We start from the raw sequence: 115,343 nt of genomic DNA, 5'->3' as shown, positions 1-115,343 counted from the left end.
GAAGTTATGCTCTATTTGCGGGAACTGGGCTTACTCCATGAAGATGTCATGACAGTAACCGGCCATACGCTGAAAGAGAACCTTGACTGGTGGGAACACTCAGAGCGGCGCAGTAAATTCAAAGCGCTTCTGCGTGAGCAGGAACAGGTCGAGCCGGATGACGTCATTATGTCGCCAGAGCAGGCACGCCTGCGTGGGTTAACATCCACCATCACATTCCCGGTTGGGAATATTGCGCCAGAAGGCTCTGTGATTAAATCAACCGCCATTGATGCCAGCGTGATTGATGAAAACGGCCTGTATTACCATAAAGGCGCGGTAAAAGTGTACCTCAGCGAAAAAGCCGCAGTTTATGACATCAAGCATGAGCAGGTTAAAGCAGGCGATATTCTGGTTATTATTGGTACCGGGCCATCCGGCACGGGCATGGAAGAAACCTACCAGGTGACCAGTGCGCTGAAACACCTTTCCTATGGCAAACAAGTCTCACTGATTACCGATGCCCGTTTCTCCGGAGTCTCTACGGGTGCCTGCATTGGGCATGTTGGCCCTGAAGCACTGGCTGGCGGGCCGGTAGGCAAGCTGCGCACTGGTGATATTGTGGAAATAAAGATCGATTGCCGCAATTTACTGGGAGAAGTGAATTTCCTTGGGGAAAGTGCGCAGAAATTGTGCGCCACGCCTGAAGAAGCCGCCCGTGTGCTGAATGCGCGCCCGGCTCACCCCGGATTAGGGCCAGACCCGGAATTACCGGATGACACGCGTTTGTGGGCCGCACTACAGGCTGTCAGTGGCGGAACATGGCGTGGGTGCGTTTATGACGTTGATAAAATCACCACAGCATTAAAAGAATATATGAATAAATAAATAATAGTGGCCTCTGGCCACTAACATCTTACCTGACATGTGAGGATATTATGCCACTGTTAATCATAGCAGTAGGTATTGCTGTACTACTATTGCTGACAATTAAAGTTAAATTAAATACGTTTATCTCATTAATACTGGTTTCTATTGGTGTCGCAATTGCCAGTGGTATGGGGTTAAATAAAGTTGTGTCCACTATTGAATCCGGGCTTGGAGGTACTCTGGGGCATATTGGCCTTATTTTTGGCTTTGGTGTTATGCTGGGGAGGTTATTAGCCGATGCCGGTGGCGCACAACGTATTGCATTAACCTTATTAAATTATTTTGGTGCCAAAAGGCTCGACTGGGCAGTGGTTTGCTCTGCATTTATAGTGGGCATTGCATTATTTTTCGAAGTCGGCCTGATTCTGCTGGTGCCAATTCTGTTTGCCATCGCCCGGGAAGCCAAAATTTCGCCAATGACTATGTGTGTACCCATGCTGGCAGGGTTATTAATTGCCCATGGTTTTCTGCCGCCACACCCGGGCCCGACAGTGATTGCCCGTGAATACGGTGCAGATGTAGGCAAAGTGCTGCTGTATGGCATTGCTGTGGGTGTCCCTTCGCTTATTTTGTGCGGCCCGTTAATGAACAAAGTGTGCAGGCAACTGATCCCACAAGCGTTCCGCAAAGAAGGCAACCTGGCTTCACTGGGTGCCACGCACCACTTCACAGAAGAAGAAATGCCGGGCTTTGGCATCAGCTTTTTCACCGCCATGCTGCCGGTTATTTTAATGGCGGTGGTGACGGTAATTGAAATGATGCACCTGAAAGCATCGGGCGATGCCGGTATTTTCTACAATGTTGTGCTGTTTTTCGGTAACTCGACTATCGCCATGCTGGTTTCTTTACTGGTTGCCATTTACACCATGGGGCTGAGCCGGGGCAAAAATATCAACCAACTGATGGGCTCATGTGGCCAGGCGGTTGCCGGTATTGCCGGGTTGTTGCTGATTATTGGCGGCGGTGGGGCATTTAAACAGGTACTGATTGATTCCGGCGTGGGCACTTATATTTCAACCCTGGTTTCTGGTGTGAATATTAACCCCATTATTATGGCGTGGTGTGTGGCAGCATTTTTGCGTATTTGCCTGGGTTCCGCCACCGTTGCCGCTATCTCAACTTCTGGCCTGGTGATCCCGTTACTGGCAAGCTACAGCCACACCAATTTAGCACTCATTACGCTGGCAACCGGTGCGGGTTCTTGTATTTGTTCGCATGTGAATGATGCCAGTTTCTGGATGATTAAAGATTTCTTCGGCCTGACAACCAAAGAAACATTATTATCCTGGACACTTATGTCTACATTGGTGTCAATATCTGGCCTGGTGTTTATTTTAATGCTGAATATGGTGCTGTAATTATATTTACCTGTCAGTAAAACAGCGTGGTTTTTTAGCAAAACAGAATTTGTATATTCCTTGCTTTCTGGCAAGGGGTAAATAGCCATTATCTGGAGAACATCTTATGCATACAATTCCGGAATATGCCCGGGCAGCTGTATTAACTGGCCCACGAGATATTCAAATGCAGTCATTCCCGGTTCCTGAAATTACCGACGATGAAATTCTGGTGAAAGTGGAAGGGTGTGGTATTTGTGGAACCGATGTCCACGAATATAAACATGACCCATTCGGCCTTGCCCCTGTGGTACTCGGCCATGAAGGTACCGGGGAAATTGTTAAACTGGGCAAAAATATCTGCAAGGATTCTGCCGGGCACACTGTTGTGTGTGGTGACCGCATTGTCACCAGCGTGCTGACTTGTGGGGAATGCGCCCCCTGTACTGAGTTGCCTGGCAGGGGGAATTTATGTGAGCAGCTTGGCCTGTATGGTTTATTGCCCGATGACAGCCATTATCGCCTGAATGGCTGGTTTGCCGAGTACCTGGTATTACGCCCGCGCAGTACCTTTTTCGTGGTTAATGACATGAGTTTTGCGCAGCGCTTATTGATTGAACCGGCTGCCGTGGTTGTGCATTCACTGGAGCGCGCCAAATCAACCCAGTTATTGAAGTTTAACAGCCATGTCATTGTGCAGGGATGTGGCCCGATTGGGTTACTGCAAATTGCGGTGTTGCGCACTTATGGTATTGAACACATTATTGCCATGGACGCCAACCCGGCACGGCTGGAATACGCTAAATCACTCGGTGCAGAATACCTGGTGAATATTGCTGATTACCCTGAACTGGCACAGTTAACCGCCAGAGTCCATGAATTAACCCGGGGCGTGGGCGCTGATTTTGGCTTTCAGTGCACCGGCGTGCCCCAGGCCGCGGCGAACTTGTGGAAATTTATCCGGCGCGGCGGCGGGTTGTGTGAAGTGGGCTTTTTTGTGAATAACGGCGAATGCGCCATCAACCCCCATTTCGATATGTGTAATAAAGAAGTGGTTGCCGTTGGGTCATGGGCCTACAGCCTGCAGGACTACCCGGAAACCATGGATTTTATTCGCCGTGCCACGGGTATCGGTTTGCCGATTGAAAAACTGGTCACCCACTGTTTTAAACTGGAGCAACTGGCAGAAGCAATGGAAGTGAATATTCGCCAGGAAGGGATAAAAATCGCTATTGCTTTATAATCCAGTAACTGTATTTACCCACATAAGCCTGCCTGAGTGCAGGTTGAGTCTGGTGACAAACCTCATGTCCGCATAGAACGAGAGGATGTCACCCAATAAAAAACCAGGAAAATCAATTTATTGATTTTCGGCTACTAACTAAAAAGAAGGAAAACCACGCTTTTTCCTTCTTTTTCATCAATGTGAGCCTGCCAGTGTGCAGGCTTTTTATTGCGCAGCACCAGCGGCTGATTCCCCGCCTGCCAATTTATAGGGGAGAACCGAGGTTCAGCTTTATGGTATTTTCTCCCGGCGCAGAATTCCCCAAAGCAAAAGGAGAGGGTGATGACAGATTACTGGTGGAAGGATCTTCTTGACCAGAAAGACCGTTGGCAGGGGCTGGAATTGCAGGTTCGTGAAGGGAGCGGCCCGGCGATGGAGATGCTCAGCGGGCATAACGGCCGCATGGCGTTACAAATCAATGGTCAAACCCTGTTCTGGGCAACCATGCTGAAAGACCACAGCGGTGTCTGGCTGGTGTTTAACGCCGAACACCCCGCGCAGGAATTGTTGTTGCCTGCCATTACTTCTGCCGATGTGGAGCGTGCCAAACGCGCAGGCGAAAGCCAGTGGCTGAGCGGCTGGTGCCGCTATTTTGCCCGGCAGCTCATGGAAGCGCCCACGCCGTTGTTGCCACCACGCCGCTGGTTATTACGCCCAATGGAGGCAGTGAAACCACAGGCACCTTATACGCTCAACCAAACGGTGCCATTCGGGCAATGGCGGTTTACAACACCTGCCAGCAGCGCCAATATTTCTGTGTCATGGGCGCTGTACAGCGAAGATTTCCCTGACCTGCAAAGCCCGGAGAATGTCCGCTTTGTTGACTGGTGGTGGGGCGGGCACCTGTTGCTGGCGCGCTACCCGGTAGATTTGCACAGTGGCCGCGTGAAATGGTGGCGTAAAAAAAGCCGGGAAGGTGCACTTCCGCCAGTGCTGGTGTGGTTTATTGCCGGCCTGGCTTCCTTTGTTATTCTCGACGGGCATGACCGCCTGCAGGCGGCCATTGCGGAAGGTATTCAGCCACAGTTTCTGGTGCTCAGTGAATTGGGTGAACAGAGCTGGGAACCAGATGAACAGTCCCGCGAGCGGGTGCTGCGCTCACTGGCTATTCAGCAAGAAAAATGCAAAAAAACCGGTGCCAATATCGACGCCATGAACCAGTCACTGCTCAACCTGTACGATACCCGTTACCTGTACGCTCCCACTCACAGCCGCGCCATACTGGGCGATGGCAAGAACTGGGAACATGAATTAACGGCTTATTTGCAGCGTAACCACCTTGAGCAGCATCTGGCGGCTATTCTTGCTCGTGAAGAGTGACTACTTACCTTAATAAAATACAGCCACAATGCTGATGCTCCCTGTGGCTGTATTATTGCTATTCAATACATGCATAACACCCTCGGTACACTTTCTCCTGAGTGTTTCAATTTTTATATTCAGGCGGCTGAGCTATTCGTGCTTATATCACATGTTAGTCTGACAGCGCCTTATTGATACTTTAATAAATTACCTGGGAAAAATGTATTAAGAGCTTATCGATTATGAATTGTTCGCCAATAAAAACCTGCAACTGGCTTATCAGGCGAACCTGGCCAGAGTCCTGGTATGGCAAAAGAAGGTATTTTCCTGTCCTTCAGGTGAGATTGTAAGGTACTGCAGGCTGTCGTCACTAACCAAAGGCATGGTGCTGCTTTATTATTCACTTTTACGATGTCAACCCGTTTTCCCATATGTTGCCGCTATTCGCCCACCTGAAAAGAAAATCGTTTCACTCAACATAGCAGCATAAGTAAAACTGGCTTAAAAACATCTCGTTAAAACACAAAGAAAAAGAACATCGTGTTTTATTGTGCTGATCTCATTGATTTTTATTGGGATTATTCTGAATTGAAATTACCATCTGAGCTCTACAACCTGCACATAATTTAAGAGCTGTTATTATGTCAAAACATATTTTATCAGGTATCGCGTGTGCCATTCTGTTAACTCTGTCATCTTTAGCCTTAGCAGAAACCTCATTCCCAACCCCCAAAGAAGCCGACTGGACTGCAAAAACGTTCACCTTTAATAGTGGAGATAAATTCAACAATCTGCGTATTCACTACTATACGATTGGTGATAAAAGTAAACCGGCGGTATTATTGCTTCACGGAACTAATCAGCCAGTGCGTTCACTGTTAGCAAAGGGCTTTGCTGGTGAATTATTTGGCCCGGGCCAGGCTCTGGACAGCAGCAAATACTTTATTATCATCCCGGAAAGTATCGGCTCTGGAAAATCATCAAAACCTTCTGATGGTTTGCGTATGGCATTCCCGCACTACGATTATGACGATATGGTGACAGCACAATATCGTTTAATTAAAGAAGGGTTAGGTCTTTCTCATTTGCGCCTGGTCATGGGGTATTCCATGGGGGGCATGCAAACCTGGTTGTGGGGCGAAAAATATCCGTCGATGATGGATGCCCTGGTACCGATGGCTTCCCAGCCTAATGAGCTTTCCGGTCGCAACTGGATGATGCGCCGCATGCTGATCGAATCTGTTAAAAATGATCCCGCCTGGGCTGAAGGGAATTATAAACAGCAACCTCCTGCCCTTAAGACCGCAAATATTATGTTCAGCATTGCCACCACTGGCGGTACGCTGGCTTACCAGCACCAGGCCCCAACCCGCGCGCTGGCCGATAAACTGGTAGACGAGCGCCTGGCGGCCCCTGTCACTGCAGATGCCAATGACTTCATTTATATCTGGGGTTCCTCGGCAAATTACAATGCGTTGCCCAACCTTAACCGTATCACCGCACCCATGCTGATTATTAATTCAGCGGACGACGAGCGTAACCCGGTGGAGACAGGAATTCTGGCGGGTGAAATCAAACAGCTCAAACAGGCTCAGTTATTCCTTATTCCGGCGAGCACCGATACCCGCGGCCACGGCACCATGATGTTGGCAAAATTTTACAGTGCAAAACTAAAAACATTTTTAGCCAGCATTCCCGGGCACGACAAGCAATAACTAACACAACAAGCAGGGCATTATTTCAGTTATGCCCTGCATTTTATTAAAAATGCGGTTTTCAACACCATACTCCATTTCATTATGATATTGGCAAAAGGGAAATCTCTATGTTTCGAAAAATAAAGATCCGCACAGCACTCAGTTTGATGATTCTCTCACTGACGGCTTTATTATTGTTTGTTGGCGTTTTGGGCTTATTTGCTTTGCAATCAGGAAATAAATCCTTTGCCCATGTGGATACCGAAGTGTTACCCGGCCTTGTTTCCCTGAATGAAAGTTCTGAATTGTTATTACGTGGTCGCCTTGATTTACGCCTGTATGAATCATTAATGGGAAAAGGCGAAACCGATAAAGCCAAAGTGGCACTGGACCGGGCCCGGGGTAAAATTGAAACTGCTGGCGCTAAATGGCAGAACTACCTGAAATACCCGCAGTCGGCAGAGGAACAGGCAATTGCCACCGAAATGGCTACCAGCCGTGAAAAACTGATGAACGAGTTTATCAACCCGGGTATTGCAGCTCTGCAAGCCGGTAAACTGGATGAATACCGCCAGTCTGCCGGGAAATCAACCGCGTTGTATGCCGCGTTTGATAAAGCATCGAAAGCACTCGTTGCCTATAAACTGAAAAGCATTGATACCGCATACGACGAATCCAACAGCCGTGTAAGGCGCATGCAGTATGTGCTCTGGTTCTCTATCGCCTGCGCACTGGTGCTGGCGGGGCTTGCCTGGATGGTGATGACCAGTTTGATTGTGAATCCCCTGAATAAAGTGATTTCTGTCTTTGACCGTATCGCAGAAGGCGACTTGCGGGCGCGCATTGATGTGACGGGAAAAAATGAAATCGCAAGGCTGTTTTCCTCTGTGCAGCGTATGCGTGACGGGCTGGAAAACATGGTGCGTGGTGTTCACACTGGTACGAATGCGATTAGCAGCGGGGTGGAAGAAATAGCCTCTGGTAACATTGATTTGTCCAGCCGCACTGAGCAGCAGGCCGCTTCGCTTGATGAGACAGCTTCCAGCATGGAACAGATCATGGCGACAGTAAAAAACAATGAAGAAAATACGCAAAAAGCCAATGAACTGTCGTTAAAAGCATCCAGCTCGGCATCACGTGGGGCTAACGTGGTATCTGAAGTGGTGTCCACAATGGCGTCTATTGAAAAGAGCTCAGCCAAAATTGGTGACATCGTCAGTGTGATTGACGGTATCGCTTTCCAGACCAACCTGCTGGCACTGAATGCTGCAGTAGAAGCTGCCAGAGCAGGCGAAGCTGGCCGTGGATTTGCTGTGGTGGCTTCAGAAGTGCGCACGCTTGCTCAACGGAGTGCCACTGCTGCTAAAGAGATTGGCACCATGATAGATGATTCCCTGAGCCGCATTGAACAGGGCTCCGGCCTGGTGAAAGAAGCTGGCCGCACCATGAGTGAAGTGATGGTGGATGTTAAAGAAGTGGTGGAGATCATGAACGAAGTCATGCTGGCATCTGGCGAACAGACTCGCGGTATCTCACAGATCAACATTGCTATTCACCAGATGGACGGCGTAACCCAACAAAACGCCTCGCTGGTTGCTGAAGTGGCAACGGCCGCCAGTTCGTTACAGGAGCAGGTGGTGCACTTACAGCAATCTGTTACACGCTTCCAGGTTGATACAGAGCAGGACAACCATTTGTTAACCAGCGAGCCATTAAAGCTGGGGCTGCTTGCTGGCTGATGCAACTGGATTCATCAGGTTGATGTCCAGAAATTTATAGGGCGGGGGGAGACCTCGCCCTATTTAATTGTCTGGGGCTGGAACACCACCGCTTCGGCAAACTGCTGAAGTCTTCTATGCCGGTGTAACCCATTAATTCTCTTTTTCATGCTACAAAGGATGCATCTCTCTGGAAGAGATGGAAACGCTTATTTACGAAGCTAAAAAATGGCTTCCGCCAGAACCTGAATGTCTGCTGAGTGCCAAAAGCAGAGCTTGCTTACATCGTGCTATGTTAGTTTGCCAGGAGCAGTTAAAATCAGCCAGTTCAAATGACGTTCTCGACTGAGGAGGGAATAATGCTTACTTATGAAAATGCGATGGACATGGCTTTGGATTACCTTAAAGACTATGACATCCCAGTAGTTATTACTCTTCATGGCCGATTCTCAGAAGGCTGGTTCTTTTGTTATCAATCGAGAGAATATTTGGAAACGGGTGAGTTTTCTGCTCAGTTGGCAGGTAATGCACCGTTTATAATTGATAAAGATAATGGAGAAATTTACTCATTTGGAACTGCTTATCCGTTAGATAAATATCTGCAGGATTACGAACAACAAAAAAATACATAACTTCCGCTGTTCGCTCAGCTCTGAAACTCACCAAAGCCAACGTCTCCTGGGTCCTTGCCAGTTTCCCTGCCACAGGTCAAAACGTGAGAGTGATTCAAGTTTTTTTTGAACGACAGCCTGACCCGCAGATGAGAGACTTCGCTCCGAAATGGAAATACCGAAAAGACCTTCAGCGACCGGAAATATTTCACATTCTGATGTCAGCGACCCCAATGCTTTTTCTATCTTGCTACGTTTTGCTTTGATAATTAACTGAAGTCCCATCAACTTTTAAACTCCACAATGGCTACCAGCTCAAGCGCTTTCCTGACCTGTGCCTGAACCTGATCGGGAGTGGATTGCCCTCTGATGTCATAGACGACCCGGCAAGTTTGAATATGCGGTGGAAGCTGAGATAGTCCCCAGCCTATTCTGGCAATATTGTATGCAATGCTGAGTTTTATCGATTCCGGCGATGCCAGATCGTGATTGGCCACAAGGAGAAACTCGCCGCGTTCTTCATGTATAAACTCCGGGGTAAACATTACGCCTCCCTTTTATTGTCTTCGCCAACTTCTGGCTATTGAATAGCTTTTTCATCAATGTCTTATCTTAGCAAGAGTTCTGTTCGAGTCACGATGTCCGTTTTTCACTCACTACGGACTCTTAGCTCATTGAGCTTGTCCGCACTGTGCCAGGAGCGGGCGTCGTATTGAGTTCCGCTTTAAACGTTCATCAGAGTGAGTTAACGTTGCAAAGTTATTTTTCGGACGTGACGATCATGCCTTCAATTGAAACTTTTATAACTTTCCTGGTAGCTCTAACTCTTCTGGATATTTCTCCCGGTCCCGACATGATGCTAACCATCGCCAGATGAGTCGGTCAGGGAAGGCGCATTGCACTCCTTACAGTTCTGGGAAACGTCTTTGTGGCGGGTTTTGTGCAAGTTTCTTTTCTGGTGCTGGGACTGGTAAGTATCGTTCATGCCTGGCCGGTTGCACTGGATCTCCTAAGGTGGGTTGGAGCCGCTTATCTCATTTGGCTCGGCATAAAGATGATTGCTACTTCAGGCACCGATACACGAGTGCGAAAAACGGCCAGAATTTCTGACTGGAATGCAGTTAAGGAAGGTGCGCTGAACAGCCTGACTAACCCGAAATCCCTGCTGTTCATGTTTGCTTTTCTTCCGCAGTTTGTCGATCCAGCCGCTGGTCCTGTCTGGCTGCAACTGCTTGTTCTGGGTAGTATCCAAAAGTTAGCTGGGATTGTCTCCTTAGGCTCTGTTGCAATGGCATCAGGAACATTTGGATACTGGTTAAGTAAACACCCGGCATTTATTAAATGGCAGGAACGATTCACAGGCTTTGTGATGGTTGGACTCGGCATTCGCATGCTTTTCAGCGGGTCTGGAATTATACCGAAACCCGGCAAGTAGGTTTTTTCGAAAAAGATTAGCCCAATGTCCGTGCCTCGCTCTCAGCGAACCTTCAGCTAACTCAGCTTGTCCGCCCTGGCCAGAAGCGGACCTTCAGGCATTACGTACTATTCACTGACAGAGATAAATCACGCACACCGGGGTATTAGAAATTGAGGCGTTGTGCGAAATCACATGCAGCTATACGTAAAGCTCTCTCAATAGATTTTTTCTGTAGAGTATATCGTTCAGTCGGGACCACGACTGAAACCGCCAGTGGTGTTCCATTAAACGTTCCTATCGGTAAACCAATTGCACATGACCCCAAAGCGTGCTCTTCAATATCGTAAGCAAAGCTCCCAGCCCGAATTTCATCAAGCTGAGCAATGAGTTTATCTACCGTTTGAATGGTTAGAGGAGTCAATCTTTCCATCATACCCTGACCGTATAGATGAACGATTTGATCATTACCGAAACCTGCCAGCAGAGCCTTACCCGTAGCCATCGCATAGGCAGGATAATGTGCGCCAACATCTGGAATCGCCCGAACACTTTGTTGAGATAAAAAACGGTCGAGAAACAGTACTTCTTTTCCGGCAAATGTAGAGAGATCGACAGTTTCACCAGTAGCTTCAAATAGCCGGAAGAGCTGAGGGCGCAATTCACTCGCTATGCTCGGTCCCGCTAAATCCCCCAACCGGCGCAGCCCCCATCCAGGTCTGACGCCACCAGTTCCAGCCTGAACCAGAAACTCTGTCTCAAGGCTGTCAACAATGCGTTGAACTGTAGAACGCGCCAGCCCGGTAGCTAATGCAAGCTGCCCCAGACTCAAACCATCCGGGTTAGAGACAACCTCACGAAGTATTGAAGCCGCACGAGAAATAACCTGAATTCCTTTATCCGAATTTTGTTTCACTTGCCGCACCTGTATCGTATCGTGGTACACTTGCTGTATCGTTTTATTACTTCTCCAGGCCGTTATAATGTCACGAACAGCTATTCCCGTCACTTCTGCATACTATGTCGTTATGCTTGGACTCATGTCTGCGCTGCCGCCATTTGGAATTGATGTGGGACTACCCGCCATTCCGAGTCTGATGTCAGATTTACATGTGACTATGACGCAAGCAACACAGACACTGACTCTTTTCCTGGTCGGTTTTGCCCTTGGCCCCGTCCTCTTTGGACCGCTATCTGACCACTATGGCCGTAAACCTGTTTTATTGTTCGGCATAGCAATATTTTCACTCGCCGCTGTAGGTTGTTCGTTTGCCCGGGATATTGAATTGCTTTTGTGTCTTAGAGTAATACAGGGGATAGGCGCAGGGGCAGCGGCAGCGCTTCCTGCCGCCATCGTCAGAGATGTCTTCCGCGACACTATGGCAGTCAACAGGCAATCTTATGTGGCGATGGTCAATGCCATCACCCCGCTGGTCGCGCCACTTATTGGTGCAGCAATCATATCCTCCGGAACCTGGCGCTCAATCTACGAGGTGCAGACAACAGGTGGCATCATTCTGTTTTTGACAGTGCTATTAGGTTACACAGAGACCGCACCACTTCACCTCCGTCGAAGTACTGTTTTACGCGCTACAGCACATGCCTACATAGCTATTCTGTCGAACCGCAGTTATATCCTGTCTACAGGTCTTTTTGCTGCTACATTTGGCGTTATGTTTGCTTATATATCAAGCTCATCAGTGGTTTTTATGACATTACTTGGTGCTTCTGCTACTACTTATGGTTTTCTGTTTGCTCTGACAGCTATTGGTGAAATTGCAGGTGCTGCGTGTAATGGTAGATTGGCACCACGCTTTGGCTCAGAGCGCCTTTTATTCATCGCTGTAACCGGTTGTTTTATTGCTTCCGCGTTGCTTCTGACTGTCGCATTAACAGGTATTAGATCAATCTCTGTCTGCACTGTTTTCGTGGTTGTTAGCAATTTTTGCGCAGGGATTATTATGCCCAACGCGACATACCGGGCTTTACAAAATTTAGGTTCAGTTGCAGGCAGTGCAGCGGCACTACAGCGATCGCTTCAAATGGTTGCAGGTGCAATGGCGGGCGCTGCTGTCAGTTTGGTCGGAGGGAATAGTATCGTCGCAATGGCATCAGTAATGGTTGCATTTGCTACTATTTCGCTAGCTTTATTCAGAATTTCAGTACGAAAACGAGCTGACGTATTTAGTCGTGATTGTTTGTAAGGTATTACAGGGCATTTAAGGTCGGTTCCTCGCTCACAGCGGACCTTCAGCTTGTCAGAAGCAGACATTGCGAAAGTAAAGGCACGTCAGATATCTAAAAGCTCATGGTTCGTCTGGGTGGGGTACTTACACAATCAAAAGTTTTGATATCAAATTTCAGATGCGGGTTCTGGCGTTCAAGCGCATGGAGTACCTCAACACCTGCAGAAATCACTTCCGGGCCGATGCCATCCGCAGGGATTGCGGCAATTGAGTAGTTACGCATGTCTATTTCTCCTGTTAAAACAATGTATTATTTTTTTGTGTTCGCTATCTGGGGTTTGTTCGCACGCACCACCGCTTCTACCTGCATAGTATTTGCAGCCACTCACGCTCCTTATCGGTCATCTATTTGGCCTTTGCCTGACGGTCGGTAGCGAAGAACAACCACGCGATGCTAAACACCATGGCAGGGATGACTTCCAGCACAAACATCCACTGCCAACCAGCGAAGCCCATCAGGCTGTGCATCTTGAGTAATGCTGCAGAAGTTGGTGATCTCCGCCGGGGGGGAATTCGGCAAAGCCAATATTTATGCGATTGAAAAATACGATGAAGTCAAACAGCATGGTGAAAGGGACAATGAGCACGGTCGCTTTAGGCATTACTCTTTTTTCGAAGTGATCATTCATATTAAAATGCTCCAGATTGCATAGGAGTGTATTATTTTTTTGTAATTAAGCTCAGTATGCAGTTTTGGATTAACAGATCATTAATGTGCGATTAGATAAATTATTTGAATAATGATTTGCGAGGATAATGTGGATATAAATCAATTGCGTTGTTTTGTCGTCGTGGGCAAAGAGTTACATTTCGGCCGTGCAGCCCAAAGAATGGAAATGATGCCTGCGTCACTTTCTCGCTTCATTAGGTTACTCGAAGAAGATCTGGGCGTTAGACTTTTAAATCGCTCTACACGTAATGTTTCACTCACCGCTGAGGGGGCTATTTTTTTTGACGAAGCTAACAAACTCATCGATCAATTTGATGCTTTGGCACTGCGTTTTAAAGGTGGATTAAAAGATGAGCGTCGCACGTTAAGGATCGGTGCGATTGACAGTGCTGCACGTGGATTAGTCCCGGCGCTATTACACCACTTTGTTCCGACTCATCCCAATACGGATATTCATATTATTGAAGATAAAACCATCAACCTGTTGCCTAAATTAAAATCAGGTTGGCTGGATATGATTTTTTTTCGTGCACCACAAATCATTGATGCTTCCATTTCCGTTCGTTTTATTACGCGCGAAAGTTGTGTGCTGGCAGTCCCGGCGACCCATCGGTTAGCTGAACGTAAAGCAGTTTCATTAGATGATTTTAAACTTGAAGCGATGATTATCCCGGGAAGACGCACTCGACCACACAGCCATGATCTGACCATGAGTATTTATAAATTAGCGGGAGTGGCGCCCGTGATTGCCCAATTTGCTGAAGAAAAACAGACTATTTTAAGTTTGGTCGCTGCCGGTCTTGGGCTGGCAGTGGTGCCAGCATCTTACCGTAACATGAACAGTGAAAATGTTGCCTATATCGACCTGGAATTAGATGAACATATTACAGGTCTACCGTTGAGCATTGCCTGGCAGAAAGGCAATGAAGATGAGTATTTAAGGGATATGTTGAAGTTACTTACCGATCACAAGAGCGAACTTACTGGAAAGTTGTGATGTTTCACGGGTGCAGACGGGGGACTCGTCTGCAAAAGTATTGAAGTAATAACGAACACTAGTATTCAACGGTTTTTTGCGCTACTTCCTCACCGGGCAATGATTTGAATTGGATCACATTTCTGTAGATTCGTTTTTTTGTCGATTGTTTCTTAATCGTAAAATTAAGTTTGTCTCGATGTAAAAATAAATCATTATCAGCTGATTTAAGTGATCTGTGTCAATTAAAATAGCCCGGTAGATATTTTATGTGGATTGTGTGAATTATTTATATAACCAGAGAGCAATGATTGCCTGAGTTTAATTCATTATAGTTTTTCCATTGCAATGTAAGTATCAATCTAAATGTACCCCGATAATACTTAAAAGGATGGAAAGTATGAGTAATGATATTGAACATATCACGTTGCGAAAAATAACGTGGCGCATCGTCCCTTTTGTTATGTTTGCCTATTTTATTGCTTTTTTTGATCGAATAAATATTGGATTTGCTGCATTAACCATGAATCAGGACTTAGGATTTTCTTCATCGGTTTTTGGTCTTGGTGCTGGGCTATTTTTTGTTGGTTACTTTATTACTGATGTACCCTCCAATGTTATTTTGCAAAAAGTTGGCCCACGTATCTGGTTGGCACGCATTATGATCAGTTGGGGCGTGATTGCCGCCTGTATGATGTTTGTCAAAAGCGCCAACGGATTCTATCTGTTGCGTTTTCTGTTGGGGGTGGCGGAAGCGGGCTTCTTCTCAGGAATCATTCTCTATCTCAGCACCTGGTTTCCAATTAAACGTCGTGCCCAAGTGATTGCCTTCTTCATGGCAGCAGCGCCAATCTCAGCCATGTTAGGTTCGCCGTTAGCCGCCACTATCCTCAGTATGCATGGTGCTCTGGGACTGAAAGGCTGGCAGTTGATGTTTCTATTGGACGCCATTGCTGCTGTTATCCTGGGGATTTTTACCTTTTTTTATCTGAATGATCGTCCGCAAAAAAACAACTGGCTGAATAAGAGTGAGACGGCGTGGTTAATTAATACCCTCGAGCAGGAAGGCAAGAATAAAGCATCGGGTCAGAAAACCAGCCTTTGGAAAGGACTATCTGATATTCGCGTATTGACGCTGGCTATTGTTTATTTCGGCACCTCTGCCGGGTTGTATTCTCTGAATATCTGGTCTCCTCAGTTCCTGAAATCGTTTGGCCTGACCACCCTGCAAACTGGTTTTATCAATGCGTTACCCGCTGCGCTGACAGTCATCGCGATGATCATCTGGGCAAAACATTCCGACAAAACCCATGAGCGTACCTGGCATGTGGTGTCTGCGTGTTTACTGGCGTGTGTCGGTTTCATTCTGGCCGGTTCGGTGCACAGCTTAACGCTGGCGGTGGTCGCTCTGGTTATGGCCAGTGTCGGAATCTCTTCCTGCAAGCCTCCACTGTGGAGTATTCCGTCGCTGTTCCTGAAAGGCCCGGCAGCCGCAGCCGGACTGGCGGCAATCAACTCAATCGGCAACCTTGGCGGTTTTGCCGGGCCGGCGATTATTGGCTGGCTGAAAGAAACCACTGGCAGCTTCTCTCTGGCGATGTATTGCGTAGCGGGAATGTTACTGCTGTCGGCCATCCTGGTCCTCTCTATTCAAGTTAACCGCAAACGGGAAGCGGTTAACAATTCCCTTGCCTAATTTAATGCTGGAGAACACTTGTGAGCACATTAACTGCTGTTGAAAAACTGACAGACATTATGACCCGATTTACTGGGTACGTTGGTAAACGTCTGCCAACAGACGTGATTAACAAACTGGAAGCGCTGCGTGAGCAGGAGACTGCCCCTTTAGCCTGTGCTGTTTATGACTCGATGTTTGAAAACCAAAAACGCGCAGATGAACTGGATCGCCCGTCCTGCCAGGACACTGGCGTGATTCAGTATTTCATTACGGTGGGGGCACGCTTCCCGTACCTCGGTGAACTTGAAGATGTGCTGCGGAATGCCACGTTGGAAGCCACTCGAAAGGCACCTTTGCGTCATAACGCAGTGGAAACCTTTGTAGAGAAGAACACCGGCACCAATACAGGCTCGCGTGTACCCTGGCTGGACTGGGAGATTATTCCGGATGACGACAGCTGCACCATTGAAGTGTATATGGCCGGTGGTGGCTGCTCGTTACCCGGCGCGGCTAAGGTGCTAATGCCGGGTCAGGGCTACGAAGGCGTTAACCAATTCGTGTTCGATGTTATCACGTCCTACGGCGTCAACGCCTGCCCGCCTTTACTGGTGGGCGTCGGGGTATCCACCTCGGTTGAGACGGCAGCTCGGTTGTCGAAAAAAGCCATCCTGCGCCCCGTTGATTCACGCCATCCCAATGCGGATGCGGCGAAGATGGAGGAACTCCTCGAATCGGGTCTCAATCAGGTTGGATTGGGGCCGCAGGGGTTGGGTGGCAATGCTTCGGTGATGGGCGTCAATATTGAATCGTCGGCGCGTCATCCCTCCACTATCGGGGTGGCGGTGTCTACTGGATGCTGGGCTCACCGCCGTGGAGCGATCCGTTTCTCTGCTGATTTGTCGTATGAAATTCTGTCTCACAAGGGGGCTGTACTGTGAAAAAAATCCTGACAACACCGATTAAAGATGAAGACCTGTTGGCGCTGAAACCGGGTGAAGTTGTTTATCTGACTGGTACGCTGGTGACTTGTCGTGATGTGGCGCACCGTCGTTTGATTGAACTGGGCCGTGAGCTTCCGGTGGATCTGCGTGGTCTGGCTATTTTTCATGCTGGGCCGATCGTAGTCGAAAAAGGGAATAACCAGTTCCAGATGATCTCGATTGGTCCGACGACCAGTATGCGAATGGAAAAATTCGAGAAAGAGTTTATTGAAAGAACCGGGGTGAAGTTGATTGTTGGGAAGGGGGGTATGGGGCCAAATACCGAAGAGGGTTGCCGGCAGCATAAAGTGGTACACGCGATCTTTCCCGGTGGTTGTGCGGTATTGGCCGCAACTTGTGTAGAAGAAATTGAGGATGCTCAGTGGCGGGATTTAGGAATGCCAGAGACGCTGTGGGTATGCCGGGTTAAAGAATTTGGCCCGTTAATTATCTCAATCGATACCGAAGGTAACAACCTGATCGAAGGGAATAAGCAGGTTTATAATCAACGCAAGCTACCGGTGATTGAAGAAATAAACCAACAGATCAAATTTATTAAATAGCCTGATGGCTGGGGGTTTATATGAAACTACTGAGTTTTATTCATCCCAACACCGGGAAAAAAACGTGGGGATATCATCAAAATGGTCAAGTGCATGATTTAGGATGGCATTATCCGGATTTAAAATCAGCGTTAATGACTGACTTTTTGAGCGAAACTCTGCCTGTAGGTGAGCAAGTTCCGGTATTCTCACTGGACGAAATCACCTTTCTGCCAGTGATTGACAATCCGGATAAAATATTCTGCGTGGGGATGAACTATCAGGATAAACGTATCGAGTTTGAACAAACTATTGATGCACCGACGCTGTTTGTCCGTTTTCCTGATTCGCTCACGGCGCATAGCGCGGAGCTATGCAAACCTGAAAGCAGTGATGAATTTGATTATGAAGGTGAGTTGGCTGTGATTATTGGCAAACACGCCAGTAACGTAAGCTGCAATACCGCACTGGAATATGTAGCCGGTTATAGCTGTTTTATGGATGGTTCTGTGCGTGATATGCAATATACCTGGTTCACGTCAGGGAAAAATTGGCAGAGAACTGGCGCGTTTGGCCCATGGATGGTCACTCGTGATGAGATTGAGAACCCTCAGACTCTGTCTATCAACACCTGGCTGAACGGGCAAAGGGTGCAGCATGATTCTACACAAAATATGGTGCGTTCTGTTGCGGAGTTAATTGCTTATATTTCACGCTTCAGTCCGCTTAGCCCGGGGGACGTGATTATCACAGGGTCGCCAGGTGGTGTGGGTAAAAAAAGAACTCCCCCTTTATTTATGCAGGAGGGTGACACTATCGAAGTTGAAATTAGCGGAATAGGACGTCTGTCAAATCGCGTTGCTGGTTTGAGAATGATTGAGTCATCATATTCATAATTATCATCATCGCGCCGAACTCAGGTGTATTAACTCAGACCTGATCTGACAGTTACCGATTATTTATACAGGTATCTGTCAGATTACATCTGGCATTTATTTGCCGTTAGCTCCCCGCTGTGCTTGACCTGTTCGCAGTAAACCAGCCGTTGTGATGTTCCATTGTGATCAGGACAGGCATCATACAAACAGGCAGTTCCTTTCACAATTTCAATTACATGCAAGGCTAGGGTGCGGCCCATTATTTATTAAATCAAAGAACTTCAACCACCTCGAATTCTTCTGCAACAAGCTCCATATCATCGGAGTAAGAACCTTCGCGGATAAAAAAACGCTGATGTTCTTTCCGCCAGTATTCGAGGCTTAAATCACCTTCGCCTTCTTTTCTGGCAAACTCTTCAGTAACATCACAAAAACGCACCAGTCTCAATGAAAGCAGCCGGATAACGCATACTGGAACGTCTTCGCCATTGAGAATAATGTTATAACTTCCTATTCTGGGCGCAGGCTCTTCTTGCTGAAAAGCCGACAATGAGCCGCAAGAGGCAGTTTTCATCCCTCTTAGCACCAGGTCTGCAAGTTCATTAGCCAGCTCTGGGCTGTCGCCAATTTGCCACGCATTCGCACCCGGGTACTTTACCTTTAATTCTTCAACCGTACTCATCGCAATTCCTTCCATGCAATATGTTAAAAGGCGAATTATAGACTTATTTAAGATGAAGCAGGTGGGCTGCGGGGAACCGAAGTGAATCCATTTTCCTGAAAGAAATCTGTGGGCTGGCGCGCATGAGCTACTGCCGGGCACTTGTCAGAAAATAATTTGTGGGGTGAAACGCAACTACAGCCGTCCTCACCAAATCCCACAAAAGCAAAAAGCCTGCTCGTAAGCAGGCTTTTCAAATTTGGCTCCTCTGACTGGACTCGAACCAGTGACATACGGATTAACAGTCCGCCGTTCTACCGACTGAACTACAGAGGAATCGTGTGGAGGCAATCATAGCGGCGAAAAAACAATTGTCAAACCTAAATCGCCAAATCCACGCCAAGTGGCGATTATCTCAGCAGCTCGCTGGATTATCAGACAAATAACCCCGAAAATCCTTTGCAGGAATACGAATACTCCCTCATCATTTAAAACTGGGTTTCAACATTCTGTTTGTGAGTCCAATTTGAAAGTACTTTCCGCAATGCACCAGCGCGTGGTGGCAACACACTGGTACCGTAATCGTAAGAGTTATCGCGTTTTGTTTTGGCGGGAAGTTACGCCGCTTGCCATCCCCATTTTGATTGAAAACACCTGCGTACTGATGATGGGTGTGTTGAGCACTTTCCTGGTTAGTTGGCTGGGTAAAGAAGCGATGGCAGGCGTGGGCCTGGCAGACAGCTTTAACATGGTTATTCTGGCGTTTTTTGCTGCCGTTGATCTCGGTACTACGGTGGTGGTGGCCTTCAGCCTGGGTAAACGCGACAGGAAGCGAGCACGGGCTGCAGCACGCCAGTCATTAGTGTTAATGACCCTTATTGCGGTGCTGATGGCAGTAGTGATTCACTTTATGGGCGAGCACATTATTAATGTGATTGCCGGTGAAGCCGCTCCCTCAGTAAAAGCACTTGCGCTTACCTATTTGCAACTCACTGCCTGGAGTTACCCGGCTGCGGCAATCGCCCTGATAGGCAGTGGTGCATTGCGCGGAGCAGGCAACACCAAAATACCGCTGTTGATCAATGGCGGTATGAATATCCTGAATATCATTATCAGTAGCTTGCTGATTTACGGCTGTTTCTCCTGGCACGGTCTGGGCTTTATTGGTGCCGGGTTGGGGCTGAGTATTTCCCGTTATATTGGTGCCTTCGCCATTATTTGGGTGCTGATGGTGGGGTTCACTCCGGCCATTCGTATTCGCCTGAAGAGTTATTTCAAACCGCTTAATTTTGGCATTCTGGTGGAAGTGCTGGGGATTGGTATTCCGGCCAGTATCGAGTCTGTCCTGTTTAATGGCGGCAAGTTGCTCACCCAGGTCTTTGTCGCCGGGATGGGCACAGATGTCATCGCCGGTAACTTTATTGCGTTTTCTATTGCCGGGATTATCAACCTGCCAGGTAACGCCCTGGGCTCTGCTTCCACCATTATTGTTGGTAAACGGCTGGGTAAAGGCCAGATAGGGCAGGCAGAGCGCCAGTTGCGCCATGTGTTCTGGCTGGCAACATTCGGGCTGACCATTATTGCCTGGGGCAGTGCGCCGTTTGCCGGGTTACTGGCATCGTTCTACACCCATGAGCAGGATGTAAAAGATGTGGTGAAAATACTGCTCTGGCTGAATGCCTTGTTTATGCCAGTCTGGGCGGCGTCCTGGGTGTTGCCTGCGGGCCTGAAAGGGGCGCGCGATGCCCGTTTTGCGATGTGGATTTCTATGTTCAGCATGTGGGGCGCCAGGGTTGTGGTGGGCTACGTGCTGGGCGTTGTGCTCGGGTTTGGTGTGGTCGGGGTCTGGTTGGGAATGTTCTTCGACTGGGCTGTACGCGCTGCCTGCTTCTACTGGCGTATGGCGAGTGGCAAATGGCTGTGGAAATACCCCAGGCCACCAAAGCAGGCGTTTGAACAGCAGCCTGCGGAACAGAATCAGTAAACCGTCGCCAATGACTGGCCGGTAAAGCAATAACGATAAGGAGCTTAGAATGAGTAACAAAACCACCACTTGGGTAGCAGCAATAATGCTGGCCGTTCCTGCTCTTGCAGCCCCCGGGCTGGCGCAGGCCGCAACCAGCCAGCTTACCGGCTGTGCCGCGAAGCAGCACGAAATTGAGCAGCAATTAGTGCATGCCCGGGAGCAGGGGAATGCCGGGCGGGTAAGGGGCCTTGAAGAAGCGCTGCAAAGTGTGAAAGACCACTGTACAGACGAAGGCCTGCTGAAAAGCCGCCAGGTGAAAGTACAGGAAAAAGAACGTGAGGTAAAAGAACGTACTCACGAACTGAAAGAAGCACAGGCTTCCGGCCAACAAGAAAAAATAGAAAAACGCCAGCGCAAACTGGCCGAAGCGCAGGCGGAACTGGCTGAAGCCCGGGCGGAACTCACGAAGTAACCTCTCTTTTCTGGTAAACCCACAACACCCGTGTCAGGAAACTGCCATGGGTGTTGTGCTGTTTGCCGCCATTCTGGAACAAATGCTTACTGATTTTTCAGGATTTTCTGCACAACATACTGGTTTTCCTGGCTCAGATTGCTAACGTTAACTGCGCACAGTTTTGAACTGTGTTTCCATAACCTAAACGTGCTTTCTCGTGGCGAAAATAAGGATAAAGGTAGCCCCATGAAAAAAACGATTTTGCAGGGTATTGGCGCGGCCATCATTCTGGCTTTGGCCGGGTGTGCCGCACCACAGCAAGGTGCTCAACAGCCATCACCCCAGTCACAACAATCCATTCAACAAACCGCTCAGCAGCAACTGGCCGGGCAGTCTGTATTGGCGGTGAACTGGTTCCAGCAGTCTGGTGAATACCAGGCGCTGGCGTGGCAGGCTTTTAACAGTGCGCGCCTGGCGTTTGATGCCTCGGCCCATAAAGTGCATGGCCGCCGGGCAGTCATTGTCGACCTGGATGAAACCATGCTGGACAACAGCGCATACAGTGCGTGGCAGGCCAAACACGGGCAGCCTTTTAGTGATAAAACCTGGGCGGAGTGGACTCAGGCCAAACAGGCGGTGGCCGTACCTGGCGCGGTACAGTTTGCCCGCTACGTGAACAGCCATGGCGGTACGATGTTCTATATTTCCAACCGTGATGCCAAAGACAGCGCGGCTACCAAAGCCAATATGGAAGCGCTGGGCTTCCCGGGCGTTAATGACAAAACCCTGTTGCTGAAAACAGACAGCTCGAATAAACAGGCACGCTTCGACAGCGTGAAAGCCAGTGGCTACCATGTGGTGTTATATGTTGGCGACAACCTCAATGACTTTGGGGCGGCGACATACCACAAAGACAACGCGGCTCGCCGCCAGTTTGTCAGTGATAACCATGCCCGCTTTGGCACTGAGCTGATTGTGTTGCCGAACCCGTTGTATGGCGACTGGGAAAGTGGCATGGCACCGGGTTATTTTAAACTGACACCAGAGCAAAAATTGCAGGTACGCGAAAATAACCTGCGCGCCTGGTCCGGGCAGTAATTCCCCGCATAATGATTAACGGGCCGGGTGCATTTACTGTGCGCCGGGCCCGTTTTATTTGCTGTCAGAACTGGTAGCTGGCACCTACCTGCCAGGTGCGGTCCCGCCCAATCCAGCAGTAGTTGGCGTCATAACAAGTCCAGGTGAGTTTATTCGTCAGGTTCTGGCCGCTGGCTTTCAGCGTCAGCCCCGCCAGAGACGGGCTGATAACCCCCATATCGTAACTTACTGCCATATCGTACTGAGTATTACCACCCAGCGCCGGGAGGCTGTTATCCGGGGTGATTTCAGTTTTACCGGTATAACGCGCACCGGCACCAATCATTAACCCGCTCAGGCTACCGGAACTGAAGTGGTAATCGGCCCACAGGTTGGCGGCATGCTCAGGCACTTGTGTCGGGCGTTTTCCCTGGTAGAGCGCATCTTTGGTGTTCTTCGCATCAGTCCAGGCATAATTGGCGACCAGGTTGAGGTTATCAGTTAGGCGGCTGATAGCGCTTAATTCAACCCCTTTCGACGTTATCTCCCCGGTTTGCCAGTAATTCAACTGGTAATCGGCAGTGTAGGTGTTGTCGGTAGTCACTACGTTTTTTTGCCGGATACGGAAAACAGACGCGGTCAGTGTGGTGGCATAGTCTGCTATCTGGTACTTCACACCGCCTTCCAGTTGCTCGCTGGTGGTGGGTTTAACTTGCTGCGCGGTAAGTGTACCCTGCGGTGAAACCGGCAAAAACCCTTCTGAGTAACTGACGTAAGGCGCAATGCCATTGTCGAACTGGTACAGCGCGCCCAGGCGTTTGGTGACACGCTGCTGGCTCACCCAGCTTTTGCTGTCGTTATCCAGATTATTGGTAGTGGTGGAGTGATAGTTGTCGTAGCGAATGCTGGCGACCAGGTTCAGCCCGCCGAATACTACCTGGTCCTGTAAATACCAGCCCTGTTGGTAATAACTCAGGCGTTGCTTCGTGGCGGTGTACAGCCCCAGGTTGTCGCTGGTCACCTGGCTGTAATCCGGGTGTTGCATGTCGATGCCCGGGTACACTGTGCCATAGCGGTATTTCATATGGGAATTCAGGTGCTGGTAGTCGAACCCGGCTAACAGGTGGTGCTGCCAGTCGCCCCAGTTGGCTGTTTTGCTCACCTGGTTGTCCACATTGATGCTGTCCAGGTCTTCATCGGTGGTGTAGCCAAAGCGGGAAAGCTGAGTATTGCTGGCCCCCACTCCGGTGGAGTAAATACTGCGCTGGTGGGTATCCACATTGAAATAACGCGCTTTTTGTACCACACCCCAGCCGTTATCAAACTGGTGTTCAAAGGTGTAACCCAGCATACCTTCACGTTGTTTAAACCCATTCCAGTGGTCGCCCGCGAAATCCCGGCGCGAGGCATAGCCACTGCGCAGGTAAGCCAGTGGTAACGGGTTAGATGGAGTCAGGCTGGGCTGGTTCTGGTAGAGCGCCTGAATAGTTAGCCGGGTCTGGTCGGAAGGCTGCCAGATGGCAGAAGGCGCAATCAGGTAGCTTTCGTGTTTGGTGGTGCGGGCCTGGTCATTGCCTTCACTGGCTTTGCCAATTAACCGGTATGCCCAGTCGCTGTTGGCAATTTGCCCGGTGGAATCCAGCCAGCCTTCTTTTAAATTCCGGTTGCCAGTATTAAAGCCAATTTCGTTGTGAGGTGTTTTCTCGGGCATTTTGCTCTGAATATTCACCAGCCCGCCGGGAGAGGCATTGCCATATAACACCGAAGATGGCCCTTTAAGGATCTGAACCTGCTCCATAAGAATAGGGTCGATATTCGCTTTGGTGTTGCCACTCACGTTATAGGGCAGTTGCAACCCGTCGAGGTATTCATGCTCTGCATTAAAACCACGGATTTTATATTCGCTCATATACGTGGTGGCGCCGCGCATTTCGGTTGAAACCCCGGCGGCATAGCGCAGCACTTCATTGAGCGACTGCGGGTGGCGCTGTGCCATTTCACTGTGGCTGATGGTATCTATGGTTTGTGGTGTGCGGTTTTCCGGTAGTGCGGATTTGGTGGCGCTGTTGGTGTAAGGTGCCACGCTGTTACTACTCTTACTATTTGTGGCACTGACAACTATGGTGCTTTCCTGGGAACCTGCCGCTGTGGTGGCCGCCTGTGCGCCGGGGAAAAAACTGGCGGCAATACTGCCTGCCAGTAAAGAAAAGGAGAATGCCCCTGACCTTGCCATGTATCTGAACCTGTCTTGAATTATTATTTAATGAAAGTGATTATTATTACGGTTATATGGCCCGAACGGGCTATGCCGGGTGACAGACTGTGTATGCGCAATGCTAAAACCAGGCCTTACTGCACCGGGTGAACATCACTGGGGGCAATACCGTAACGCCGCCGGAAGGCGGTCGCAAAATTGGTGGCATGGGCATAGCCAGCTTTCCAGGCGGCTTCCTGAACACTGTCGCCTTCCAGAAGATAGCGCCGGGCAAGGGCCAGCCGGCAGTCGCGCAGGTAATTAAACACCGAGTCGCCATAAGCCTGGCGGAATTTACTGCGCAGGCTGGCTGTGCTCATGGCGGCTGTGCGCGCCAGGGCCTCCAGCGTATGGGGCTGTTCCGGGGCGGTTTCCAGTATCATACGCACCTGTTCCAGCCGCAGGCGTTCGCCACGCAGGTTTGCGTTGTTGGTGGCACTTTCATGCATTTGCTGGCCCAGTAACTGCAGCAAAGCGCCTTCCAGTGTGAGCTGGCGGGCCAGTGGCGTGGTGGTGCGCAGCAGTGCCTGGCGTAACCCACCCAGAACATAACTGGCTACCGGCCAGGCGGTAGTGAGTGGCCCCAGTTGCTGCCAGGCGGATACATGCGCGGCAACTGCCGGGTGGACGGCAGCGCCTGCCGCTGGCAGTGCCAGTGAAACAGTCACCAGGCGCTCATCGCTTTGGTGGCAGGCACGCAACACTTGCTGTTCACCAAGGTGGGTCGCCAGTGCCATACCCGCCTGGACTCGCCAGGCTTTGCCATTCAGGTTTAGCTGCACGTTCCCTTCAAGCACGACCAAAATATACAACGGTGCACACCCCAGTGACGTGGAGTGCCAGGGTTCAATCACCTGTAAATCAGAGCAAGTGGCAAAAATCCCCGATGGCAGGGTGAGTTCATCCACATAGCCGCGCATTACGGTGCGGGCAGAGTTTACCGCAGGTGTTATGCCAAGACCCGGGAAGTGGTAATCAATACTGTAGCGTGCGCCAAAGTCGAGAAAATGCGCCACGGAGAACAATTGTGGCGGGGGTAGCGGTTGCTGGGTTTTCATGCTCACCTGTCAGTTACTGGCGGCAGGCAATGGCCTGCCGCAGAAGGGAGCAAGTGTATCATTCGTGTTTTAGCTTAGTAAAATAAATGATACTTATTCGCATTTATCTGAAAGGCTATGATTGTATAACCGCCTGCGGGTGCCAGCCAGCGGGAAGCGGGTGAGGCCGTTCAATGGACAGGTTATCCAGCGCCAGGTGCAACACGCCAGTGGCGTAAATTGCCGGCATCCCGCCTGGGTAACGTTCCACACCCCATGGCTCACCGCTTGCCGGGTTAATCAAAAATGCGTTGTCCAGCCCGGTGCCTGTAGGGCGTTCGGGGTTGCAGGGCGGGCGAATATCATAGCTGCCTTGTTGCGGGTCGCCACATGCCACCTGGCAAAGCTGAACCTGGCTGAGCCGTACCCAGGCAATGCCTGCGGGGTGCTCGCTGTGCAGGTTAATGGCCCCCTCAGCAGTACCACTTATCCCATTAAAACTGACCTGGCTGATGGTGCCGGGGGGCACTTTTGGGTCACGCGTGCGGCAGGAGATAAACACCGGGTCTGCGCGCCCCCAGTGGCAGGGGTTAGCATGATGGCAGTTAAACGTGATATCGCTGAACCGCAGGCGGCGCAGTGCTCCACCATCACGGCTGATAATCCCGATGCCACGGTTGCTGTCGTAGATGGTGCACCCGGTCATAACAATATCTTCAATGTCATCAACGGTTTCAGTGCCAATTTTGAATGCACTGCTCGCGGAGCGCAGAGTACAACCGCTAATCGTGACATGTTGGGTGGGGCCAGCCAGTGGGGCCGGTTTACGGGTGGTTTTCAGGCAAATGCCATCGTCGGCGGCACTGAAATGGCTGTCGCTGATATGTACATAGCGGCAACTGTCAATATCCAGCGCATCGGTATTCGCCATGGTCATATCGTTATCAACAACCATCTGGCTGATAAACACCTGTTCACAGGCAACCAGGTGAACAGTCCACATTGGTGCGTTATGCACCCGCACGCTTTGCAGGCGCACATTATTACAGCCTTCGAACACAATAATGCGCGGCCGCTCCTGCGCAGGCATACGGTAGCCCATGGCGTCTTTGGTGGCAGAGAACCAGGCATCGGCATTACCATCAATGCGGCCCTGGCCGGTCAGGCTGATGTTGTGCTGGTTACGGGCGTAGATCAGCGCCCGGTTGGATTGCTCGGCCACACTCAGGGTTTCACCCGCCAGGTAATCTTCATACTGGCTGCTGGCAACCAGTGCCGCACCGGGTTCAAAATGCAGGCAGAAGTTTGAAGGCAGAACCAGTGCGCCGGTTAAATATTGCCCCGGAGGGAGCACCAGTGTTCCGCCGCCAGCGTTGTTTACTTCATCTATGGCCTGCTGAATTATCCCGGTTACCGGGGAACTGGCCGGGTGGCCTTTGGGGAGCGTCAAAGTCCGTTGCATTTATTTCACCGCGCCTTGTGTTACGCCGCTAATGAATTTGCGCTGGAACACCAGAAACACAGCCACTAACGGCAGAATAACAATCATTGCACCTGCCATCAGTACCGGAATGTTAATGGTGTTCTTGTTCTGGAAAAACATCATCCCAATCGGCAGGGTCCGTAAATCTTCCTGATTAACCAAAATGAGCGGAATTAAAAATTCGTTCCAGGTCCAGATAAACAATAGCAGTGCCAACGTAGAAAGGGTGGGCCAAATGGCCGGTACCAGAATTTTCCACAGCAAACGCCAGCGCGGGGTGTTGTCCATTACCGCTGCTTCAATTAACTCTTTCGGGACTTGTTGCAGAGCGGTGGCGACCATCAGTGTGGTGAACGGAATAGACAACGCCACCTGCGGCAGGATCAGCGCAAGATAGGTGTTGGTCAGCCCCATCCAGCGCAGTTCATGGTACAGGGGAATAATAAAAGACTCTGAAGGCAATACCATACCCAGCGCCATCAACAGGGCGAACAGGGTTTTGCCCGGTACCCGCAAAAAAGCAAAGCCAAAGCCCGATAAAATCCCCAGCAGGATGCTGAGTATCACCACCGGGAACACAACCAGCACTGAGTTCATAAAATAGACCCGGAAATGGCCGTCTTCCCAGGCCGACAGGTAATTGGCCAGGCTGAACGTGTGGGGCAGGGCAAATACGCCCTGGAACAGTTCCATTTGGGTTTTAAATGAAGTGAGAAACGCCATTAAAAACGGGGCGATGGTAATTAACGCCAGGCACCACAACAATGCCCGGGAGAGCAGGGGCGTGCGGTTTATCATGATTTTGGCTCCCGTATGGCAAAGTGCAACGCGCCATTAATGGCAAAGACAATAAACAGGCTGACAATGGCGACGGCCGAGGCATAGCCAAAGTGGCGCAGGTCGAACCCCTGCTGGTACATATACATATTGGTGACCAGTGTCGAGGTTCCCGGCCCGCCCTGGGTCATTACATACACCAGGTCAAAGGCTTTCAGGCTGGCGATAACAGTGAGGATCAGCGCTATTTTAATTTCCGGGCGCAACCCCGGCAGCGTAATCCGGCGGAATTTTTGCCAGCGGGACGAACCATCCAGTGCGGCGGCTTCGGTAATCGACGGGTCCATGCGCTGAATACCAGACATAAACAAGATCAGGCAAAAACCGAAAAAGTACCATACGGCGACCATCCCGGTAGCGGGCAGTGCCCAGGTGAAATCACCCAGCCAGGCCAGCGCCAGGTTTGGCAGGCCAATGGCACGCAGAAACTGGTTAATCGGCCCGAAGGCCGGGTTGTACAACCAGCGCCACACCACACCCAGAACGGCCATGGGCATAATGTACGGCAGGAAAAACAGGCAACGCAGCACAGTCAGTTCGCGCGGGCGGCGCAGTTCGCTCAAAAAACTGCACAGTGCCAGCCCAAGGCCCACTGGCAGAACTGTGTAGAACAGCATCAATACCACATTGTTACCTACCGCAGTCCAGAATTCGTGGTCGCGGAAGATCTGCACAAAATTGCCAAGGCCAATAAACAGTGGGCGGGTACTGCCGTCCCATTCGGTGAACGCTATACCCAGTGAAGCCATTAGCGGGAACAGCAGGAAAATGCTGTACACCAACATCGCGGGCAAAAGATACAGTGCATTACGTAAACGTGAACGATTGAGCATGATGCTGTTTCCACACCTCGTGCAGTTAGTGTTTTAAGGAACTCAGGTATTTTTGGTAATCCTTATCTGCATTTTCAGCCAGTTGCTGTGGCGTGATTTTATCGGCCATCAGTAGCTGTACATTCTGGTTGAGGGTGGTGAGCATGGTAGGTGTAGCCCAGTCCAGGTAGTGGCCCAGCGCGTCATTCTGATTCACTGTCACCCACACTTTATAGACATCGCTTAACAACGGGTTGTCTTTGGGTAACGTGGCGGAAGCAGAAGACGACGCGGGCAGGAACCCGGCCTGCAGCCAGTCATTTGCCACTTTGTCGGAAACAATGTAGTTAATATATTTTGCGGCGGCATCCTGCTGGGCTTTGGTTTTCGCGGTGCTGGTAATGGAGAATGGCAGGTCAGTGCCGCCAACCATCAGCGGTTTTTTCACGCCAGGGAATGCAGGCAGTGCAGCAAAATGAATGTCTTTATTGGCTTTAAACTGGCCCATGTACCAGGTGCCGCTGATAAAAAATGCAGACTGGCCATTCTGGAACAGGGTTGCGGCATCATCGTGGCCAATGCCCTGGAAGCCCGGGAAGAAATAACCGTCGTGGTTCCACTTCTGCATTAACTGCGCGGCTTTTTCCAGTTTCGCGTCTTTAAAGCTGCCACCCACATCATAAATCAGGTTATCGAGGGTTTTGCGCTCGCTGCTGTCAATCTGGTCTTCCCATAATGTACTGAGCATTTGCTGCCCGGCGTTACCATCCAGCAACCCCAGCATCAGCCCGGCAGTGCCCTGTTGCTTGAGTTTCGCCAGTGCCTGTTCGAACTCTTCCATGGTTTTCGGCACCGGGATACCGGCTTTATCCAGCAATGCTTTGTTGTAATACAGGCCGACCATTTCACCCAGGCTTGCTACGCCATACAAATGACCACTGCCGAAGTCCTGCTTTTCAGACCAGCGGTTGCGTTTGAGGATGGAATCCGGAAAGCGGGTGGTCCACTGGTATGTGGTGGCGTAACCGTCCATAGGGACCAGTAATTTTTCTTTGACCAGGGCGCCCATATCACCGCCACCCTGGTTGACCTGGGCCACCTGGGGGCCATCGCCAGAAGAGAGTGCCAGCTTGAGTGGAATGCGGGTGTCTTCAAAGGCGTGAATGGATCGGTTGATTTGAATACCCGGGTTGGCGGCGGTGAAATCTTTAATGGCTTTATTAATCACCGCGCTTTGTTCCGGGTAATTATAGATATCCCAGGCACTGATAGTCAGTGTTTGTGCATGTAATGGTGCGGTTAACACGCTACAGGTGAGTGCCGCGAGTAAAGCGATACGTGTCTTGCGGGTAAAACGAACCTGATGTGAATGACGCATGAATCAAACCTCTTCTGGACACCAAACAAGGCCCGCCTCCGTGCATTATTGCTTTTGGCACTTCCCGTGCGCAGCGTGACACGATGCTGTAAATTGCATCATGTACTACACTTACTTTATATAAAAAATAAAGTCAAACGGCATTTTTAACAGGAAAATAACGTTATCCTGGTCACAGAAAAACTAATGCCGGAGCAGGTGGTTAGCATATAAAACTACTGTAATAGAGTAACGCCAGTAATATGGCTGGGTATTTTTTGTATTGAGAGGCGATTCTGTTGTGAAAAATAATATCCTTTGTAGTCAATGAGATAACATAATAATTTCCTATGTGTTATGGCAAATCAAGCCAGAGAAATTAGAGCGTAGAAAATAATGTGAGTAAAATCAATGTCCATTGTCTGGCTGTTGAGTGCTAAATATAAGGGGAAGCTCTTACTGGCAATTCTGGCAATATGTTCTACGGGCTAAAATTACTATGGTGGTAATTATTCTATCTTGAAAAAAAAGTACGATTTAATTACCCTGGCATAATCCGCCAATAACCAGCGAGCGCTTCATGATGCCTGAATCCACCGATGTTATTCGTCCGGCGCGTGCCGAAGACCGCGCAGCGTTAAGCCGTATTTGCCTTGAAACAGCCAATGCCGGGAAAGATGCCACTGATTTGTACAGTGATGGCGATTACCCCGGTTTGCTGTATGTCCTGCCTTATGCGGAATTTGAGCCTGATTTCGCGTTTGTTCTGGAAATGTCTGGTGAAGTGGTGGGGTACGTGGTTGCCACACCCGATACCGCAGCGTTTGAAGCCCGCCTGGCGCAGAGCTGGTGGCCAGTGTTGCAGGAGCGCTATGCACAGCGCACCAGTGAAGCGCCACTGGATATGAAAGTGCTGGGGCAGATCCGGGCTCCGGGTAATGCCAGTGAAGAGCTGACAGGCCGCTGGCCTGCACACCTGCATATTAACCTGCTGCCAGTTGCACAGCAGGGCGGCTGGGGGCGGCGGCTGGTAACCCGGCAACTGGCTGCACTGCGCGATGCGGGCGTGCCCGGCGTGCACCTGGGCGTCAGCCTGCAAAACGAAGGTGTGTGCGCGTTTTATGAAAAAATGGGCTTCCGGCATATTTTCCGCCGCAATGCCATTTATATGGGTCAGGTGTTGTAAGGGGAGCGGAAATGGCCAGTCTGGAACTGAAGAATGTGACAAAACGCTGGGATCAGGTGACTGTTATCCCGGGGCTGGATCTCACCATTAACAGTGGTGAATTTGTGGTGTTTGTTGGCCCGTCGGGGTGCGGAAAGTCCACATTGCTGCGCATGATAGCCGGGCTGGAAGAAATAACGGAAGGGCAACTACTGATTTCTGGTGCAGATATGACGCGCCAGTCAGCCTCTGAGCGGGGCATCGCCATGGTGTTTCAGTCTTATGCGCTCTACCCCAATATGTCGGTGCGGGATAATCTGGCCTACCCACTGGAAATGGCGAAACGGCCGAAAGCGGAGATTAACCGCAAAGTGGACGAGGTGGCGGCAAAACTGCACCTGACAGAATACCTGGGGCGCCTGCCGCGCGCACTGTCTGGCGGCCAGCGCCAGCGTGTGGCCATTGGCCGGGCGATTATTCGCAAGCCATCTATCTTCTTGTTTGATGAGCCGCTTTCCAACCTGGATGCAGAGTTGCGCCTGAAAATGCGCATTGAGATTGCCCGGCTGCATGAAGCACTCGGTAATACCATGATTTATGTAACCCACGACCAACTGGAAGCAATGACCCTGGCAGACCGCATTGTGGTTCTGCGCCAGGGGAAAATTGAACAGACTGGCGCACCGCTGGAGATTTACCACAACCCCGATAACCTGTTTGTCGCCGGGTTTATTGGCTCGCCTAAAATCAATGTGTTGCCTGCCACGGTTACCGCGACAAAACCGGGTGAAGTGCAACTGCGGGTGGCAGATTTGGCGCTGGAGAACCTGGTGTGCCCGGTGGCTGAAGCGGTGGAAGAAGGGGAGACACTGTGGCTGGGCGTGCGTCCGGAACACATCATCTGCAAGGGTGAAGGAACCGCGCAATTCACCGCACCAGTTTCCTGGGTGGAAAAACTGGGGCACACCAATTATGTCTACCTGGATATTGGCCGGGAAGAGATGCTGGTGGTTGAGCTGCGTGACGGGGACAATGTTGAAACGCGCCAGGAGATGAGCCTTGCGTTGTCACAGCCCAGCCTGCTGCTGTTCCGTGAAAACGGGTTACGGTTACGTTAACGTTGGGTGCCCTTGGGCCAGGTCAATAAATATAACCCGCCTTCTGGCGGGTTGAGATTGATGAAAAAGAAGGAAAAAACGTGGTTTTTCCTTCTTTTTAGTTAGCAGCCGAAAATCAATGAATTGATTTTCCTGGTTTTTATTGGGTGACATCCACTCGTTCTGTGCGGATATGAGGTTTGTCATCAGACTCCCCGCCTTCTGGCGGGTTAGTTATCGTTGCGCTCGGCTTCGGCTTCTACAGAAAGCACATCTATCAGCCGGTCAACGGCGAGCCCGGCGGCGCCCAGTGCCCACATCCGGTTGGACTCTGTTAAAAATTGCAACGGGGTGAGCTGTGGGGTGAGTTTCAGCCGGTAAGTGTGGAAACTCTGGGTCACCTGGTCGAGCAAAATTCGCGAGGCCATTTGCGGCTCCATTGCCAGGTAAACCACATCCGGGTCAAATGCCACCGCCAGGTTTGCCAGTGCACTGCCCAGGTGCTCGCCTGCTTCCCGCAATACTTCGAGAGTTTGTGGGGAAGGGCGTTCATCAAGGGCTGCCAGGTGTGTTGCCCCGGTTTCAGCCAGCGCCCGCAGAATCGCTTTTGACGAAGCAGCATCTTCCAGCGTTCGCCCACTGCCATCGGTTAAGAAAGCATTGCCAATTTCCCCGGCTGTACCATGGCGGCCACGGTATAACTGGCGGTCTAGTATGATTCCCGCCCCAATGCCTTTGCCATAAGTGGCGACAATCGCAGTGCGCGACTGGCCTAACTGGCCGAAAACCTGTGCCGCCAGTGCCATGGCGTTAGCGTCGTTTTCAATAAACACTGGCAGGTGAAAGCGGGCCTGCAATTGTTCCACAACCGGTTCATTGTCCCAGTTCAGTACCGTGGAACGCACACAGTAGCCACTTTGTGCATCCACCAGGCCAGAAAGCGCCAGGCCAATGGCGCCAACATGCCTGTCACCCGTGGTTTTGAGAAATTTTGCCAGCGCATCACCTAACTGGCGAGGCGTCAGTTCACCTGATGGCATCTGCTGTTCCCCCACCAGGTTACCGGCGAGGTCTGTCATAACAATCAGGTTGCGCTCAGCATTAAGCTGGATACCAACTACATTGGCGTAATCCGGGTTAAGCCCTAACAAGGTTTTCGGCCGCCCCATGGAAACACGGCGCAGCCCCAGTTCCTGAATAATGCCCCGGTCAAGCAGGCGGTTGGTCGCCTGAGACACGGTGGACATACTCAGCCCACTGCGGACTTTCAGGTCAGACTGGCTGACGGGGGAAAGCTCAACAATCAGCCGTAAAATGCGGGTGGTGATGGAAGGCGCAGTCATCATCATTAAGTTAACCAGAAGTCAGTAAGCAGGACGCCATGTTATTGGCACCTGAATTAACCCGGCCTGAAAATTTTGCTTCAGGCACAAAGGTGGGCAAGGCGTAGTGCACCACTGAGGGCATCGCCCCCTGCGGGAACCAGCATGGCCTGGATACCCTCGCTAAGCCAGGGGTAAATGGGCAGCGCAAGGCCGCCAAGCATGGCTACCGGGTAGCGCCCATTCTGGCTGAGGTTGCTAACCAGCGCACTTACTTCCTGGGCACAGCAAGCCAGCAGGGCGACACCGTGGTTGTCTTGTTCACGGGCTGCCTGGAAAATTTGTGGTGCAAACTGGCCCCATTGTGCTGGTGTTGCCTGCACCGACCAGGCCAGCAAGGTTTCCGGCTCATGGTCAAAATGAGCCATCAATGCCCGGGTCAGTGGGGTGTGCTCCACCAGGTTTTCATGGGCTTTGAGCGCCAGGCGTAATGCCTGTTGCCCCAGCCATGCACCTGAGCCCTGGTCTGAAAGAGACATGCCCCAGCCACCCACACAGCGGAATTGCTGGCCGTCCCAGACCGCGCCCTGGCTCCCGGTTCCGGTTATCAATACGGCACCCGGTTGCCCATTGTGCGCGCCAGGGCAGGCAATTTCGACGTCGGAAAATACTTGCCAGGATGCATAGGCGTGGGGCCAGGTTTGCGCCTGCGCGCGTACACGAGAAATATTGCCTCCGGCGAGGCCCAGAACTACGTGGGTCTGCCCGGCTTCATGGGGGCCAAGCCCTGCGGCGTGAAGGGTTTCATCCAGCAACTGGCAGACTTGCTTCATGGCGCTATCGAACTGGCTCCAGATATTGGCCGGGCCGCCGCTACAGGCTGCCAGAACATCACCATTCTGGTTGGTTAACCGGGTTCGGCACTGTGTGCCACCACCATCGACGCCAATGAAATACGCTGTTTGCAATGCCATTCTCCTGTTGATCAGTGCCGGCTTACCGCCACAACAGACCTGATTCTGAGCGAAAAGATAGGAGAAAAAAACTTAAATCGCAATAACAAATAAATATGTAACATCGATTTTATTTTTTATGTTTAAAAACAATTAGATAAAAAATAACGAAAAATTGATGGTTTTTTGGTTGTTGACTTTAGTTTTTCTGGCGTAATAAGTTGACGGTGTAAAATTAAACAACGGCGCAGCATAACACAGCGCGTCATCCCGTGAGCTGGTTCTGGCTGTTTTAGCTGGCAGAATACCGCCAGATGACCAGATTCTGAGTATCAGACATATTTCTTGAGCAGGCAGGGTTGAACATGAAAGTAGGCATTGTCGGGTTAGGGTTTCGTCTGTCGCATGTGGCAAAAGAGTTTAAGAAAGCCGACCCGGAATTCACCATAACAGGGTATGTCGACCCGGCTCCGGCCGGTTTACCGAACCTGGAAACTTTCGGTATTTCTCCCGGTAAGGCGTTTGCATCGCTGGATGAGATGCTGGCGGCTGGCGGGTTTGATCTGCTGATGGTTGGTTCGCCGAACTTTATGCACCTTGAGCATATTGAAGCCGGGCTGGCCGCGGGTTACACCGTGTTTACCGAAAAACCGGTAGTGACCAGCGAAGCACAGAGTATGGCGCTGGCGAAGCTGATTGCCCGTTATGGTGAAGATAAAGTCATTGTTGGCCTGGTGCTGCGCTACTCACCGCTATACCAGGACCTGGTGGCAGCCAAAGCGGCCGGTGAGTTGGGGGAAATTACCTCCATTGAAGCCACCGAACATATTCCGCCATTCCACGGGGCGTTCTTTATGCGCGACTGGCGGCGCTTTGAGCGCTATGCCGGGCCGTATATTCTTGAAAAGTGTTGCCATGATATCGACCTCTACCAGGGGCTGGTGGGCGAACGCCCGGTGCGGGTTGCCAGCTTCGGCGGACGCAAGTCTTTTACCCCGCAGCATACGCCGACAGGGGAGGTAACAGCGGATTCCGCTGTGTACCACGAAAAACCCAGTGGCTGGTCCAGCACTGAGCATGTGTTCGACAGCGACGCAGACATTGTGGATTACCAGACGGCAATTGTGGAATACGCAGGTGGTGCCACAATGGCGTTTCACGCCAACCTCAATGTGCCGGATGAGTTCCGCCGTTTTTGTGTAATGGGAACGGATGGGCAGGCGGAAGGGGATTTTGTGCGTAACTATTTTCGTGTACATAACGCCCGTACCCGCGCTGCGCTGACGGATAAAACCTACGATGGCAGCGCATACGACGGCCACTACGGTGCCGATGCCTTAATGGCCGAAGAAGTGGTGCGCCACCTGAAACAAGGCACGCCGCTTAAGGTGTCTGTAGTGGATGCTCTGGAAGCCGGGTTAACGGCCATCAAAATTGATGAAGCACGTAAAACCCACAGTGTTGTGGATTTAACCACCTGTTGGGCCGAATTTGACAAGGCCCTGGGCCGGGCCTGACAGCAGTTTGATGTGATGTAGTTTGTAGTGAGCCGTACTGACTCAGGCTCACTTATTCCCCTTGCTGCCCGGCCGGGCAGCCTTTTTCTGCCTGTTTTTCTTTCCGAACCTGCTCACGTGCCGATTGTACAAAATGCTTCAGTGTGTTCTGGCAACGCCGCTTCTGCCAACACAGAGTAAGTGTGGTGGTGGCCTGCGTATCCTCTAGTGGGCAATAGGCTACGTTTGGTGTCATGACAGAGCATTGTGTTTGTGGCACCAACGTTACGCCCATTCCCATTGCCACCAGACCAACGGCGACAGAGACATCGCGGGTGTGCTGAATTTTCTGCGGTGTAAACCCAGCCCGATGGCAGGCGGCAAGAGCAGACCAGCCAAGACCTACACCGGGCGGGTCTTGCTGGATCATGAATGTCTCCTGTTCCAGCGAACGCAGAGATAATGGGCGGTTGATCAGTGCCGGGTGCGTGGAGGGTACAACCGCCACTAATGGCCGTGTGGCGACATCCAGGTAATCAAGTTCTTCACTTTGCGGCACGGGCAACCTCACCAGTGCAATATCCAGCTGGTCGTCCATCAGCAGGCGAATCTGGTCATCTACGTTGTGCTCTTCAATTGCGATTTCAATATGAGGATTATGGTGGCGGTAACGGTTGATTACGGCCATTAACCCGGGTTCCAGGATAGATGAACCAACATAGCCCAGCCTGATCAGGCCGCGAAACCCTTTGCGCAGTGTGACGGCATGTTCCTGAAAACGCTGGTAGTGGCTGACCGCCAGACGCGCCTGTTCCACAAGTTGCCCACCTTCCCAGGTTAACGCGACATTACGGCGGTCACGCTGAAATAAAAGCATTCCCAGGCTATTTTCAAGGCTTTTGATGTACTGGCTGAGTGCCGGTTGGGCAATGTGCAGCACCTGCGCTGCCCGGCCAAAATGAAGCTCTTCAGCCAGCACCACAAAAGCCTGCAGGTGACGATATTCCATAATGCGCTCCGCAAAGAAACTAATAAAAATCCCTTATCAAAATGAGGGGATATGTTATTGGACAATTATCACATAACACTTGAAACTGAAAAGCAAGTCTGGTGCGGATTTATTTAACATATTGAAATAATTGTTATTAATTCCAATAAGCCAGCATTGTCCTGCCAGGTTATGGCAATTGTTATGTGAGGTTTTTTATGTCTGAAACTCAAAGTACTGTAACGGATCTTCGTAGTGCTCTGGCGTTACTTGAGCAGTATGGCGATGAACTTATTGAAACCAATGAGCCCGTTGACCCAATCGCTGAATTATCCGGTGTTTACCGCTATGTTGGTGCCCACGGCACCGTGCAGCGCCCAACCCGTGTTGGCCCGGCCATGATGTTCAATAAAGTGAAAGGCTACGATGACATGCGCGTGGTGATTGGCGTGCTGTCTTCACGTAAACGCGTGGCCCGCTTGTTTGGCACCAGCGAAGAACAACTGGCATTTATGCTCAAAGATGCCGTTGACAAGCCCATTGCGCCAATTGTGGTTCCCCGTGAACAGGCAGCCTGCCAGGAAGTCGTGCATCTCGCGACAGACCCGGGTTTTGATATTCTGAAAATCCTGCCCGCGCCCACCAATACTCCAGAAGACGCCGGCCCGTATTTTACTCTGGGGATGTGCTATGCCGCAGACCCGGAAACCGGTGAACATGATGTCACCATCCACCGCTTATGTGTGCAGAGCAAAGACGAAATTTCCATGTATTTCGTCCCGGGGCGTCACCTGGATACCTTCCGTATGAAAGCAGAAGCGGCCGGTAAAGCGTTGCCGATATCTATCAGCATTGGGGTGGACCCGGCTATTGAAATCGGTGCCTGCTTTGAGCCACCAACAACGCCGCTGGGCTTTGACGAGTTGTCCATTGCCGGTGGCCTGCGTAACAAAGCGGTTGAACTGGTGGACTGCCTCAGCGTCAATGCCCGGGGTATTGCCAATGCAGAAGTGGTGATAGAAGGGGAATTGGTGCCCAATTACCGGGTGCGCGAAGACCAGAACACCGATACTGGCAAAGCTATGCCTGAATTCCCGGGTTATACCGGTGAAGCAAAAGCCGCAGTACCTGTGATAAAAGTGAAAGCAATTACTCACCGCAAACACCCCATTTTGCAAACCTGCATTGGGCCGAGCGATGAGCACACCAATATGGCCGGTATCCCAACTGAAGCCAGTATTTTACAAATGGTTGAGCGTGCACTGCCTGGCTTTGTGCAGAATGTGCATTGCCCGTCTCCGGGTACCGGGAAATATCTTGCTGTGCTGCAAGTGAAAAAACGTACTCCGGCGGATGAAGGCCGCCAGCGCCAGGCTGCTCTACTGGCATTCTCCGCATTCTCCGAACTCAAGCATGTCATCCTGGTAGATGAAGATGTGGAACTGTTCGACATGAATGACGTGATGTGGGCGATGACCACCCGCTATCAGGGCGATATCAGTACGGTATTTATTCCCGGTGTTCGCTGCCATCCTCTGGACCCGTCATCAGACCCGGCATTCAGCCCGTCAATCCGTGACCACGGTATTGCCTGCAAAACGATTTTTGACTGCACGGTGCCCTGGGCACTGAAAGCCAATTTCCAGCGCAGCCAGTTCCTGGAAGTGGACGTGAACCGGTTTATTCCGGGTTTTAACAAATAAGGAGGCACGGTGTCAGGGTTAGTTGAACAGGGCAACCGCCAACCGCGTGTGGTGCTGGGGATCAGCGGCGCATCAGGTTTCCGTTACGGTGTACGGGCGCTGGAGTGCCTGCGCCAGTTAAATATCGAGAGCCACCTGGTGATTTCCCCTGCCGGTCATTTGAACCGGGAGCATGAGACCACCTTAACGGAAGACGATGTTAACTCAATGGCAGATGTTGTCTGGCCCTTTCATGCAGTGGGTGCGGCAATATCCAGTGGGTCTTTCAACACCATGGGTATGCTGGTTGCGCCTTGCTCAATGCATACTCTGGCGGCCATTGCCAACGGGATAACAGACAACCTGTTAACCCGTGCGGCAGATGTTGTGCTGAAAGAGCGCCGTCGCCTGGTTTTAATGGTGCGGGAAACACCACTGCACGCTGGTCACCTGCGCAATATGCAACAGGTGACGGAAATGGGTGGCATTGTTTTCCCGCCGGTGCCGGCGCTATACGCTCGTCCTGCTTCAGTGGATGAGATTATCGCCCACAGTGTTGGGCGGGCTTTAGGGTTACTGGGCCTTGACTGTGCCGATTTACCTCGATGGGGTGAAACAGTTGAGGCAATTAACAGGAGTAAAACATCGTGATGATTGGACCATTAATCAATGGATCCGCTGTATTTATTGGTGGCGTGATCGGAGCGCTGTTGGGCACCCGGCTTCCGGAGCGGCTGCGCCTTTCTATGCCACTTATCTTTGGGGCTGCCTCCATGTGTATGGGGGTGATTCTGGTATTGAAAGTCTCACATATGCCGGTGATGGTATTGTCAGTGCTGGTGGGTGCCATAATCGGAGAATTGATTTATCTGGAAAAGGGCATTGGCTGGCTGGGTGGTAAAGCGCGTGGCGTGGCATCACTGATTGCACGTAGTGAACGAGGAAGCGCCGATTCTCAGGCGGCATTTTTGCAAAGTTACGTAGCAATTATTGTGCTGTTTTGTGCCAGTGGTACAGGTATTTTCGGCTCGATGCACGAAGGGATGACAGGGGACGCCAGCGTTTTAATTGCCAAGTCGTTCCTGGACTTTTTCACTGCGGCTATCTTTGCCACCACACTGGGATTTGCCGTTGCAATTGTTGCTGTACCTCAACTAATTATTCAGTTACTGCTGGCATATGGTGCAATTTTTATTTTGCCCATGACTACTCCGGCGATGCAGGCAGATTTCTCTGCTGTAGGTGGGGTGCTTATGTTTGTCACTGGTTTTCGGATCTGTGGGATTAAGGTATTTCCGGTAGCCAATATGTTACCTGCATTAATTATAGCAATGCCAATTTCATCATTATGGGTTCACTTCTTCTGAAGTGATATAGAGCAGGAATTGTTTTCTGCTGTATAAAGTGAGCAATATGGATTCACTCTGCAAATAAAACTACCTTCATGGTATCTGTAAAAATATCGCATTTTTGTCTCACTGAAAGGTCAGTAAAATGATTAAACGTATTTATATGGCTATGTTGCTTATGCCTGCAGTGGCTAGTGCTGCAGGCAATAAAGATAATGGGCAGGAAATTTTAAATGTAGTGTCTTCGGCAGATAATAGCCTGCCCGGAACACTGCGTTGGGCACTGGAAAAAAACAATCAAAACCCAGGGCACTATCGCATTGAGTTGCATACACAGAATAAGCAACCATTAGTTATTCGCCTGGCAAAACCGTTGCCAGAAATAAAAGGTCCGGTTGCGATTGTTGGTACAGACTGGCGTGTTAATGGGCAGTACGCCGTTATCGACGGTGCCGGTTATATCGGCCCCAAACCTGAAGACTGCCCGGGAGCAGTAAAAGGCCAGTTTGGCGCGAATGTACGTACGACGTCCTTACCTGGGCTGGTGCTACGTGATACACAGGGTGTGCAACTTGAAGGTATTGAAGTGCGCAATTTTTGTATTGGTGTATTAATTAACCGCGCCAGTGATAACGTTATTGAAAATGACCGAATCGTTGCTAACCACGGCGGTGCTGGTGTAATGCTTACCGGGGATGACGGAAAAGGAAATTCCACCTCAACTACTACGCGTAATAATAAAATTATACGTAACCAGTTTATTAATAATGGCGATGCTATGGAAGCAACTCGCGGGGCTGCATTTAACCTGATTGCTGATAACTTTATTACTACCGATAATCACAATCCTGAGCCATCCCAGGGACTGGAAATGTTATGGGGGAATGATAATGAAGTCGTCCATAATCATTTTGAAAATTACTCAGATGGTGTGCAAATTAACTGGGGTAACCGTAATTACATTGCCGGAAATACTTTTACCGGGTTGTCATCCGCGGTGACATTAAGTGGAACCGGGAATGTGGTGTCAGGCAATATTATGCGTGGCAACCGTGTGGCGGTTTCAGTGCGCCCGCAGGCGGCACCAGGCGCCGGGCTGAACCGTATTACTCGCCCGGCAGTGAATCTGATTACCGAAAACAGCATGGTGGATAATGGCAAGGATATCAAACGATGCTTTGCTGGTGGCAGTTGTCTGCCAGAGTATGCTGGCGCAATAGTCTTCAATGTCCCCGGGCTTGAACATGCGGCGTTTATTGGCAATCGTGGTGGTGGCATCAGCAATAGCAGCAATGGTGAAAAAATCTGTGCTATTGATGGTAATGTTCCTGGCTGTGAAGCAACGCCAAATTATGGTCAGCCAGCACCGGTGTTAGTTCAGGCAAGGTTGAAAAACGGCGAGCTGGTAGTTGATGGTTCTTTGAAAGGGCAGGCCAGCGCCCGCTACCGTGTTGAGTTTTTTGCTAACCAACAGCCCGGTGCGAGTGAAGCAGAAACCTTTATTGGAGCCCAAACAGTCGTGACTGGCATTTCAGGTAAAGGGCTGGTGCACTGGCAAACCACGCAATCTCTGCCCTGGCATATTGCCACGGTTACTGCTACTGCCACGACCTGGGATGGCGCAACCTCAGAACTGAGCGCACCACAGGCAGTTCACTAATAAACGTTATACCAACCCGGTCCACAATTTGAATAGCAGTGCCCATTCCCGCCATTAATGTGGCGTGGACAGGCACTGTGTGGCCCGGGCGAGAGAACTTGTTCCTGATGTCCTGCCTTTCGCTTTTTTTCACCGGGCAATTCCGTATCTGGTTACCAGAGATTGCTCGGTATTTCCTGTGTAAAGAACTGTTTCCTGACAAAAATGTTATTTTGGCGTCATGTTGAGGTCAGCGAGTACCTCTTATAGTGAACCCTGTCGATTTTATTGATCCGCGGGCGTGCGGCTTTCAGAGCGGCACCAGACCAAAAGAAAGGATACGGAGGCGCAGCCTTCGGACAAGACGGGGTCATTCACTATGCAAAAAATTGTGGAAAAACATGTTGCCCTTGTAGAGGCACTGAAAGAGTGGATTGAAGCACATGTCCACGAACCGATTAAGATTGAAGATGTTGCCCATAAAGCCGGGTATTCCAAATGGCATCTGCAGCGGGTTTTCCAGGATGTCACGACCGAAACATTAGGCAGCTATATCCGTAACCGTAAGCTGGCGCTGGCAGCAGAAGAATTAAAGAATACCCGTTATTCAGTATGCTTTATTTCAGACCGCTATGGGTTCGATTCCCAGCAAACATTTACTCGCGTGTTCTCGCGTGTGTTTAATCAGTCGCCTAGGGCATTTCGTAAATCTAATGCAAGAATGTAAAACATTGTAGCTGACAGGATTGTTATTTTCCTGTCACTCAATAGTCAGCAACTCCCCCGTAAAATAAGCTTATCGAAAGGCGTTAATTCTTTTCGTTAAGCTTATTTTTTATCTTTCAGTTAAAAAGGTGGAACAATGAAAAAGCATATTCTGGTACCCGGTATTTTGGCACTGGCTGCTGTCAGTTTTAGTTCAATTGCCGCTCAGGAAGTGGCCTCTGGGCAGGGGCGCACGGCTGATGGCGTAGTCAGCACCAGCGGCCAGCAGACACTGGCGGATGTTACCCAAACGCTGCAGGAAAAGGCGCAGGCAGCAGGTGCGTCCAGCTTTAAAATTATCTCCGCAGGTGGCGATAACCAGTATTTCGGCGTGGCTGAGTTATATAAATAAGACTTTTCTTGTGTTGCTTTAATGCCCGCTCTGAGATTCTGTAGCTAATACCCCTTATTGGTGATTGTGTTGTGTTGTTATTTGGCCGGCCAGAGTAAGTCATTACTGGCCGGTTTTTTATTGCCTGATTTTTATTTGCCAGGCGTTTGTTGCTGATATCAGGATTGGCAGAGACAGTACTGGCAGGAAAATATTGGCAGGCAAATCTGAACCAGCCTCAATGATCACGGCCGGGTTAATGTGCATATGGTTATTCACATTAACCCGGTTTTTTATTTTGTTTACCCGGAAATAGTACGACGTTATTAAGCGTGCTCAGGTGGTGGCGGTATCAGTGCCCAATGGGGCAACAGTGGTTTGCACCAGACCTTCCTTAGGCTGGGGGCGTGGGTTATTCAGGCGCAAGGTAAACCCAAAGGTGTTCACGCCCTGGTAGCTGTAGGCAAACGTTTTGCCTTCATGCATCAGTGCAACGGCTTTGACAATCGCCAGACCCAGCCCGTGGTGCATATTACTGCCGTTACGCGCAGCATCCACCCGGTAGAACCGTTCAAACAGCCGCGATAAATGCTGTGGCGCAATGGGGTCTCCCTGGTTGGACACGGCAATTTTGGCGAAGTCACCTTCCCGGGACAGGCTGACACCAATAGCGCTGCCGGTGCTGGCGTGGCGCGCACCATTTTCCAGTAAATTAGCCAGCGCACGGTGGAACAGGCGGCGGTCCACGCAGGCGCGCACATCGCCACCAATAGTGACCACCAGTTCATGTTCCAGCAGTGAAGGCTCTACATATTCTGCTGTTTTGACCGCTTCTTCCTGCAGGGAGATATCCGTTAGCTCAATCGCCCGTTGCCCGGCTTCCGCATGGGAAAGGAACAGCATGTCATTAATAATGGATGTCATGCGCGCCAGCTCTTCCAGGTTGGATTCCAGCAAATCTTCCAGTTCATGGATATCGCGCTGGCGCGACAGCCCCAGTTGTGTCTGGCCGATTAAATTAGTCAGGGGAGTGCGTAACTCATGAGCAACATCGGCATTAAAGCTGTCCAGTTGTTGCCAGGCTTTTTCCTGGCGTTCCAGCACCCCATTAAAAGCCTGAGCCAGTGTGCGCAACTCATCAGGCAGGCTGGCAGTATTCAGCCGTTGCCCGACATTCCCCGGGGCAAGCTGGTTTGCCTGATCACTCATTTGCCGTGCTGGTTTCAGCCCGTAACGAGAAACTGCGTAACTCAGGCCAGCGACCAGGATTAGCCCGGCCAGGGAAATAAAAATAAGGGCTTCAGTAAATTCGGTATAAGTCTTGTAATAGGCCGTTGAATCTATTGAAACGACGAATTTCAGGGGCGGGCGCCCGTTGTTTGCAGGAATGTTTTTGACTAACAGGTAATACGGGCAGCTCTTTTCATGCAGGTAGATACTTGAATAGCCCTCTGGTGGGTTGTGCGCGGCAACAGTTTTTTCCATTTCACCGCCAAATGCATACTGCGGATCGTCGCTCAGCACCAGATATTGTACTTTACCCCCTTCGTTTTCTGTCAGGGTGGTAAGTTTGTGTACAATGCGGTCCCACAACTGTTCTGTACCTTCGTGTTCGAGAAACGGCACTACCAGTGAATTGCGAAACGCCAGCTCATTATGCATCTGGTTTTTAAGCGAAGAGAACAGCGTGGTGCGCAAAAACAAGGCGATGGCGAGCAGAATTGCCACCATCAGTACCACAAATAACAGAGTCAGCCGCCCGGAAATAGAGCTTTGTTTCAGGTTCAGTGTCATGATGCGTTTGCCGCAGTTCGGTTTTCCAGTACATAACCCATACCACGTACTGTGTGCAGCAGTTTCACGGCGTATGGGGTATCAATTTTATTACGCAGGCGCTTAATCGCGACTTCCACTACATTGGCATCGCTGTCGAAATTCATATCCCATACCTGTTCTGCAATCATCAGTTTGGACAGGATCTCGCCCTGATGGCGTGCCAGCAGGCTTAACAGAGCAAATTCTTTTGCCGTCAGGTCAATACGTTCATTACTGCGGGACACTTTACGTGAGATAAGATCGATATGCAGATCGTCAATGCTGATATGGGTAGGATCGTTGCTGTCACTGCCACGGCGGCGGATTAACGCCTGTATTCTGGCGACCAGTTCAATCAGAGAAAAGGGTTTTGGCAGGTAATCGTCAGCGCCGCAACGCAGGCCGCGCACCCGCTCGTCCACGGAACTGCGGGCAGACAGCATCAATACGGGCGTTTGCTTGCTGGCACGCAACCCTTCCAGCACGGAGTAACCGTCCTGGCCTGGCAGCATGACATCAAGCACAATGACGTCGTAGTCGTACTGCAATGCCAGGTACAGCCCTTCAACGCCGTCATGTGCGACATCAACAGAAAAACTCAGCTCACTCAGAGCCCGGCTTATATATGACGAGGTTTTTTCCTCATCTTCAACAAGAAGCAGACGCATGCCATTCACCTGGGGAATAAAAACAGGTTATTGTAACCTGGTTTTACCGTCACCTCGCTGACATTAACCTGACAATTTTGTCAGGAGGAGACGGTGCTACCTTGTGGTGTGTCAGGCGCGGTTTTGCAGGTAAACATTCAGGTTTACATTCACGGCATTAAGCAACGGTGTTACCACACCATGCTGTGCTGCACGGCGCACCAGGTCGCCAATAATTTGCTCGGCTTCAATAGTGAAGCCGTGGGTTAAATCACGGTACATTGAGGATGTCAGCGGGTTATCCGGGTTAGTGAGAAACTCCCGTGTTGAGTTAATGACTTTTTCACGGTGCTGGTAACCACAGGCATCAATCACAGACAACACTTCGGCAAATACCGACTCAATAAATTCGCGCCCTCCGGGTGCATGTACAATTTGTTGTGTGTTGCCACGGGCAAGGCAGGTGACGGAACCCAGGGTGCTGAGCAACAGCCATTTTTCCCATAAATCGCTCTGAATGGCTTCAGAAAAAACAGTATCAAACCCGCAGTCACGCAGTTGGGCATCCAGCTGCTGCAGGCGTTCACTGTTATCGCCCTGCAGGTCACCATAAAACAGGGTATGCAGGCGCGACAACTGGATAATCTCCCCCTGTTCGCCCAGCGTGGCATGGATTTTACACAAGCCGCCAATGACTGCGTGTTTGCCAAAGCGCTCCTGCAGGGTCTCAATATGCCGCATGCCATTAAGAATGGGGATAATCAGCGTGTCTTTACCCACTGCTGGCGCGATATCTGCCATTGCCTGCTCAAGGCCGAAGCTTTTGACTGTAAGCAGAATCACATCCCAGGTACCGCTCAGTTGTTGCGCGGTGACCAGTTTCGGCTCCAGCGTGACATCGCCATACGGGCTTTTCAGCATCAGGCCTGTTTTCTGTAATTGCGCACAGCGTTTTTCACGCACTAAAAAGGTGACATCCCGGCCTGCCAGCGCCATACGTGCGCCAAAATACCCGCCAGTAGCCCCTGCTCCTACCACAAGAATTCGCATCGTTTTACCTGTTTTATTGGTTGTCAGACCATTCTTACCATAAAGCGAGCTCTGGCCGGGCGCTATACCAAAACGGGCTTTTTTTCATGTTTATTCCTGATGAAGCTGGTCGCTTGCATGTGATTCAGTCTGTTTGCTGGCTGAAACAATTTTTCACTGAATCTGGCTTTATTTGTGATGGTGATCACATTAAAGAATTTGCCATACAGCGATACAGAACCGCTGTTGATATAAATCAAAAACAACGTTTCATGTTGTCGCATTATTACATTCAATTTGTGAGACAAATCTCACTTTATAATTACAGATAACCATAAAACAGCCTCTCTTAACTCCCTTTTGTTTGGTTGTGTTTTCTTTTTCCTCTGGCGTTATCAGTCTGTCTGGCGCTGCTTTACCCACAGGCAGGTTTTATTCTTTTAATCCAGGGGATTTCTTATGCGCAATCCAGGCCGTATGCGCTGGTTCATGGTGGGGTTAGTGACTTTAGGCACTATCCTTTGTTATCTCACCCGCAACACGATTGCCTCTGCAGCACCGACGTTGCAAAGTCAGTTGCATATCACAACCCAGCAGTATTCCTATATTGTTGCTTTCTTTTCCGCTTGTTACACCATTGCACAACCGATATCCGGGTTTGTGCTGGACACCCTTGGCACCAAAGCGGGCTATGCAGTATTTGGCCTGCTATGGGGCATTTTTTGCATTGGCGCTTCCTTTGCCGGAGGCTGGAAAGGTCTGGCATTTGCCCGTGGGATGGGGGGCTTTGCTGAAAGCGCCATGATCCCGGCAGGGCTGAAAGCGGTGACAGAATGGTTCCCGGAAAAAGAACGCTCTGTGGCTGTGGGGTACTTTAACGTCGGCTCGTCTATGGGGGCATTAATTGCGCCCCCACTGGTCGCCTGGGCTATTTTTATTCATAGCTGGCGTCTGGCTTTTATTCTGGTGGGCTGCATGAGCGTGGTGTGGGCGATTGGCTGGTTTTTTGTCTACAACCGCCCGGGGAAAACGAAACGGCTGAGCAAAACGGAACTGGACTATATTACTGCCGGCCAGCCAGCTCCACGCCCAAAACATAAAGTGCGTGTAGGTACCTTGCTGCGCCAGCGTAAATTCTGGGCGATTGCCTTGCCCCGCTTTTTGGCTGAGCCAGCATGGGGGACATTCAATGCGTGGATCCCATTGTTCATGGTGCGCAATTATGGGTTCGATTTAAAAGACATCGCAATGTTTGCCTGGATCCCGATGCTGTTTGCCGACATGGGCTGTATTCTCGGTGGCTATATGCCAGGTATGTTCCAGCGGGTGTTCGGTGTTAACCTGATTGTGTCTCGCAAGCTGGTGGTTACGCTCGGTGCTGTTTTGATGATTCTGCCGGGTATGGTGGGGTTGTTTGGCAACCCGATGGTGGCCATTGGGTTACTGTGTGTTGGGGGTTTTGCTCACCAGTCTTTATCTGGTGCGTTGATAACTCTGTCATCAGATATGTTTGACCCTAACGAAGTCGCGACAGCTAACGGTTTTACCGGCATGGCGGCATGGACTGCCAGTACCTTATTTGCCCTGGTGGTTGGCGCGCTGGCCGATACGCTCGGTTTCAGCCCGCTGTTTGCTGTGTTGTCGGTGTTTGACGTGATTGGGGCTGTGATCCTCTGGTCTTTGTTACGTGAAAATAAAACGGCGATGGAAGCCAGTGAGGCATTCTGACGCGTAGTAGTCTTACGTAGCGTTCTTACGTAGCATTGTGAAACCGTAACAGGCAGGGGGTTACCTCTGCCTGGCAACCAGTTTCATTGCCTCTCACCCGTAAATACCCGCAAAAGCTATTCATCGCTCTTACGCTGGCCTTATTTCACAGCATCCTTATTTACCATAAGGGTATTGGCAGTTTTGCAGAATCAGGCAAGGTTTTCGCAGAATTGGATGTTGTTCAGCTACAGGCAGCCTGTTTATACTTTTCTTACTTAAATTACAGCTGCGTTGTTGCCAGTAATTCGAATTAATTCGAGTAACGCTGATACGCGCCACTTTTTGTCAATTACATTCCATCCACAGCTTGTTTAATATATATCTGTTTTCTGATTCTCCACAATAAAGCATTAAATGATAAAATTTGCTGGTAATTAATGTTTAATCGCACTGATTGCCAACCTGTATTTTCATATTGTGGTAGATAAGAATATTCCACACTCAATCTGCAGTTGTGCACAGATTTATGTCACGGGAAAGCAACTTCCGTGGCATGTGAGGTGGGTGATAAATAAACGTATTGATGAGTTTTATGCATAACATTATTGCGTCACCAGAGGGTAATCCACTTTTATTGTTATGCTAAGATATTTCAACTGGTACTTCTTTTTACTTTTTGTGCTTTATAGTTTTTTTATTAGGGAGTGAATAATGAAATCCATCAAATTATTACTGGCAGCAATGCTGGTATTCACCAGTATTGGTCAGGCATTCGCCATTGAAGAAGTTCAGTCAAGTGAAGGGCGGGTTGCCATAGGCAGTGTCAGTGCTTCAGGTGCATTAACGCTGGATGACTTAACAGCAGAGTTAGGCCATAAAGCGCAGGCGGCGGGAGCCTCATCATTTCGCGTTGTTTCTGCTGGTGGCAGAAATACCTTGAATGGTGTTGCTGAACTCTACAAATAATCTTATCTGACTGTAAAACTGGCGCAGGCCAGAAGGGTACATTTTGCTGTTAATCAGGCGAAAGGACTCAGGCTGCGCGCTTCATTTTAACTTCCTGAATAATGAAGGTGGATATGATGGCGCTACAACATGATGTTATTCATCTGATTATGTCGTGGATTGATGAGAATATAGACAAACCGCTGAAGATTGACGATGTAGCCCGGCGAGCAGGTTATTCCCGCTGGCATTTACAGCGCCTGTTTCACCAGGAAACACGCCAGACACTTGCCAGTTATATCCGCGACAGAAAACTTGAATATGCGGCGAATGACTTAAAAGACCCTGAGCAATCGATCCTGGAGATTTCATTCCGCTATGGTTTTGATTCCCAGCAGTCTTTTACCCGCACATTTTCCCGGAAATACCATATGCCGCCGGGTTCATGGCGGAAGAAATATCAGTATCACTCACAAGAATAATTATCGCACAGATTCACATTGAGGATGACCATGAAGAGATATGGGGTGAATTTTCCCAGGCCTGCTTTTGCGTTAAGTTTACTTGCTACCACTGTCTTGTTGGTGGCTTGCGACGGGCAGCAGCCAGGAGAACCTCAGGCGCAGGCAGTTGATGTTGGGGTTACCCGGTTAAGTGCTTCAACCATGCCTGTTACTACCACTTTACCCGGCAGGATAGTGGCTTACCGCACCGCAGAGGTACGCCCGCAGGTTTCTGGCATTGTGCTGAAACGATTCTTCACTCAGGGCAGTGATGTCAGAGCCGGAGATGTGTTGTACCAGATTGACCCGGCGCCCTATGAAGCGGCGCTGAACCAGGCGCAAGGGAGCCTTGCGCAGGCTCGCGCACAGGCCCGGATTTCACACATTACGCTCAGCCGCTACCAGAAATTATTGGGTGCCCGGTATGTCAGCCGCCAGGAATATGACCAGGCAAGCGCCACGGCGCAGCAAGATGACGCCAGCGTCGTTGCGGCTCAGGCTGCAGTGAAGAGTGCGCAAATTAACCTTGAACGAACCAAAGTTACCGCCCCGGTTTCTGGCCGTATTGGCCGGTCTCTGTTTACCGAAGGCACGCTGGTTCAGGACGGGCAAAGTGATGCACTGGCGACCATTTCGCAAATTGACCGGGTGTACCTGGATATGACCCAGCCCAGTAATGCGTTCCTGGCACTGCGCCAGGCAAATGCCAGTGGGCAGGTCGTTCCCGGGCAGGGTAAAGCCGCGGTCGATGTGCTGGTGGATGGCCACCCACAATCCCTGCATGGTCAGCTTGATTTCTCTGATGTCACGGTGGATGAAACCACGGGAGCCATCACGCTACGCGCCACAATTTTGAACCCGCAACACAGCCTGTTGCCCGGCATGTTTGTTAAAGGCCGGGTTGATGAAGGTATTCGCCCGGATGCATTGCTGGTGCCGCAAGAAGCGGTCACCCATACACCGCGTGGCGATGCATCTGTCTGGGTAGTGGATAACCAGAACAAAGCCGAAACTCGCCAGGTCGATGTTGAGCAGGCGCTGGGAGACAACTGGCTGGTATCAAGTGGCCTGAAGGCGGGCGAAACCGTGGTGGTTTCGGGAGTACAAAAACTCCGCCCGGGCGTGTTGGTGAAACCTCAGCCTGTTGATACCTCCAGCCAGGCAAACCAGGAGTAATCAGGGAAATCACTCATGTCTAAATTCTTTATTAACCGCCCCATTTTTGCCTGGGTGCTGGCTATCATCATTATGCTGGCAGGAGGGATCTCGATTCTGAGCCTGCCTGTTGAGCAGTACCCGGATGTAGCGCCGCCAGCAGTACAAATCCGTGCCACTTACCCAGGAGCCGATGCCACCACACTGCAGAACTCTGTTACTCAGGTTATTGAACAGAACATGAACGGGCTGGATGGGCTGATTTATATGTCCTCCAACAGTGACTCTTCCGGGGTGTTGCAACTGACTCTGTCGTTCAAAAACGGCACCGATCCGGATATCGCACAGGTTCAGGTACAAAATAAACTGCAACTGGCTATGCCGTTATTGCCTGCTGAAGTTCAGCAACAAGGGATTTCGGTACGCAAATCTTCCAGTACGTTCATGATGGTTGTTGGTTTTACCAATAACAACGGCAACATGACCCAGCAGGATATTTCCGACTATGTGGGGTCGCATATCAAAGACCCGATAAGCCGTATTGATGGTGTGGGTGATACCACATTGTTTGGTTCGCAATATGCGATGCGTATCTGGTTGAATCCGGAAAAGCTCAATAGCTTCCAACTGACGCCTGTTGATGTTGTCAGTGAACTGGAAACCCAGAATACCCAGATTGCCGCCGGGCAGTTAGGTGGCACACCGCCAGATAAAGACCAGCAGCTTAACGCTTCTATTATTGCGCAAACCCGCCTGACCTCACCGGAGGAGTTTGGCAATATCCTGCTGAAAGTGAACAGCGATGGTTCTCAGGTACGCCTGAAAGATGTGGCGCGCATTGAGCGTGGCGGGGAAGATTACCAGTACATTGTGCGGATTAACGGTAAACCGGCTTCTGCCCTGGGGATCCAACTGGCAACCGGGGCAAATGCGCTGGATACCGCAAAAGCCGTGCGTGATGAGCTGAATACCCTGAAGCCTTATTTCCCGGCGGGCATGGACGTGATTTACCCGTGGGATACCACGCCGTTTATCCAGATCTCCATTCATGAAGTGGTTAAAACCCTGTTTGAAGCCATTGTGCTGGTGTTCCTGGTGATGTTCCTGTTCCTGCAGAACCTGCGAGCGACACTGATCCCTACTATCGCCGTACCGGTGGTATTGCTGGGGACATTTGGTGTGCTGGCGGCGTGTGGGTTCAGTATCAACACCCTGACCATGTTCGGGATGGTACTGGCAATAGGTTTGCTGGTGGATGACGCCATTGTGGTGGTGGAAAACGTCGAGCGTGTAATGGCCGAAGAAGGCCTGTCGCCCAGAGCCGCAACGCGTAAATCGATGGGGCAAATTCAGGGTGCGCTGGTGGGTGTGGCACTGGTGTTATCTGCCGTGTTTGTACCGATGGCGTTTTTTGGCGGTTCGACCGGGGTTATCTACCGGCAGTTCTCCATTACCATTGTGTCTGCCATGGTGCTGTCCGTGCTGGTGGCATTGATTCTGACGCCCGCATTGTGTGCAACATTGCTAAAACCTGCCAAAGGCGGGCATGTTGAACATAAAGGCTTTTTTGGCTGGTTTAACCGCCAGTTCGACCGCAGCGCTAACCGCTATACAGTGACTGTCAGCAACATGCTGTCTGCCACCGGGCGCTATATTGTGGTCTATCTGTTTATTGTTGGCGGAATGTGCGTACTGTTTATGCGCCTGCCTACCGCATTCCTGCCCGACGAAGACCAGGGCGTTATTGCGACTCAGGTGATTCTGCCTGCCGGTGCCACTCAGCAGCGTACCCAGAAGGTGCTTGAAAACGTAACGGATTACTACCTCAGTGATGAGAGTAAAAATGTCCGTACTGTACTGACTGTTGGCGGTTATGGTTTTGCCGGCCGTGGTCAGAACATTGGGATTGCGTTTATCGGCCTGAAAGACTGGTCACTGCGCGAAGGTACAGAAAACCACGTTGCGGCGATGGTTGCACGGGCTAATGCGGCGTTCTCCAAAATTCTGGATGGCAATGTGGTGGCGTTTAACCTGCCAGCCATTATTGCGCTGGGGAATGCTACCGGGTTTGACTTTGAGCTGACAGACCAGGCCGGCTTAGGGCACGAAGCGCTGATGGCGGCGCGTGACCAGCTCCTGAGTATGGCGGCGCAACACCCGGATGTATTAAGTGCTGTGCGGCCCAATGGCCTGAATGATACACCGCAATATAAAGTGACCATCGACCAGGAAAAAGCCCGGGCGTTGGGGTTATCACTCTCGGACATCAATACCACCTTGTCTACCGCCTGGGGCGGCAGCTACGTGAACGATTTTGTTGATGGCGGCAGGGTTAAGCGTGTTTACGTCATGAGCGACTCGCATTTCCGCATGATGCCGGATGACCTGAATGACTGGTATGTGCGCGCCAGCAATGGCGAAATGGTGCCCTTTGCCAGTTTCTCTTCGGCTAAATGGATTTACGGTTCGCCGCGCCTGGAGCGTTACAACGGGTTGTCTTCAGTGGAAATTCTGGGGCAGCCAGCTGCAGGGCGGAGTTCTGGTGAAGCGATGGCAATGATGGAACAACTGGCGCAACAATTGCCACAGGGTATTGGCTACCGCTGGACCGGGATGTCTTACCAGGAAAAAATGACCGGGGACCAGGCACCGGCGCTGTATGCATTGTCACTGATTGTGGTTTTCCTGTGCCTTGCAGCGTTGTATGAAAGCTGGTCGATTCCGTTCTCGGTTATGCTGGTGGTTCCCCTTGGCGTGGTGGGTGCGTTGCTGGCAACCACAATGCGCGGTCTTAATAATGACGTCTACTTTGTGGTGGGCTTGTTAACCACTATTGGGTTGTCGGCGAAAAACGCCATCCTGATTGTGGAATTTGCCAAAGACCTGATTGAAAAAGAAGGCAAGTCGTTACTTGAGGCAACCATCGAAGCATCACGCATGCGTTTACGCCCAATCCTGATGACCTCACTGGCCTTTATTCTTGGTGTGCTTCCCCTTGCTATCAGTAATGGTGCCGGGTCTGGTGCGCAGAATGCCGTAGGGACCGGGGTTATTGGCGGGATGATAACCGCAACGGTACTGGCTATCTTCTTTGTGCCCGTTTTCTTTGTGATTGTACGCCGGCGGTTTAACGGTACCCGCCCGGTTGATGACGACGATGAAGGTATATAAGCCCTGGAGCCTGCTGTTCTGCTGGCAGGCATAACTGATTACCTGAAAACAGTGCCTTTAGAAAACGTTGTTCCGCTATCCGGCGGGGCAACGTTTTTTTGCGAAAAGTGATTTATTATTTTGACTGTGTATTGCTGTATTTAAGTTTTGCCTGGAATCAACAATTGCTGGGGTACGGCCGGGAACAAGACCCATGATGCCTGCTTGCCTGGTTGAAGTTATGAGCACTGATGCAGCTGCAATATTGCCAAAAACAGTTAAACCGCTGCACCTGTATTTTCCTGGCAGGGCAGAAAAGTTAAACAGCACGGCTTAACATGTGGTGAGAATTTTATTTACTGCATATGGAAATAAAATAGCCAGATTGCATGAAGGATATGTATTAATTAAGCGGGGTGCATTAATTCACGGGCATAAAAATGCCTCCTGGAGCAGGAGGCAAAAGTTTCCCAACTAAGGGAGATAACGTTACGCGGTATGTTGCTTAGAACTGGTAAACCACGCCCATTGCAACAACATCGCTGGTGCTGACACCGGCAGCACGGGAGAAATCGCTGTCGTCAATCATGTTGATTTTGTAGTCAACAAACGCATTCATGTTTTTGTTGAATGCATAGCTTGCGCCCAGGTCAACAAACTTGATCAGATCCTGTTTGCCATAAGAAACGCCATTGGTGCCAGTAGATGCGCCCAGTTTAGAGGCACGAGTCTGGTTATAGGCAACGAATGGGGTTAAGCCGAAGTCGAAGGTGTAACCCGCGTAGGCTTCAAAGATCTGGGATTTGTTAGCATAACCGTAAACATCGTCATCGGAAGAACCGAAGCGGGATGCATTGTAAGCCTGGGTGTACATAACGGCCAGGTAAGCGCCATTGGCTTCATATTTCAGGGCTGCTGCATAGGCTTCTGCACGGTCGCCGTTACCCATTACTGCTGCATTGTTCTGGTCGATAGTACGGTCAGAAGAGAAGAATGAACCCGCCACGCTGACACCTGCGCCAATGTCATAGCTCAGGGACATACCGTAACCATCACCATTCTGGCGCAACACATCACGGGCACCCGGTTCGCCAGCGCCACCATTTTTACCCTGGTACTGCATGGCAAAGTTCAGGCCATCAACCAGACCGAAGAAGTCGCTATTACGGTAGGTCAGCAGGCCATTACCACGGTGGAACATAAACTGATCAGAGTTATAGGTCATGCCATCGAACTCTGGCTGCATGTCGGTGTAAGACAGAGTATCGTACAGTACGCCTTCATTACGGCCGTAATCCAGAGAGCCGTAATCGCCAAATTTCAAACCAGCGAATGCGAAACGCGTAAACATCTGGTCGTGCTGGTCTTCAGAAGTATTGGCATTTGCCTGCATCTGCCAACGGCCATAACCAGTCAGTTGGTCATTAATTTGGGTTTCACCTTTAATGCCAAGGCGCATATAGCTCTGGTCGCCATCTTGCGAATCGTCATTAGAGATATAACGCATGCCTTCAACGAAACCATCCAGGTCCAGTTTGTTGCCGTCTTTATTATAAATTTCAGCTGCATGTGCCGCTTGAGCTGCAATCAGGCTGGTGAGCAGTACGCCCAGAACCTTACGTTTCATATTTAACCCTCTGATTATTGCCACTGTTTTATTTGATGTATTTTTCCCCGGTTTCGATAAAAGCAGGCGCAAGGATAGCGGTGTTAGCACTATTCATGACTGTATTTTCTGCTGTTATATATATCCGGATTGCACATATCCGCTGATTACAAAAGAATCAGAAAATAACACGAATTGTGCAGAGCGATTATTTCGCAGACACAGATTTATCATTCTGTGTCAGGTTAAGTAAACAATCATTTGGAATGTTCGCACACATTGATAAAAATAATGTGGAACTATTTCAAATTGGGCGCTGACGCACAGATTGATAATATTTACGTATGGTGTGGGAGTATTATTGGTTCCGTTATTATTACCCTTTGTTAGCCTGGTTTATTGTTGGCTAATCATGGTTTTCTTTCTGTGTCCGCAGATTATCTGCCGGTGTAACATCCGGCAGTTTTTATTTATTTGTGCTACTTTGGGGTTATTTAAATCCCTGAAGGAATTAACTGTGCGTGAAATAAAATATACATTTATTGCGGTGGTTAATTCAGGTAATTAACTTAATAAGCACTATGGCCCGGGGGAAAACAGCAACCACATGTTTACAACGACAGGCAACGTACCAGTAATGCGTGCTACCACGCACTTTTGCCGGGAAGGGCGCAAATGCGTGGCTGTAACCATAAACTGTTAACGCCTGGGTCAGGGCGTAACTTTACCCAGTACGCTATCCTGCTGGCAGCTTTCTCCGGCAGCAATCTGGATTGACAGCACTCCGCTGCGGGCAGCAAGTACCGGCACTTCCATCTTCATTGCTTCCATTACTGCCAGAGTCTCGCCTTCACTGACTGCTTCGCCGGAAGTTTTAAGCCAGCGCTGCACAATGCCGGAGATGGGCGCAGTTACTGCACCGGCAACCTGTAATGCCTGGGGTGTTTCAGCCGGGCTTGCCGGAACAGCACTACCGGGGGCAGCCTGGAAACTGGCCGGGAGAGCCAGTTGATGGCGGCGCCCGTCAATTTCAATCCAGCAACGTTGTAGCGGGGCGTTGCCTGGGGGGAACGGGCGCACCTGTTCAGCAAGCTCAGCAGAAAAATCAGTCTCAATCCAGCGCGTATGGACACTAAAGCTTTCGGTAAAATCCGGGGAATGAAGTACCGCTTCATGGAAAGGCAGCACCGATGCCACTCCTTCGATGCGAAAGGCTTTGACTGCCTGGTGCGCGCGCGCCAGCGCCTGGTCGCGGTCTGGTGCCCAAATAACCAGTTTCGCCATCAGTGAATCATAGAAGCCAGAAATAGTGTCTCCCTGGGTGACACCACTGTCCACGCGTACCCCAGGCCCTCCTGGCAGATCAAAGCGGGTAATCGTACCCGGCACCGGGAGAAAACCTTTCGCCGGGTCTTCTGCATTAATCCGCAGTTCAATGGCGTGGCCACGCGGCACCGGTGGCGTGGTGATACTCAGTGGTAACCCCTGGGCAACACGCAACTGTTCTTTGACCAGATCCAGGCCGCTGGTTTCTTCAGTTACCGGGTGTTCAACCTGCAAACGGGTATTGACTTCAAGAAACGACAACACACCATTGGCACCCAGCAAAAACTCTACCGTGCCTGCGCTGCGGTAACCGGCACGCTGGCAAATGGACTGTGCGGCACTGGCAATTTGTGCTTCGATTTCGGCACTGAGAAAAGGCGCCGGGGCCTCTTCTACCAGTTTTTGGTTGCGGCGTTGCAAAGAGCAGTCGCGGGTACCCACCACGACTACGTGGCCCTGTTCGTCGGCGATAACCTGCGCTTCAATATGGCGCGGGCGGTCGAGATACTGTTCAACATAACACTCACCGCGCCCGAAGGCTGTCAGCGCTTCACTGACGGCTGACTGGTAAAGTGTGGCGATTTCCGCCCGAAACCAGGCCACTTTCAACCCGCGCCCACCACCACCAAAGGCGGCCTTGATGGCAACGGGCAGACCGTGTTCATCGGCAAAGCGGATAACATCCTCCGCACAAGAAACCGGGTCTGGCGTACCTTTAACCAGCGGTGCACCAACCGCCATGGCAATTTTCCGCGCCTGAACTTTATCACCCAATTGCTCGATGGTTTCCGGGCGTGGGCCAATCCAGATAAGCCCGGCGGCTTCCACGGCACGGGCGAATTCAGCCCGCTCAGACAAAAAGCCGTAACCCGGGTGCACCATTGTGGCTTCACTGCGGCGGGCAACGTCGATCAATTGTTCGATATTCAGGTAAGTTTCTGCCGGGCTGCACCCGGGTAATGCCCAGGCTTCACCAGCCAGGCGGCAATGCAGGCTGTCGGCATCCGGGTCAGCATAGACCGCGACACTGGCAAAACCGTATTCATGGCAGGCCCGGATAATGCGAACCGCAATTTCGCCCCGGTTCGCGACGAGCACTTTGTGTGGGGGAACGGTAGCAACAGCGCTCATTATTTATACTCCTCAAAAACAGTAAAAGGGCGAATGGCCCGAAAGCGAATCTGGCAGTTGGGCGGGAGTTGGCCCGCAATATCAAGGTGGTAGTGGGCGACAGCACCAATCACCGGGTAACCACCGGTTAATGGGTGGTCGGCCAGAAACAGAACCGGTTGCCCGTTCGCCGGAACCTGGATGGCACCAATGCAAGTGCCTTCACTGGGCAATTCGCGGTTGTCACTGCGGGTAAGCGGTAACTCGCCCTGTAACCGCAGGCCAATGCGGTTAGATTGTGGCGTGACTTGCCAGCACTGGCTGGTGAGCCGGTTCAGCGCTTCGTCGTTGAACCAGTCGCAGCGTGGCCCGGGGATGATATCCAGCGTGATTGTCTCGCCGGGTGCCGGTAATGAAGGCAGGCCGATGACAGCAGGCTGTACCGCACTGTGTGGCGGCGTGGTGCCTGCGTACAATTTAACCCCAGCCTGTAATGGTTCCGGGCCAACTTGTGCCAGCGTGTCGCGCGAGGCACTGCCCAGTTGTGGCGTAACGTCCCAGCCGCCACGGCGTGCCAGGTAACTGCGCACGCCGCGTGCTGGCGCTCCCAGGCGTAACTGGTCGCCTGCTTCGAGTGCCAGTGGCGCTTCTGTGCTGGCGGTAAAATGTGCGCCGTCTGCACGGGTGACCATGATCGGGCAGGGCGCGCCTGTTAGCGCAACGACCATTGGGGCACAAATACGGGCGCTGAACCCACCGGCAGTAATTTCCAGTGCGGGCAGGTGGCCTGGGTTGCCAACCAGCCAGTTGGCGCGCCGCCAGGCGGCCTGGTCAAGTGCGCCCGAAGGGGATATCCCCATGCTTGCCTGGCCTGCGCGCCCGGCATCCTGAAACAGGGTTTGTAAACCTGGTGATATCACTGACATCACCGCGCTACCGGAAGCTGATTGTTGCAAGGGCTGTGGTTTTACCACCGGCACACAGACCGGGGCGCGCGTGGCATCAACAAATTGTACTTGCATGCCGGGTTGCAATAACGCGGGCGGCTGCCTGTCCAGAGCAAACAGTGTTTCTGTGGTGCGGCCAATTAATTGCCAGCCACCGGGGCTTGCGTGGGGGTAAATACCGCTGAATTCCCCGGCAAGCCCAACAGAACCCGCCGGAATACGGGTGCGGGGGCTGGCGCGGCGGGGAACCTGGATACCGGCTTCGCGAGAAACAAGGTAAGCAAAGCCTGGAGCAAAGCCACAAAAGGCCACCTGCCACAAAGAGCCGGTGTGGCGCTGAATGAGTGCCTCAACACTTAACCCGAGGTATTCCGCCATCCCGGCCAAATCATCACCAGTATACTGAACGGGGATGTTGACTACTTTGCCTGCGCGCTGAGCTTGCGCCTGCCCGTCGAGCTGGCGAATGGCAGCAGATAACTGGTGGCTCTGGGTGAGCGTTGGGTCAAAATGGATAAGCAGGGTACGGGCTGCAGGAATGATCTCTTCCACTCCTGGCAATGGCGCAGCCTGCAAGGCGGCGAACAAAGCCAGCGTGTCATCCAGAGTGCCCAGCTCCACTAAAAAACTGGACAGGCTGCAAGGTAAAAATCGCACGTTACATCCTTATTATTGTTGCCAGGCGGCGTCCGGAATATCGGTGATAAACATGTGGCCAGGGGCATGGCTTACAGCAAATGGCACCCGTGATGCCATCACTGCTGCCTGCGGGGTAACACCACAGGCCCAGAACACCGGTACTTCTCCCGGGCGGAGTGTCACCGGGTCGCCAAAGTCTGGTTTGCTGATGTCCTGAATACCCAGCGCCTGCGGTTCACCAATATGTACTGGTGCGCCATGGACGGCCGGGTAGCGGGCAGTAATAGTGACGGCATCAGCAACCTGATGAGCCGGAACCGGCCGCATGGAGACCACCAGTTCGCCTTTCAGCCTGCCAGCTTCACGGCAGGGGCGATTGGTCCGGTACATCGGCACATTGCAACCTTCGCTGATATGGCGGACATCAATGCCTGCCTGCATCAGTGGTGTTTCGAATGTGAAGCTGCAGCCAATCAAAAAAGTGACCAGGTCCGGGTGGCTTTGCCAGATTTCCCGGGCATCGGTCACTTCTTCTGCCAGTTCACCATTACGCCATACCCGGTAACGCGGTATGTCCGTATCCACACGGCTTCCGGCTGCCAGCATGGTGTGGCATTGCCCGGCTTCGAGGACATCAAGCACCGGGCAACTTTGTGGGTTGCGCTGCGCGTAGAGCAGAAAATCAAATGCCCAGTCGCGTGGCAGGGCTATCATATTCGCCTGGGTCATGCCTGGCGCCATCCCGGCGGTGGGTTTGTCGTAACCCTTACGAATACGCAGGCGAGCCTGTGCCGCTTCTTCCAGTGCTTGTGGTGTAGCAGGGTAATGAATGTTCATTGCTGCTCTCCCGGGCAAAAAGGCGCAATTTTGATACCTTCCTGCTCCAGTGCAGCCCGCACTTTTATTGCCATCTCTACGGCACCCGGAGAATCACCATGCACGCAGATACTTTGGGCAGAGATGGGCGTGAACACACCTTCAACTGACACCACACCGCCTTCGCGCACCAGTTGCACCATACGGCTGGCAATGGCCTGTGTATCGTGCAGCACAGCACCGGCTTCCCGGCGTGAAACCAGCGTGCCGTCCTGGTGGTAGGCCCGGTCGGCAAAGGCTTCAGCCACAACCTGCAATCCCTGCTCGCGGGCAAGCTGTGCCAGGGGAGAACCGGCAAGCACCACCAGTGGTAAACGGGCGTCATAGTCTTTAATCGCATTAATGACTGCCATGCCCTGGCGCCTGTCGTGTGCAATTGTGTTGTATAACGCCCCGTGGGGTTTGACATAACTCACTCTGGTGCCTGCTGCACGGGCGAGGCCCGCCAGTGCGCCAATCTGGTAAATTACGCTGGCAGTCAGGTCGTCATCTGCCATGTTCATTTCCCGGCGGCCAAAGCCCTGTAAATCCGGGTAACCCACATGAGCGCCACAACACACCTGGTTGGCTGCGGCGGCTTTGAGTGTGGCCCGCATCCCTGCCGGGTCACCAGCATGGAAGCCACAGGCAATGTTTGCGCTACTCACCACAGTCAGCATGCGTGCGTCATCACCCATATGCCACTGACCAAAGCTTTCGCCAAGATCGCTGTTAATATCAATGGTGTTCATAGGCAGCCTTATGCAATTTTCAGGAAATTAAAAATAGTGGAAACCGACATGATGGCCATATACCAGGTCATGATGCAGGTTATCAGCCCCAGCCATAGCAACCAGCGTGGGTAACGGTAACCGTCCATCAGGTCTGCCCGGCGCCAGCCAACCCACAGGAATAAAGTTAACCCCAGGGGAAGCACCAGGCCATTGAACCCGCCAGCAAACACCAGCAGAGCTGCGGGGGCTGTACCCAGGCACAGATACACAACCAGAGTGAATGCAATAAATACCAGAGTGGCGATATTGCTCTGGCGCTCAGTAATCCCCGGGCGGAAAACGGAAATAAAAGAAACGGATGTCCATGCGGCACCTACCACGCTGGAAAGTGCGGCGGCCCACAATACAATACCGAAAATACGCAGGCCCACATTACCGGCTGCGGCCAGGAATGCCTGAGAAGCCGGGTTCGCATTGTGGCTGGAGAGATCAATGGTGACACCACTGGCAACCACGCCAAAAATAGCCAGAAACAGCACATAACGCATGATGCCGACCACAATAATCCCGCGGTTGGCCGCCGAAGAAACTTCTTTGATGTGTTCTTTGCCGCTGATGCCCTTATCCAGCAGGCGGTGAGCACCCGCATAACTGATGTAACCCCCAACAGTACCGCCAACAATAGTGGTGATTGCCGCAAAGTTAATATTGCTGGGGAACACGGTTTCACGCAGTGCCATGCCCAATGGCGGGTGTGAAACCAGTGCCACATAGAGTGTCAGCACTATCATGACAACTCCCAGCACAATAAGCATGCGGTCAAGCGCCACACCGGCACGGCGTGAAGCAAAAATATAAATCGCAATACCTGCGCTGATAAGCCCACCCAGTTTAGGGCTCAGGCCAAACAAGGCATTCAGCCCTAAACCGGCACCCGCGATGTTGCCAATGTTGAACACCAGCCCACCAAAGATAACCAACACAGCCAGCAGGTAGCCACTGCCCGGGATTGCCCGGTTTGCTACCTCTGCTGCATTCATTTGTGTCAGGGTAACCACGCGCCAGATATTTTGCTGTACGACAAAGTCAATCAGGATAGAAGCCAGAATACCGAACGCGAATGCCGCACCCAGGGTGGCGGTGAAGGTGGCGGTTTGGGTAATGAAACCCGGGCCAATGGCGGAGGTCGCCATCAGAAATATGGCGGCGAGAAGAGATGAACGCCGGTTTTGAACAAAGCTTTTATGCTGATTGATGTTATCAACTGCCATTGCATGCACTCCAGTCGGGGGGATGTCATGTTGTTAAGCAAAAATCATTCCATTGTTGGGTTAAAATTATTTTATTGTTCATCAATTAAAAATAAATTGTTGAACAATATTGACCATAGTGGAAAAAATACGAATGTAAAATATTTGTTAATGCGTAGTTTTAAAAGAGTGAGGTAACACGCAAAACAGCGGTGCACAGCAATGACGCACTGCATGCACCGGGCTGGTGCGTTGTGCGCGGCTATGCCAGCAATAATGCCGGGAAGGGGTGAGGGCAAGTTGCTGCTCCTGTTGGATTATGGGAATATTGCCGCTTGTCCCCCGTTGGTGAGAGGCAGATGAGAGAACCTGCAGAGCCTGTACTGAGTGAAATGATTGCTCAGGCATTACGTCAGAAAATTATTGCCGGAGAGTTACTGCCTGGTGCCCGCCTCTCGGAAAGGGAATTAACCAGCCAGTTGGATATTTCCCGTAACACGTTGCGTGAAGTTTTTCGTTTGCTTACTCAGGAAGGGCTGTTGCGTTACCAGCCAAACCGGGGTGTGTGTGTGGCGGTACCCACAGATGCCGATATCATAGATATTTACCGCATCCGGCGGTTGATTGAATGTGATGCATTGCGTAATGCTTACCCATACCACCCGGCGATTACCATGATGGAGCGTGCCGTTGATGATGCGCGTCGCGCTTTGCGGGAGGAAGACTGGGGGGAAGTGGGTACCGCGAATATGCAATTCCATGCGGCCATTGTCGCACTTTCAGACAGTGAGCGCCTGATGCGGCTGTACCAGCATATTTCTGCCGAATTACGCCTGGCCTTTGGTCAACTGGCAGATAAAGAGATGCTGCATTCACCCTATGTGGAGAAAAACGCGGGGATAATTTTGTTGCTGAAAGCGGGTGAGAACGGTAACGCGGCGGCCACCCTTGAAACCTACCTGAATATTTCTGAACGCACTATTCTGGCTGCGCTGGCGCGCAGCCGGTAATTACCTGAGCCCTGGCGGTTACAGGCCTGCCGGGCGAGGTACTTCTATATAACGGCCATCCACATCACGCTCGTAATAGTGGCCGTCACTGACATAATAACGGCGGCCATTAAAATCAAGCGGGTGGAGTGCACCTGATGACGGTGCTTCCACTACTGTGGTGGCCGGTGGCTCTACCACAACATAGTGGTCATTCTGGCGTTGGTAGTAAATACCGTTAGCCACATAGTAAGTCAGCCCGCCAATCAAGAGTGCAGTGGCAATATCCGGCAGGATATTCACCCGGTGCCCGGGGTGAAAAAACGGTGCCGGGCCATGGCCAAAATCCGGGCCGGGGCCAGGACCCGGGTGAGCCTGAGCCAGCGGAGCCAGGCTGCTTAGTGCTGCGGTAAACAGCATTATTAAAGAAATCTTTTTCATGTACACCTGCCTTTGTCAATACGGTGCGCCCTGTGCTGCGGGCACCGTGCGCTATACCCTGTCATTCACCTTGCCAAAACCTGGCAAGGCACGGACACAGCGGGTATATCCTTAATGGCATAGTATGGGCGTGAACCACCAGACTCAATCAGACAACGACAAGTTCCATGATTAATCCACAGTTGTTACCGGGCGTTACGTAATGTTGATAGGGTGTGCCAGGAGAGGAGGGGCGGTGGTTCGCTGCAGCCGTTAGCTTTGGCTTTGGTTATAAAACAGAAAGAAGGAAAACAGTGGTTTCCCTTCTTTCTTGACGGTATTCATACCATTATATTAAGCCGCCAGATGCTTATTTTTTCTTATAGACATCGGCTGTTACGTGGATTTTGTTTTCTGTCTGGCCGGAGGTCAGAACATAAACCGAGCCGCCCAGATCATCGGCTTTTTTCGATAACTCTTCTTTGGCGTCCATTGGGGATGTTTCACCCGCACTGGAGATAGTCCCTACTTTGGTATACTGGTCTGCGACTTTTTCAAAGTCGACTTTTTTCATCATTTCCGCAGAGTAAGCGCTAAACGTAAAGGCAGCGAGTGCAGCGATAACAATTTTTTGTGTAATGCCCATCATCATAAACTCCCTTACTTGTTGAATTTATAAAATAGCCACTTGATGTTTTTACTGTACCAAGCAATGTAAAGTTAGTTCAGGCGGTAAAAATTTCAAGGAAATCGGGGGATAATGTTTGCTTATTTATTTTATCCCCGCATTTGAGTGCTTCCGCTATTTTAGTGCCCGTTTCCATAATGCCGGTTAATACGTTACCACGGCTTAATAACTAATTAATTACTAATAACTATTGCCTGCTCAGGTTATTTCCGGGTTCACCGGGCTGCTGTTTTCATCTGCAGGGCGTGCTGGCGCGTTATGCCAGTGCTCGGGGAGTACCACCACCGGTGTTTCGGGTTGAGCAATAAAGTTGGGCGACATAATTTGTACCCCAAAGGTGTTGAATACGTCCTGAATTTGGGCGTGCAGAACACTTTTTACCGCGGGCATTACGGCACCTTTTTCCAGCGCAACCTGGAGCTCGTACTCGACATACCAGTCTTTCAGGTTCAACTGGCGTACAACAGGCGCAACAGACTGGTTGATACCCGGAGTCTGGCTCGCAGCCAGCTCCAGTAAGGCATGCACCTGCCGCCAGGGCGTGTCGTAACCGATAGTAACTGCGGTGGTGATTGTTATCCCGGCATCACGGCGGAACGCGCTTAAATTAGTGATTTTACCGCTCACTGCCACGGCATTGGGCACAGTCACTATGTAGCTTTCCCGGGTAAGAATTTTGGTTGCCAGCATGCCAATTTCACTGACAGTGCCTTCGTTTTCACCAATACGAATCATATCGCCACGGCGTAATGCCCGGGAATAAATCAGCACCAGCCCGCTCATTGCATGGTTCATTACACCGGCTGAGCCCAGGGTCAGGAGTAACCCAAAAAACACGCTCACGCCTTTAAACGCTAATGAATTCGCACCGGGTAAAAACGGGTAGGCGGCAGACAGGGCAAACAACCAAATAGCCACTGAGATGAGTTTCCGGGTGGCGCTGACTGTTTCAGGGTGAATGCCCGGCAGGTGTAATTTTTCGGTTTCCACCTGGTGGAGCAGAATGCGCAACAGTTTCAGAATAAAAACAGTGATTAATACGATAATGGCAACAATTACCAGCCCGGGCATGGCAGTGATAATGGCCAGGCCGATTTGCTCCAGCACATTGACTGAATACGCACCCAGTGATTCCCCCCACAGGCGGGTATAGGGGAATAAGCGGAACAACCAGCTTAGCCAAATATAAAACAGCGCCACACCCAGCAATGTGAGCAGTGTGCCCACTACCCGGGCTTCAATGTTGCCCAGCAAGCCGCGCCATGCATGGGGGATAATGCCTTTTTGTTGCAGTATCCGGCTGTCAAAATAGCGTTTGGTCCAGCGCCAGGCAGAAAAACTCAGGCGGTTTAATAAGATAAGTATTGCCAGCCCACCAATGCCTTTAAGGGTGGACAGTAACAAATAGTGAGGGGAATACTGCTGAATCAGCGCCAGGCGCAGGCTGTTCAGGCGTTTTTGCACCAGTAACGTGGCCTGGTCGAGTGACAAATCATCGCCTTCATCCAGGTCCTGGTCTGCCAGTAACATAAAGGGCTTACCATTAATCGTAAACAGGCGGCAATCCTGGTTATACCGGCGTATCGCCTTTACTTCTACGGGGTGGCGAACATCTTCATCACTTAAATTGCGTAATGCTGACTGTATCCGGCGTACCCGCTCTTCAGGTGTGGAATAACCAATTTTGGCCTGGAGCATAACAACGGGTTGGTGTAACACCATCAGCGTGCGAGCTTTTTCTTCCGGTAATGGCGACTGGCGCGGCTCTGCGCTGTATGCCGGGTGAAAAACGCCAAACACGAATATTAAAAATAACCAGCAACGGGCATGAGGCATAAAAGATCCTTTTACCTCTGGCACGCGGTATTTGCTGCACAGAGTGAATAGTCAAAGAAATACCGATTGGTGATTACGCAGGCTGGCTGTTTTCGTATAAAACGAGTGGGGTTGTTATTTTAATTTCCGCTACCCATATGTGGAAAATAACCAACTGTTTTTTAGCATAGTTCGCGTTAACCCGTCTTCAAGTGGTACCCAAAAGGAAAGGTGACAAATCGCAAGAGGAATAATGTTATTGCTGTGCTTTATATTATGTTTTTATTGGAATTTCCTTGTCCCCTGAATGCCTTCGTGTCACTAATAATAATTTACAGCTATTTTCGTGGTGCCTGTCCGCGCTGTTTTTCGTTGTCCGATTTTTTCTATTTTTCTGTTTACTGCTCGTGAATGATGCCTGAAACCGCTAATGCTTTGCCTGGCAAATGGCTGGCGGAACAGTAAGACATCGCAACAGCGAATAACAACAAACCATCGCAAACAAGGAACAGGACTATGGCTGAAAATACGCGCATTGATTTTCTCTACCTTTGTGAACAGGACATGATTCGCGCCGGGGTTACCGATATGGCTGCCTGTGTGGATACCATGGAAGACATGTTTGGCCTGTTGTACCACGGTGATTACCGGATGGCAGGCGCCAATAACGATTCGCACGGTGCCATGGTGACATTCCCTGAACATTCACCTTTCCCTTCCATGCCAAAACCTACGGCAGACCGCCGGTTAATGGCGATGCCCGCTTATCTGGGCGGCCAGTTTGGTACCGCCGGGGTGAAATGGTATGGCTCAAATATCGCTAACCGGGAAAAAGGCCTGCCCCGGTCTATTTTGATGTTCACCCTCAGTGACGCTGATACGGGTGCCCCTTTGGCGCATATGTCGGCAAACCTGCTTTCAGCTTACCGCACCGGGGCGGTCCCTGGGGTGGGAGCCCGCCACCTGGCGCGCAAAGATGCCGAAGTGATTGGGCTGCTTGGCCCGGGTGTGATGGGAAAAACTGCTGTAGCCGCATTCCTTGCTGTATGCCCGAGTGTTCATACCATCAAAGTGAAAGGCCGTGGGCGCCACAGCCTGGATAACTTTATTACCTGGGTAACGGAAACCTGGCCACAAATTACCACCATTGAGGTGGTCGACAGCCTGGAGGACGTGGTGCGGGGCGCGGATATTGTCACCTATTGCAGTTCCTGCGAAGTGGGCGACCCGGCAACCTATCCGGTGGTGAAACGGGAGTGGGTTAAACCTGGTGCGTTTTTAGCCATGCCCGCAGCCTGCCGCCTTGACGAAGGCATGGAACAGGCCGATGTACGCAAGGTGCTGGATAACACCGGCTTGTACCAGGCCTGGTTTGAAGAAGCCCCCAAACCTGCCCATCACTATATTCCGGTTATTGGCGTGCGTTTTATGGATATGGTGGCGCAGGGGCAAATGGCGGCAGACCAACTGGAAGATATTGGCCGTATTGTGGCTGGTGATGCACCTGGTCGCCAGAACGATGAGGAAATTATCATTATGTCGGTAGGCGGGATGCCGGTTGAAGATGTTGCCTGGGGCACGGTGGTGTACCGCAACGCAGTAAAAAAAGGGATTGGTGTGAGCCTGAACTTGTGGGAAACCCCGGCCTTACGCTGAAACTGTTACGGGAACGCAGCCGAACCGGCTGCATTTAGCGGATTAACCCGCGCAACCTGAATGATAAACAAGAGGTACATTATGGTTCCACCCGTAACGCCGGTGCAAACCGCAACCCGTTTGCCGGAAAAAACCACTGTGGTAGTAATTGGTGGCGGAATTGTCGGTCTGTGTGCCGCATTAACGCTGGCAGAGCGCCAGATCCCGGTGGTGGTGATTGAAAAAGGCCTGCTGGCAGCAGAGCAGTCTTCACGCAACCTGGGGTGGGTACGTAAAACCAGCCGCCTGGCTGAGGATGTGCCTCTGGCCCGCGCAGCAGATAAGCTGTGGGCGCAAATGTCTGCAAGGGTTGGTAGTGATGTGGGATACCGCCAGGCCGGAATCATGTTTATTGCCCGCAATGAGGCACAACTGGCCCAGCATGAACAGTGGCTGGCATCTGTTGCGCACCTTGGGCTGGACAGCCAGTTACTCAGTGCCCGGCAAATTAGCGACCATGTGCCCGGTGGTGTGGGGAAATGGGCCGGTGGCGTGTATACCCCATCTGATGGCCGGGCCGAACCAACACTTGCCGCCAGCGCGATAGCAAAAGCCGCAATAGCGAAAGGTGTGGTGATTGTTGAAAACTGTGCCGTGCGTGCGCTTGCCACATCAGCAGGCAAAGTGAGCGGGGTGGTTACGGAACAAGGGGAAGTTCAGTGTGACCAGGTGCTACTGGCCGGGGGGCTGTGGTCGCGCCGCTTCCTGGGAAATCACGGCATCGCTTTACCAACCCTGCCATTAATTTGTTCCGTGTTACGCACCAAACCTATGGATGGCCCGACGGATATCGCTGTTGGCGCGCCAGATTTTTCATTCCGCCGCCACCAGGATGGTGGGTTTGTGATTACCCAGCGTGGGGCGCTGGACGCACCGTTAAGCCTGGATCACTTATTACTCGGGCACCGTTATTTACCTCAATTACGTGCTGCCCGCGGTAACCTGCGCATTTCGCTGGGGCGGCATTTCTTCCATGACCTGGCGCTGAAGCGGCGCTGGCGCAGTAACCAGCTTTCGCCTTTTGAGCAAATACGCACTATGGACCCGCCGGTAAACCACCAGTTAAACCAGGATGCGCTGGCTAACCTGAGTGCGGCCTGGCCGGCGTTTCGTCATGTGCAGGTTGCCTGGTCGTGGGCCGGGATGATTGATGTCACACCCGATTCCAACCCGGTCATTGGCCCGGTGTCGCAACTGCCGGGGCTGACTGTGGCAACGGGGTTTTCCGGGCATGGTTTTGGCACCTCTCCGGCAGCAGGGCAACTGGCCGCAGATTTAATCAGCAATACCACACCGGTGGTGGACCCGGCGCCATATCAGTTCAGCCGCTTTGCTGCCTGATGCACTAACGGGCATAACAGGCTGGAATAACATTTTCACAGCATTTTGTTAAAGATATGCACCGCTGCTGCGCAGGTGCTGCACGGTGTGGTTGTCTGAATTTTTCTATTTTCTTTTTGGCGAGTGTGAAAAATTAAAATTATCGTCCCATATAAGACAACCGGTAACAAGATATCAGCATATTGATGCCTGAAACCGGAGTTCAGTGGATGCCTGCATTATTACATCATCGTGTAAGGTGAATTATGAATAACGAAACCGAAGTTCAGGGGTTGAGGAAAAATACACTGGGTGTGTTTGCACTGGTGTTTTTTGTGGTGGCGGCAGCCTCACCATTAACAGGTATCGTGGGCGGGTTGCCGATTGCTATTTTATCCGGCAATGGTGCAGGGATGGCAACAACGTATATTGCGGCAAGTATTATCCTTGGGCTGTTTTCTGTCGGGTATATTACGATGAGCCGTTACGTGAATAACACCGGTGCATTTTATGCCTATATTGCGGCAGGGATGGGTGAAAATATTGGCTCGTCGGCCTCATTTATTGCTTTGTTTGCTTATATTTGTGTGCAACTGGCGGTAGTGGCAATGGCGGGTTTCTTTCTCAGCCTGTTTGTACAGGCACATTTTCACCTTGATATTCCCTGGTGGATCCTGAGCGCGCTTTCCTTATTACTGGTATGGGTAATGAGTGTGCGTAAAATTGAAGTCGGGGGAAAATTACTGGGCGTGCTGATGTTGTGTGAAATTGCCATAACACTGGCGCTGGACGGCGCGGTACTGGTTCAGACCCGCCAGCCGCTCTCTTTTGCTGCCTTTAGCCCATCGGTGTTTCTTGACGGCAACCTGGGAATAGCATTTGTGTTCGCGATTGCCTCGTTTATTGGCTTTGAATCAACCGCGATTTATGGCGAAGAGTGCCGGGAGCCAAGAAAAACCATACCGCGAGCGACGCTGATTGCTCTGGTGGTGATCGCCCTCTTTTTCTGCTTCTCTGCATGGTGCCTGTCTCAGGTTTACCCGGCCAGTGAGATTAAAGCTGTTGCCGCTAAGGACCCGGGCAATTTTGTGTTCACTATTGCCCGGCAGTATCTTGGCCAGTGGTCAGTGGATGTGATGAATGTTCTGTTAATTACCAGCCTGTTTGCGGCGGCGCTGGCCTTCCATAACAATATTTCGCGTTACATTTTCAGTGTGGCGCGCGACGGGCTGATTTGGCAGGAGTTGTGCGCAGTCCATGAGCAAAATGGCACCCCGCACAATGCCTGCCATGCGCACAGTGTGATTATGTTGCTACTGATTATTGGTATTGGTGCCGCCGGGCTTGATCCTATTCTTGCTGTCTTTTCATTCGGTTCAGCCATTGCCACCTTGTGCATTTTGCTGTTGCAGGCCGGGGTTTCGCTGGCGGTTATCCTCTACTTCCGCCGCCAGCCACAGCACCAGGAAAGCCGCCTCAATACACTGTACATTCCGGTGGCATCATTACTGACGATGGGAGCAACGGTGTTGTTGGTGATGAATAACCTGACAGTGCTGACCGGCAGTGACTCCAGCGCTGTGGATATCATCCCTGTGCTGATAGCGCTGGTTATCCCGCTGGGGTATATGTGGTCTAAGCATAAGTTAAAACGCAAAAAACGCGCCTGGGCCTGAATACCATAAGGGCTTAATTCGCCATAACACTAAACCACGCAGGGGCAACGTTGCGTGGTTTAGTGTTTTTGGCATCAGGCCTGGCTCAGGCACACAGCAGGCTGGCTGAGTTGGGCTTTCATTTTACGCGGGCTGACACCTGTCAGAGTTTTGAAATCTTTTATGAAATGAGACTGATCACTGAACCCTAATTCAGTTGCGATATCGGTCAGGGATGGTTTGCCTGGGTGGCGAATCATGTTGATGGCGATTTGCATACGCAGGAAACGGCTGAATAACTTCAGGCTGACACCTGTGTCATTCAGGAAGATGCGGTAGATGTTACGGCTTGAATAACCAATATCTTTTTCCAGTTCGCCAATTTTTATATTGCCATTATTACGCATTACTTCGGTTATTAAGTATTGTGTTATTTGCGATGACTGGCGTAGTGCTTTATTTGCCATGCTTTCATTGAACACTTTAATTTGTTGCGTAAAGTTTTCTCGTAACGCGATATCTTCAATTACTGATGCGGCTCCGGGAATAATATCTAAAAAATTATATTCATGGTCTGGCATATCTTCTGGTATTAGGTCAATATAGTCTGGCATTATGCCCGGCATAAACCGGATACCGAAATAACGGTGGCCGGAAATAAGTTCGACGGGCTTGTAACGAGAAACTGTACCATATACACGAGCCGTTGGTTGGTGTGTATTGCAGTCAAATAAAATATCAATACAATTATCCGGAATGACCAGTGCATTATTCAGGTTATCGTCCGTGGTAAATGAATAAAAATGGGATATCCCCCGGCAGTTCTGCATCTGTTGTTGGTAATTCTTCAGCTGATGCGAATTTTGCAGCGCAGGCTGGAACGGCAGAAATTGTTCAGGGTTTGCCATGGTATGTAACTCCAATGTTAATCCATGGTAAATAATGCAAAAAACATGCCCTGGTCATCACTAACCAAGGAGGAAGCAACGCCGCCGCCCCAAGGGGTGAATACAGGTCAATAGTTTGCAGGTTTTACGAATACCATTGCGCGGTGGCGTGGTGGTGGTTGGCACCAACCCGGGCTGAAAACTATCGGCCAGGTGTTTTCTTTGGTGCGGTATTTTGGTCGGCCCGGCGAACGCTGGTGATATCCGGTTGCCTGAATCAGCAATGATGAGAGCTGGTGGTGTTCGGGAAGCCGAAAGTGATATGCGGCAGGCGTTACCGCTTGCGAAGCGCTTAACAAACACAGGTTTAAGAAGGAATTCCAGATATGGACAAACAAGACTGGCATCCGGCAGATATTATTGCCGGTTTACGTAAAAAAGGAACCTCCATGGCGGCTGTCTCGCGCGCCGCCGGGTTGTCATCGTCGACACTGGCAAACGCAGTTATCCGGCGCTGGCCAAAGGGTGAGCGCCTGATTGCGGATGCGCTTGGGGTCCGGCCGCAGGATATTTGGCCGTCTCGCTACCCGGAGGAAGAGGGAGGCTCGCAGAAGAAATGTACCTCCGGGGCACACAGCAAGTGAACTGGCCTGGTGCAATGCACTGACTCAGGGCGCTGCTGATTCAGCCTGGGTTGTTACACTGACTGGCGGGTTAGCGTGATGTTGGTGGCCCGCAGGCCGCCAACAATGAGTGAAGCTGCCGGATAAATAAGCCCGGGGGCGAGGTATCCCCCCCGGGTAATTATTATGCCTGCGCAGGCGATGCCGCTTCATGGCGTGGCGGGCGGATAACCAGTAACACCAGTAAAGCGCCCAGCGCGGCTACTGTGCCTGCCAGAATAAATGCACTGGTAAACTTGCCGCTGGTTTGCACGATATAGCCTGTCACTATGGGCCCGACAATACCAGAAACACTGCCGATCAGGTGGATAAACCCACTGGCACCACCCACGCGCGCCTGGTGCACTACATCCTGAATAATTGCCCAGTAAATTGCCCCGGTAATATAGAGGAAGAATATCGACACCGACATCAGCGCCACAGCCGGCACTACACTGCTCACTGTTCCGGCCAGCGCCACACAGATAGCGGCCATCAACAGGCAAACTACTAACACAATTTTGCGCGACAGCAACAGCCTGCCAGTGATGTTAAATATTTTATCTGAGATATAGCCGCCCAGCGCCAGGCCAATGAAACCGACAATCCAGGGGATCATCGTGGTCAGGCTCATGGATTTAATATCCAGGTTATGCGCCTGGACCAGGTAAGCCGGGAACCAGCTCAGGAAGAAAAACAGAATGTAGTTGTAGCAGAAGAAAGCAAACGCCGTGACCAGAATAATGGGTTGTTTCAGGTAATGGCTTAACGGCGGTGCAGTGTTGCCATCAACAGGCGTCAGGTGGGTTTCCTGGCTTTTTAACAAGGCAATTTCCTGTTTTTCCTGCTCAGTGGCACGTTTGCTGCGCAGTGGGGAGTCTGCCGCAATCAGGAACCAGCCCAGCGCCCAGACAATGCCAATGGTAAAAATAATCACAAAAGCCGGGCGCCAGCCAAACCCTAATGCCAGGTAGCCAATAATAGGCCCGGCAACGGCGCCACCTAACGGTGAACCGGCACTTAATAAGCCAACGGCGGTTGCAGCTTGTTTTTGCCCAAACCAGCCATTGATCATTTTATTGGCCGAAGCACAGATAGGCCCTTCCGCCATGCCGAACAGTACGCGCAGAATAAGCAAGGAATAGAAGCCGGTTGCCAGCGCTGTCAGACCACAAAACAGCGACCACATAATTACCGCGCTGCCCATCACAAGGGTGGGCCCAAATTTATCGACGGCCAGCCCGCCAACGAAGTTAAACAACGCGTAGCCAAAAAAGAAACTACCGAATATCAGACCAAACTGCTCAGCATTAAGCATCAGGTCTTTTTCAATCATGGGAACAGTAATCGATAAGGCAACCCGGTCAAGATAGTTAATCATATAGACCAGGAAAAGCAGCAATACGATGACCCAGCGGAGGTTTTTAATCATGATAATCTCACATCTGTAAGCCTGGTTTTTAGAAGAAGCCTGGCAGTGCGGCTGCACTACCAGTCAGCCATAATTAGTTATGCATTTGCAACAGCACCTTGCAGCAGGTGCGCTGATCGGTGGCGAAAAGTGTTAATGCGGCCTGAACCTCCTCCAGGGGCAGACAGTGGGTGATAAGTTTCTCCGGGTCGACTTTGCCTTGTGCCATCCAGGAGATTACGTCGGGGAAGCGGTTGCTGTTCAGCCGTGACGAAAACAGCGAAATTTCTTTGCTCGTCAGGCTTTGTTGGGTAATGGTGCAGGGTTCGCCGGAAAAACCCATAATGCCGATACGTGCGGCAGGTGAGGCGAGGTTGATAGCCTGTTGCAGAATCGACGGATGGCAGGCGGCATCCACAATCAGAGTGGGGCGAATACCCGCTTTATTCAGAATGTCTTCCAGTGACTGGTGGCTGTTATCCACCACTTTGTCTGCGCCATTGTTGGTTGCCATGACCAGGCGCTCAGCAATGCGGTCCGCCACAATCACCTGTTTCACGCCATACACGCCTTTCAGCGCCTGAATGACTGTTAACCCCATAGGCCCGGCACCGTAAATCAGGGCGATGTCGTCCGGTGTGGGCTTGAGTTGCGCCGTAATATTGGCGGCAATAGTAAAGGGTTCCACCATGGTGGCGTGGCGGTCACTGATGGCATCGGGGATGTGCCAGGCATTCCTGGCGGGGACGCAGGCATAATCACTGAACCCGCCATCACAATGCACACCAATTACTTGCAGTGACGTGCAAACGTTAGGCCGCCCAACAGAGCACGGGTAGCAATGGCCGCAGCTTACTACCGGGTCGACAGAAACTCGCTCACCCAGGCGTGCCGGATCAACGCCGGGGCCTGTGGCATCAATAGTCCCGAAAAACTCGTGCCCAATAACCCGCGGGTATTTTGCAAACGGATTGTGCCCGTGCCAGATGTGAACATCAGAACCACAAATGCCGGCCAGCGCTACTTTTACCCGGACTTCACCTTCCGCAGGCTCCGGTAACGGGCGTTGTTCGATAACCAGGCGGTCAGGGCTTTCTATCACAACACTTCTCATGGTACGGCTTCCTTTGATACAGGTTAGTTTCATTGGTTTGTGCTTACTACCATACAAGTCTAATCAGGGTTGTTTGCTGACCGGGTTCACATTTTTGAATTAACTGGCAATGGGAATGCTGTGGTTGATTACTGATTTTTAACTAATATTTATTTAATTAATATCTATTATTCATGTGGTTATATTATTTTTTCTGATTGTTAATTTAACGTAAAAAGGTAATGAGAAGATTTAATTTTGTGATGCTTGTCAATGTTTGATGGATTTGGAGATTACATTTAATGATTAACTAGTATGGTAGGTGGCAATGACAGAGACAACAGGTGACGCTAATTATGCAAATGACGATGCGCTGGTTTGGACCAGACCAGGACAAAATCCCGCTGGAGTATTTCCGCCAGGTGCCAGGAGTGGAAGGTGTGGTCGGTGCGTTGTATGACGTACCGGTCGGGGAAGTCTGGCCGGAAGAGAAGATTCGCGCTCTGGTAGAGCAGGCTCACGCCGCAGGGCTTTCAATGGAAGTCATTGAAAGCGTAAATATTCATGATGATATCAAGATTGGCTGTTCCTCGCGTGACCAGTGGATTGCCAATTATCAGCAAACCATTCGTAACCTGGCGAAGTTTGGCGTCAAAGTGATTTGCTATAACTTTATGCCGGTGTTCGACTGGATGAAAACGGACATGCAGTATGTGTTGCCTGATGGCTCACTGACCATGGCGTTTGAGAAAAAAGGGATTGATAAAACGCTGGAAGAAGTGGTGCGTGAAGTGCTGGATAACGCCAATGGTTTTGCTCTGCCGGGTTGGGAGCCAGAACGCCTGGCGCAGGTACAAACACTGTTCGCCCGTTACCAGGATGTTGACGATAACAAACTGCGTGAAAACCTGGTCTACTTCCTGGAAGCCGTGGTTCCGGTATGCGAGGAAGTGGGTGTGAAGATGGCTATTCACCCTGATGATCCGCCTTATTCAATTTTCGGCCTGCCGCGCATTATCAAAAACCGCGACGACCTGGACTGGCTATGCAATGCGGTGGATTCACCGGCCAACGGGATTACGCTGTGCACCGGCTCTATTGCCGAAGACCCGGAAAATGATGTGTGCGCAATTCTGGCTGAATTTACCCGCCGTAAACGTATTCACTTCGCCCATGTGCGTAATATCAAAATTACTCAGGGTAAAGATTTTTATGAATCCGCCCACCCGTCGCAATACGGTTCACTGGATATGTTCCAGGTGGTGAAAGCCCTGTATGACAACGGGTTCGATGGCTATATTCGCCCGGATCATGGCCGGTTTATTTGGGGTGAGACCGGGCGGCCAGGCTACGGCTTATATGACCGTGCGCTGGGTGTCACTTACCTGCTGGGTTTGTGGGAAGCATTAGAGAAACAACACTAACAGCGGGCCTGGGGTGCTGAGTTCAGCCTGCGAAGAACGCAGGCTGTTCCCGGCAGTGGCCTGGTGTTTTAACCCTGCCTGCCACTCGGCCAGCAAATGGCGCGAGTTGTTATACACGGTGTGACAGCCAGTGCGCACCATACTAACGTGCTGTGAAAAACGTGCTTTGTCAGTATAGAACTGACGTGGTACCTGCAAAGCTGACTTTTGTCGCGTAGCTCCAGACAGTCCAGTTTCTGAACAAATGATATGCCCATTCCTCTTTCAGAGTAGCCTGCCTGATATTTTTCATTTCTGCAAAAGAAGGGGCTGTCTTTCAGAAATGTACTGGTGCCCTGGGCTGCCCGGGAAATTAATCAACGTGGAGCTGGTCACTCAGTTAAAACAGTTTAATTAACGATTTAGTAGCTTAAAGGTGAATTCGGTGAAGTAGTCGTTAACGTTCTTAGAAGCTTCCGCCGCGCGCTCTTCGTCCCCGTGGCAAATATCCCTGAGCATGGTGGCATTAAGCCGTGAGGCTTTGATCAGTTCTACTTCTTTTCCCGGAGCCAACTGGGAGAACCAGAAGCGGCTCGACAAGCCCTGTAGTGGAGAAAGGCTGGGCTGCAGATACTCATTTTGCGCCGCTTCTCCAATCAGGCTGTAAGTGTGTTTCAGCAACTTGCCGAACTGGCGCATGTCGTCGACCGTAGTAATACTTTCAAACTCTTCAGCAAGAGAGAGCATCTCCTTCTTTTGCAGATTGCTGCCACGACGGGTAGCCAGCCGCACAGCGAACTCCCCTACCACACGGCGCAGCTCCAGCACCTTGAATTGTACTTCCACACTGATGGCCGGGATAAACACGCCTTTATAAGGGTAAATTTCCACCAGACGGTCTGCGGCTAAACGCTGTAATGCATCACGAACCGGGCTGCGGCCAAAACCTGTTAGCTCCATAAGCTGCGCTTCAGACACCATCGAACCTGGCGCCAGCTCCTGGAAAATGATCATATCTTCGATGGCTTCATAAGCCTGATCGGTTTTGTTTGCAGTCTGGTTCATTCGCCCTAACTCCATGAGTGAAAACATATTATCGCCGCTGGTGCTGCGATGACAGGCAAAGTATCACATTTTATTTTTTATTTGTATCAATGAGTTATTACCTTTTTTGTGATCGGCTTCTGATTTAACCCAACAAATAATGGATGTTTTCGGCGTGGAGTGCAAGTCTAATAAGCAACTAATATATTAGATGTAGATTAGTTGGGTGGAAGTCATACAGCACTGCGTTTACCCGCAGGGATTACAGGAGAAAGTTGTGAAACTACAAAACCAGGTCGCACTGGTCACCGGTTCGGGGAACCTGAAAGGAATAGGGCGTGGAATTGCCTGTGCACTCGCCCAGCAAGGGGCGGACATAGCTGTCAACTATGTGGTGAACCCCCAGGAGGCGGAGCAGGTCGCCGGGATTCTTCGCGGCTACGGGCGTCGGGCGTTGCTGGTCAAAGCAGATATCTCGAAACCGGAAGAGGTGGAACGGATGTATGCCGATATCGACGCACATTTTGGTCGACTGGATATTCTGGTCAACAATGCGGGGGTGTGCGTGTGGGAACCGTTCCTTGAGATCAGTAAACCCGCTTTTGATCATGCGGTGAACATCAATATCAAAGGTACCTGGGAGTGTGCGCGGCAGGCGGCTCGCTACATGGTTAACAAAAAGATTCAGGGCCGCATTATCAACGTGGCCTCAGGTCATGCGCGCCGTCCGATGCCGCTGATGGGCATATACGCGGCCACCAAAGCGGCAATCGATCAGATGAGTCAGTCGATGGCCTTTGAGCTGGCGCGCTATGGCATTACGGTTAACCAGGTCTGGCCGGGCTTTGTCGACACTAACATTAACGATCCAAAACCCGAACTGGCCACCGCCGAAGGGCGAAAAAAATTGCTGGCGACTATTCCTGTCGGTAAACCGGCGACCATAGAAGAACTGGGCGCTGCGGCAGTTTATTTGTGCAGTCAGGAAGGAGGTGTAGTGACTGGCGACTTTATCAAGATTGATGGCGGCCAACATATTCGCTGTATTTGAACCGGGAGAAAAACATGTCGCAGAAAACCATTCTAATCGCTGGTCAGGAGGTGGAGTCTTCGCTGACTGGCGCACTCATTAAGCACTATTCTTCTCAGGGATATGATGTGCTGTTTGGCGAATGCCGTGAGCCGCAGGCGATAGCTCAGGAAATTGATCACCTGGTTACGGGTAATCGCTCGCTGAGCGCCTTCCTCTATATTTCACCGCCGCCCAGGCAGGGCAATATGCTTGATGATGATTCCGGAGCTATTACCGCCACAATGAATGACGACCTTGAGTTGGGGCTGTGGTGGATACAGGCCATCAGTAAAAAAATGATCGCGCAGGGTACCGGCGGGCGTATTGTCACGCTTGCGCACATCGCTGCGTTGGTGCCAACGGAGCGGTTCTCCTACGGCGCTGCCAGCCAACTGGCACTGATGAACCTTTGCCGCTCCGCCATTCTGGATTTGGTGCCCTTCAACATCAAAATTAACACCGTGTTTCGCGGATTCAGTGAAACTCAGACTGCTGAACGTGAATTTGTTGAGCAACTGCGAGTTTTGCATAAAGACGATGGTATTCCACTGTTGGAATATACTCGTCCGGAAGAGATTGCCAGCACCTGTTATTTATTAACTGATCCTAATATTCATAGTTTCAATGGTGCAATGATCACCATGGATAGTGGTTTTTATGTTACACGTAAGATTCGCTATTTGACAGAAATCTAACTCCTTATGGCGACAAAATAAAAAAAGATAGTCGCCATTTTTAATTATTTGTTATGCATTCACTTGTTGATTTTTATTTTTACATCTTCAAAGGTACCCTAAATGAATAAAAATTTTCGCCGTGTCATATTAATTATGCTCACGCTGGCGATGATCATTAATTATCTTGATCGCTCAGCGTTAGCTTATGCAATGCCGTTCATTACACAGGATTTCCATTTAACTCCGGAGGAGAAGGGGATTATTTTCGGCAGTTTCTCGATTGGCTATGCGCTGTTTAATTTTATTGGTGGCATACTGGCCGATAAATTTGGACCTAAACGTGTTTTCAGTTGGTCGATGCTAATCTGGTCCATTATCTGTGGTTTAACGGCGGGATGCTTTAATTTCTGGACCATGTTTATCGCCCGCGCGTTTTTTGGTGCCGGGGAAGGTCCAATCTCCACAACGGCGAACAAGGTGGTCAACAACTGGTTTCCGTTGAATGAACGCGCCCGTGCAGTCGGCATTAATCAGGCGGGTGGTCCTTTCGGTGGGGCGATTTCCGGGCCAATCGTGGGATTTCTTTGTCTGACATTCAGTTGGAGAGTTTCCTTTATTATCATCGCGTTTATCGGCATTACCTGGGCCATTATTTGGACGCTGATTGCCACCGACAGACCGCGCGGTAACAAACGCGTTTCTGACGACGAAGTTCTGCTGATTGAAGGTGATGAAGCGGTTGTTGAGATCCCGCTTGTAACTGTTTCCATGGGTGAAAAACCATCCATGTGGGCAGCTATTCTCCAGCCTTCCATTCTGGCCACCGCTTTATCGTTATTTTGTTTTAACTATGTGTTGTTCTTCTTTATGAACTGGTTTCCGTCCTTCCTTGTGGATACCACTGGCATCAGCCTGAAAGACATGAGCCTGGTTGGAGTTCTACCGTGGGTTGCAGGTACGCTGGGTTATACCTCCGGTGGATTTATTATTGACATGATTTATAAAAAGACCGGAAAACAACTTTTCTCCCGTAAAGTAGTGCTGGTTACCAGTTTTACGATTTGTTCACTCTGCGTGGGGTTAATTAGCCAGACGCATACCGCAATAGGTGCCGTAACATTGATGACGATCTCATTCGGATTTATGCAATTGGCGGCACCAGCATACTGGACGCTTATTCAGGATGCCGCGCCGAAAGAATATGTTGGTAGCGCTGGGGGATTAATGCACGGCCTCGCGAATATTTCCGGCGTTGTCGCACCCACCGTCACCGGGTTTATTGTGGGGGCGGGATCCTATTCTTCTGCCTTTATTTTAGCCGGTTGTCTGGGCGTGTTAGGTGCAACCGTAGTGGCCTTGTTTGTAAAAAAAGCTAATGAGCCAGTGGCCAATAAAGCAACGGCGTGAAATGAATAAATGAATGCACCTGGAACCGGGCAATTCTCCGGTGCCGTTGAGGTTAACATTCGATGGGGCTGATGCTCTCAGCCCCTGGAGATAACATGGAACTGACCCGAAAAATACTGGCTTTACCGGTTAACGAAACCCTGGCACAGGGTGTCACCTTACGCACCCTGGATGAACTTGAGGTCATCGTGATTGATACCGAGTTTTGCCAGGCAGCGATCACGTTACAGGGAGCTCATTTGCTGCTCTGGCAACCTTCCACCCAAAAGCTGCCTGTGCTGTGGCTCAGCGACGTTTCTCCCTTTAAGACAGGAGTGCCGATCCGGGGCGGGGTGCCACTCTGCTGGCCGTGGTTTACAGATAAAGGCGGACAACCACATCACGGCATTGCCCGTATCCTGCCGTGGATAATTGAAGATATCTATTCCCGTCCGCGATCGGTACGTCTCACACTCTCTTTGTCCGATACCCTGGAAAGCCGGGGGCTGTGGGATCACCATTTCCACCTGGCCCTGACCTTTTCATTTGTCGACAATCTTTGCGAACTGACGCTGACCATGCAGGGGGAGTTTGTCGCCACTCCCGCACTGCACAGTTATTTCTATACCAAAGATGTGAGTCGACTCGCCGTGCGTGGGCTGGGAGCTGAAGGCCAGGACACTCTTGACGGGATGAGTAAGCTCTGGCCGCAGCCGTTTGCCTTTGATGGGGAAACGGCGGTGGTTTTCACCTCGCCTGAGCAGAAAAGCCTTGTACATGACGCTTCTGGCGCACGGTATATCACCATCACCCATTTCAACCACAGCGATGTGGTTGCGTGGAACCCAGGCCAGGCGAAAACCCGTGATATTGCCGATATCGCTGATGCAGCCTGGGATCGTTTTGCCTGTGTGGAAACCGCGAGAATTTCACATCCATTGTCCTGTAGCTGGCAAAAGCCCGGAGCTATTGGCGTTCAATTTTGTGTTAACGCAACGGGTGAGCAGGCCGGTTGCGAGGAGTCGTAAATATTATGCGTATCAGTCGTGTCGAAAGTTTTATTGTACGCTTGGGCTACAAGCCGATTTATCAGCGTCAGACCAGTAAAGAAGGGGAGTTCAACGCTGCTCGCTCGCTATCGCCAACCCTGGATTCGCTGATCCTGCGTTTGGAAACGGACACCGGACTGGTGGGGTGGGGAGAGGCCTTTGGTCACGCCTGTAACCCGGCTACTTTTGCGCTGCTCACCGAGCGGCTGGCTCCATTTCTGACTGGTGAGTCCTGCGAGGATATTACGGTTCTAATGGAAAAAGCCCATTACGCGTTTCACAGTTATGGCCGTGGCGGCACCATGATGTACGCGCTGTCAGCGCTGGATATCGCCCTATGGGATTTACGCGGTAAAGCGCAGAATCAGCCATTATGGCAGTTGCTGGGGGGCACGCGTTCTCAAATCGAACTCTACCCAAGCCTCGGCAGTTTCGATGGCGACCTTGATAAGCTCATTCCCTATGTGCAAAACCTGATGAAGCAGGGCTATCGACATATTAAGCTGCATGAGCGTGACCCCGAAGCCACCATTGCTGTGAGCCACGCTATGCCAAAAGGAGGCGTCCTGATGCTGGACACTAACTGCGCCTGGTGTGAGGAAGAAGCGGCGGCCATCCTGCCCCGCCTGCGCGAAGCAGGAGTGGCCTTCGTTGAAGAACCGACGTTTCCGCCTGAGGGGTTAAGTTGTCTGCAGCGGTTGAAGCAGCAAACCGGTATGCTGCTTGCTGCGGGAGAAAACATGAACAACAGTGAGGAGTTTCTCCAGTGTATTTCGCAAGGGATGGTGGACGTGATGCAGCCCAGCGTAGCGAAGATTGGCGGCATTTCAGCGGTACTCGATATTATTGCTGCGCACCGAACTAACCCGAACGGCACACTGTTGCCGCACTGTTTTTATTACGGACCAGGACTACTGGCTACGGCCCATTTGCTCAGCGTGATGCCACAAACAGTGCCGCTGGAAGTGCCGTGGCTTGAGTTTGAACAGCCGCTGCACCCGTTTATGCGTTGGCTACCGCAGCTTGATTTGCCGCGTGTTCCCGGCCTTGGGTTCGAGCCGGATCCGGAAGTACTGGCTCGTCACACCATTGCTCGGGGTTAAACTCATGCAGGTGATTATCACAGACGACGTGCTGGCTGGTATTCCCTCACTGGTATTTCGTTCTCAACAATCTTTGCTCAGAAGCGCGCCACTGATTTTGCTATTCCATCGCTTCACGGTGCTTAACGCGCTGGATGCCAACCTGGGATATGTGCTGGCGAAAGCTGGTTTCGACGTGGTCTGCCCGGAAGCGAGCGGCCATGGAAGCCGGTTTGACGGTGATGAGAAAAAGCGGTTGAGCCAGTTCTGGCAGATTTTGCATCGTACGCTCGAAGAGGTACCGTCGCTAGTCGAGGCCTGCGGTGACCGGGGGATTGGCGACCTGCGGCGTATTGGTGTGTTCGGTACCAGCATGGGGGGCTTTGCCGTGACCGGTGCGATGATACGCTACCCGTGGATTCAGGCAGGTGCGGCCTTTATGGGCGGAGGCTATTTTGCCGATGCGATGTCATACGTGCATCCTCCCTGTGAGGGTGAAAAGCAGAGTTGCCTGGTAAATCTGCGTGATTATGATGCGCAGCATCATGCCGCACAACTGGCCGGACGTGCGTTGTTTCTCTGGCACGGTGCGCAGGATAACGTCGTCTCAAGCCGGGAAAGCGAGCGCCTGCGCGACAGTCTGAACGCGCTGAACGGTGCCGGGAAGCTGACCTGTATAATTGACCCTCAGGGTGAGCATAAAATCACTTCTGCTTCAATGGAAGCTGGTGTCCGATTTATGTGCCAGTACTTGCAATAAACTCTTCTGCAATAAAAAAGGGCCATGCGGCCCTTTGACTACTCAATCTCTTTGTCTACGTGCTGCACAATCAGGTCTGCCACACGCATGCTGTTCTTCGCGGCCAGCGCATCAAGGATGCCCAGATGCTCTTCATGCAACACTTGGGTTTTTTCCGGGGTGTAACCAAATTGCTTCCACGCCAGGACCCACAAGTGGTGGATCTGCTCCTGCACGTTGATCAAAATGCTGTTACCACCCAGTTCCGCCACCTTCTTCTCAAAACTTAGATCCAGCCCGGCATCGTCATCATCCAGCATTTGGGTGGCAAACTGCTCGCGGTTATGCTCAATCAATTCCCGTAGCTGGTTGATACCTGATTTGTTCGCCCGCCAGGCATAGTCTTCGAAAATGGATCGTTCTATGGCAGTGCGCGCCACGATCAGATTGCGCAGAAAGTCTCGCGTCACGCCCCCTTCAACCAGGCGGCTCAGGCTGTGGGTATCGCTTAAAGAGACGGCGGGCGGCTCAGTCAAAAAGGTGCCACTACCCACGCGGGTTTCAATGCGCCCTGATGATTCCAGCACTTTCAGCGCCTGACGTACCGAGGTTCGGCTGACGTTCAGCATCTCGGCCAGCTCGCGCTCGGAAGGGAGCCGTTCGCCTGGCTTGAACTGCTTGCTGTCGAGCAGGTTCGTCAGATGTTGAATAATAGTCTGGAAAACGTCCGTGCGTTTAATCGGGATCATCGTGAATTTATTCTTTTCCGGCATCTCATCACCTGCAGAGGTCTGTGTGTCACTCGGCGGGAAGCATGAAGTGGGGCTTTCTGGTGTGTGGTTGTCATCGCTTTCATGCCTTGCCGATAATTGGGTGGACCAGTGTACCACTATTTCGCCAGGATCGCCCATCTGGCTTTAAGATCTAGCGTAAAAATGGCCAAAATACGTCATTTTGTGAAGCTAATATCATTATCGCTAAAAATTGGTTGGACAACCAACCTAAAAAGAGGATAGTCCACTCAACAAAACCACAACCAGATAAAGGTATTCCAGATGTTCAGAAGCAATTTTAAGCCGGGGTCAACCCGTTGGGCAGTACGTCGTGCACAATGGCGTAGCATGGGTATCCGCGAGGAAGATATGCATAAGCCAAAGATCGCTATCATCAATACCTCCAACAAATTGTCCTGCTGCTACGTGCATCTGGATGAGCTTTGCCGCATTGTTGAGCAGGCCATCCGGGACGCGGGTGGTCTGCCGTTTGAAGTCCGCACTGTTGCGCCAAGTGACTTCGTGACCAGCGCAGGGAAAAAAGCACGTTACCTGATGCCGACTCGCGACCTGATGGTGAACGAAGTGGAATGCATGATGGAGGGGGCAGTACTGGACGGCATGATCTGCCTCTCCTCTTGCGACAAAACCACCCCGGCACACCTGATGTCTGCGGCCCGCCTTAACGTGCCTTCTTTGTTGCTGACTTGTGGTTACCAGGTTGGTGGTAAGTGTTCCAACGAAAAATTCGACGACCAGTTCTTTGATATTGATGATGTCTACGAACAGGTTGGCGCGCTGGCGACTGGTGCTATTTCGTTGCAGGACCTGACCGACATGACCGACATCGGCATTCAGTCTCCAGGTGTGTGTGCAGGTCTGGGCACCGCCAACTCCATGCACATTGTGGCTGAAGCGCTTGGCATGTCGCTACCAGGTAACTCACCGATTTGGGCTAACGGCCGCAAGGTGAAAGAGTACGCTCAGGCTGCGGGTAAACGCATTGTGGAACTAACGCAAGCACAGGTGTTGCCGCGCGAAATCATCACCGAAAAAGCGATTCAGAATGCCGTGATGACCGTGTTGGCGGTTGGTGGGTCGGTGAACACCGTTCGTCATCTGTCTGCTATTGCGACGGAAGCGGAACTACCGATTGATGTGGTCGGCCTGTATGAGAAATACGGTAAAAACATCAAGTTGCTCACCTCCGTCCGCCCGAACGGCCCTTACAGAACCGAAGATCTGGAAGCGGCGGGGGGCACCACTGCTGTCATGAACCAACTGAGTGACTTCCTCAACCTGGATGCATTGACTGTGACGCAAAAAACGGTCGGTGAAAACATTCAGCATGCGGTGGTTAAAAACGACGACGTAATTCGTACTCTTGATAATCCGGTCAGCCAGCGTCCAGGTGTTGCCATTTTGCGCGGTAACCTCGCCCCGGATGGCGCAATTGTAAAACTCTCTGCCGTACCGGGTGAACTGGAACATTTCACCGGCCCGGCCAATATCTACGAAGGTGAAGACGAAGCTATCGAAGCCCTGTCCGAAGGAAAAATCCATAAAGGTGACGTGATCGTACTACGCAATATGGGGCCTGCAGGCGGCCCGGGTACAGTGTTCGCGTGTAGCTTTGTGGCGGCGCTCAACGGCGCGGGCATCGCTGAATATGTGGCGGTGATCACTGACGGTGAACTCTCTGGTCTGAACCGTGGGATTATTGTCGGTCAGCTGATGCCGGAAGCAGCGGCAGGTGGCCCACTGGCGGTAGTCGAGCAGGGCGAAATCGTGCACATCAACTTTGTCGATTTAAGCATCAATATGGAGGTGCATCAGGAAGTCATCGATGCACGCCTGAGGGCCTGGAAGCCTAAACCAATTGCGCTGGGTGGTGGTAGCGGCACCTATCTCTCGCAGTATGCGCAGCTGGTACAACCTATCGCTCAGGGCGCAGTACTCGGTAAACGCCGTATTCACGTCAAAGCTGTGGATTGATACCCACTGATCAGGGGGCAGGGGTAGCCTGTCCTCTTTCTCCCAGAGGTGAGCAATGCAGATCTGTCATGAAAAGGCGAGAGAGACTCCCGTCACGCTGGATGTAGACGTCCTGGTGGTGGGTGGTGGTCCAACCGGTGTGGCAGCAGCGACGGCGGCGGCACGTGCCGGTGAAAAGACGCTGCTGATTGAAAAATACGGTTTTTGCGGCGGAATGGCGACGGCAGGCATGTCGGGTGCCATTTGCGGACTCTTTACATCAGGCAAAGGTCCGCATGAGCAACTAGTGCACGGCTTTGCCAGTGAATTTTATCAGCATCTCAAACACCGCCATGCAGTCAGCGAGCCTTTCCCGTTTGGTGAAACGAAGCTGGTTGTACATGAGCCCCATACCTGGAAAGAGATTGCGGATGACTTGCTGCAGGATGCCGGGGTCGACATCCTCTTCCACAGCCTGGTAACTGACGTGGTGATGGAAGACGGGCGGGTTAAGGGTGTGATTGTGGAGAACAAAACCGGGCGTCAGTGCATTACCGCAAAACGTTTTGTGGATGCCACAGGTGATGGTGATCTGTGTGCCAAAGCGGGGGTGTCTTACACCCTCGGGCGCAACGGTATGGTGCAGTATCCGACCATGGTGTTCCGCATGGCAAATGTGGATATCAGCCGTGGTGTGGGTCACCCGATAGCGCAACTGGAATCCTGGGTTGGGCAGGCTCAGAGGGCGGGCTTTAACCTGCCGCGTAAACACATCTACCTTCTGCCGTCACCACGGCCAGGTGAAGTGATGTGCAATGTCACCAGCGTGCTGCGTGATGACGGTCGCCCGATTGATGCCACCAATGCGGAAGACCTGACTTTTGCGGAGCTGAAAGGCCGCAAGCTGGTGCGCGAGTATGAACGCTTCCTGCAAAAATATGTGCCCGGCTTTGAACAGGCGCGCCTGAATGATGTGGCTGCACAAATTGGCATTCGTCAGAGCCGGACCATTCACGGGCAGCGTTGCCTGACTAACGAAGATGTGTTTCAGGCGCGCAAAAGTCGCCGCGCCATCGCCAGCAGTGCCTGGTGCATCGAAGCTCATGGGCCTGAAGGCATCTTTATGTTCTATCTGGACAACGACTATTACGACATTCCGTACGACACCCTGTTGCCGGAGAACATCCCCAATCTGATTACGGCAGGACGCACTCTGTGCGCGGAGCATGAGGCGCTCGCCTCGGCACGCGTTACCGCGCAGTGTTTTCTAACCGGATACGCGGCAGGGTCTGCGGCACACTTGAGTCACCGAGACAATTGCGCCTTCGACAAAATCGATGTCGATGAATTACGTAGCATCATTGAATATCACACGCATTAAGGATTGAGAGTATGAAACCAGTTTTAGGCTTTATCGGTCTGGGCATCATGGGTAAACCGATGGTACGTAATCTGCTCAAAGCCGGTTACGACATGCACGTTTACAGCATTATCGACAGCGACATTGAGGAAATGGTCAAAGAGGGGGCAAAGGGTCAGAGCTCCTGTCTGGAAGTGGCGAAAATGGCAGATGTCACCATCACCATGGTGCCCAATACGCCACAGGTGGAAGAGGTGCTGTTTGGTGAAACCGGGATCGCCGGTGCCCTGCGCGAAGGCAAAGTGGTGATTGATATGAGCACTATCTCGTCGCTTGCTACTCGCAAATTTGCGGAAAACATCAAAGCGCTGGGGGCGAACATGCTGGATGCTCCGGTGAGCGGTGGTGATAAAGGTGCGAAGGGAGGCACGCTGTCCATCATGGTAGGCGGTGACGCGCAGGTGTTTGAACAGTGCAAACCTATTCTTGATGTGCTGGGTAGCCGTGTGACCCACGTAGGTGAACATGGTGCGGGCCAGGTGGTGAAATCCTGTAACCAGGTGCTGGCGGCTGCCACCATGGCCGCACTCGGCGAATCCCTTGTGATGGGCGCAAAAGCAGGCGTCAATCCGGCGAAAATCATTGAAGTACTCTCTGCCGGTTATGCCCGCTGCGGCGCGCTGGATATCCGTGGCAACCTGCTGCTGGAACGTAACTTTGACCCTGGTTTTATGACCCGTCTGCAGTACAAAGATCTCAATCTGGCGATGGAATTGAGCCAGGGAATCGATGCGCCGATGCCGATCGCAAGCCTGGTCCGAGAGCTGTATAAAACCTGTATCGCCCAGGGGCTGGGCAGTGAAGATCACTCCAACGTTATCAAAGTGTTTGAGCAACTGGCGGCCTTTGAAGTTGATGCGCGGGGTTAATTATGGTCATTTCTGATTTTAAACAACGGCTTCGTGAGGGGCCGCTCCAGGGCTGTTTCGTCACCTTTCCCAGTGCTGCCCTGACGGAGTTCACGGCGGCGATGGGCTTTGATTTTCTGCTGCTGGATAACGAGCACGGGAATTTCAACCCTGAGACGCTGGAAGATATGGTGCGGGCCACGCATTGCCGGCAGATCCCCTGCGTGGTGCGTGTGCCATACAATCGTGCTGAATATATCCGTAAAGCGCTCGATTTTGGCGCTGACGGGGTGCAGGTGCCGCTGATCAATACCGTTGACGATGCCATTGCCGCCAGCAAGCCCAGCCTGTTTCCCCCAGAAGGGGAGCGCGGTGTGGCATTCTTGCCTCGAGCGGCAAATTACGGTATGCACCCGGATAAAGGGCGTTACCTGCAGGAGGCCAATGCGAACCGGTTGTTGTCTGTTCATATTGAAACAGTGGAAGCGGTAGGCAATCTGGATGCCATTCTTGAGAGCAGGCAGGCGGATGTCTATTTCATCGGGCCGGGTGATTTAGCGGTCTCAATGGGATACGGGAACGATATTAATCACCCGACTGTACTGGCAACCATCGAGCAATGTATTAAGAAAATTGTTGCCAGTGGCGCCATCGCCGGGACTTATGTCGGTACAGCGGAAAGAGCCCGAGAAGTTATTGCCTGGGGGGCAACCTATATCGTCACAGCAGTAAATAGCTATATGTCTACTGGCGCAAAAAATTATCTAGTAGCGACAAAATTATAAAAAACCTCTTTGTACCCTACACAATCTGTCCGGCTTTTATCGCCGGGCGTGGAGTATTCGTTATGAATATGGAAGCCAAGAAAACGCGAACTCGTTATTTTATATTGTTAATGATTACCTTTGTACTTACTCTGGCTACCGGTGACCGTGCAACGTTATCCGTCGCTGGTCCAGAAATGCAAAAGGAATTAGGTATTACCGCCGTTGAAATTGGTTATTTATTTTCTGCGTTCAGTTGGGCCTATGTTATCAGTATGACCCCGGCGGGTTGGGTTGCTGATAAAGTTGGATCCAAGCGTGCGATGTTTTTGGGTATTTTATTGTGGTCAGTCGTTACCGTATTTATGGGGCTGGTCAGCTACGTCACTTTCGTGGTTCCGGCACTGCTTATCCTGCGCTTCTTATTGGGCATGTGTGAATCTCCTGTTGGCCCCGCTGCAGGGCGTATTATTGCCGCCTGGTTCCCCTCTCAAGAACGCGGCGTGGCTGGAGCCATCTTCAATAGTGCACAGTATGCGTCGTTGGCCATTTTCACACCACTGATGGCCTTGTTGTGCCATGCCTTTGGCTGGGATCACGTATTTATCGTGATGGGTGTGATCGGCATTGTTGTCGCGCTGGCCTGGTCTAAATTCTTCTATGTACCTATGAAACATCCCTCTATAAACACCGCAGAAATGGCCTACATTAAAGAGGGCGGTGGTCTGGTAGAACTGGACATGGACCCGCTGGAGAACAGTAAAAATGCGGTGAAAAAAACGCGAGCGGGCTTCGCTGAAATTGGCCAGTTATTTAAAAGTAAAATGTTGCTGGGGATCTTTCTTGGCCAGTACTGTATTTCGGCAATCACCTGGTTCTTTATGACCTGGTTCCCGATTTATCTGGTTAAAGAACGTGGCATGTCTATTTTACAGGCCGGGGTTATGGCTTCTTTGCCAGCAATTTGTGGCCTGGTTGGTGGTGTTACTAGTGGATTTTTCTCGGATTGGTTATTAAAGAAAACTGGTAATTTAAGTCTTGCGAGAAAAACACCTATTACGATTGGTCTGACAATGAGCGCTAGCATGATTTTGTGTAATTACGTCAGTTCAGAATTTATGGTGATATTTTTAATGAGCGCGGCCTTTTTTGGAAAAGGATTTGGTTCATTAGGTTGGGCAGTAGTGGCTGATACCGCACCAAAAGAAATTATCGGCACTACCGGTGGCTTATTTAATTCACTGGGCAATATTGCCGGTATTATTACCCCAGTTGTTATTGGTTATATCCTCCAGGAAAGTGGTTCCTTCGCCAATGCATTAGTGTTTGTTGGTGCCCATGGCTTAATTGCGGTATTCAGCTATTGGTTTATTGTCGGCAAAATTGAACGTCTGAAATTAAACGGCAAAAGCAGCAGCACCAGCGTGGCTGAATCTGCCACTAAATAACGAAACCTCTGAAGATAAAAGCAGAAGGAAGCAAAAATGAATAAATCACCCGTTATCCGTCTGGATGATAACGACAATGTCGTGGTGGCTCGCGTGGCAATCTCTGCCGGAACTGCGATTGCTGATGAGAATGTGACTACCCTGCAGGACGTGCCGTTGGGCCATAAAGTGGCGACACGACTGATCAAAGAAGGCGAACCAGTGCTGAAATACAACACGGTAATCGGCTTTGCTTCCGAGGACTTAGTGCCGGGGACCTGGCTGCATAGTCACAACATCACCTTCGACGATTTTCAGCGCGATTATGCCTTTAGCAAAGATTACCGTCCGCTCGAACTGGTCGCTCCGGACTCGCGCCGCACCTTCCTGGGCTATGTGCGGGAAGATGGCCGGATTGGCACGCGCAATACGCTTGGGGTGTTTGTCGTTGGTAACTGCGGGGCGACGGTGGCAAGAAAAATCGCTAACCATTTTGACGATCGCTATCTACAAGCCTGGCCGAACGTGGATTATGTGGTGCCGTATATTCATGAACTGGGCTGTGGCATGGAGATGACGGGCGAGCCGATGGATTTGCTGCGCCGTACGCTGGCGGGGTATATCCGCAACCCGAACGTGGCGGGGGCGCTGGTGGTGGCGCTGGGCTGTGAACGTAACAACATTCACGGCTTCTTCGAGCAAATGGGGCTGGAAGAGGGGCCAATGTTGCGCAAAATCGTCATTCAGGATTCTGGCGGCACACGTAAAACCATTGATGAAGGCATTGAGATCATTGAATCCATGCTTCCGGCGGCAAACCTTGTGAGCCGCCAACCCGTCTCGGTTGAGCATCTGTCCGTTGGACTCCAGTGCGGCGGGTCTGACGGCTTCTCGGGGCTTTCTGCCAATCCGGCTCTGGGTGTAGCGATGGACCTGTTGGTGCGCCAGGGAGGGACGGCGATTCTGTCTGAAACCACAGAAATCTTTGGCGTCGAACATACGCTTACAGCTCGTGCGGCGACGCCGGAAGTAGGGCAAAAACTGGTAGACCGCATCAACTGGTGGCTGGAATACAACGCCGGTAAAGACTGCCAGATTAACGGCCGCGTCAGCCCCGGCAACAACGCGGGTGGCCTGGCAAACGTGCTGGAAAAATCTCTCGGAGGGGCGAAAAAAGGCGGCAATTCGCCGCTAATGGAGGTCTATGAGTACGCATGGCCGGTCACCAAACATGGACTGGTTTTTATGGACACGCCTGGTTATGATCCGGTTTCCGCCACCGGGCAGGTAGCTGGTGGGGCTAACATGATTGCCTTTACCACCGGCCGCGGCTCTTGTTTTGGCTCTCTGCCTGCACCCACGGTAAAGCTCGCCAGTAACACCCCAATGTATCAACGTATGGAAGATGATATGGATCTCAACTGTGGTGTGGTTATCGACGGTGACCGTACCTTGCAGCAAATGGGTGAAGCTATACTGGACAAAATCATCGCAGTGGCATCGGGCGAGAAAAGTAAAAGCGAGGAGCTGGGAGTAGGTGAGAACGAGTTTGTTCCCTGGCCGCTGGCTGTATTAGCCTGATCTTATCTTTCAAAAGACGAGTTTGGGAAGTAAAGCACTTGTTTTTATTTGAGCACAAGTATTAAAGCATCGGCTGACAGTTACCGCTCATTTATCCAGGTAACTGTCAGAATATATGTGAGTAGGGGAACGTCTTTCTAACGGATAATTATCTGGGAATTATTTCGCGTGGTGCCGACTCAAGGTGAAATTTAACAAACCTGGCATCATACTCAAGTTTGTAGAGAGTTGACCCGCTCCTCGTTAATTAATGCCTATTCGATAGTGATGAATTTTGAATTTTTGCTCATCGTTCATTTGTGGCGCTATAATCGCATCTCCTGGTTCAACTGAGTATTTTTCATGAATACCAATTTGTAGACATCTTGCTCAGCTCTGCCATATTCTTGCCATCCAGGTTGTGAATAGATCTGCAAGTTTTCGGACTGAGTTTACTCACTGAAAGCCCGTGATAAAGTATGTTACTCTACTGACTTCGCCCCTGATGCCTGAATGCCCATGTCCATTGTGAACGCCATGTCATTACCCCGACCAGTTTTGCTGAATAACCTGCCAGTAAATCAGCAGGTGTATCGCCATTTACGCAAGGAAATCGTCGAGTGCGTTATTCCGCCGGGTTCATTGTTATCAGAAAAAGAGACTGCCAGCCGGTTTGGGGTGTCGCGCCAGCCAGTGCGCGAGGCATTTATTAAGCTGGCCGAAAGCGGTTTGGTGGAGATTCGCCCTCAGCGCGGTACGCTGGTCAGGCGCATTTCCGTGCGTCAGGTGAATGACGGGCGTTTTATTCGCAGTGCAATTGAATGCGCCATTGCGCGGCGTGCGGCGGAAAATGTCACGCCAGAGGATCTCGCTGCGCTGGAACTACTGCTTAACCAGCAAAAGCTGGCAGCACAAAACCAAAATGCAGTGGAGTTTCTGGCGCTGGATGACCAGTTTCACCAAAAAATCGCCGAAATTGCCGGTTGCCCAATGGCCTGGGAAACCATAGAAAATATTAAAGCAGCGATGGACCGGGTACGTTTTCTGACGTTGCGTGAGGTATCACCGCCTCCGGGGCTGATTATTCAGCACTACCGTATTTTTGATGCGCTGGCGAGCGGTAACCCCGATGAAGCAGAGGCAGCAACCCGCTCTCATTTGCTATTGCTGAGAAACACGATGGTGCCGGTAGACCAGCAAAACCCCGACTGGTTTGAACACGAAGAGTAAGTGGCATTGATGAAAAAACGGCGAATCCTGAGGATCCGCCGTTGCTTATTTTAGCTGCTAAAAAACAGGTAATCAGGCGGTTAATGACGCCATATCAATCACAAAACGGTGCGCCAGGTCGCCTTTGGCTAAGCGGGCAAATGCATCGTTGATTTGGTCGATGTTGATCATTTCGCATTCCGGGTACACATCATGCTCGGCACAGAAATCCAGCACTTCCTGGGTTTCTGCGATACCACCAATCAGTGAACCGGCAACACGGCGGCGGCCAAATACCAGCGGCACCGTCATCAACTCTTCCAGCGGGCCTACCTGGCCAACAACCACTAACGTTCCGTCGATATCCAGCAGTGGGGCATAAATGCTGACATCATGCTTCACTGGTGCGGTATCAATAATCAGGTCAAATGATGCGGTGGCGGCTTCCATTGCCCCTGCATCCGAAGAAGCGAGAATGCCTTTGGCACCCAGTTCAATGGCTTCTTTTTCTTTGGCTTTGGAACGGCTGATGGCGGTGACTTCTGCACCCATGGCATGAGCCAGTTTCACTGCCATATGGCCTAAGCCACCCAGCCCGATAACACCCACGCGGCTGCCTTTGGTCACGTTCCAGGTGCGCAGAGGTGAGAATGTGGTTATCCCGGCACACAGAATTGGCGCGGCTTTGGCGAGATCCATATTTTCAGGAATACGCAGTACAAACTCTTCACGCACCACAATATGTTTTGAATAACCGCCCTGGGTAATTTCACCCGTGATGCGGTCTGGTGAGCCGTAGGTGGGCGTCATGCCGTGGCGGCAGTATTGCTCTTCACCGTGTTCACACTGGTCGCAATGCTGGCAACTGTCCACCATACAACCAACGGCGACGCGGTCACCGGCTTTATATTTGGTCACATCCGGGCCGACAGAACGCACGACACCAACAATTTCATGGCCTGGTACCAGAGGGTAAGGTTGCGGGCCCCAGTCGCCATTGACGGTATGTAAATCGGAGTGGCACACACCGCAATACAAAATCTCAATTGCGACATCGTTCTGGCGCAATTCACGACGTTCGAAGTGGTAAGGCTTGAGCGCTGAGTCCGCAGAATGGGCTGCATATCCGACAGTTTTCATAACGTTATTGATCCCATGTAGTGATGTAAGTAGGGAGGCATTCCTGTTTGGTCACTGAGCCAGGTTTTGCTTGCGGCACAGTGAAAAGAGAGGGGAAACCCCTGAAGACAGCGTGATGCAGGTAGCAATGGCTGTTCTACGACTAATAAGCATAGCTGCCCGCAACGGAATTTGTTTTAGCAATATGGGGTGTTGAGCACATGGATTTTTCCTGAAAACGTTGTTTTACAGCCAGCTGGGGCTAAGCACTCAATAATCAGCGCACCACTGCGCCGGGCAGTGGTGCGCTGCACTATGGTAATGCTTCACCGTTGTGCAATTTTTACGCTCAGGTGCTGTGTGGCGGGTAGCCCGGTCGCATTGGTGGTTAGTTACAGAATAAAAATTTTACGCACAGCGCTGCGGGGGTCCCGCGCCAGACGGACTGCGCGAAAAGCGGCTGGCTGAATATTTCTCTTTGTTTTTCCCTGGGAATTTATCCTGGCACTGGCATTGCATAGGGTTGTATATACATGGCCGGAAGACTTCCGGTATTGGCTTGTTCGTTTAACCCAAGGAAACCGCTATGCCTTTTCTCCATGCAGTTAAAAAAACGCTAATCACGCTGTGTGTTGTCGGTGGCATGTCCGCCTCTTTACAAGGCGCTTATGCAGCCGATACCGCCGCTGTCAAGATGGGCATAGAACCCTGGCTGGGCTACGGGCAGTGGCATATTGCTTCCAGCAAGGGCCTGTTCAAACAAGAAGGCCTCAGCAAAGTGGATGTAATTAACTTTGCTGAAGACAAAGATATTAATGCCGCACTCGCCAGTGGGCAGATAGATGTTGCCAATATTGCCACCCACACCGCCATGGGCATGATTTCTGCGGGTTTACCCGTGAAAATCGTGCTGATGCTCGACCAAAGTAATACCGCTGATGCCATGCTGGCTACCAAGGATGTCACAAGCCTTAAAGACCTGAAAGGCAAAGAAGTGGCATACGAAGAAGGAACAACCAGCGATATCCTGTTGCGTAGCGCGCTGGCCTCTGCCGGTCTTGCGTATTCTGATATTAAACCTGTCCCGATGCCTGCCGCTTCTGCCGGAAGCGCGATTATTGCCGGGCGTGTACCCGTTGCCGTTACTTACGAGCCGTACCTGACGGTTGCGAAAAAAGGCGACCCGAGCCTGAAAGTGCTGTTCAGTGGCGCATCTGACCCGGGTTTGATTAGTGATGTGCTGGTAGTTCGTGATGATTTCATTCAACAGCACCCGAAAGAGTTGAGTGCGCTTATCAAAACCTGGGGTGCCGCGCTGGATTATTACAATGCGCACACCACCGAAGGGCGGGCGATTATCTCGAAAGCAGTGGGTGCTTCGCCAGAAGACCTGGCAACTGCGTTTGACGGGATTAAGTACTACTCGCTGGCAGATAACAAGGCGCATCTGTCCCATGACTTCACCACCAAAACTTTCCCACATATTTTAAAAGCCGCCACATCCGCCGGGATTGTGACGCAGCCTGTTACTCCGGCGCAAACCATTGATGCCAGTTTTGTTAACGCACAATAGTGATGCCAGGAACCTGTGTTGCGCTCGTGACAGCCATTCACGGGCGCTGCATAAATTGCACTGACCGGAGGAAACATGAGTGCGATAGAACTGCAACGCACCCGCCAGCGGGGGAAAAAACGGCGCCAGCCCGGCAGGTTATTAACCATAGGTAAAGAGCCATCGCGCGGGCAGTTTCTGGGTATCGCCGCACTGGTGTTTATCCTGCTGTTGCTGGCCTGGTGGCTGGCAACTGCTTCCGGAGCTATCAAACCTATTTTTTTACCGGGGATCCCCAGTGTCTGGCATCGCTTAGTCACCCTTGCGCAAAACGGAACACTGCAAAGCGATATTGGCAGCAGTTTGTACCGCATGGCAATCGCCTTCGCAATTTCGTCTGTGATGTCCATTGTGATTGGTGTGCTGGCCGGGTGTTACGGGCTGTTCAAGGCAATTGTTGAGCCACTGGTCGATTTTATCCGCTATATGCCAGTAGTGGCTTTTGTGCCACTGACCATTCTGTGGACCGGCACTGATGACTTCCAAAAATTTCTGGTTATCTGGATTGGCACTTTTTTCCAGCAAGTGCTGATGATGATTGATGCGGTGAAGCGTGTGCCAACGGATTTTGTCGGCCTGGGGAGAACACTGGGGTTATCCGACAGAAAAATATTACTGCGCATTGTTATTCCTTCGGCCTTTCCCGCTATTTGGGATGCGTTGCGTATTAGCCTTGGCTGGGCGTGGACCTGGCTGGTACTGGCGGAACTGGTGGCGTCAACTTCCGGGCTTGGCTACCGCATTGTGGTTTCACAACGCTATTTCCAGACAGACACCATTATTGGTTACATCCTGCTACTGGGCTTTCTTGGCCTGATAACCGACCAACTTATGCGCTCAGCCGAACGGGTGCTGTTCCGCTATAACCGGAGGCGTTCCTGATGGCGACACTCAAGCTGAATAATCTGGAGAAAAGCTTTCCGGCAGGCAAAAACCGGCACCGGGTGCTGAAAGGTATAGATCTGACGCTGCATGAAAATGAGTTTGTCTCTGTAGTGGGCACTTCCGGGTGCGGCAAAAGCACCTTGCTTTCTATTGCTGCTGGTCTTGAACCCTTCGACAGCGGTGATGTGCTGGTGGATGACCAGCCTATTGAAGGGCCGGGGCTTGACCGCGGAGTGGTTTTCCAGTCTTACACATTACTGCCCTGGTTAACCGCGCGGGGCAATATTGAATTTGCCCTTAAAGCGGCGGGTGTACCGGCCCGAGATTGCCCGGCTATTGCGCAGCAGCACCTGGAGCTGGTCAAGCTGGGGCATGCGGGCGACCGCTGGCCGGGTGAACTGTCCGGGGGGATGAAGCAGCGGGTGGCGATTGCCCGTGCGCTGTCTTACCGGCCAAAAATCCTGCTGATGGATGAGCCCTTTGGCGCACTGGATGCCATGACCCGCCACCAAATGCAGCAACTTTTAATCGAAATCTGGGAAAAACACCGCCTGACAGTGATGTTTGTTACCCATGACATCGAAGAAGCTGTCTGGCTTTCTGACCGTATTGTGGTCATGGGGCAGGGGAACATTGACACCACATTCCCGGTTGACCTGCCGCGCCCGCGCAATGACGGGGTGAACCGCACAGCCCGCTTTATCGACCTTCAGCATGAAGTGCTCAGCTGTATTCAGCAGCATGCAATTAACTAATTGAACATTGAGGAACTGATAACCCATGCCTGTATCATTTCATGATCTCACCGGGGCGGATGCTCTGCCTGAAGCGCTGTTTAAGCGTACCGAATCGGACCTCTCTTTTTTCGTTGATAAAGTGAAGCCGATTATTGAAGCCGTGCGCACCGAAGGCGACCAGGCGCTGATACGCTTTGCCCGTGAATTTGATGGCGTCCAGCCTGAGACATTCTCAATCCAGGTTCAGGAAGAAGAGTTTGATGCAGCCTTTGAGCGTGTAGACCCGGAAGTTATTGAGTCTATTCGCTTCTCAGTGGAAAACGTGCGCGCGTTTCATGAAGCGCAAAAACCGGAAGAGATGTGGTGGAAAGAGATGCGCCCGGGTGCATTTGCCGGTGATCGCCATGTGCCTATTGATGCAGTGGCCTGCTATGTGCCGCGTGGCAAGGGGTCATTTCCCAGTGTGTTGATCATGACCGCCGTGCCTGCTGTAGTGGCGGGGGTTCCACTTCCAGTGGTTATTACACCTCCCGGGCCGGATGGCACCGTGGATGATGCCACGCTGGTTGCCGCGCGCCTGGTGGGTATTAAATCTGTGTATAAATGCGGTGGTGCCCAGGGTGTGGCGGCAGTGGCATATGGCACGCAAAGTGTACCGAAATGCCTGAAAATCGTTGGGCCGGGTAGCCCGTGGGTGGTGGCAGCAAAACGCCAGCTTACGCACCTGCTGGACCCCGGTGTTCCGGCAGGCCCGAGCGAAAGCCTGATTCTGGCAGATGACACAGTAAACGGTGCGCTGGCAGCACTGGATTTGTTGATAGAGTCTGAACACGGGCCAGATTCCTCTGCTTACCTGGTTACCTCCAGCCGCCGCGTGGCAGAAGAAGCTATCGCCGCATTACCCGGCTACTGGGAAAAAATTGGCGACAAACGCGCCAGGTTCTCGCAATCCGTGTTGTGCGGCGAACATGGTGGTGTGGTGCTTACCCGTGATTTCGCAACAGCGATTGATTTTGTTAACCAGTATGCCCCGGAGCACCTGGAGATCCTGGCGGCTGAGCCAATGGCTGTGATGATGAAAATTCGCAATGCCGGTGAAATTTTACTGGGTGAATATTCTCCTATCACGCTGGGTAACTTCGTGCTTGGGCCCAATGCGGTATTGCCAACCAACAGTGCGGCCAAAACAGCCGGGCCACTCTCAGTTTCAGATTATATGAAGCGGGTTTCTGTGGCTTATGTTACCAGCGAGGGTTACCAGGAGCTGGCGCCCCAAGCCAAACGTTTTGCTGAATATGAAGGTTTCCCCGGCCATGCGCTGGCGGTATCTGCATTGCGTGGCCCGTTACTCAAGGGAGGTAACAATGGCTGAGGCCACGCTGCCCCCGCTTGCCGCAGAGGCAAGGCGCCTGACCCTGGCGGGAGAGTGGCAGGCGGCCTGCGAAAAACTGCGCCAGTTAATCAGTGAAGTAACCGGCGTGCAGGCGCTGGATATCGTGATTAACCAGGACCAGTACAGCCTGAACTCCCTGAATGGCCGGGTGGCTCTGGCAGATGGCCGGTCACTGTTTTTTAAATATCACCACGAAGAAGGTGAAGACCAGACTATCACCGAATATTACCGGGCAACGTTATTGCGTAACCACGGTTTTAGCGTGGATGTGCCACTGTATGCCTGCGGTGAACCTGGCCGGCAAATTCTGTTATACAGCCTGCGTGATGACCGCAGGCTGGCTGATGTGTGTTATGAAATTGAAGCCGGGCGGGGCGATAACACGATGGCGGCAGTGGTGGCGGCGCAGCAGGAAGCCGACAACGCTATTCTGGCGCACACCTTACCGACTTTGCACAGTGGCACCACCGCTGATGTAGAAGCCGAGGCTATCCATCAACTGTTCTGGCACCGTCTGGTGTCACCGGGGAAACCCACTGGTCTTGGCGGGCGCGTGGCACAGTTCTATGTTGACCAAACTTTCCAGTTAGGTGAAGTGAGCTTAACCTGGAACCAGCTCTGCCACCTGCACTGGCGCATTAACGGCGTGAACTATGCACACAGCCTGCGCGACTTGTTTTTGGAAGCAGGGCAGGTACTGGCTCCGGCGGCGCTCGCCCACCATGGTGTGGTGGTGGCTCACGGTGATGCCCACAACGCCAACGTCTGGTATGACACAACCGGCCCGTCTCCCCGTCTGGTCAGTTTCGACCCGGCTTTTGCGGGGGCCAGCATCCCGGCTTTGCTTGCCGAAATTAAAGCGACATTTCATAACATTTTTGCTCACCCTTGCTGGCTGTATGAACCGCAGGAAGCAGCTCGCCGTTACCAGGTTGCAGTGCGGGTGGATGGCGATACGCTGGTGGTTGACCACAACTGGTCCCTGACACCACTGCGTGCGGCTTTTCTTACCAGCAAAGGCGACCACTACTGGCAACCACTGCTGGCGGCACTGCGCGCCCGGGGGAGTTTACCGGACAACTGGCAACGCATTGTGCGCCTGGGGTTGTTTTGTTGCCCAACGCTTGTGATGAACCTGCGTGGTGGCGAAAACAGCCAGCATAACCCGGTGAGCAGTGCTCTGGGGTTAGCGGTGGCAGTCATGCTGGGAAGTGGCGGAAATGACGCCTTCAGCCAGTGGCTGAACGGTCTGTTACAGGAGGCATAACATGAAAGCGGTGCGGTTACATGGCATAGGTACATTACGCGTTGAACAACCGGAATTGCCTGCCACACCTGGCGGCTGGGTGCGTATCCGGGTTATCTCTGCCGGTATTTGCGGGTCTGACTTGCACAACTTTCAGCAAGGGCGCTGGTTCGCGGGTGAACCGGTGACACCCGGGCATGAGTTGTTTGGCGTAGTTGAAGAAAACCCGGAACCGGGCTCTGTGTTAGTGCCGGGCCAGCGTGTTGTCGCCGATTCCCGTGTGTGGTGCGGTGAGTGCCCGGCTTGCCAGCGTGAAGCGTATAACCTGTGTGAGCATCTGGGGTTTGTTGGCGAAGTGTTTGATGGTGGCTTTGCACAATATGTTGTGCTGCCGCTCAAAAATGTACTGCCAGTACCCGATGACGTTCCTGACGACATCGCAGTGCTCAGTGAACCTCTGGGTGTGGCACTGCGGGTGGTTAACCAGCTTGGTGTAGCCGAAGGTGCTCATGTGCGTGTCGCCGGTGGCGGTACTATTGGCGGCCTGGCAGCACTACTGTTGCACCGGCTGAAACACTGCAGGGTCTGTTTACAGGAACCGAATGCGCAGCGTTATCAGTTGTTGTCTTCCCTGATCCCGTTTGATGAACAACAACCTTATTCCTACGCCGTTGAAGCCACCGGCAAAGAAGCCGTGCTCAGCACACTGGTGGATAACATCACTTCTGGTGGGCGTATTGCCATGGTGGGAATTTTTCATCAGACCGCTCAACTGGATGTTAATGCCCTGGTAGAGCGGGAAATAACCCTGGTTGGCTGCAGTGTCTTCCAGGATGAACAGCGCCAGGCACTGGCGTTGATGGCATCACTTGCCAGTGAATTGCGGGCGATTATGGCCCCGCCGGTGCCTCTGGACGCTGTGCCAGAGGCCTACCAGCAACTGATTGCCGGCAACAGTGCCTGGCTAAAAGCGGTGATTGTGCCATGAATGTGATGACGGCGTTTTCATTAAGCGGTAAGCGCGCCCTGGTAACCGGGGGAACGCGTGGCATTGGTTTTGCGCTGGCAAAAGCACTGATGCAGGCGGGTGCCAGTGTGGTGATTACTGGCCGTGATGCAGACCGCCTGGATGCTGCGGTGTCTGCACTGCGTGAAGAAGAGGGGGCCGGGATTACCGGCTGTGTGCTTGATGTCACTGATACCAGGCAAATAGCCGGGGTGATTTCAGCCATTGGGCCAGTGGATATTCTGGTTAACAATGCTGGCACAGAGCAGGTGTGTGCATCCCTTGAGGTAGACGAAAAACTGTGGGACACCATTGTCAGTACCAACCTGAAAGGCGCGTTTTTTTGCGCGCAGGCGGCGGCAAAAAGTATGGTGTCAGCAGGGGCGGGCGGGGTGATTATCAACCTGTGTTCCCTGACCAGTTGTGTCGGTGTACCCGGTGCCGCCGCTTACGGTAGCTCAAAGTCTGGCCTGGTTGGCTTAACTCATGCACTCAGTGCTGAATGGGCCAGCAACGGCATACGGGTTAATGGCATTGGCCCCGGCTATTTTGAAACAGACCTCACCGGGGTGTTTTACCAGGACCCGGCGTGGTGTGCGGCAATGCAGGCCAAAATTCCTCTTGGCCGCTTTGGCGAGCTGGAAGACCTGGCGGGAGCCGTGGTGTTTCTGGCCTCACCGGCAGCCCGGTATATCACCGGGCAAGTTCTGTATATTGACGGCGGTTACCTCGCCGCTATTTGAGCCTTAACATGCCCGGGTGCAGTTCATCCAGGCGGGTACAGCCCAGTTGCGCCAGCGTCAGGTCAATTTCCTGAATCAGGGTGGTGAGCGTTTGTTGGACCAGCGCCTCGCCACCTGCCGCCACGGCGTATAACAAAGGGCGACCAATCAGGACGGCGTTGGCACCCAGTGCCAGCGCTTTAACCACATCAGTACCGCGGCGAAACCCACTGTCTGCGAGCAGGGTAAAATCAGGGCCGACCTGGTTGCGCACCTCACTGAGAACATCCATTGGGCTCAGCGTACTGTCGAGCTGGCGGCCACCGTGGTTGGAAAGCACAATGCCGTCGGCCCCGATTTTTTGTGCCTGCCGGGCATCCTGTGCAGTCATTATTCCTTTGATAAGCAATGGTCCCTGCCACCGGGCTCTTAACCATTCCAGTGTTGCCCAGTCGAGGGTTTTATCCATTTGGCTGGCAAAATAGCTGGCTCCACCTGCGCCTTTCTGGAGCTCCGGCGGTAAATAGGGTTGCAGGTTACCAAAGCCGGGTACGCCACCGGGCAGCAGTGTCCGTATCACCCAGCCAGGTTTCATGGCAACCCCAGCCAAAGCCCGCCAGGAAAGCTTCATTGGGCGGCGATAGTGGCGTTTATCCCTCTCCCGGTTGCCAAAGTGTACGGCATCAACAGACACCACTAATGCTTTGCAACCAGCCTGCTGTGCCCGTTTAAGTAAATCCAGTGTGATTTCTCTGTCTTTCAGTACATATAACTGAAACCAGTGGTTGTCAGGGGCTGACGGGTGAACATCTTCCAGCGCAGCCGTGGATACCGTACTTTGCATATAGCCAATGTTTGCATGGCTCGCCGCACTCGCCAGCATATGGTCGGCATGGCGGCGCAACATGCCATTATAACCGGTGGGCGCCACCATCAGGGGGGCAGAAAGATGTGTTCCCTGCAGGTTAACCGACAGGTCGCGCTGGCTGGCATTCTTTAATACCGAAGGGGTGAACATCCAGCGGTCAAAGATAGCCGTATTATGCCGCAGCGTGTATTCGTCGTCGGCTCCGCCATCAATATAGTCGAAAGCAAAGCCGGGCAGGGTTTGCCGGGCCTTCTTGCGTAAGTCATGCGCATTCAAAATCATATTATTGCCCCTGAACCACTGCGAATCTCCATTGCGCCAGTGTTGCTGCGCTGCACCTGAACACTCATGCCTGTTCCTGTATAGACAAGTGAGGCTGGCAGACATAACGCTGGCTTTATCTCACACACTTTATCGCACAGACATGCAAGGTCTGCGCCAGAAAACCAGAACCCGCAGAAGAGGCAAGCGACGGGGCAATGAAGGCGTTCATTCTTCCGGGTGCACCAGCACTGCGCAATGTATGCACTGATGGTGTGATCCAGTGTGCAAAATGGTAAGTGACCGAAATATTCACTCAGCTAAATTAAAGCAGCAAAAAATTCACTTACCACGAGATAAACATCGGCTATTTAGGATTGATATGCGTAAAACGTACCGCTACAGGGCCGATAATAGTAGTAATCCAGTAACCGGCGTGAGTGGAACAGAAGGAGCAGGTATGAGTAACATAAAACCCATTTCAGATATTCTGCAATACGGGCGCTCATTGCTGGAAGAACCGCACAGCCGTACAGACCGCTGGTTGTCGGCTTATGCTGACAACCAAAATGATACGGGTAGCGCTTCTGTGTCGCTGTCTGATTCCGGGCGTTATCAGAGCTTCCTGGCAATGATTCAGGATAACCGGGTAATCAGCGAAAAGGGCTATAACCTGCAAAATATCGCGGTACTGGTTAAAGCATTTGAAAATACCCGCAACCTGCGGCCAGAGTTTCTTAACGACATTCCCGATACAGAAGATGAAGCACGTCTGGCGCTGTCTGGTGGGTGCGTGGTGTATATCAAAGCACTGTTACGTGGCAAACAAGGGCTTAATCCCTTTGCCGGTTTGAGCCGCCTGGCGCTTTCATTAATTGCCTGGAATACTTCAGGCGCGTTGACTTCTGCCGAACGCGTTGCGGCGTATCTGGAAATGAACCAGTGCGACCAGCGCTATGAAACCGCTGTGTTTTATGCCACCGAAGTGCAGGTGAACGACATGCCTGACATGTTGCCTGCGGTGGAACTGGGTACCCAAATCACGTTGATTGCAGGCATGTGCGAGGCCGAAAAACAGGATAAGGGCATGACCCCGGAGCAGATTCATACCCTGCAATCCCATTTCAAAATTTGGCAACAGGATAATGGCAGCGGATATCAGCCACTGCATTACGCCAACCTGGTGAAAAGTGACAGTGCAGATTTACTGGTGGCTCACACCGGCTGGAATGGTGAATTTCACTGGAAAGTTGATTCGTCTCAACGCCTTTTTGATGCCCAAAAAAGTGGTCATCAGGCAGCGCCGGTCACCCGCATGGTGTATTTGGGGAGTTAAAACTGCTGGCGGCAAGCGTGTTGCCGCCGGGGGGCTGTATGGCGAAGGTGGCCTGATGCCACCTTCGCGCACAGTGTTTTGCGGTTTATGCAATCAGCCCGGGGATATCAACTTCCGGGTTAACGTCCAGGTCGTAGTCCACACCTTCAATGCCAAAACCAAACAGGCGCAGAAACTCTTGCTGGTAACCTGCGAAATCCGCTACGTCGTCCAGATTCTGGGTAGTGACGGTATTCCAGTGCTGAGAAACATAACTCTGCACTTCAGTGGCAAGCTCTGGGTAGTCTGCGCGTAAACGGCCTTCACCATCGGTAATTGGCGTACTGCTGTACAGTGAGTCGTGCAGCAAACCAGCTATTTGCTCAATGCAGCCTTCGTGTGAACCCTGTTCTTTCATGACTTTAAACAGCAGGGACAAATACAGTGGCATCACCGGAATTGCTGAGCTGGACTGGGTTACCACGGCTTTAAGTACGGAAACATAAGCTTCACCACCGGTTGCTTTCATTGATTCACGAATAGCCAGGACTTTTTTATCCAGGTCTTTTTTCGCGGCACCAATTGAGCCATTCCAGTAAATCTGGTGAGTAACTTCCGGGCCAAGGTAAGTAAAGGCAGTGGTTTTGGCATTATCTGCCAGCACGCCTGCTTCACTGAGCGCGTCAATCCACATTTGCCAGTCTTCACCACCCATTACCGCGATGGTGTTGTCAATTTCTTCATCTGTGGCAGCAGTCAGGCTGAACTGGGTAACTTCTTTTTTATCAGTATCAATGCCCGGCAGGGTGATATCGGCACCCTGAGGTTTCAATACGGAGGTGTAAACTTCACCGGTTTTCGGGTGGGTGCGGCGTGGTGCTGCGAGGCTGTAGATAACTAAATCAACCTGACCGAGGTCGTTTTTAATGGTTTCAATGGTCTGAGCTTTGATTTCGTCGGAGAACGCATCGCCATTAATGGTGCGGGCATACAAGCCTTGCTCATGGGCATATTTTTCAAATGCCGCGGTGTTATACCAGCCAGCAGTACCGGTTTTTTTGGCGCTGCCCGGGCGTTCAAAAACTACCCCTAATGTGGCGGCATCGCTGCCAAATGCCGTTGAAATACGAGCTGCCAGGCCGTAACCCGTAGAAGCACCAATGACCAGAACTTTTTTCGGCCCATTTGCCACTTTGCCGCGAGCGGTAACGTAATCAATTTGTTGCTTAACGTTGGCATCACAACCGGTTGGGTGGGCAGTAATACAGATAAAACCTCTGATACGTGGTTGGACGATCATGGTTGCTTTCCTCTGATGTAGATGTATAACCCGGTAGTTATCCGGTTAATCAAGGGTGGATCAGGCCACTTCTCACACTGTTTTTGCAACTGGTGGCATGCTAACCACCGGGGCAAAAGACAGCACAACGACTGCGGAAATCGTGGTGTCACGCATTAACGGTGACCCGATTTTTTCCGGGTACGTCAGAGAATACATATTGTGGCTCACTGTAAAAAAGTTAATGACCAGGCTGGCAGCGCCCCGTGGGCTCTTCGCTGCCAGCGTAAAATCACTTGCGCTTTGGACATGGACTGGCTGGTATACCCGTGCCGTTTTGCCTGGTGTGGCCGGTGCCATGTCGGTTCCGTTTCCTGTATCACAGGAGGCCGGGCGGGAAAAGATCCTATATTACCGATCGGTACAATACAATCATTCTGTTTCCGGACTGTAAGCCTGTGCTATTAAGTCTGGCAGCTTGCTCTGTTAATCCGCTGTGTTAAAAAGAGCAGACAGTACGGATTGACCTGCGTGTACCAGTTCAGAACAGGAGAACAATAATGAAGATAAAGCGGGCACAGGTGTCAGATGCCCAGGAATGCTGGAACATTCGTAACCAGGCGATTCGCCATGGGTGCAGGCACAGCTATACACCGGATGTGATTACAGCATGGACACCGGATACGGCTCCGGCAGGGCAGAGCGAAGTCATTGCGGCGTTTCCTTTCTTTGTGGCGAAAAATGGTAGTGGCAGGTTGGTGGCAACCGGCTTTTTAGACCTTGACGCACAGACGGTTGAAGCGGTTTTTACTTTACCTGAGTACACAGGCCTGGGCGCTGCCAGCCTGATTCTGGACGCCGTTAAAGCAGAGGCCCGCCAGCGGGGCATGGCAGTGCTCAGGTTGTCATCAACCCCGAATGCGCAGTCATTCTATGAAAAGCACGGGTTTGAAAGCCAGGGCGTGCGCACCTTCTATTCATCACTTGCACAACAAGATTTGTGCTGTATTGAAATGATTTTGGCATTATAACTGCCGGGATTAATATACGCGAAGTACCCTGTTTATCATTATTGGTGCTTTGCGTTTTTTCTGCAGTGAATAAAGTTTTTTGTTATTTTGTGCGAATGGTATGCTGTGATGGTTTATTGGTGTAATTAAATTTCTCTGAATGGGGGGTAATTCTGGTTAGCGTGAAATATAACCGAGTGTAAATTATTTTCTGGCAGAGAATTGATTTCACACATGTGGGAAAATGGCGAAAGACGTGGCAGTAACTTTCGCCATTAATTGGGTTTTGTTTAGGTTCTGTTTATATTGCAGGGTAAGGATCAGAACTTATAACCGACACCCAGGTTCCAGGTGCCCACCTGTACATGGCCTGCTGAACCATATTCATACCCGGCATCCAGAACGATATTTTGGTACGGGTTGAACTGCAAACCTGCGCCATAAACCAGCATTGATGTGTCGTGGTCCTGGTTTACACCGTTACGGCTGAACTTGTCTTTAGCATAGCCGTAGCCGATATCAGTATATACGCTGGCCCAGTCGGTAATGCGGTAAGTTGGGCCGGCTTTCACAGAGAAATAGTGGTGGTCGCCATCGCCGGAATCACTGTAGTTATTACCGGTATAGGTCATGCCACCCATCACGCCCCAGTCATCATTCAGTTCATAACGGTACTGCAACTGAACACCGTTCGCATCGCTACCGTGGGTATGGTTAAAGTGGCTCTGGGCATAACTGATAGTTGCACTACTGTCGCCTGCAGCGGCATTCGCCACACCAATGGTGGAAGTTAAACCGGCAAGTGACAAAGCAGAATAAAGAATAATTTTTTTCATAGTGGATATCCTTATTTAAGACATGAGCGCATTTGCTTCACGTCTAATATGCTAGCACCAGAGAATGATGGTTTTTTCTCATTTTGTGAGGTTTGCAAAATAATAACCTGGTTGTTTTATATGATTTTATTGTGTTTCGAAAGGTAACTGTGATTCAGACGGCGGGATTATATTTAAAGCTGTATAATAAAGTCGCAGTAGTACTGGTTTTAGCCAGGTTAGTGATGTAATTATTTACATCAGTATTACCAGGGAAATATTCACTACTGAAATGAGCGGGGTTACTTAATTACATACTGGCAATTCATTTTTTCCCTGGTGGCTGCCATCGCTAATCGTTGACGTTGCTCGCTGCAAGCTCTCCGTTACTCCCCAACAGGCCGTATACCGCTGTTCTCCTGTATTAAAAGGGGGCATTACCCTGAGTGGTAAACACCTCTGAACCCTGCCTGAAAGCATGAGTTACCGGCTCACAAACAGTAATTAGCAAAGATTGCGCCAGGTGCTGCCGTTGCCAGGTGAGTGTTTTTAGTCTTTTATCCTGCTAAATGGTTTTTTTAAATGATGAGCAACTGCCAGTGTACGGTAATAAATGTGTCATTAAGATGAATCTTACCTAAGGGGCGTTTTTAGCAGAATGTGCGAAATTTCACTTAGTGATAATGATATTGAAATTAGTAATCATTCGCATTAATTTGCATATCTCTTTTACACACAGGGATATCTTCAACACCATGAACAAGCATATCTATAAAATTTCGCTGCTCAGTTCGCTCATTGCAGGCAGCCTTGCCATTCATGCTGCTCATGCTGAGGAGGTTGATACACAAACCAGCCAGCAGCAACTCAAACCCGTGGTGAAAAGCCCGGATAACAAGCCGGTTACTGATAATAAAAAGAACAGTGACGATACCATGGTGGTAACGGCAAGAGAGCAAACGCTCCAGGCGCCGGGTGTGTCAATTATTGACAGCGAAGCAATTAAAAAGCACCCCATTCAGCGTGATGTATCAGAAATTATCCGCACCATGCCCGGGGTGAACCTGACCGGTAACTCCAGCAGCGGGCAGCGCGGCAATAACCGGCAGATAGATATCCGTGGGATGGGGCCGGAAAATACACTGATTTTGGTGGATGGCATGCCTGTAACCAGCCGTAACTCCGTGCGCTACGGCTGGCGTGGTGAGCGTGATACCCGGGGGGACAGCAACTGGGTTCCGCCAGAAATGATCGACCACATTGAAGTTATTCGCGGCCCGGCGGCGGCAATTTACGGCAATGGTGCAATGGGCGGTGTGGTAAACATTGTCACCAAACGGGCGGCCAATGAATGGCACGGCAGTTTTAACACTTACTACAACGTTCCGGAGCATAAGTCTGAAGGGGCGACAAAGCGTTACAATATGAACCTGAGTGGTGCGCTGGCCGATAACCTGACTATGCGCCTGTATGGTAACTGGAGTAAAACCCAGGCCGATGCTCAGGATATCAATGAAGGCCACCAGGCTGAGCGTACCGGTAAATATGCCGGGCAGTATCCGGCAGGGCGTGAAGGGGTAATTAATAAGAATATCAATGCCGCATTGCGTTGGGAATTTATGCCCATGCAGGCACTGGAGCTTGATGCCGGGTACAGCCGCCAGGGCAACCTGTACGCGGGCGATACTCAAAACACTAACAGTAGTAAAGTGACCAAAGCCTGGTATGGCAAAGAGACCAATATACTTTACCGCCAGACCGTAGCGCTGAAATACACAGGCGCCTGGGACAACGGTGTTACCACCAATAACTACATACAGCTCGAAAAAACACGCAACACCCGGTTAAAAGAAGGCCTGTCTGGCGGTGTGGAAGGGATGTTCACCACCACGGGTACCGGTTTTTCCACCATCACGCTGAATGACACAAACCTGCATTCTGATATTAATATCCCGTTCGACTTGTGGGTAAATCAGACCGTCACGTTCGGTGCGGAAATGAACCACCAGTCGATGAAAGACCCGACATCCAACTCGCTGACAACCAGCTCAACAGTGAGCGGTGTTTCAGACTCAAACCGTAGCCAGTACAGCTCGGCGGACATCTATGGCGTTTATACCGAAGACAATATCGACCTGACAGACTCCACCCGCTTAACCCCTGGTTTGCGCTTCAACTACCAGAGTATTACCGGGAGTAACTTCAGCCCGGCGCTGAACCTGTCTCAGGAACTGGGTAGTGATTTCACGCTGAAAATGGGTATTGCCCGTGCATGGAAAGCACCTAACCTGTACCAAACCAACCCCAACTACCTGCTCTACAGCAGTGGCAACGGGTGTTATGCCAGTTCAGGCAGTTGCTACCTGCAGGGCAACAAAGACCTTAAAGCGGAAACCAGCGTAAACAAAGAGATTGGCATTGAATATCACCACGATGAGGTGCAGGCCGGTTTAACCTGGTATCGCAATGATTACCGCAACAAAATTGAAGCGGGTTATTCGGCGGAGTATTCCAACGGCACCTCGGATGTCTATAAATGGGAGAACGTCCCTAAAGCGGTTGTCCAGGGGCTGGAAGGGACATTTAACTTCCCAATCAGTGATTCTGTGAAGATGAAAAACAACTTCACTTATATTATTGAAAATAAGAACAAAACAACCAGTGATTACCTGACTATTATTCCGAAGTACACCATCAACTCAACGGTTGACTGGCAGGCGACGAATGATTTGTCGGTCCAGGGCACAATGACCTGGTATGGCAAGCAAAAACCGAAAAAATACAACGACAAAGGGGAAGCGACTTCGGGGAGTGAAACCTGGGCTGTTTCGCCTTACGCGTTGTTTGGGATGAGTGCTACCTATAACATCAACAAATATATCGACATCACTGGCGGGATTGATAATTTGCTTGATAAACGCCACTTCCGTGAAGGGAACTCAACCACCTCAGGCAGTGGCACCACTTATGCCTACGGTGCGGGTGCACGGACTTATAATGAGTCTGGCCGTACCTACTATATGGAATTAGGCATGCATTTCTGACAGGGAATTTCCAACGGTAAGTAACCTGCCTTCCCCTGGTGTTGTGCGCTGGCACCGGGAGGCAGGTTGCTGCAAATAACGGGTAAGACGGGTAATAACGTTTTTTGACTGCGGAAAGTCTTAATTTGGCAGGCCTGTCAGAATTATCTTGAGAAATAATAATCACAATGATAATAATTATCATTAACATATAAAATATAATGAGCGGGAAATAATTAACCGGCGGCACGACATTTTGGCACGGCATTTTAGTAGTGCAAATCCGTGCGCGTTGTGGGCTTTCTCCTGGAGACCCCCACAGAACATAACCCGTTTACCTTACTTTCAGGATGGCAGTTTTCGGTATTAAGCAGAGTAAATGCTTATGCCGTTTAGCGAGGAACAGAACGCTTACTGAGCGTTGGCAAAGTTGGGCAATGGACAGCCCTGCAGGCAGCACAACGGCATTATTGATTCACAAATTAATGCCGGGAATAACTGCCTGCACCGGAATGAAAAAGACGTGGCGTTAACACTGGCCCGGAAGCGGTAAACAGACCGCCCGGATGCTGTTTTGCGCCCAATTTTCAGCTTCAGTTCGTCAAGCGGAGAGGGATTTTCTCATGCGTATTCTTTTTGTTGGGCCACCACTGTATGGCTTGTTATACCCCGTATTTTCACTCGCTCAGGCATTTCGCGTTAATGGCCATGAAGTACTGGTTGCCAGTAACGGAAAATTCGCGCAAAAAGCTGCAGAAGCAGGGCTTGTTGCATTCGATGCCGCGCCGGGTTTTGATTCAGAAGCAGATTACCGGCGGCGGGAAGACCTGCGTAAGAAAAATAACGTTGGTACTAAAATGGGCAATTTCTCTTTCTTCAGTGAAGAGATGGCCGACAGCCTGGTGGAATTTACCCGCCACTGGCAGCCTGATTTAATTGTCTACCCGCCTTTAGGCGTTATCGGGCCGATGCTGGCGGCGAAATTTGGTATCCCGGTGGTCATGCAAACTGTCGGGTTTGCCCACAAACCCTGGCATATCAAAGGGGTGACGCGTTCGCTGTCTGATGCCTATGCACGCCATGGTGTAAGCGCACCACCAAGGGATTTAGCCTGGATTGATGTCACTCCACCCAGCATGAGTATTCTGGAAAACGACGGTGAGCCCGTTATTCCCATGCAATATGTTCCCTATAACGGCGGCGCAGTATGGGAAAAATGGTGGGAGCGCACACCGGGGCGCAAAAGATTGCTGGTAAGCCTTGGGACAGTGAAACCCATGGTCGACGGGCTGGATTTGATTTCCTGGGTTATGGATTCTGCCGATGAAGTGGATGCGGAGATAATCCTGCATTTGTCAGCCAATGCCCGGGCTGAATTACGCCACTTACCCCCCAATGTACGCCTTGTCGACTGGATCCCGATGGGGTTGTTCCTCAATGGCGCTGATGGGTTTATTCACCATGGCGGCGCCGGAAATACTTTGACGGCGTTGCATGCCGGTATACCACAAATTGTCTTTGGTCAGGGTGCAGACCGCCCGGTCAACGCCAAAGCAGTGGTTGAGCGTGGCTGCGGCATTATTCCTGATGACCGTGGGCTCTCCAGCGACCTTATCAATAGTTTCCTGGCCGACAGTGCCTTGCAGGAAGCTTCATGGCAGGTTGCCCGTGAAATGGCTGCACAACCAACACCGACAGACGTGGCAAACCGCCTGGTTGCCCAATTACAGCACGCCTGACTGCGGCGTGTAACAGGCAATACGGCACACAGTTTTGCGCCAAAACTCACTGTCACTACGTGCAGGCAGTTAACTGCACGTAGCTATTATTCAGACCGATGAAGGAGGCTTGATGCCCACCGCTCAAACCCCAAAACCCGCTGGTTCGTGGCTGGTTCGTCTTGCCAGCGTGTGCTGGGAGCGTAAGACGTTAAGCGTGATTGTTGTGCTGGCTTCGGTCACAACAATCATTTTTGCTGCACTGACACCGTTATTGACGCGCCAGGCGGTAAATGACGCGCTGGCAGGTAACACCACTCATCTGCCCATGCTGGCCTGTGGTCTGCTGCTGATCGCCCTGTTTGATTTTATGGGTAACTATGTGCGGCGCGGTTATGCCGGAGAACTCTCACTGTGGGTTCAGCATACGTTGCGGGGCAGGGCATTCGACAGCATCCAGAATCTGGACGGAGCAGGCCTTGACGCGTTACGTACCGGCCAGGTCATTTCACGCACCAACAGTGATTTACAACAGGTGCATATGTTGTTGCAGATGTGCCCGGTGCCACTGGCAGTGCTGACCTACTATATTGCCGGCATGGTAGTTATGCTGTGGATGTCTCCGGAGATGACACTGATTGTTGTCGCTGTTCTTGCCTGCCTGGCGGTGACGGCATTGCGGGCGCGGCGCAGGGTATTTGCCCAGACCGGGCTGGCATCAGACCAGCTCGCAAGCCTTACCGAGCATATTCGCGAAGTGCTGGCGCAGATAGCCATGGTTAAGTCATCGGTAGCTGAATTACGTGAAATGCGCTGGCTGGACAGCCAGTCTCGCCAGATTGTCCGCGCCCGTATTGGGGCCGCTATCAGCCAGGCTATGCCGGGAGCAACCATGCTGGCATTGCCGGTACTGGGGCAACTGGTGTTGCTGGCTTATGGTGGCTGGGCGGTAACGACCGGCAGGACAGACCTGGGGACATTTGTAGCTTTTGCCAGTTTCCTGGCCATGCTGACCGGGCCAACCCGGGTACTGGCTTCATTTTTAGTGATAGCCCAGCGAACCCAGGCTTCGGCTGAACGCGTGTTTTCCCTGATTGATACCCGCCCACAAATGCAGGATGGCACACAGCCTGTGGCAGGCAAATTACTGGGCATGGAACTGGACAACGTTGAGTTTGCTTACCAGCAAGGAAAGCCGGTATTACAGGGTGTCTCCTTTTCCATTCAGGCTGGTGAGACCGTTGCCGTAGTTGGGGCATCGGGTTCGGGGAAATCCACATTGCTGATGTTACTGGCCAGGTTCTACGACCCTTCTGCCGGGGCGTTATGGTTAACTACCGGGCAAGGGAGGCAGAACATTGCCGACATCCGGCTTGAAGCATTGCGCCGCCAGGTGGGGGTGGTTTTCGAAGAGACTTTCCTGTTTGCAGGAACCGTGGCAGAGAATATTGCTTATGGTCACCCGGATGCCACAGAAGAGGATATTCACCAGGCCGCCCGTGCTGCCGGGGCGCTGGGCTTTATTACCGCGCTGCCCCAGGGCTTTGCAACCCGGCTGGCGGAGCGGGCGAGCAATTTGTCTGGCGGGCAGCGCCAGCGTATTGCCCTGGCGCGTGCTTTACTAACGGCACCCGAGTTACTGATTCTGGACGACTCAACATCTGCAGTCGATGCCGGTACTGAAGCAGAAATTAACACGGCGCTTGGCCGCTATGCTGACCAGGACCACATGCTGTTGGTTATTGCCCGGCGGCGCTCCACTCTGCATCTTGCCAGTAAAATCGTGGTACTGGATGGCGGGCAGGTTGTGGATGTCGGGACTCAGGCAGAGCTGGAAGCGCGTTGCCCGGCGTTTGGTCAGTTGATGTCCGGAAACGGTGAGTTTCTGCAGGCACCGGCGGGCAGTGAACTCTGGCCACAGGGAAACGTTCTGTCGCGTGATGACGAGGTAAAGCGGCAGCATGAAAGTAGTGTGAAAGCAGGTGGTTTCCGTGACCGCATGTGCCGTGTCCCCGAACAGGCTGTCCAGCTGGCAATGGGCGGGCATGGCAAGCGGGTGTCGGCGTTGTTACCGCCGGTTGCCTGGATGTTTATCACCGCGGCGTTATTAATTGCGCTCGATTCCGCAGCCGGGGTGGGGGTATTAGTGTTGTTGCAGCGGGGGATAGACCAGGGCGTTGTCGCGGGGAATATGGCGGTTATTGGCGAATGTGCGGCGCTGGCTGTGGCGTTAGTTGCTATAAGCTGGTGTTGCTACTCCCTGCAGACCATTATTTCCACGCGTGCGGCAGAGTCTGTGCAGCATACTGTTCGGTTGCGCAGTTTTGGGCAGTTATTGCGCCTGAAATTGCCTTACCACGAAGCCAATGCAGATTCGCGCCTGACGCGGATGACTGTAGATGTCGATTCCCTGGCGCGTTTTTTACAAAACGGCCTGGCCAGTACCGCTACCAGTCTGATAACCATGGCGGCGATTGCCGTAGCCATGTTCTGGCTGGATCCTGTACTGGCGTTGGTGGCATTCGCTGGAATACCTGTGGTTCTACTGGCAACCTGGGTATACCGCCGCCTGAGCTCTCCGGCTTACGCGCAGGCGCGCCTGGAAATTGGTAAGGTAAACAGCACGCTACAGGAGAAAGTCTCCGGGTTACGTGTAGTGCAGTCCCACGGGCAACAGCGTGCCGAAGCCGCAAAATTGCGTACGCTGTCAGACCGTTTTCGGGCGACCAGAGTGCGCGCGCAAAAATACCTTGCGGTCTATTTCCCCTTGTTAACTTTCTGCACCGAGGCTGCTTATGCTGCTGTATTGCTGGTTGGTGCATCCCGGGTGGCAGAAGGAGAGATGACTGCAGGTGTACTGGCTGCATTCTTTTTACTCCTGGG

The 115,343-nt window shown here is 51.4% G+C and carries 97 protein-coding genes, 1 tRNA gene and 3 pseudogenes (2 of these 101 cut by a window edge); 63 read left to right on the top strand and 38 right to left on the bottom strand.

The genetic code is table 11. The features are described 5' to 3' along the window. The 7 genes from DT73_RS17685 to DT73_RS17655 all read left to right on the top strand — a co-directional run. Positions 1 to 867, top strand: partial view of a YjhG/YagF family D-xylonate dehydratase gene (locus DT73_RS17685; protein ID WP_036112373.1) — the 3' portion only. It extends 1,095 nt beyond the left edge of the window; 867 of the gene's 1,962 nt are visible here — the last part of the coding sequence; its start codon lies beyond the left edge, outside the window; the stop codon is at positions 865 to 867. Positions 868 to 917: 50 nt separating this feature from the next. Further along, on the top strand, positions 918 to 2,267 hold the full coding sequence (locus tag DT73_RS17680; protein ID WP_036112369.1) for a GntP family permease: 1,350 nt from the start codon (positions 918 to 920) through the stop codon (positions 2,265 to 2,267). A gap of 106 nt (positions 2,268 to 2,373) precedes the next feature. Next, entirely contained in the window at positions 2,374 to 3,489 is a 1,116-nt protein-coding gene (locus DT73_RS17675) for a zinc-binding dehydrogenase (protein WP_084172316.1), read from the top strand. A gap of 324 nt (positions 3,490 to 3,813) precedes the next feature. After that, the gene (locus tag DT73_RS17670; RefSeq protein WP_036112364.1) at positions 3,814 to 4,851 is read left to right on the top strand and encodes a hypothetical protein; all 1,038 of its coding nucleotides are present in this window, start codon (positions 3,814 to 3,816) and stop codon (positions 4,849 to 4,851) included. A gap of 623 nt (positions 4,852 to 5,474) precedes the next feature. Further along, complete coding sequence (locus DT73_RS17665; protein ID WP_036112360.1) at positions 5,475 to 6,548, top strand: alpha/beta fold hydrolase; 1,074 nt, start codon at positions 5,475 to 5,477, stop codon at positions 6,546 to 6,548. Positions 6,549 to 6,658: 110 nt separating this feature from the next. Beyond that, complete coding sequence (locus DT73_RS17660; protein ID WP_036112356.1) at positions 6,659 to 8,269, top strand: methyl-accepting chemotaxis protein; 1,611 nt, start codon at positions 6,659 to 6,661, stop codon at positions 8,267 to 8,269. 338 nt (positions 8,270 to 8,607) lie between these two features. Next, positions 8,608 to 8,880 carry a YrhB domain-containing protein gene (locus DT73_RS17655; RefSeq protein ID WP_036112353.1) on the top strand — a complete coding sequence of 91 codons (273 nt, stop codon included), beginning with the start codon at positions 8,608 to 8,610 and terminating at the stop codon, positions 8,878 to 8,880. A gap of 263 nt (positions 8,881 to 9,143) precedes the next feature. Here the strand turns inward: DT73_RS17655 and DT73_RS17645 are convergent, their stop codons facing one another. Further along, positions 9,144 to 9,404 (bottom strand): hypothetical protein, encoded by a 261-nt coding sequence (locus tag DT73_RS17645; RefSeq protein ID WP_036112347.1) that lies wholly within the window; start codon positions 9,402 to 9,404, stop codon positions 9,144 to 9,146. A 236-nt stretch (positions 9,405 to 9,640) separates the two neighbouring features. Between DT73_RS17645 and DT73_RS17640 the strand changes: the two are divergent. Then, positions 9,641 to 10,294: pseudogene (locus tag DT73_RS17640) on the top strand (LysE family translocator). 145 nt (positions 10,295 to 10,439) lie between these two features. Here DT73_RS17640 and DT73_RS17635 read toward each other — a convergent pair. Beyond that, the gene (locus DT73_RS17635; RefSeq protein ID WP_051691444.1) at positions 10,440 to 11,189 is read right to left on the bottom strand and encodes an IclR family transcriptional regulator; all 750 of its coding nucleotides are present in this window, start codon (positions 11,187 to 11,189) and stop codon (positions 10,440 to 10,442) included. Positions 11,190 to 11,256: 67 nt separating this feature from the next. Between DT73_RS17635 and DT73_RS17630 the strand changes: the two genes are divergently transcribed. Beyond that, positions 11,257 to 12,477 carry a multidrug effflux MFS transporter gene (locus tag DT73_RS17630; protein WP_051691443.1) on the top strand — a complete coding sequence of 407 codons (1,221 nt, stop codon included), beginning with the start codon at positions 11,257 to 11,259 and terminating at the stop codon, positions 12,475 to 12,477. Positions 12,478 to 12,610: 133 nt separating this feature from the next. Here the strand turns inward: DT73_RS17630 and DT73_RS26270 are convergent. Both DT73_RS26270 and DT73_RS27095 read right to left on the bottom strand, forming a co-directional pair. Beyond that, positions 12,611 to 12,742, bottom strand: a pseudogene (locus DT73_RS26270) (tartrate dehydrogenase); the annotation flags it as partial. A gap of 54 nt (positions 12,743 to 12,796) precedes the next feature. After that, a pseudogene (locus DT73_RS27095) lies at positions 12,797 to 13,014 on the bottom strand (MFS transporter); the annotation flags it as partial. A 263-nt stretch (positions 13,015 to 13,277) separates the two neighbouring features. On the opposite strand from DT73_RS27095, the gene DT73_RS17625 reads away from it, so the two are divergent. The 5 genes from DT73_RS17625 (at position 13,278) to DT73_RS17605 (ending at position 18,261) form a co-directional block, all read left to right on the top strand. Then, a complete protein-coding gene (locus DT73_RS17625; protein ID WP_036112343.1) occupies positions 13,278 to 14,186 on the top strand; it encodes a LysR family transcriptional regulator in 909 nt (302 codons plus the stop codon). 379 nt (positions 14,187 to 14,565) lie between these two features. Next, positions 14,566 to 15,861 carry an MFS transporter gene (locus tag DT73_RS17620; protein WP_036112340.1) on the top strand — a complete coding sequence of 432 codons (1,296 nt, stop codon included), beginning with the start codon at positions 14,566 to 14,568 and terminating at the stop codon, positions 15,859 to 15,861. 59 nt (positions 15,862 to 15,920) lie between these two features. After that, positions 15,921 to 16,781, top strand: a complete 861-nt coding sequence (gene ttdA, locus DT73_RS17615) for a L(+)-tartrate dehydratase subunit alpha (RefSeq protein ID WP_036112598.1) — start codon at positions 15,921 to 15,923, stop codon at positions 16,779 to 16,781. Then, positions 16,778 to 17,386 carry a L(+)-tartrate dehydratase subunit beta gene (gene ttdB, locus DT73_RS17610; RefSeq protein ID WP_036112337.1) on the top strand — a complete coding sequence of 203 codons (609 nt, stop codon included), beginning with the start codon at positions 16,778 to 16,780 and terminating at the stop codon, positions 17,384 to 17,386. The genes ttdA and ttdB overlap by 4 nt, the downstream gene beginning before the upstream one ends. A 20-nt stretch (positions 17,387 to 17,406) precedes the next feature. Then, positions 17,407 to 18,261 carry a fumarylacetoacetate hydrolase family protein gene (locus DT73_RS17605; RefSeq protein WP_036112334.1) on the top strand — a complete coding sequence of 285 codons (855 nt, stop codon included), beginning with the start codon at positions 17,407 to 17,409 and terminating at the stop codon, positions 18,259 to 18,261. Between the two features lie 253 nt (positions 18,262 to 18,514). On the opposite strand, the gene DT73_RS17600 is transcribed toward DT73_RS17605, so the two are convergent. Together DT73_RS17600 and DT73_RS17595 are read right to left on the bottom strand one after the other, a co-directional pair. Next, positions 18,515 to 18,925: an ASCH domain-containing protein gene (locus DT73_RS17600; protein WP_036112331.1), complete on the bottom strand. Its 411-nt coding sequence runs from the start codon at positions 18,923 to 18,925 to the stop codon at positions 18,515 to 18,517. Between the two features lie 239 nt (positions 18,926 to 19,164). After that, a tRNA-Asn gene (locus DT73_RS17595) sits at positions 19,165 to 19,240 on the bottom strand. 208 nt (positions 19,241 to 19,448) lie between these two features. Here DT73_RS17595 and DT73_RS17590 point away from each other — a divergent pair. The 3 genes from DT73_RS17590 to DT73_RS17580 all read left to right on the top strand — a co-directional run bounded on the left by DT73_RS17590 (position 19,449) and on the right by DT73_RS17580 (position 22,422). Then, on the top strand, positions 19,449 to 20,888 hold the full coding sequence (locus DT73_RS17590; RefSeq protein WP_152552547.1) for an EmmdR/YeeO family multidrug/toxin efflux MATE transporter: 1,440 nt from the start codon (positions 19,449 to 19,451) through the stop codon (positions 20,886 to 20,888). 49 nt (positions 20,889 to 20,937) lie between these two features. Further along, the gene (locus tag DT73_RS17585; protein ID WP_036112328.1) at positions 20,938 to 21,342 is read left to right on the top strand and encodes a DUF1090 domain-containing protein; all 405 of its coding nucleotides are present in this window, start codon (positions 20,938 to 20,940) and stop codon (positions 21,340 to 21,342) included. A 228-nt stretch (positions 21,343 to 21,570) separates the two neighbouring features. Beyond that, complete coding sequence (locus DT73_RS17580; RefSeq protein ID WP_036112323.1) at positions 21,571 to 22,422, top strand: 5'-nucleotidase, lipoprotein e(P4) family; 852 nt, start codon at positions 21,571 to 21,573, stop codon at positions 22,420 to 22,422. A 64-nt stretch (positions 22,423 to 22,486) separates the two neighbouring features. Here DT73_RS17580 and DT73_RS17575 read toward each other — a convergent pair whose 3' ends face one another. From DT73_RS17575 to DT73_RS17550, 6 genes are all read right to left on the bottom strand, one after another. After that, the gene (locus DT73_RS17575; protein WP_036112321.1) at positions 22,487 to 24,634 is read right to left on the bottom strand and encodes a TonB-dependent siderophore receptor; all 2,148 of its coding nucleotides are present in this window, start codon (positions 24,632 to 24,634) and stop codon (positions 22,487 to 22,489) included. A gap of 116 nt (positions 24,635 to 24,750) precedes the next feature. Further along, complete coding sequence (locus tag DT73_RS17570; protein WP_036112318.1) at positions 24,751 to 25,713, bottom strand: AraC family transcriptional regulator; 963 nt, start codon at positions 25,711 to 25,713, stop codon at positions 24,751 to 24,753. 115 nt (positions 25,714 to 25,828) lie between these two features. Further along, positions 25,829 to 27,154, bottom strand: coding sequence for a glycoside hydrolase family 28 protein (locus DT73_RS17565; RefSeq protein WP_036112316.1), 1,326 nt, complete (start codon positions 27,152 to 27,154; stop codon positions 25,829 to 25,831). Then, positions 27,155 to 27,973 (bottom strand): carbohydrate ABC transporter permease, encoded by an 819-nt coding sequence (locus DT73_RS17560; RefSeq protein WP_036112312.1) that lies wholly within the window; start codon positions 27,971 to 27,973, stop codon positions 27,155 to 27,157. It lies immediately after the preceding gene. Then, positions 27,970 to 28,845: a carbohydrate ABC transporter permease gene (locus DT73_RS17555; RefSeq protein ID WP_036112309.1), complete on the bottom strand. Its 876-nt coding sequence runs from the start codon at positions 28,843 to 28,845 to the stop codon at positions 27,970 to 27,972. Before DT73_RS17555 ends, DT73_RS17560 begins: the two co-directional genes overlap by 4 nt. A 25-nt stretch (positions 28,846 to 28,870) precedes the next feature. Then, positions 28,871 to 30,202 (bottom strand): extracellular solute-binding protein, encoded by a 1,332-nt coding sequence (locus tag DT73_RS17550; protein WP_084172314.1) that lies wholly within the window; start codon positions 30,200 to 30,202, stop codon positions 28,871 to 28,873. 559 nt (positions 30,203 to 30,761) lie between these two features. On the opposite strand from DT73_RS17550, the gene DT73_RS17545 reads away from it, so the two are divergent. Both DT73_RS17545 and DT73_RS17540 read left to right on the top strand, forming a co-directional pair. Beyond that, positions 30,762 to 31,367: a GNAT family N-acetyltransferase gene (locus tag DT73_RS17545; RefSeq protein ID WP_036112306.1), complete on the top strand. Its 606-nt coding sequence runs from the start codon at positions 30,762 to 30,764 to the stop codon at positions 31,365 to 31,367. An 11-nt stretch (positions 31,368 to 31,378) separates the two neighbouring features. After that, on the top strand, positions 31,379 to 32,464 hold the full coding sequence (locus DT73_RS17540; RefSeq protein ID WP_036112303.1) for an ABC transporter ATP-binding protein: 1,086 nt from the start codon (positions 31,379 to 31,381) through the stop codon (positions 32,462 to 32,464). A 209-nt stretch (positions 32,465 to 32,673) separates the two neighbouring features. Here the strand turns inward: DT73_RS17540 and DT73_RS17530 are convergent, their stop codons facing one another. Together DT73_RS17530 and DT73_RS17525 are read right to left on the bottom strand one after the other, a co-directional pair. Beyond that, positions 32,674 to 33,786: an ROK family transcriptional regulator gene (locus DT73_RS17530; protein ID WP_036112589.1), complete on the bottom strand. Its 1,113-nt coding sequence runs from the start codon at positions 33,784 to 33,786 to the stop codon at positions 32,674 to 32,676. Positions 33,787 to 33,866: 80 nt separating this feature from the next. Continuing rightward, positions 33,867 to 34,733: a BadF/BadG/BcrA/BcrD ATPase family protein gene (locus DT73_RS17525; RefSeq protein ID WP_036112585.1), complete on the bottom strand. Its 867-nt coding sequence runs from the start codon at positions 34,731 to 34,733 to the stop codon at positions 33,867 to 33,869. A 350-nt stretch (positions 34,734 to 35,083) separates the two neighbouring features. Here DT73_RS17525 and DT73_RS17520 point away from each other — a divergent pair, with 350 nt between their 5' ends. Then, on the top strand, positions 35,084 to 36,235 hold the full coding sequence (locus DT73_RS17520) for a Gfo/Idh/MocA family protein (RefSeq protein WP_036112299.1): 1,152 nt from the start codon (positions 35,084 to 35,086) through the stop codon (positions 36,233 to 36,235). A gap of 52 nt (positions 36,236 to 36,287) precedes the next feature. Here the strand turns inward: DT73_RS17520 and DT73_RS17515 are convergent, their stop codons facing one another. Next, positions 36,288 to 37,223: a LysR family transcriptional regulator gene (locus DT73_RS17515; RefSeq protein WP_051691441.1), complete on the bottom strand. Its 936-nt coding sequence runs from the start codon at positions 37,221 to 37,223 to the stop codon at positions 36,288 to 36,290. Positions 37,224 to 37,420: 197 nt separating this feature from the next. Between DT73_RS17515 and DT73_RS17510 the strand changes: the two genes are divergently transcribed. The 6 genes from DT73_RS17510 to DT73_RS17485 all read left to right on the top strand — a co-directional run bounded on the left by DT73_RS17510 (position 37,421) and on the right by DT73_RS17485 (position 42,989). Continuing rightward, positions 37,421 to 38,905 (top strand): UbiD family decarboxylase, encoded by a 1,485-nt coding sequence (locus DT73_RS17510; RefSeq protein WP_036112296.1) that lies wholly within the window; start codon positions 37,421 to 37,423, stop codon positions 38,903 to 38,905. Between the two features lie 9 nt (positions 38,906 to 38,914). Beyond that, positions 38,915 to 39,535: a UbiX family flavin prenyltransferase gene (locus DT73_RS17505; protein WP_051691440.1), complete on the top strand. Its 621-nt coding sequence runs from the start codon at positions 38,915 to 38,917 to the stop codon at positions 39,533 to 39,535. After that, positions 39,532 to 40,251: a DUF554 domain-containing protein gene (locus DT73_RS17500; RefSeq protein WP_036112293.1), complete on the top strand. Its 720-nt coding sequence runs from the start codon at positions 39,532 to 39,534 to the stop codon at positions 40,249 to 40,251. Before DT73_RS17505 ends, DT73_RS17500 begins: the two co-directional genes overlap by 4 nt. A 127-nt stretch (positions 40,252 to 40,378) precedes the next feature. Continuing rightward, positions 40,379 to 41,893 (top strand): NosD domain-containing protein, encoded by a 1,515-nt coding sequence (locus tag DT73_RS17495; protein WP_036112289.1) that lies wholly within the window; start codon positions 40,379 to 40,381, stop codon positions 41,891 to 41,893. A gap of 358 nt (positions 41,894 to 42,251) precedes the next feature. After that, a complete protein-coding gene (locus DT73_RS17490) occupies positions 42,252 to 42,599 on the top strand; it encodes a helix-turn-helix domain-containing protein (protein WP_036112286.1) in 348 nt (115 codons plus the stop codon). A 135-nt stretch (positions 42,600 to 42,734) separates the two neighbouring features. Then, positions 42,735 to 42,989: a YdgH/BhsA/McbA-like domain containing protein gene (locus tag DT73_RS17485; RefSeq protein ID WP_036112283.1), complete on the top strand. Its 255-nt coding sequence runs from the start codon at positions 42,735 to 42,737 to the stop codon at positions 42,987 to 42,989. Positions 42,990 to 43,304: 315 nt separating this feature from the next. Here the strand turns inward: DT73_RS17485 and DT73_RS17480 are convergent, their stop codons facing one another. From DT73_RS17480 to panE, 3 genes are all read right to left on the bottom strand, one after another. Next, positions 43,305 to 44,750 carry a heavy metal sensor histidine kinase gene (locus DT73_RS17480; RefSeq protein WP_036112574.1) on the bottom strand — a complete coding sequence of 482 codons (1,446 nt, stop codon included), beginning with the start codon at positions 44,748 to 44,750 and terminating at the stop codon, positions 43,305 to 43,307. An 8-nt stretch (positions 44,751 to 44,758) separates the two neighbouring features. Further along, a complete protein-coding gene (locus tag DT73_RS17475; protein ID WP_036112280.1) occupies positions 44,759 to 45,451 on the bottom strand; it encodes a heavy metal response regulator transcription factor in 693 nt (230 codons plus the stop codon). A 111-nt stretch (positions 45,452 to 45,562) separates the two neighbouring features. Further along, entirely contained in the window at positions 45,563 to 46,480 is a 918-nt protein-coding gene (panE, locus tag DT73_RS17470; RefSeq protein ID WP_036112277.1) for a 2-dehydropantoate 2-reductase, read from the bottom strand. 86 nt (positions 46,481 to 46,566) lie between these two features. Between panE and DT73_RS26265 the strand changes: the two genes are divergently transcribed. The 6 genes from DT73_RS26265 to DT73_RS17435 all read left to right on the top strand — a co-directional run bounded on the left by DT73_RS26265 (position 46,567) and on the right by DT73_RS17435 (position 53,943). Then, the gene (locus tag DT73_RS26265; protein ID WP_152552544.1) at positions 46,567 to 46,791 is read left to right on the top strand and encodes a hypothetical protein; all 225 of its coding nucleotides are present in this window, start codon (positions 46,567 to 46,569) and stop codon (positions 46,789 to 46,791) included. Between the two features lie 127 nt (positions 46,792 to 46,918). After that, positions 46,919 to 48,187: an MFS transporter gene (locus DT73_RS17460; protein ID WP_036112271.1), complete on the top strand. Its 1,269-nt coding sequence runs from the start codon at positions 46,919 to 46,921 to the stop codon at positions 48,185 to 48,187. Between the two features lie 693 nt (positions 48,188 to 48,880). After that, positions 48,881 to 49,135, top strand: coding sequence for a YdgH/BhsA/McbA-like domain containing protein (locus DT73_RS17450; RefSeq protein ID WP_036112266.1), 255 nt, complete (start codon positions 48,881 to 48,883; stop codon positions 49,133 to 49,135). A gap of 116 nt (positions 49,136 to 49,251) precedes the next feature. Continuing rightward, complete coding sequence (locus DT73_RS17445) at positions 49,252 to 49,596, top strand: helix-turn-helix domain-containing protein (RefSeq protein ID WP_036112263.1); 345 nt, start codon at positions 49,252 to 49,254, stop codon at positions 49,594 to 49,596. 30 nt (positions 49,597 to 49,626) lie between these two features. Continuing rightward, positions 49,627 to 50,793 carry an efflux RND transporter periplasmic adaptor subunit gene (locus DT73_RS17440; RefSeq protein WP_051691439.1) on the top strand — a complete coding sequence of 389 codons (1,167 nt, stop codon included), beginning with the start codon at positions 49,627 to 49,629 and terminating at the stop codon, positions 50,791 to 50,793. A gap of 15 nt (positions 50,794 to 50,808) precedes the next feature. Continuing rightward, a complete protein-coding gene (locus DT73_RS17435; RefSeq protein WP_036112257.1) occupies positions 50,809 to 53,943 on the top strand; it encodes an efflux RND transporter permease subunit in 3,135 nt (1,044 codons plus the stop codon). A 484-nt stretch (positions 53,944 to 54,427) separates the two neighbouring features. Here DT73_RS17435 and ompC read toward each other — a convergent pair whose 3' ends face one another. From ompC to DT73_RS17405, 6 genes are all read right to left on the bottom strand, one after another. Continuing rightward, the gene (gene ompC / locus DT73_RS17430) at positions 54,428 to 55,549 is read right to left on the bottom strand and encodes a porin OmpC (RefSeq protein ID WP_036112254.1); all 1,122 of its coding nucleotides are present in this window, start codon (positions 55,547 to 55,549) and stop codon (positions 54,428 to 54,430) included. 690 nt (positions 55,550 to 56,239) lie between these two features. After that, positions 56,240 to 57,985: a biotin carboxylase N-terminal domain-containing protein gene (locus DT73_RS17425; protein WP_036112251.1), complete on the bottom strand. Its 1,746-nt coding sequence runs from the start codon at positions 57,983 to 57,985 to the stop codon at positions 56,240 to 56,242. After that, a complete protein-coding gene (locus tag DT73_RS17420) occupies positions 57,985 to 59,568 on the bottom strand; it encodes an urea amidolyase family protein (protein ID WP_036112248.1) in 1,584 nt (527 codons plus the stop codon). The genes DT73_RS17425 and DT73_RS17420 overlap by 1 nt, the downstream gene beginning before the upstream one ends. Positions 59,569 to 59,580: 12 nt before the next feature. Beyond that, positions 59,581 to 60,387 (bottom strand): putative hydro-lyase, encoded by an 807-nt coding sequence (locus DT73_RS17415; RefSeq protein ID WP_036112245.1) that lies wholly within the window; start codon positions 60,385 to 60,387, stop codon positions 59,581 to 59,583. After that, positions 60,384 to 61,157, bottom strand: a complete 774-nt coding sequence (locus tag DT73_RS17410) for a LamB/YcsF family protein (RefSeq protein ID WP_036112243.1) — start codon at positions 61,155 to 61,157, stop codon at positions 60,384 to 60,386. Before DT73_RS17410 ends, DT73_RS17415 begins: the two co-directional genes overlap by 4 nt. An 8-nt stretch (positions 61,158 to 61,165) precedes the next feature. After that, positions 61,166 to 62,410, bottom strand: a complete 1,245-nt coding sequence (locus tag DT73_RS17405) for an NRAMP family divalent metal transporter (protein WP_036112240.1) — start codon at positions 62,408 to 62,410, stop codon at positions 61,166 to 61,168. A 338-nt stretch (positions 62,411 to 62,748) separates the two neighbouring features. Here DT73_RS17405 and DT73_RS17400 point away from each other — a divergent pair, with 338 nt between their 5' ends. After that, a complete protein-coding gene (locus DT73_RS17400) occupies positions 62,749 to 63,399 on the top strand; it encodes a GntR family transcriptional regulator (protein ID WP_036112236.1) in 651 nt (216 codons plus the stop codon). A gap of 18 nt (positions 63,400 to 63,417) precedes the next feature. Here the strand turns inward: DT73_RS17400 and DT73_RS17395 are convergent, their stop codons facing one another. The 3 genes from DT73_RS17395 to DT73_RS17385 form a co-directional block, all read right to left on the bottom strand. Further along, on the bottom strand, positions 63,418 to 63,819 hold the full coding sequence (locus tag DT73_RS17395; RefSeq protein ID WP_036112233.1) for a DUF6515 family protein: 402 nt from the start codon (positions 63,817 to 63,819) through the stop codon (positions 63,418 to 63,420). 349 nt (positions 63,820 to 64,168) lie between these two features. Then, positions 64,169 to 64,444: a DUF1471 family periplasmic protein YahO gene (yahO, locus tag DT73_RS17390; protein ID WP_036112570.1), complete on the bottom strand. Its 276-nt coding sequence runs from the start codon at positions 64,442 to 64,444 to the stop codon at positions 64,169 to 64,171. Between the two features lie 240 nt (positions 64,445 to 64,684). Then, positions 64,685 to 66,322 carry a mechanosensitive ion channel family protein gene (locus tag DT73_RS17385; RefSeq protein ID WP_036112230.1) on the bottom strand — a complete coding sequence of 546 codons (1,638 nt, stop codon included), beginning with the start codon at positions 66,320 to 66,322 and terminating at the stop codon, positions 64,685 to 64,687. A 495-nt stretch (positions 66,323 to 66,817) separates the two neighbouring features. Here DT73_RS17385 and DT73_RS17380 point away from each other — a divergent pair, with 495 nt between their 5' ends. From DT73_RS17380 to DT73_RS17370, 3 genes are all read left to right on the top strand, one after another. Beyond that, complete coding sequence (locus DT73_RS17380; protein ID WP_036112227.1) at positions 66,818 to 67,957, top strand: tyramine oxidase subunit B; 1,140 nt, start codon at positions 66,818 to 66,820, stop codon at positions 67,955 to 67,957. An 81-nt stretch (positions 67,958 to 68,038) separates the two neighbouring features. Next, positions 68,039 to 69,337, top strand: a complete 1,299-nt coding sequence (locus DT73_RS17375; protein WP_036112223.1) for an FAD-binding oxidoreductase — start codon at positions 68,039 to 68,041, stop codon at positions 69,335 to 69,337. Positions 69,338 to 69,582: 245 nt separating this feature from the next. Next, the gene (locus tag DT73_RS17370; protein WP_036112220.1) at positions 69,583 to 70,992 is read left to right on the top strand and encodes an APC family permease; all 1,410 of its coding nucleotides are present in this window, start codon (positions 69,583 to 69,585) and stop codon (positions 70,990 to 70,992) included. Between the two features lie 74 nt (positions 70,993 to 71,066). Here DT73_RS17370 and DT73_RS17365 read toward each other — a convergent pair whose 3' ends face one another. Then, on the bottom strand, positions 71,067 to 71,879 hold the full coding sequence (locus tag DT73_RS17365; protein ID WP_051691438.1) for an AraC family transcriptional regulator: 813 nt from the start codon (positions 71,877 to 71,879) through the stop codon (positions 71,067 to 71,069). A 365-nt stretch (positions 71,880 to 72,244) separates the two neighbouring features. On the opposite strand from DT73_RS17365, the gene DT73_RS17360 reads away from it, so the two are divergent. Then, positions 72,245 to 72,502 carry a helix-turn-helix transcriptional regulator gene (locus DT73_RS17360; protein WP_036112217.1) on the top strand — a complete coding sequence of 86 codons (258 nt, stop codon included), beginning with the start codon at positions 72,245 to 72,247 and terminating at the stop codon, positions 72,500 to 72,502. Positions 72,503 to 72,665: 163 nt separating this feature from the next. Here the strand turns inward: DT73_RS17360 and DT73_RS17355 are convergent, their stop codons facing one another. Further along, a complete protein-coding gene (locus tag DT73_RS17355) occupies positions 72,666 to 73,952 on the bottom strand; it encodes an MFS transporter (RefSeq protein ID WP_036112564.1) in 1,287 nt (428 codons plus the stop codon). Positions 73,953 to 74,025: 73 nt separating this feature from the next. Further along, a complete protein-coding gene (locus tag DT73_RS17350; RefSeq protein WP_036112215.1) occupies positions 74,026 to 75,045 on the bottom strand; it encodes a Zn-dependent oxidoreductase in 1,020 nt (339 codons plus the stop codon). A 335-nt stretch (positions 75,046 to 75,380) separates the two neighbouring features. On the opposite strand from DT73_RS17350, the gene uxuA reads away from it, so the two are divergent. Continuing rightward, a complete protein-coding gene (uxuA, locus tag DT73_RS17345; RefSeq protein WP_036112212.1) occupies positions 75,381 to 76,448 on the top strand; it encodes a mannonate dehydratase in 1,068 nt (355 codons plus the stop codon). On the opposite strand, the gene DT73_RS26945 is transcribed toward uxuA, so the two are convergent. Further along, entirely contained in the window at positions 76,431 to 76,565 is a 135-nt protein-coding gene (locus DT73_RS26945; RefSeq protein ID WP_255358363.1) for a hypothetical protein, read from the bottom strand. The genes uxuA and DT73_RS26945 overlap by 18 nt on opposite strands. Before the next feature lie 276 nt (positions 76,566 to 76,841). Further along, positions 76,842 to 77,519, bottom strand: a complete 678-nt coding sequence (locus tag DT73_RS17335) for a GntR family transcriptional regulator (protein ID WP_235234529.1) — start codon at positions 77,517 to 77,519, stop codon at positions 76,842 to 76,844. A 229-nt stretch (positions 77,520 to 77,748) separates the two neighbouring features. Between DT73_RS17335 and DT73_RS17330 the strand changes: the two genes are divergently transcribed. The 6 genes from DT73_RS17330 (at position 77,749) to yjfP (ending at position 83,497) form a co-directional block, all read left to right on the top strand. Next, a complete protein-coding gene (locus DT73_RS17330; protein WP_036112191.1) occupies positions 77,749 to 78,522 on the top strand; it encodes an SDR family NAD(P)-dependent oxidoreductase in 774 nt (257 codons plus the stop codon). A gap of 14 nt (positions 78,523 to 78,536) precedes the next feature. Beyond that, entirely contained in the window at positions 78,537 to 79,238 is a 702-nt protein-coding gene (locus tag DT73_RS17325) for an SDR family oxidoreductase (RefSeq protein WP_036112188.1), read from the top strand. Between the two features lie 102 nt (positions 79,239 to 79,340). Beyond that, complete coding sequence (locus DT73_RS17320) at positions 79,341 to 80,627, top strand: MFS transporter (RefSeq protein ID WP_036112185.1); 1,287 nt, start codon at positions 79,341 to 79,343, stop codon at positions 80,625 to 80,627. A gap of 95 nt (positions 80,628 to 80,722) precedes the next feature. Then, complete coding sequence (locus DT73_RS17315) at positions 80,723 to 81,634, top strand: D-hexose-6-phosphate mutarotase (RefSeq protein WP_036112183.1); 912 nt, start codon at positions 80,723 to 80,725, stop codon at positions 81,632 to 81,634. 5 nt (positions 81,635 to 81,639) lie between these two features. Further along, entirely contained in the window at positions 81,640 to 82,758 is a 1,119-nt protein-coding gene (locus tag DT73_RS17310; RefSeq protein WP_036112181.1) for a mandelate racemase/muconate lactonizing enzyme family protein, read from the top strand. Positions 82,759 to 82,762: 4 nt separating this feature from the next. Continuing rightward, positions 82,763 to 83,497 carry an esterase gene (gene yjfP / locus DT73_RS17305; RefSeq protein WP_051691437.1) on the top strand — a complete coding sequence of 245 codons (735 nt, stop codon included), beginning with the start codon at positions 82,763 to 82,765 and terminating at the stop codon, positions 83,495 to 83,497. Positions 83,498 to 83,535: 38 nt separating this feature from the next. On the opposite strand, the gene DT73_RS26940 is transcribed toward yjfP, so the two are convergent. Continuing rightward, positions 83,536 to 84,249, bottom strand: a complete 714-nt coding sequence (locus DT73_RS26940; RefSeq protein WP_036112179.1) for a FadR/GntR family transcriptional regulator — start codon at positions 84,247 to 84,249, stop codon at positions 83,536 to 83,538. Positions 84,250 to 84,531: 282 nt separating this feature from the next. Here DT73_RS26940 and DT73_RS17295 point away from each other — a divergent pair, with 282 nt between their 5' ends. The 7 genes from DT73_RS17295 to DT73_RS17265 all read left to right on the top strand — a co-directional run bounded on the left by DT73_RS17295 (position 84,532) and on the right by DT73_RS17265 (position 93,472). Then, a complete protein-coding gene (locus DT73_RS17295; RefSeq protein WP_036112178.1) occupies positions 84,532 to 86,244 on the top strand; it encodes a dihydroxy-acid dehydratase in 1,713 nt (570 codons plus the stop codon). A gap of 55 nt (positions 86,245 to 86,299) precedes the next feature. Continuing rightward, a complete protein-coding gene (locus tag DT73_RS17290; RefSeq protein ID WP_036112175.1) occupies positions 86,300 to 87,604 on the top strand; it encodes an FAD-dependent oxidoreductase in 1,305 nt (434 codons plus the stop codon). 11 nt (positions 87,605 to 87,615) lie between these two features. Then, a complete protein-coding gene (locus DT73_RS17285) occupies positions 87,616 to 88,512 on the top strand; it encodes an NAD(P)-dependent oxidoreductase (RefSeq protein WP_036112172.1) in 897 nt (298 codons plus the stop codon). A gap of 2 nt (positions 88,513 to 88,514) precedes the next feature. Continuing rightward, positions 88,515 to 89,276, top strand: coding sequence for an HpcH/HpaI aldolase/citrate lyase family protein (locus DT73_RS17280; protein WP_036112169.1), 762 nt, complete (start codon positions 88,515 to 88,517; stop codon positions 89,274 to 89,276). Between the two features lie 62 nt (positions 89,277 to 89,338). After that, the gene (locus DT73_RS17275) at positions 89,339 to 90,703 is read left to right on the top strand and encodes an MFS transporter (RefSeq protein WP_036112166.1); all 1,365 of its coding nucleotides are present in this window, start codon (positions 89,339 to 89,341) and stop codon (positions 90,701 to 90,703) included. Between the two features lie 36 nt (positions 90,704 to 90,739). Continuing rightward, positions 90,740 to 92,263, top strand: a complete 1,524-nt coding sequence (locus tag DT73_RS17270; RefSeq protein ID WP_036112164.1) for a UxaA family hydrolase — start codon at positions 90,740 to 90,742, stop codon at positions 92,261 to 92,263. Between the two features lie 498 nt (positions 92,264 to 92,761). Beyond that, positions 92,762 to 93,472: a GntR family transcriptional regulator gene (locus tag DT73_RS17265; RefSeq protein WP_235234528.1), complete on the top strand. Its 711-nt coding sequence runs from the start codon at positions 92,762 to 92,764 to the stop codon at positions 93,470 to 93,472. A 72-nt stretch (positions 93,473 to 93,544) separates the two neighbouring features. Here the strand turns inward: DT73_RS17265 and DT73_RS17260 are convergent, their stop codons facing one another. Then, a complete protein-coding gene (locus DT73_RS17260; RefSeq protein ID WP_036112161.1) occupies positions 93,545 to 94,591 on the bottom strand; it encodes an NAD(P)-dependent alcohol dehydrogenase in 1,047 nt (348 codons plus the stop codon). 565 nt (positions 94,592 to 95,156) lie between these two features. Between DT73_RS17260 and DT73_RS17255 the strand changes: the two genes are divergently transcribed. The 7 genes from DT73_RS17255 (at position 95,157) to DT73_RS17225 (ending at position 102,192) form a co-directional block, all read left to right on the top strand. Continuing rightward, entirely contained in the window at positions 95,157 to 96,143 is a 987-nt protein-coding gene (locus DT73_RS17255) for an ABC transporter substrate-binding protein (protein WP_036112158.1), read from the top strand. A gap of 75 nt (positions 96,144 to 96,218) precedes the next feature. Then, positions 96,219 to 97,064: an ABC transporter permease gene (locus DT73_RS17250; protein WP_051691436.1), complete on the top strand. Its 846-nt coding sequence runs from the start codon at positions 96,219 to 96,221 to the stop codon at positions 97,062 to 97,064. Beyond that, positions 97,064 to 97,822, top strand: a complete 759-nt coding sequence (locus DT73_RS17245; RefSeq protein WP_036112156.1) for an ABC transporter ATP-binding protein — start codon at positions 97,064 to 97,066, stop codon at positions 97,820 to 97,822. Before DT73_RS17250 ends, DT73_RS17245 begins: the two co-directional genes overlap by 1 nt. A gap of 25 nt (positions 97,823 to 97,847) precedes the next feature. After that, the gene (gene hisD / locus DT73_RS17240) at positions 97,848 to 99,176 is read left to right on the top strand and encodes a histidinol dehydrogenase (RefSeq protein WP_036112154.1); all 1,329 of its coding nucleotides are present in this window, start codon (positions 97,848 to 97,850) and stop codon (positions 99,174 to 99,176) included. After that, positions 99,169 to 100,464, top strand: coding sequence for a hypothetical protein (locus DT73_RS17235; RefSeq protein WP_036112152.1), 1,296 nt, complete (start codon positions 99,169 to 99,171; stop codon positions 100,462 to 100,464). The genes hisD and DT73_RS17235 overlap by 8 nt, the downstream gene beginning before the upstream one ends. Before the next feature lies 1 nt (position 100,465). Beyond that, a complete protein-coding gene (locus tag DT73_RS17230) occupies positions 100,466 to 101,431 on the top strand; it encodes a zinc-binding dehydrogenase (protein ID WP_036112150.1) in 966 nt (321 codons plus the stop codon). After that, positions 101,428 to 102,192 (top strand): SDR family NAD(P)-dependent oxidoreductase, encoded by a 765-nt coding sequence (locus DT73_RS17225; RefSeq protein WP_036112148.1) that lies wholly within the window; start codon positions 101,428 to 101,430, stop codon positions 102,190 to 102,192. Before DT73_RS17230 ends, DT73_RS17225 begins: the two co-directional genes overlap by 4 nt. On the opposite strand, the gene DT73_RS17220 is transcribed toward DT73_RS17225, so the two are convergent. Beyond that, positions 102,185 to 103,321 carry an alpha-hydroxy acid oxidase gene (locus DT73_RS17220; RefSeq protein ID WP_036112146.1) on the bottom strand — a complete coding sequence of 379 codons (1,137 nt, stop codon included), beginning with the start codon at positions 103,319 to 103,321 and terminating at the stop codon, positions 102,185 to 102,187. The genes DT73_RS17225 and DT73_RS17220 overlap by 8 nt on opposite strands. Positions 103,322 to 103,760: 439 nt before the next feature. On the opposite strand from DT73_RS17220, the gene DT73_RS17215 reads away from it, so the two are divergent. Further along, complete coding sequence (locus DT73_RS17215) at positions 103,761 to 104,636, top strand: hypothetical protein (RefSeq protein ID WP_036112143.1); 876 nt, start codon at positions 103,761 to 103,763, stop codon at positions 104,634 to 104,636. An 85-nt stretch (positions 104,637 to 104,721) separates the two neighbouring features. Here the strand turns inward: DT73_RS17215 and fabV are convergent, their stop codons facing one another. Continuing rightward, positions 104,722 to 105,915 (bottom strand): enoyl-ACP reductase FabV, encoded by a 1,194-nt coding sequence (gene fabV, locus DT73_RS17210; protein ID WP_036112140.1) that lies wholly within the window; start codon positions 105,913 to 105,915, stop codon positions 104,722 to 104,724. 72 nt (positions 105,916 to 105,987) lie between these two features. Continuing rightward, the gene (locus tag DT73_RS17205; RefSeq protein ID WP_036112135.1) at positions 105,988 to 106,254 is read right to left on the bottom strand and encodes a hypothetical protein; all 267 of its coding nucleotides are present in this window, start codon (positions 106,252 to 106,254) and stop codon (positions 105,988 to 105,990) included. Positions 106,255 to 106,454: 200 nt separating this feature from the next. Between DT73_RS17205 and DT73_RS17200 the strand changes: the two genes are divergently transcribed. After that, on the top strand, positions 106,455 to 106,925 hold the full coding sequence (locus DT73_RS17200) for a GNAT family N-acetyltransferase (RefSeq protein WP_036112132.1): 471 nt from the start codon (positions 106,455 to 106,457) through the stop codon (positions 106,923 to 106,925). Positions 106,926 to 107,224: 299 nt separating this feature from the next. Here DT73_RS17200 and DT73_RS17195 read toward each other — a convergent pair whose 3' ends face one another. Next, positions 107,225 to 107,740: an Ail/Lom family outer membrane beta-barrel protein gene (locus DT73_RS17195; RefSeq protein WP_036112129.1), complete on the bottom strand. Its 516-nt coding sequence runs from the start codon at positions 107,738 to 107,740 to the stop codon at positions 107,225 to 107,227. Positions 107,741 to 108,474: 734 nt separating this feature from the next. Here DT73_RS17195 and DT73_RS17190 point away from each other — a divergent pair. From DT73_RS17190 to iroC, 3 genes are all read left to right on the top strand, one after another. Next, complete coding sequence (locus DT73_RS17190; RefSeq protein WP_036112127.1) at positions 108,475 to 110,763, top strand: TonB-dependent siderophore receptor; 2,289 nt, start codon at positions 108,475 to 108,477, stop codon at positions 110,761 to 110,763. Between the two features lie 602 nt (positions 110,764 to 111,365). Further along, positions 111,366 to 112,481, top strand: a complete 1,116-nt coding sequence (locus DT73_RS17185) for a glycosyltransferase (RefSeq protein WP_036112125.1) — start codon at positions 111,366 to 111,368, stop codon at positions 112,479 to 112,481. Between the two features lie 112 nt (positions 112,482 to 112,593). Beyond that, positions 112,594 to 115,343 carry the 5' portion of a salmochelin/enterobactin export ABC transporter IroC gene (iroC, locus tag DT73_RS17180; protein WP_051691435.1) on the top strand. Its footprint extends 928 nt past the window's final position, so 2,750 of the gene's 3,678 nt are visible here — the first part of the coding sequence; its start codon is at positions 112,594 to 112,596; its stop codon lies off the right edge, out of view.

The sequence above is a fragment of the Mangrovibacter sp. MFB070 genome, assembly GCF_000705335.1.
In the GTDB taxonomy this organism is placed as follows: domain Bacteria; phylum Pseudomonadota; class Gammaproteobacteria; order Enterobacterales; family Enterobacteriaceae; genus Mangrovibacter; species Mangrovibacter plantisponsor.
The sequence above is the reverse complement of the archived record's forward strand: the minus strand, read 5'-3'. Positions and strand labels throughout refer to the sequence as shown.

Bases quoted from the DNA above. Each gene is read 5' to 3' on its own strand.
- DT73_RS17680 (WP_036112369.1), top strand. From the start codon at position 918: ATGCCACTGTTAATCATAGCAGTAGGTATTGCTGTACTACTATTGCTG.
- DT73_RS17675 (WP_084172316.1), top strand. From the start codon at position 2,374: ATGCATACAATTCCGGAATATGCCCGGGCAGCTGTATTAACTGGCCCA.
- DT73_RS17670 (WP_036112364.1), top strand. From the start codon at position 3,814: ATGACAGATTACTGGTGGAAGGATCTTCTTGACCAGAAAGACCGTTGG.
- DT73_RS17665 (WP_036112360.1), top strand. From the start codon at position 5,475: ATGTCAAAACATATTTTATCAGGTATCGCGTGTGCCATTCTGTTAACT.
- DT73_RS17660 (WP_036112356.1), top strand. From the start codon at position 6,659: ATGTTTCGAAAAATAAAGATCCGCACAGCACTCAGTTTGATGATTCTC.
- DT73_RS17655 (WP_036112353.1), top strand. From the start codon at position 8,608: ATGCTTACTTATGAAAATGCGATGGACATGGCTTTGGATTACCTTAAA.
- DT73_RS17645 (WP_036112347.1), bottom strand. From the start codon at position 9,404: ATGTTTACCCCGGAGTTTATACATGAAGAACGCGGCGAGTTTCTCCTT.
- DT73_RS17630 (WP_051691443.1), top strand. From the start codon at position 11,257: ATGTCACGAACAGCTATTCCCGTCACTTCTGCATACTATGTCGTTATG.
- DT73_RS17620 (WP_036112340.1), top strand. From the start codon at position 14,566: ATGAGTAATGATATTGAACATATCACGTTGCGAAAAATAACGTGGCGC.
- ttdA (WP_036112598.1), top strand. From the start codon at position 15,921: ATGACCCGATTTACTGGGTACGTTGGTAAACGTCTGCCAACAGACGTG.
- DT73_RS17605 (WP_036112334.1), top strand. From the start codon at position 17,407: ATGAAACTACTGAGTTTTATTCATCCCAACACCGGGAAAAAAACGTGG.
- DT73_RS17600 (WP_036112331.1), bottom strand. From the start codon at position 18,925: ATGAGTACGGTTGAAGAATTAAAGGTAAAGTACCCGGGTGCGAATGCG.
- DT73_RS17590 (WP_152552547.1), top strand. From the start codon at position 19,449: ATGCACCAGCGCGTGGTGGCAACACACTGGTACCGTAATCGTAAGAGT.
- DT73_RS17585 (WP_036112328.1), top strand. From the start codon at position 20,938: ATGAGTAACAAAACCACCACTTGGGTAGCAGCAATAATGCTGGCCGTT.
- DT73_RS17580 (WP_036112323.1), top strand. From the start codon at position 21,571: ATGAAAAAAACGATTTTGCAGGGTATTGGCGCGGCCATCATTCTGGCT.
- DT73_RS17575 (WP_036112321.1), bottom strand. From the start codon at position 24,634: ATGGCAAGGTCAGGGGCATTCTCCTTTTCTTTACTGGCAGGCAGTATT.
- DT73_RS17570 (WP_036112318.1), bottom strand. From the start codon at position 25,713: ATGAAAACCCAGCAACCGCTACCCCCGCCACAATTGTTCTCCGTGGCG.
- DT73_RS17565 (WP_036112316.1), bottom strand. From the start codon at position 27,154: ATGCAACGGACTTTGACGCTCCCCAAAGGCCACCCGGCCAGTTCCCCG.
- DT73_RS17560 (WP_036112312.1), bottom strand. From the start codon at position 27,973: ATGATAAACCGCACGCCCCTGCTCTCCCGGGCATTGTTGTGGTGCCTG.
- DT73_RS17555 (WP_036112309.1), bottom strand. From the start codon at position 28,845: ATGCTCAATCGTTCACGTTTACGTAATGCACTGTATCTTTTGCCCGCG.
- DT73_RS17550 (WP_084172314.1), bottom strand. From the start codon at position 30,202: ATGCGTCATTCACATCAGGTTCGTTTTACCCGCAAGACACGTATCGCT.
- DT73_RS17545 (WP_036112306.1), top strand. From the start codon at position 30,762: ATGATGCCTGAATCCACCGATGTTATTCGTCCGGCGCGTGCCGAAGAC.
- DT73_RS17540 (WP_036112303.1), top strand. From the start codon at position 31,379: ATGGCCAGTCTGGAACTGAAGAATGTGACAAAACGCTGGGATCAGGTG.
- DT73_RS17530 (WP_036112589.1), bottom strand. From the start codon at position 33,786: ATGACTGCGCCTTCCATCACCACCCGCATTTTACGGCTGATTGTTGAG.
- DT73_RS17520 (WP_036112299.1), top strand. From the start codon at position 35,084: ATGAAAGTAGGCATTGTCGGGTTAGGGTTTCGTCTGTCGCATGTGGCA.
- DT73_RS17515 (WP_051691441.1), bottom strand. From the start codon at position 37,223: ATGGAATATCGTCACCTGCAGGCTTTTGTGGTGCTGGCTGAAGAGCTT.
- DT73_RS17510 (WP_036112296.1), top strand. From the start codon at position 37,421: ATGTCTGAAACTCAAAGTACTGTAACGGATCTTCGTAGTGCTCTGGCG.
- DT73_RS17495 (WP_036112289.1), top strand. From the start codon at position 40,379: ATGATTAAACGTATTTATATGGCTATGTTGCTTATGCCTGCAGTGGCT.
- DT73_RS17490 (WP_036112286.1), top strand. From the start codon at position 42,252: ATGCAAAAAATTGTGGAAAAACATGTTGCCCTTGTAGAGGCACTGAAA.
- DT73_RS17485 (WP_036112283.1), top strand. From the start codon at position 42,735: ATGAAAAAGCATATTCTGGTACCCGGTATTTTGGCACTGGCTGCTGTC.
- DT73_RS17475 (WP_036112280.1), bottom strand. From the start codon at position 45,451: ATGCGTCTGCTTCTTGTTGAAGATGAGGAAAAAACCTCGTCATATATA.
- panE (WP_036112277.1), bottom strand. From the start codon at position 46,480: ATGCGAATTCTTGTGGTAGGAGCAGGGGCTACTGGCGGGTATTTTGGC.
- DT73_RS26265 (WP_152552544.1), top strand. From the start codon at position 46,567: ATGTTTATTCCTGATGAAGCTGGTCGCTTGCATGTGATTCAGTCTGTT.
- DT73_RS17460 (WP_036112271.1), top strand. From the start codon at position 46,919: ATGCGCAATCCAGGCCGTATGCGCTGGTTCATGGTGGGGTTAGTGACT.
- DT73_RS17450 (WP_036112266.1), top strand. From the start codon at position 48,881: ATGAAATCCATCAAATTATTACTGGCAGCAATGCTGGTATTCACCAGT.
- DT73_RS17445 (WP_036112263.1), top strand. From the start codon at position 49,252: ATGGCGCTACAACATGATGTTATTCATCTGATTATGTCGTGGATTGAT.
- DT73_RS17440 (WP_051691439.1), top strand. From the start codon at position 49,627: ATGAAGAGATATGGGGTGAATTTTCCCAGGCCTGCTTTTGCGTTAAGT.
- DT73_RS17435 (WP_036112257.1), top strand. From the start codon at position 50,809: ATGTCTAAATTCTTTATTAACCGCCCCATTTTTGCCTGGGTGCTGGCT.
- ompC (WP_036112254.1), bottom strand. From the start codon at position 55,549: ATGAAACGTAAGGTTCTGGGCGTACTGCTCACCAGCCTGATTGCAGCT.
- DT73_RS17425 (WP_036112251.1), bottom strand. From the start codon at position 57,985: ATGAGCGCTGTTGCTACCGTTCCCCCACACAAAGTGCTCGTCGCGAAC.
- DT73_RS17415 (WP_036112245.1), bottom strand. From the start codon at position 60,387: ATGAACATTCATTACCCTGCTACACCACAAGCACTGGAAGAAGCGGCA.
- DT73_RS17410 (WP_036112243.1), bottom strand. From the start codon at position 61,157: ATGAACACCATTGATATTAACAGCGATCTTGGCGAAAGCTTTGGTCAG.
- DT73_RS17405 (WP_036112240.1), bottom strand. From the start codon at position 62,410: ATGGCAGTTGATAACATCAATCAGCATAAAAGCTTTGTTCAAAACCGG.
- DT73_RS17400 (WP_036112236.1), top strand. From the start codon at position 62,749: ATGAGAGAACCTGCAGAGCCTGTACTGAGTGAAATGATTGCTCAGGCA.
- DT73_RS17395 (WP_036112233.1), bottom strand. From the start codon at position 63,819: ATGAAAAAGATTTCTTTAATAATGCTGTTTACCGCAGCACTAAGCAGC.
- yahO (WP_036112570.1), bottom strand. From the start codon at position 64,444: ATGGGCATTACACAAAAAATTGTTATCGCTGCACTCGCTGCCTTTACG.
- DT73_RS17385 (WP_036112230.1), bottom strand. From the start codon at position 66,322: ATGCCTCATGCCCGTTGCTGGTTATTTTTAATATTCGTGTTTGGCGTT.
- DT73_RS17380 (WP_036112227.1), top strand. From the start codon at position 66,818: ATGGCTGAAAATACGCGCATTGATTTTCTCTACCTTTGTGAACAGGAC.
- DT73_RS17375 (WP_036112223.1), top strand. From the start codon at position 68,039: ATGGTTCCACCCGTAACGCCGGTGCAAACCGCAACCCGTTTGCCGGAA.
- DT73_RS17370 (WP_036112220.1), top strand. From the start codon at position 69,583: ATGAATAACGAAACCGAAGTTCAGGGGTTGAGGAAAAATACACTGGGT.
- DT73_RS17365 (WP_051691438.1), bottom strand. From the start codon at position 71,879: ATGGCAAACCCTGAACAATTTCTGCCGTTCCAGCCTGCGCTGCAAAAT.
- DT73_RS17360 (WP_036112217.1), top strand. From the start codon at position 72,245: ATGGACAAACAAGACTGGCATCCGGCAGATATTATTGCCGGTTTACGT.
- DT73_RS17355 (WP_036112564.1), bottom strand. From the start codon at position 73,952: ATGATTAAAAACCTCCGCTGGGTCATCGTATTGCTGCTTTTCCTGGTC.
- DT73_RS17350 (WP_036112215.1), bottom strand. From the start codon at position 75,045: ATGAGAAGTGTTGTGATAGAAAGCCCTGACCGCCTGGTTATCGAACAA.
- uxuA (WP_036112212.1), top strand. From the start codon at position 75,381: ATGCAAATGACGATGCGCTGGTTTGGACCAGACCAGGACAAAATCCCG.
- DT73_RS17335 (WP_235234529.1), bottom strand. From the start codon at position 77,519: ATGTTTTCACTCATGGAGTTAGGGCGAATGAACCAGACTGCAAACAAA.
- DT73_RS17325 (WP_036112188.1), top strand. From the start codon at position 78,537: ATGTCGCAGAAAACCATTCTAATCGCTGGTCAGGAGGTGGAGTCTTCG.
- DT73_RS17320 (WP_036112185.1), top strand. From the start codon at position 79,341: ATGAATAAAAATTTTCGCCGTGTCATATTAATTATGCTCACGCTGGCG.
- DT73_RS17315 (WP_036112183.1), top strand. From the start codon at position 80,723: ATGGAACTGACCCGAAAAATACTGGCTTTACCGGTTAACGAAACCCTG.
- DT73_RS17310 (WP_036112181.1), top strand. From the start codon at position 81,640: ATGCGTATCAGTCGTGTCGAAAGTTTTATTGTACGCTTGGGCTACAAG.
- yjfP (WP_051691437.1), top strand. From the start codon at position 82,763: ATGCAGGTGATTATCACAGACGACGTGCTGGCTGGTATTCCCTCACTG.
- DT73_RS26940 (WP_036112179.1), bottom strand. From the start codon at position 84,249: ATGCCGGAAAAGAATAAATTCACGATGATCCCGATTAAACGCACGGAC.
- DT73_RS17295 (WP_036112178.1), top strand. From the start codon at position 84,532: ATGTTCAGAAGCAATTTTAAGCCGGGGTCAACCCGTTGGGCAGTACGT.
- DT73_RS17290 (WP_036112175.1), top strand. From the start codon at position 86,300: ATGCAGATCTGTCATGAAAAGGCGAGAGAGACTCCCGTCACGCTGGAT.
- DT73_RS17285 (WP_036112172.1), top strand. From the start codon at position 87,616: ATGAAACCAGTTTTAGGCTTTATCGGTCTGGGCATCATGGGTAAACCG.
- DT73_RS17280 (WP_036112169.1), top strand. From the start codon at position 88,515: ATGGTCATTTCTGATTTTAAACAACGGCTTCGTGAGGGGCCGCTCCAG.
- DT73_RS17275 (WP_036112166.1), top strand. From the start codon at position 89,339: ATGAATATGGAAGCCAAGAAAACGCGAACTCGTTATTTTATATTGTTA.
- DT73_RS17270 (WP_036112164.1), top strand. From the start codon at position 90,740: ATGAATAAATCACCCGTTATCCGTCTGGATGATAACGACAATGTCGTG.
- DT73_RS17265 (WP_235234528.1), top strand. From the start codon at position 92,762: ATGTCCATTGTGAACGCCATGTCATTACCCCGACCAGTTTTGCTGAAT.
- DT73_RS17260 (WP_036112161.1), bottom strand. From the start codon at position 94,591: ATGAAAACTGTCGGATATGCAGCCCATTCTGCGGACTCAGCGCTCAAG.
- DT73_RS17255 (WP_036112158.1), top strand. From the start codon at position 95,157: ATGCCTTTTCTCCATGCAGTTAAAAAAACGCTAATCACGCTGTGTGTT.
- DT73_RS17250 (WP_051691436.1), top strand. From the start codon at position 96,219: ATGAGTGCGATAGAACTGCAACGCACCCGCCAGCGGGGGAAAAAACGG.
- DT73_RS17245 (WP_036112156.1), top strand. From the start codon at position 97,064: ATGGCGACACTCAAGCTGAATAATCTGGAGAAAAGCTTTCCGGCAGGC.
- hisD (WP_036112154.1), top strand. From the start codon at position 97,848: ATGCCTGTATCATTTCATGATCTCACCGGGGCGGATGCTCTGCCTGAA.
- DT73_RS17235 (WP_036112152.1), top strand. From the start codon at position 99,169: ATGGCTGAGGCCACGCTGCCCCCGCTTGCCGCAGAGGCAAGGCGCCTG.
- DT73_RS17230 (WP_036112150.1), top strand. From the start codon at position 100,466: ATGAAAGCGGTGCGGTTACATGGCATAGGTACATTACGCGTTGAACAA.
- DT73_RS17225 (WP_036112148.1), top strand. From the start codon at position 101,428: ATGAATGTGATGACGGCGTTTTCATTAAGCGGTAAGCGCGCCCTGGTA.
- DT73_RS17220 (WP_036112146.1), bottom strand. From the start codon at position 103,321: ATGATTTTGAATGCGCATGACTTACGCAAGAAGGCCCGGCAAACCCTG.
- DT73_RS17215 (WP_036112143.1), top strand. From the start codon at position 103,761: ATGAGTAACATAAAACCCATTTCAGATATTCTGCAATACGGGCGCTCA.
- fabV (WP_036112140.1), bottom strand. From the start codon at position 105,915: ATGATCGTCCAACCACGTATCAGAGGTTTTATCTGTATTACTGCCCAC.
- DT73_RS17205 (WP_036112135.1), bottom strand. From the start codon at position 106,254: ATGGCACCGGCCACACCAGGCAAAACGGCACGGGTATACCAGCCAGTC.
- DT73_RS17200 (WP_036112132.1), top strand. From the start codon at position 106,455: ATGAAGATAAAGCGGGCACAGGTGTCAGATGCCCAGGAATGCTGGAAC.
- DT73_RS17195 (WP_036112129.1), bottom strand. From the start codon at position 107,740: ATGAAAAAAATTATTCTTTATTCTGCTTTGTCACTTGCCGGTTTAACT.
- DT73_RS17190 (WP_036112127.1), top strand. From the start codon at position 108,475: ATGAACAAGCATATCTATAAAATTTCGCTGCTCAGTTCGCTCATTGCA.
- DT73_RS17185 (WP_036112125.1), top strand. From the start codon at position 111,366: ATGCGTATTCTTTTTGTTGGGCCACCACTGTATGGCTTGTTATACCCC.